The sequence below is a fragment of the Pannonibacter sp. XCT-53 genome (genome assembly GCF_009915765.1).
GTDB classification, from domain to species: domain Bacteria; phylum Pseudomonadota; class Alphaproteobacteria; order Rhizobiales; family Stappiaceae; genus Pannonibacter; species Pannonibacter tanglangensis.
The window spans coordinates 1,414,475-1,529,817 of sequence record NZ_JAABLQ010000001.1 but is presented as its reverse complement, the minus strand read 5'-3'; the positions used below and the strand labels follow the sequence as shown (position 1 = coordinate 1,529,817).

At 67.1% G+C, this 115,343-nt stretch carries 89 protein-coding genes and 1 riboswitch (2 of these 90 running past the window's edge); of the genes, 60 read left to right on the top strand and 29 right to left on the bottom strand.

Going from position 1 to position 115,343, the window contains the following annotated elements; genetic code table 11:
- The 32 genes from nuoF to lpxB all read left to right on the top strand — a co-directional run.
- Positions 1-1,120: the 3' portion of an NADH-quinone oxidoreductase subunit NuoF gene (nuoF, locus tag GWI72_RS06900; protein ID WP_161673199.1), read on the top strand. Its footprint begins 182 nt before the window's first position; 1,120 of the gene's 1,302 nt are visible here — the last part of the coding sequence; its start codon lies off the left edge, out of view; it ends in the stop codon at positions 1,118-1,120.
- A 28-nt stretch (positions 1,121-1,148) separates the two neighbouring features.
- Positions 1,149-3,218 carry an NADH-quinone oxidoreductase subunit NuoG gene (nuoG, locus tag GWI72_RS06895; protein ID WP_161708201.1) on the top strand — a complete coding sequence of 690 codons (2,070 nt, stop codon included), beginning with the start codon at positions 1,149-1,151 and terminating at the stop codon, positions 3,216-3,218.
- Between the two features lie 16 nt (positions 3,219-3,234).
- Positions 3,235-4,284: an NADH-quinone oxidoreductase subunit NuoH gene (gene nuoH, locus GWI72_RS06890; RefSeq protein ID WP_161673196.1), complete on the top strand. Its 1,050-nt coding sequence runs from the start codon at positions 3,235-3,237 to the stop codon at positions 4,282-4,284.
- Positions 4,285-4,288: 4 nt separating this feature from the next.
- Positions 4,289-4,519 carry a hypothetical protein gene (locus tag GWI72_RS06885; RefSeq protein WP_161673194.1) on the top strand — a complete coding sequence of 77 codons (231 nt, stop codon included), beginning with the start codon at positions 4,289-4,291 and terminating at the stop codon, positions 4,517-4,519.
- A gap of 23 nt (positions 4,520-4,542) precedes the next feature.
- Positions 4,543-5,031, top strand: coding sequence for an NADH-quinone oxidoreductase subunit NuoI (gene nuoI, locus GWI72_RS06880; RefSeq protein WP_106753282.1), 489 nt, complete (start codon positions 4,543-4,545; stop codon positions 5,029-5,031).
- Positions 5,032-5,153: 122 nt separating this feature from the next.
- The gene (locus GWI72_RS06875; RefSeq protein WP_161673192.1) at positions 5,154-5,768 is read left to right on the top strand and encodes an NADH-quinone oxidoreductase subunit J; all 615 of its coding nucleotides are present in this window, start codon (positions 5,154-5,156) and stop codon (positions 5,766-5,768) included.
- An 89-nt stretch (positions 5,769-5,857) separates the two neighbouring features.
- Positions 5,858-6,166, top strand: a complete 309-nt coding sequence (gene nuoK / locus GWI72_RS06870; RefSeq protein WP_161673190.1) for an NADH-quinone oxidoreductase subunit NuoK — start codon at positions 5,858-5,860, stop codon at positions 6,164-6,166.
- A 10-nt stretch (positions 6,167-6,176) separates the two neighbouring features.
- On the top strand, positions 6,177-8,201 hold the full coding sequence (gene nuoL, locus GWI72_RS06865; RefSeq protein WP_161709117.1) for an NADH-quinone oxidoreductase subunit L: 2,025 nt from the start codon (positions 6,177-6,179) through the stop codon (positions 8,199-8,201).
- Positions 8,201-9,727: an NADH-quinone oxidoreductase subunit M gene (locus GWI72_RS06860; RefSeq protein ID WP_161673188.1), complete on the top strand. Its 1,527-nt coding sequence runs from the start codon at positions 8,201-8,203 to the stop codon at positions 9,725-9,727. Before nuoL ends, GWI72_RS06860 begins: the two co-directional genes overlap by 1 nt.
- Before the next feature lie 27 nt (positions 9,728-9,754).
- Positions 9,755-11,197, top strand: a complete 1,443-nt coding sequence (gene nuoN, locus GWI72_RS06855) for an NADH-quinone oxidoreductase subunit NuoN (protein WP_161673186.1) — start codon at positions 9,755-9,757, stop codon at positions 11,195-11,197.
- 7 nt (positions 11,198-11,204) lie between these two features.
- Positions 11,205-11,984 carry a biotin--[acetyl-CoA-carboxylase] ligase gene (locus GWI72_RS06850; protein WP_161708200.1) on the top strand — a complete coding sequence of 260 codons (780 nt, stop codon included), beginning with the start codon at positions 11,205-11,207 and terminating at the stop codon, positions 11,982-11,984.
- A gap of 35 nt (positions 11,985-12,019) precedes the next feature.
- Positions 12,020-13,687, top strand: a complete 1,668-nt coding sequence (locus GWI72_RS06845) for a ribonuclease J (RefSeq protein WP_161708199.1) — start codon at positions 12,020-12,022, stop codon at positions 13,685-13,687.
- Positions 13,688-13,750: 63 nt separating this feature from the next.
- Positions 13,751-14,155 (top strand): methylmalonyl-CoA epimerase, encoded by a 405-nt coding sequence (mce, locus tag GWI72_RS06840; RefSeq protein WP_161708198.1) that lies wholly within the window; start codon positions 13,751-13,753, stop codon positions 14,153-14,155.
- 35 nt (positions 14,156-14,190) lie between these two features.
- Positions 14,191-14,451 (top strand): DUF1467 family protein, encoded by a 261-nt coding sequence (locus GWI72_RS06835; RefSeq protein WP_161708197.1) that lies wholly within the window; start codon positions 14,191-14,193, stop codon positions 14,449-14,451.
- A 641-nt stretch (positions 14,452-15,092) separates the two neighbouring features.
- A complete protein-coding gene (proS, locus tag GWI72_RS06830; protein ID WP_161673176.1) occupies positions 15,093-16,421 on the top strand; it encodes a proline--tRNA ligase in 1,329 nt (442 codons plus the stop codon).
- 245 nt (positions 16,422-16,666) lie between these two features.
- Complete coding sequence (locus GWI72_RS06825) at positions 16,667-17,890, top strand: lipoprotein-releasing ABC transporter permease subunit (protein ID WP_161709116.1); 1,224 nt, start codon at positions 16,667-16,669, stop codon at positions 17,888-17,890.
- A gap of 39 nt (positions 17,891-17,929) precedes the next feature.
- Positions 17,930-18,610 carry an ABC transporter ATP-binding protein gene (locus tag GWI72_RS06820; protein WP_161708196.1) on the top strand — a complete coding sequence of 227 codons (681 nt, stop codon included), beginning with the start codon at positions 17,930-17,932 and terminating at the stop codon, positions 18,608-18,610.
- 1,176 nt (positions 18,611-19,786) lie between these two features.
- On the top strand, positions 19,787-23,230 hold the full coding sequence (gene dnaE, locus GWI72_RS06815; protein ID WP_161708195.1) for a DNA polymerase III subunit alpha: 3,444 nt from the start codon (positions 19,787-19,789) through the stop codon (positions 23,228-23,230).
- 367 nt (positions 23,231-23,597) lie between these two features.
- Positions 23,598-24,365, top strand: coding sequence for a 30S ribosomal protein S2 (rpsB, locus tag GWI72_RS06810; protein WP_161673170.1), 768 nt, complete (start codon positions 23,598-23,600; stop codon positions 24,363-24,365).
- A 183-nt stretch (positions 24,366-24,548) separates the two neighbouring features.
- Positions 24,549-25,472 carry a translation elongation factor Ts gene (tsf, locus tag GWI72_RS06805; RefSeq protein ID WP_161673168.1) on the top strand — a complete coding sequence of 308 codons (924 nt, stop codon included), beginning with the start codon at positions 24,549-24,551 and terminating at the stop codon, positions 25,470-25,472.
- Positions 25,473-25,556: 84 nt separating this feature from the next.
- Entirely contained in the window at positions 25,557-26,279 is a 723-nt protein-coding gene (gene pyrH, locus GWI72_RS06800) for a UMP kinase (RefSeq protein WP_161673166.1), read from the top strand.
- A 440-nt stretch (positions 26,280-26,719) separates the two neighbouring features.
- Positions 26,720-27,283: a ribosome recycling factor gene (gene frr / locus GWI72_RS06795; protein ID WP_179956032.1), complete on the top strand. Its 564-nt coding sequence runs from the start codon at positions 26,720-26,722 to the stop codon at positions 27,281-27,283.
- Positions 27,284-27,314: 31 nt separating this feature from the next.
- Positions 27,315-28,082, top strand: a complete 768-nt coding sequence (locus tag GWI72_RS06790) for an isoprenyl transferase (RefSeq protein WP_161673164.1) — start codon at positions 27,315-27,317, stop codon at positions 28,080-28,082.
- Entirely contained in the window at positions 28,082-28,945 is an 864-nt protein-coding gene (locus tag GWI72_RS06785) for a phosphatidate cytidylyltransferase (RefSeq protein WP_161708194.1), read from the top strand. The genes GWI72_RS06790 and GWI72_RS06785 overlap by 1 nt, the downstream gene beginning before the upstream one ends.
- Positions 28,946-29,050: 105 nt before the next feature.
- The gene (locus GWI72_RS06780; RefSeq protein WP_390806599.1) at positions 29,051-30,205 is read left to right on the top strand and encodes a 1-deoxy-D-xylulose-5-phosphate reductoisomerase; all 1,155 of its coding nucleotides are present in this window, start codon (positions 29,051-29,053) and stop codon (positions 30,203-30,205) included.
- Between the two features lie 168 nt (positions 30,206-30,373).
- The gene (gene rseP / locus GWI72_RS06775; protein WP_161673158.1) at positions 30,374-31,510 is read left to right on the top strand and encodes an RIP metalloprotease RseP; all 1,137 of its coding nucleotides are present in this window, start codon (positions 30,374-30,376) and stop codon (positions 31,508-31,510) included.
- Positions 31,511-31,799: 289 nt separating this feature from the next.
- Positions 31,800-34,040, top strand: a complete 2,241-nt coding sequence (gene bamA, locus GWI72_RS06770; protein WP_208995664.1) for an outer membrane protein assembly factor BamA — start codon at positions 31,800-31,802, stop codon at positions 34,038-34,040.
- Between the two features lie 93 nt (positions 34,041-34,133).
- Entirely contained in the window at positions 34,134-35,177 is a 1,044-nt protein-coding gene (gene lpxD, locus GWI72_RS06765; RefSeq protein ID WP_161673154.1) for a UDP-3-O-(3-hydroxymyristoyl)glucosamine N-acyltransferase, read from the top strand.
- Between the two features lie 62 nt (positions 35,178-35,239).
- Positions 35,240-35,704, top strand: coding sequence for a 3-hydroxyacyl-ACP dehydratase FabZ (fabZ, locus tag GWI72_RS06760; protein ID WP_161673152.1), 465 nt, complete (start codon positions 35,240-35,242; stop codon positions 35,702-35,704).
- Positions 35,705-35,734: 30 nt separating this feature from the next.
- Positions 35,735-36,538, top strand: a complete 804-nt coding sequence (gene lpxA / locus GWI72_RS06755) for an acyl-ACP--UDP-N-acetylglucosamine O-acyltransferase (protein WP_161673150.1) — start codon at positions 35,735-35,737, stop codon at positions 36,536-36,538.
- Between the two features lie 3 nt (positions 36,539-36,541).
- Complete coding sequence (locus tag GWI72_RS06750) at positions 36,542-37,426, top strand: LpxI family protein (protein WP_161708193.1); 885 nt, start codon at positions 36,542-36,544, stop codon at positions 37,424-37,426.
- A complete protein-coding gene (gene lpxB / locus GWI72_RS06745) occupies positions 37,423-38,616 on the top strand; it encodes a lipid-A-disaccharide synthase (protein WP_161708192.1) in 1,194 nt (397 codons plus the stop codon). Before GWI72_RS06750 ends, lpxB begins: the two co-directional genes overlap by 4 nt.
- Positions 38,617-38,958: 342 nt before the next feature.
- Here lpxB and gltA read toward each other — a convergent pair whose 3' ends face one another.
- Together gltA and gltX are read right to left on the bottom strand one after the other, a co-directional pair.
- Positions 38,959-40,251 (bottom strand): citrate synthase, encoded by a 1,293-nt coding sequence (gene gltA / locus GWI72_RS06740; protein ID WP_161673144.1) that lies wholly within the window; start codon positions 40,249-40,251, stop codon positions 38,959-38,961.
- A 223-nt stretch (positions 40,252-40,474) separates the two neighbouring features.
- The gene (gene gltX / locus GWI72_RS06735) at positions 40,475-41,899 is read right to left on the bottom strand and encodes a glutamate--tRNA ligase (RefSeq protein ID WP_161673142.1); all 1,425 of its coding nucleotides are present in this window, start codon (positions 41,897-41,899) and stop codon (positions 40,475-40,477) included.
- 207 nt (positions 41,900-42,106) lie between these two features.
- Here gltX and GWI72_RS06730 point away from each other — a divergent pair, with 207 nt between their 5' ends.
- The gene (locus tag GWI72_RS06730) at positions 42,107-45,463 is read left to right on the top strand and encodes a ComEC/Rec2 family competence protein (protein WP_161708191.1); all 3,357 of its coding nucleotides are present in this window, start codon (positions 42,107-42,109) and stop codon (positions 45,461-45,463) included.
- A gap of 222 nt (positions 45,464-45,685) precedes the next feature.
- Here the strand turns inward: GWI72_RS06730 and lexA are convergent, their stop codons facing one another.
- Positions 45,686-46,405: a transcriptional repressor LexA gene (gene lexA, locus GWI72_RS06725; protein WP_161673139.1), complete on the bottom strand. Its 720-nt coding sequence runs from the start codon at positions 46,403-46,405 to the stop codon at positions 45,686-45,688.
- A gap of 198 nt (positions 46,406-46,603) precedes the next feature.
- Here lexA and GWI72_RS06720 point away from each other — a divergent pair, with 198 nt between their 5' ends.
- From GWI72_RS06720 to paaZ, 9 genes are all read left to right on the top strand, one after another.
- Positions 46,604-47,539: a PaaX family transcriptional regulator C-terminal domain-containing protein gene (locus GWI72_RS06720; protein WP_161708190.1), complete on the top strand. Its 936-nt coding sequence runs from the start codon at positions 46,604-46,606 to the stop codon at positions 47,537-47,539.
- 758 nt (positions 47,540-48,297) lie between these two features.
- Positions 48,298-49,503: a 3-oxoadipyl-CoA thiolase gene (gene pcaF, locus GWI72_RS06715; protein ID WP_161708189.1), complete on the top strand. Its 1,206-nt coding sequence runs from the start codon at positions 48,298-48,300 to the stop codon at positions 49,501-49,503.
- Between the two features lie 53 nt (positions 49,504-49,556).
- The gene (gene paaA, locus GWI72_RS06710; RefSeq protein WP_161708188.1) at positions 49,557-50,573 is read left to right on the top strand and encodes a 1,2-phenylacetyl-CoA epoxidase subunit PaaA; all 1,017 of its coding nucleotides are present in this window, start codon (positions 49,557-49,559) and stop codon (positions 50,571-50,573) included.
- A gap of 54 nt (positions 50,574-50,627) precedes the next feature.
- Positions 50,628-50,909, top strand: coding sequence for a 1,2-phenylacetyl-CoA epoxidase subunit PaaB (paaB, locus tag GWI72_RS06705; RefSeq protein WP_161673129.1), 282 nt, complete (start codon positions 50,628-50,630; stop codon positions 50,907-50,909).
- The gene (gene paaC / locus GWI72_RS06700) at positions 50,909-51,664 is read left to right on the top strand and encodes a 1,2-phenylacetyl-CoA epoxidase subunit PaaC (RefSeq protein ID WP_161673127.1); all 756 of its coding nucleotides are present in this window, start codon (positions 50,909-50,911) and stop codon (positions 51,662-51,664) included. Before paaB ends, paaC begins: the two co-directional genes overlap by 1 nt.
- A gap of 7 nt (positions 51,665-51,671) precedes the next feature.
- Positions 51,672-52,172: a 1,2-phenylacetyl-CoA epoxidase subunit PaaD gene (gene paaD, locus GWI72_RS06695; protein ID WP_161708187.1), complete on the top strand. Its 501-nt coding sequence runs from the start codon at positions 51,672-51,674 to the stop codon at positions 52,170-52,172.
- 54 nt (positions 52,173-52,226) lie between these two features.
- A complete protein-coding gene (paaE, locus tag GWI72_RS06690) occupies positions 52,227-53,306 on the top strand; it encodes a 1,2-phenylacetyl-CoA epoxidase subunit PaaE (protein WP_161708186.1) in 1,080 nt (359 codons plus the stop codon).
- 45 nt (positions 53,307-53,351) lie between these two features.
- A complete protein-coding gene (locus GWI72_RS06685; RefSeq protein ID WP_161673120.1) occupies positions 53,352-54,107 on the top strand; it encodes a Phenylacetic acid catabolic protein in 756 nt (251 codons plus the stop codon).
- 34 nt (positions 54,108-54,141) lie between these two features.
- The gene (gene paaZ, locus GWI72_RS06680) at positions 54,142-56,208 is read left to right on the top strand and encodes a phenylacetic acid degradation bifunctional protein PaaZ (RefSeq protein WP_161708185.1); all 2,067 of its coding nucleotides are present in this window, start codon (positions 54,142-54,144) and stop codon (positions 56,206-56,208) included.
- 237 nt (positions 56,209-56,445) lie between these two features.
- Here the strand turns inward: paaZ and GWI72_RS06675 are convergent, their stop codons facing one another.
- The 4 genes from GWI72_RS06675 to paaG form a co-directional block, all read right to left on the bottom strand.
- Entirely contained in the window at positions 56,446-57,042 is a 597-nt protein-coding gene (locus GWI72_RS06675; RefSeq protein WP_161673116.1) for a TetR/AcrR family transcriptional regulator, read from the bottom strand.
- A gap of 91 nt (positions 57,043-57,133) precedes the next feature.
- Complete coding sequence (gene paaK / locus GWI72_RS06670; RefSeq protein WP_161673114.1) at positions 57,134-58,444, bottom strand: phenylacetate--CoA ligase PaaK; 1,311 nt, start codon at positions 58,442-58,444, stop codon at positions 57,134-57,136.
- Between the two features lie 55 nt (positions 58,445-58,499).
- Positions 58,500-58,967, bottom strand: coding sequence for a hydroxyphenylacetyl-CoA thioesterase PaaI (gene paaI / locus GWI72_RS06665; protein ID WP_161708184.1), 468 nt, complete (start codon positions 58,965-58,967; stop codon positions 58,500-58,502).
- Position 58,968: 1 nt separating this feature from the next.
- Complete coding sequence (gene paaG, locus GWI72_RS06660; RefSeq protein ID WP_161708183.1) at positions 58,969-59,778, bottom strand: 2-(1,2-epoxy-1,2-dihydrophenyl)acetyl-CoA isomerase PaaG; 810 nt, start codon at positions 59,776-59,778, stop codon at positions 58,969-58,971.
- A 392-nt stretch (positions 59,779-60,170) separates the two neighbouring features.
- On the opposite strand from paaG, the gene GWI72_RS06655 reads away from it, so the two are divergent.
- From GWI72_RS06655 to chrA, 6 genes are all read left to right on the top strand, one after another.
- Complete coding sequence (locus GWI72_RS06655) at positions 60,171-61,319, top strand: ABC transporter substrate-binding protein (protein WP_161708182.1); 1,149 nt, start codon at positions 60,171-60,173, stop codon at positions 61,317-61,319.
- Positions 61,320-61,433: 114 nt separating this feature from the next.
- Complete coding sequence (locus GWI72_RS06650; RefSeq protein WP_161673106.1) at positions 61,434-62,306, top strand: branched-chain amino acid ABC transporter permease; 873 nt, start codon at positions 61,434-61,436, stop codon at positions 62,304-62,306.
- 3 nt (positions 62,307-62,309) lie between these two features.
- Complete coding sequence (locus tag GWI72_RS06645) at positions 62,310-63,269, top strand: branched-chain amino acid ABC transporter permease (RefSeq protein ID WP_161673105.1); 960 nt, start codon at positions 62,310-62,312, stop codon at positions 63,267-63,269.
- On the top strand, positions 63,266-64,054 hold the full coding sequence (locus GWI72_RS06640) for an ABC transporter ATP-binding protein (protein WP_161673103.1): 789 nt from the start codon (positions 63,266-63,268) through the stop codon (positions 64,052-64,054). The genes GWI72_RS06645 and GWI72_RS06640 overlap by 4 nt, the downstream gene beginning before the upstream one ends.
- On the top strand, positions 64,041-64,742 hold the full coding sequence (locus GWI72_RS06635; protein ID WP_161673101.1) for an ABC transporter ATP-binding protein: 702 nt from the start codon (positions 64,041-64,043) through the stop codon (positions 64,740-64,742). Before GWI72_RS06640 ends, GWI72_RS06635 begins: the two co-directional genes overlap by 14 nt.
- Before the next feature lie 202 nt (positions 64,743-64,944).
- A complete protein-coding gene (gene chrA / locus GWI72_RS06630) occupies positions 64,945-66,267 on the top strand; it encodes a chromate efflux transporter (protein ID WP_161708181.1) in 1,323 nt (440 codons plus the stop codon).
- A gap of 92 nt (positions 66,268-66,359) precedes the next feature.
- Here the strand turns inward: chrA and GWI72_RS20145 are convergent, their stop codons facing one another.
- The 8 genes from GWI72_RS20145 to GWI72_RS06590 form a co-directional block, all read right to left on the bottom strand.
- On the bottom strand, positions 66,360-67,607 hold the full coding sequence (locus GWI72_RS20145; protein WP_244314214.1) for a hybrid-cluster NAD(P)-dependent oxidoreductase: 1,248 nt from the start codon (positions 67,605-67,607) through the stop codon (positions 66,360-66,362).
- Between the two features lie 12 nt (positions 67,608-67,619).
- Complete coding sequence (locus GWI72_RS06620; RefSeq protein WP_161708180.1) at positions 67,620-68,864, bottom strand: aromatic ring-hydroxylating oxygenase subunit alpha; 1,245 nt, start codon at positions 68,862-68,864, stop codon at positions 67,620-67,622.
- Positions 68,865-68,971: 107 nt separating this feature from the next.
- Positions 68,972-69,175: riboswitch (cobalamin riboswitch) on the bottom strand.
- Between the two features lie 86 nt (positions 69,176-69,261).
- Complete coding sequence (locus GWI72_RS06615) at positions 69,262-71,022, bottom strand: ABC transporter ATP-binding protein (RefSeq protein ID WP_161708179.1); 1,761 nt, start codon at positions 71,020-71,022, stop codon at positions 69,262-69,264.
- Positions 71,019-71,888 carry a metallophosphoesterase gene (locus GWI72_RS06610; RefSeq protein WP_161708178.1) on the bottom strand — a complete coding sequence of 290 codons (870 nt, stop codon included), beginning with the start codon at positions 71,886-71,888 and terminating at the stop codon, positions 71,019-71,021. The genes GWI72_RS06615 and GWI72_RS06610 overlap by 4 nt, the downstream gene beginning before the upstream one ends.
- Before the next feature lie 71 nt (positions 71,889-71,959).
- The gene (locus tag GWI72_RS06605; RefSeq protein WP_161708177.1) at positions 71,960-73,510 is read right to left on the bottom strand and encodes an ABC transporter substrate-binding protein; all 1,551 of its coding nucleotides are present in this window, start codon (positions 73,508-73,510) and stop codon (positions 71,960-71,962) included.
- 65 nt (positions 73,511-73,575) lie between these two features.
- The gene (locus GWI72_RS06600; protein WP_161673087.1) at positions 73,576-74,499 is read right to left on the bottom strand and encodes an ABC transporter permease; all 924 of its coding nucleotides are present in this window, start codon (positions 74,497-74,499) and stop codon (positions 73,576-73,578) included.
- A 4-nt stretch (positions 74,500-74,503) separates the two neighbouring features.
- Positions 74,504-75,430, bottom strand: coding sequence for an ABC transporter permease (locus tag GWI72_RS06595; RefSeq protein ID WP_161673085.1), 927 nt, complete (start codon positions 75,428-75,430; stop codon positions 74,504-74,506).
- A gap of 3 nt (positions 75,431-75,433) precedes the next feature.
- Positions 75,434-76,174 carry an HAD-IIA family hydrolase gene (locus tag GWI72_RS06590; protein ID WP_348272647.1) on the bottom strand — a complete coding sequence of 247 codons (741 nt, stop codon included), beginning with the start codon at positions 76,172-76,174 and terminating at the stop codon, positions 75,434-75,436.
- 304 nt (positions 76,175-76,478) lie between these two features.
- On the opposite strand from GWI72_RS06590, the gene GWI72_RS06585 reads away from it, so the two are divergent.
- Positions 76,479-77,399, top strand: coding sequence for a LysR family transcriptional regulator (locus GWI72_RS06585; RefSeq protein WP_161673081.1), 921 nt, complete (start codon positions 76,479-76,481; stop codon positions 77,397-77,399).
- 7 nt (positions 77,400-77,406) lie between these two features.
- Here the strand turns inward: GWI72_RS06585 and purN are convergent, their stop codons facing one another.
- Both purN and purM read right to left on the bottom strand, forming a co-directional pair.
- Positions 77,407-78,081, bottom strand: a complete 675-nt coding sequence (gene purN, locus GWI72_RS06580) for a phosphoribosylglycinamide formyltransferase (protein ID WP_161708176.1) — start codon at positions 78,079-78,081, stop codon at positions 77,407-77,409.
- Positions 78,078-79,169, bottom strand: a complete 1,092-nt coding sequence (purM, locus tag GWI72_RS06575) for a phosphoribosylformylglycinamidine cyclo-ligase (RefSeq protein ID WP_161708175.1) — start codon at positions 79,167-79,169, stop codon at positions 78,078-78,080. The genes purN and purM overlap by 4 nt, the downstream gene beginning before the upstream one ends.
- A 210-nt stretch (positions 79,170-79,379) precedes the next feature.
- On the opposite strand from purM, the gene GWI72_RS06570 reads away from it, so the two are divergent.
- The 4 genes from GWI72_RS06570 to ppx all read left to right on the top strand — a co-directional run bounded on the left by GWI72_RS06570 (position 79,380) and on the right by ppx (position 85,000).
- Positions 79,380-80,483: an AI-2E family transporter gene (locus tag GWI72_RS06570; protein ID WP_348272646.1), complete on the top strand. Its 1,104-nt coding sequence runs from the start codon at positions 79,380-79,382 to the stop codon at positions 80,481-80,483.
- Between the two features lie 13 nt (positions 80,484-80,496).
- Positions 80,497-81,180 (top strand): P-loop NTPase family protein, encoded by a 684-nt coding sequence (locus GWI72_RS06565; protein WP_161673073.1) that lies wholly within the window; start codon positions 80,497-80,499, stop codon positions 81,178-81,180.
- A gap of 156 nt (positions 81,181-81,336) precedes the next feature.
- On the top strand, positions 81,337-83,478 hold the full coding sequence (locus GWI72_RS06560) for an RNA degradosome polyphosphate kinase (RefSeq protein ID WP_161674610.1): 2,142 nt from the start codon (positions 81,337-81,339) through the stop codon (positions 83,476-83,478).
- On the top strand, positions 83,471-85,000 hold the full coding sequence (ppx, locus tag GWI72_RS06555; RefSeq protein WP_348272645.1) for an exopolyphosphatase: 1,530 nt from the start codon (positions 83,471-83,473) through the stop codon (positions 84,998-85,000). Before GWI72_RS06560 ends, ppx begins: the two co-directional genes overlap by 8 nt.
- Positions 85,001-85,289: 289 nt before the next feature.
- Here ppx and rnd read toward each other — a convergent pair whose 3' ends face one another.
- Positions 85,290-86,465, bottom strand: coding sequence for a ribonuclease D (rnd, locus tag GWI72_RS06550; RefSeq protein WP_161673070.1), 1,176 nt, complete (start codon positions 86,463-86,465; stop codon positions 85,290-85,292).
- 254 nt (positions 86,466-86,719) lie between these two features.
- On the opposite strand from rnd, the gene aspS reads away from it, so the two are divergent.
- On the top strand, positions 86,720-88,504 hold the full coding sequence (aspS, locus tag GWI72_RS06545; protein ID WP_161709115.1) for an aspartate--tRNA ligase: 1,785 nt from the start codon (positions 86,720-86,722) through the stop codon (positions 88,502-88,504).
- Positions 88,505-88,619: 115 nt separating this feature from the next.
- Positions 88,620-90,392 (top strand): ABC transporter ATP-binding protein, encoded by a 1,773-nt coding sequence (locus tag GWI72_RS06540; protein ID WP_161673066.1) that lies wholly within the window; start codon positions 88,620-88,622, stop codon positions 90,390-90,392.
- A 106-nt stretch (positions 90,393-90,498) separates the two neighbouring features.
- Here the strand turns inward: GWI72_RS06540 and GWI72_RS06535 are convergent, their stop codons facing one another.
- From GWI72_RS06535 to GWI72_RS06525, 3 genes are all read right to left on the bottom strand, one after another.
- Positions 90,499-92,733 carry a hypothetical protein gene (locus GWI72_RS06535; RefSeq protein ID WP_161708173.1) on the bottom strand — a complete coding sequence of 745 codons (2,235 nt, stop codon included), beginning with the start codon at positions 92,731-92,733 and terminating at the stop codon, positions 90,499-90,501.
- 132 nt (positions 92,734-92,865) lie between these two features.
- Positions 92,866-94,032, bottom strand: a complete 1,167-nt coding sequence (locus tag GWI72_RS06530; protein WP_161708172.1) for a hypothetical protein — start codon at positions 94,030-94,032, stop codon at positions 92,866-92,868.
- Positions 94,033-94,300: 268 nt separating this feature from the next.
- Positions 94,301-95,197 carry a sugar kinase gene (locus GWI72_RS06525; protein ID WP_161673060.1) on the bottom strand — a complete coding sequence of 299 codons (897 nt, stop codon included), beginning with the start codon at positions 95,195-95,197 and terminating at the stop codon, positions 94,301-94,303.
- Positions 95,198-95,321: 124 nt separating this feature from the next.
- Here GWI72_RS06525 and GWI72_RS06520 point away from each other — a divergent pair, with 124 nt between their 5' ends.
- Positions 95,322-96,923: an EAL domain-containing protein gene (locus GWI72_RS06520; RefSeq protein WP_209000063.1), complete on the top strand. Its 1,602-nt coding sequence runs from the start codon at positions 95,322-95,324 to the stop codon at positions 96,921-96,923.
- A gap of 513 nt (positions 96,924-97,436) precedes the next feature.
- Here the strand turns inward: GWI72_RS06520 and GWI72_RS06515 are convergent.
- The 7 genes from GWI72_RS06515 to GWI72_RS06485 form a co-directional block, all read right to left on the bottom strand.
- Positions 97,437-100,343: an adenosylcobalamin-dependent ribonucleoside-diphosphate reductase gene (locus GWI72_RS06515; RefSeq protein ID WP_161708171.1), complete on the bottom strand. Its 2,907-nt coding sequence runs from the start codon at positions 100,341-100,343 to the stop codon at positions 97,437-97,439.
- 226 nt (positions 100,344-100,569) lie between these two features.
- Positions 100,570-101,934, bottom strand: coding sequence for a hypothetical protein (locus tag GWI72_RS06510; RefSeq protein ID WP_161708170.1), 1,365 nt, complete (start codon positions 101,932-101,934; stop codon positions 100,570-100,572).
- A 165-nt stretch (positions 101,935-102,099) separates the two neighbouring features.
- Positions 102,100-102,483: an NHLP leader peptide family natural product precursor gene (locus GWI72_RS06505; RefSeq protein WP_161708169.1), complete on the bottom strand. Its 384-nt coding sequence runs from the start codon at positions 102,481-102,483 to the stop codon at positions 102,100-102,102.
- A 22-nt stretch (positions 102,484-102,505) separates the two neighbouring features.
- Positions 102,506-102,931 (bottom strand): hypothetical protein, encoded by a 426-nt coding sequence (locus GWI72_RS06500; RefSeq protein WP_161708168.1) that lies wholly within the window; start codon positions 102,929-102,931, stop codon positions 102,506-102,508.
- Between the two features lie 791 nt (positions 102,932-103,722).
- Entirely contained in the window at positions 103,723-104,190 is a 468-nt protein-coding gene (locus GWI72_RS06495; RefSeq protein WP_244314213.1) for a hypothetical protein, read from the bottom strand.
- Positions 104,191-104,350: 160 nt separating this feature from the next.
- The gene (locus GWI72_RS06490) at positions 104,351-105,394 is read right to left on the bottom strand and encodes an ImmA/IrrE family metallo-endopeptidase (RefSeq protein WP_161708166.1); all 1,044 of its coding nucleotides are present in this window, start codon (positions 105,392-105,394) and stop codon (positions 104,351-104,353) included.
- Positions 105,395-105,618: 224 nt separating this feature from the next.
- Positions 105,619-109,323, bottom strand: a complete 3,705-nt coding sequence (locus tag GWI72_RS06485) for a vitamin B12-dependent ribonucleotide reductase (protein ID WP_161708165.1) — start codon at positions 109,321-109,323, stop codon at positions 105,619-105,621.
- Positions 109,324-109,981: 658 nt separating this feature from the next.
- On the opposite strand from GWI72_RS06485, the gene GWI72_RS06480 reads away from it, so the two are divergent.
- Together GWI72_RS06480 and GWI72_RS06475 are read left to right on the top strand one after the other, a co-directional pair.
- The gene (locus tag GWI72_RS06480) at positions 109,982-110,866 is read left to right on the top strand and encodes a response regulator (RefSeq protein WP_161708164.1); all 885 of its coding nucleotides are present in this window, start codon (positions 109,982-109,984) and stop codon (positions 110,864-110,866) included.
- Positions 110,867-111,121: 255 nt separating this feature from the next.
- On the top strand, positions 111,122-111,508 hold the full coding sequence (locus tag GWI72_RS06475) for an NADH:ubiquinone oxidoreductase subunit NDUFA12 (protein ID WP_161673044.1): 387 nt from the start codon (positions 111,122-111,124) through the stop codon (positions 111,506-111,508).
- Positions 111,509-111,960: 452 nt separating this feature from the next.
- Here the strand turns inward: GWI72_RS06475 and GWI72_RS06470 are convergent, their stop codons facing one another.
- Positions 111,961-112,647 (bottom strand): alpha/beta hydrolase, encoded by a 687-nt coding sequence (locus GWI72_RS06470; protein WP_161673042.1) that lies wholly within the window; start codon positions 112,645-112,647, stop codon positions 111,961-111,963.
- 297 nt (positions 112,648-112,944) lie between these two features.
- Here GWI72_RS06470 and GWI72_RS06465 point away from each other — a divergent pair, with 297 nt between their 5' ends.
- Entirely contained in the window at positions 112,945-114,114 is a 1,170-nt protein-coding gene (locus tag GWI72_RS06465) for a cysteine desulfurase family protein (RefSeq protein ID WP_161673040.1), read from the top strand.
- A 170-nt stretch (positions 114,115-114,284) separates the two neighbouring features.
- Positions 114,285-115,343 carry the 5' portion of a Fe-S cluster assembly protein SufB gene (gene sufB, locus GWI72_RS06460; protein WP_161673038.1) on the top strand. It continues 414 nt past the right edge of the window, so the window shows 1,059 of its 1,473 coding nt (coding positions 1-1,059); its start codon is at positions 114,285-114,287; its stop codon lies off the right edge, out of view.

Sequence of the window (115,343 nt, the reverse complement as noted above, 5' to 3'; positions counted from 1 at the left end):
GACCGGTCTCAAGTGGTCCTTCATGCCGAAGGCCAGTGACGGGCGTCCGTCCTACCTCGTCGTCAATGCGGACGAGTCGGAGCCGGGCACCTGCAAGGACCGCGAGATCCTGCGCCACGACCCGCATACGCTCGTCGAGGGCTGCCTGGTCGCCGGCTTCGCCATGGGTGCGGTCGCGGCCTACATCTACGTGCGCGGCGAGTTCATCCGCGAGCGCGAGCGCCTGCAGGCGGCGATCGACCAGGCCTATGACGCCGGTCTGCTCGGCAAGAACAACAAGAACGGCTACGACTTCGACATCTACGTTCACCACGGCGCAGGGGCCTACATCTGCGGCGAGGAGACGGCGCTGCTCGAAAGCCTCGAGGGCAAGAAGGGCCAGCCGCGCCTGAAGCCGCCGTTCCCGGCGAATGTCGGCCTCTACGGCTGCCCGACCACCGTGAACAACGTCGAGTCCATCGCTGTCGCGCCGACCATCCTGCGGCGGGGCGGGGCGTGGTTCGCCGGTCTCGGCAAGCCGAACAACACCGGCACCAAGCTGTTCTGCATCTCCGGTCACGTGAACCGGCCCTGCACGGTCGAGGAAGAGCTGGGCATCCCGTTCCGCGAGCTGATCGAGCGTCACTGCGGTGGCATTCGCGGCGGCTGGGACAATCTGCTGGCGGTCATTCCGGGCGGGTCGTCCGTTCCCTGCCTGACCGGCGAGCAGATCAAGGACGTGGCGATGGATTTCGACACCCTGCGCGGCCTGGGCTCCGGTCTCGGCACCGCAGCGGTGATCGTCATGGACAAGTCCACCGACATCATCAAGGCGATCGCCCGCCTCAGCTACTTCTACAAGCACGAGAGCTGCGGCCAGTGCACGCCGTGCCGCGAGGGCACCGGCTGGATGTGGCGCGTCATGGAACGCATGGTCAAGGGTCAGTCCTCGCGCGAGGAGATCGACATGCTGTTCAACGTGACCAAGCAGGTCGAGGGCCACACGATCTGCGCCCTTGGCGATGCGGCCGCCTGGCCGATCCAGGGGCTGATCAGGAATTTCCGGCCCGTGATCGAGGCCCGCATCGACGATTACGTCGCCAAGACCAGGGCACCCAAGCCGCTGGTCGCGGCCGAGTGAACCGGGAACGAGGATTCGGAGACACGCGATGACAAAGCTGATCATCGACGGCAATGAAGTAGACGTTCCGGCGGACTACACCCTGCTTCAGGCCTGCGAGGCGGCCGGCGCCGAAGTGCCGCGCTTCTGCTACCACGACCGCCTGTCCATCGCCGGCAACTGCCGCATGTGCCTGGTGGAAGTGAAGGGCGGCCCCCCGAAGCCGACGGCCTCCTGCGCCATGGGCGTCAAGGACCTGCGTCCGGGCCCGAACGGCGAGCCGCCCGTCGTGCTCACCAAGAGCCCGATGGTCAAGAAGGCCCGCGAGGGCGTGATGGAGTTCCTGCTCATCAACCACCCGCTGGATTGCCCGATCTGCGACCAGGGTGGCGAGTGCGACCTTCAGGACCAGGCGATGGCCTATGGCGTCGATGGCTCGCGCTTCCTCGAGAACAAGCGCGCCGTCGAGAACAAGCACATCGGCCCGCTGATCAAGACGATCATGACGCGCTGCATTCACTGCACGCGCTGCGTCCGCTTCACCACCGAGGTCTGCGGCGTCGCCGACATGGGCCTGATCGGCCGTGGCGAGGATGCCGAGATCACGACCTATCTCGAGGCGGCCCTGTCGTCCGAGATGCAGGGCAACGCGGCCGACCTCTGCCCCGTCGGCGCGCTGACGCACAAGCCCTACGAGTTCAAGGCCCGCCCCTGGGAGCTGGTCAAGACCGAGAGCATCGACGTCATGGACGCGCTCGGCTCGGCCATCCGGGTCGACACCCGCGGCCGGGAAGTCATGCGTGTCATGCCGCGCCTCAACGAGGCGGTGAACGAGGAATGGATCTCGGACAAGTCCCGCTACATCTGGGACGGTCTCAAGACCCAGCGTCTTGATCGCCCCTATGCCCGCAAGGACGGCAAGCTTGTTCCTGTTACGTGGGCCGAGGCGTTCCAGATCATCGCCGAGCGCATCAAGGCGACGACCCCGGACAGGATCGGCGCCCTTGCCGGCCAGCTCTCCGGCGTCGAGGAGATGTTTGCGCTGAAGCTGCTCATGGACAGCCTCGGCGTGAAGAACATCGACAGCCGCTACCCCGGCTCGCCGCTGCATCCGAACAACGGGCGCGCAAGCTACCTGTTCAACGCCACGGTTGCCGGGATCGACGAGGCCGATGCGATCGTCCTGATCGGCACCAACCCGCGGCTGGAGGCCCCGGTGCTCAATGCCCGGCTGCGCAAGCGCTGGGTCAAGGGCCAGGTCGAGATCAGCATCATCGGCCAGAACGCCGACCTGACCTATCCGGCGACCTACCGCGGCGCCGGCCCGGACACGCTGGCGGCGCTGATCGACGATGCGTCGTTCCTGAGCGGCGCGAGGAAGCCGCTGATCATCGTCGGCCAGGGCGCGATCAACCGTCCGGATGGCGCCGCCGTCCTGGCGCTGGCCGCAAAGCTTGCCGAGAGCCGCGGTGCGGTCCGTGCCGACTGGAACGGCTTCAGCGTCCTGCACACGGAAGCTGCCCAGGTCGGGGCGCTCGACATTGGCTTCGTGCCGGGTGAGGGCGGCCTGACCACCGGTCAGATCCTGGCCGAGAACAGCCTCGACGTGCTGTTCCTGCTCGGCGTGGACGAGATCCAGATCCCGGCGGGCGCCTTTGTCGTCTACGAGGGCACCCACGGCGACAAGGGCGCGCACCGCGCCGATGTCATCCTGCCGGGGGCCGCCTACACGGAAAAGTCGGCGATCTACGTCAACACCGAAGGCCGTGTGCAGCTCGGCGAGCGCGCCGGTTTCCCGCTGGGCGAAGCCCGCGAGGACTGGGCCATCCTGCGCGCCCTGTCGGCCGTGCTCGGCAAGACGCTGCCGTTCGACAGCCTGACCCAGCTGCGCGCGAAGCTCTTCCAGGCGCATCCGCACATGGCGGCCATCGACGCGATCGCGGCCGGCGACCCGGCCGACGTGTCGCGTCTTGCCGCCCAGCAGGGCAAGGCCAGCTCGGCCGCGTTCCACAACGTGATCAGCGATTTCTATCTGACCAACCCGATCGCCCGCGCGTCGAAGGTGATGGCGGAATGCTCCGCCCTCGCAAAGGCGCGGATGGCGGCGGCAGCGGAATAAGGGGCAGGGGACAGACATGTCGGAGTTTATGACGACCTACGGCTGGCCTTTCCTCTGGATGGCGCTGCAGAGCGTGGTTCTGCTCGTCGTGCTGCTGGTGGTGATCGCCTACATCCTCTACGCCGACCGCAAGATCTGGGCGGCGGTGCAGATCCGCCGTGGCCCCAACGTGGTGGGGCCCTGGGGTCTGTTCCAGTCCTTTGCCGACCTTCTGAAGTTCGTGCTGAAGGAGCCGGTCATTCCGGCCGGGTCCAACAAGGGCCTGTTCCTGCTGGCGCCCCTGATCACCGTGCTGCTGGCGCTCAGCGCCTGGGCCGTGGTTCCGGTGGCCGAGGGCTGGGTGATCGCCGACATCAACGTCGGCATCCTCTACATCTTCGCGATCTCGTCCCTCGGCGTCTACGGCATCATCATGGGTGGCTGGGCGTCGAACTCGAAGTATCCGTTCCTGTCGGCGCTGCGCTCGGCCGCGCAGATGGTGTCCTACGAGGTCTCCATCGGCTTCGTCATCGTCACCGTGCTGCTGTGTGCCGGGTCGCTGAACCTGACCGAGATCGTCAATGCCCAGAAGACGGGCCTTGCGACGTATCTCGGCGTGCCGTGGCTCTCGATCCTGAACTGGTACTGGCTGCCGCTGCTGCCGATGTTCGTCGTGTTCTTCATCTCGGCGCTTGCCGAGACGAACCGGCCGCCGTTCGATCTGGCGGAGGCGGAGTCCGAGCTTGTGGCCGGCTTCATGGTCGAGTACGGCTCGACCCCGTACATGATGTTCATGCTGGGCGAGTATGTTGCCATCGCGCTGATGTGCGCGATGATGACGATCCTCTTCATGGGGGGCTGGCTGCCGCCGCTCGACATTCCGCCCTTCACCTGGGTCCCGGGCATCGTCTGGTTCACGCTCAAGGCGCTCCTCGTCTTCTTCATGTTCGCCATGGTGAAGGCAATGGTCCCGCGCTACCGCTACGACCAGCTGATGCGTCTGGGCTGGAAGGTGTTCCTGCCGCTGTCGCTGTTCATGGTGGTCCTGGTGGCCGGCGTGCTGCAGCTGACGGGCTGGGCACCGTAAGCCGGTGGACATTCCGGTCGCCGGGCTGATCGGGGCCGCCATCGGCCTCTACATCGGCTGGCTGGACTACGGCATCGCCAACGGACTTCTGTCGGCGTTGGTGGAGAAGCAAAGGCGCAAGGGCGGTGGTTTCGCCACGCGGTTCGAGCCCGCCCTGCGCAAACTGGTGTTCATTCTCCCGGTCTTCGGTTTTCCGGTGATCGGGTATCTGGCCGCGCAGCAGCTGGTTGGCTGAGCGCGTGAGGGAAGGCAACGGCGATGGGACTTGATCAGGCCGCTAAATCGCTCTTCTTGAAGGAATTCGTGTCGGCGTTCTTTCTCGCCATGCGCTATTTCTTCAAGCCGAAACCGACGGTGAACTATCCCTTCGAGAAGGGCCCGGTGAGCCCGCGCTTCCGCGGCGAGCATGCCCTGCGGCGCTATCCCAACGGGGAAGAGCGCTGCATCGCCTGCAAGCTCTGCGAGGCGATCTGCCCGGCGCAGGCCATCACCATCGAGGCGGGTCCGCGCCGCAATGACGGCACCCGCCGCACCACCCGTTATGACATTGACATGGTCAAGTGCATCTACTGCGGCTTCTGCCAGGAAGCCTGCCCGGTGGATGCCATCGTCGAGGGGCCGAACTTCGAGTTCGCCACCGAGACGCGCGAGGAGCTCTACTATTCCAAGGAAAAGCTCCTGGCCAACGGCGACCGCTGGGAACGCGAGATCGCCCGCAACATCGCAATGGACGCGCCCTACCGCTGAGCGCGTCCTGATCCAGGGCCCTGGCCGGCGGGCGAGCCGGGCAGGGGCCTCACACCGATGCCAGCCAACGACAGGGGCGCCGAGCCCCCAAAGGCGCAAGACCGAGACAGGCAGGTCCTGACATGATCCTGAAAGCCCTTTTCTTCTATCTGTTTGCCGGCGTGACCGTGGCATCGGCCTTCATGGTCATCGCCTCGCGCAATCCGGTTCACTCGGTCCTGTTCCTGATCCTGGCCTTCGTCAACTCCGCCGGGCTGTTCATCCTGCTCGGGGCCGAGTACCTGGCGATGCTGCTGATCGTGGTCTACGTCGGTGCGGTCGCGGTGCTCTTCCTCTTCGTGGTGATGATGCTGGACGTGGACTTCGTCGAGCTGCGTCAGGGCTTCCTGCAGTACATGCCGGTCGGGGCTCTCGTGGGCTTCATCATGCTGGTCGAGCTGCTGATGGGTCTCGGCGCCTGGGTGATCGCGCCCGAGCTGCTTGGACACCGGTCCGAGCCGACGCCGTCGCTGGACCAGGTGAGCAACATCGAGGCCATCGGCCAGGTGCTCTACACCAAGTACATCTTCTTCTTCCAGACCGCCGGCCTCGTGCTGCTGGTCGCCATGATCGGGGCCATCGTGCTGACCCTGCGCCACAAGGACGGCGTCAAGCGTCAGGACATCGCGAAGCAGGTCGCGCGCAACAAGGACAGCGCGATCGAGATCCGCAAGGTGGAACCGGGCAAGGGTATCTGACGCGCGGCAACGCGCATTAACCCGGCCGGCGGTCCTTGAAGCCGCCTTTTGCCGGATGGGTTTAAACGAGGGAGCACGGCGAGGCGCCCATGGAAATCGGTCTGTCGCACTACCTGTCGGTCGCGGCCATCCTGTTCACGATCGGGATCTTCGGGATCTTCCTGAACCGGAAAAACGTGATTGTCATCCTGATGTCGGTCGAGCTCATCCTGCTCGCCGTCAACATCAACTTCGTCGCCTTTTCGTCGTTCCTCGGCGACCTCATGGGCCAGATCTTCACGATGCTCGTCTTGACCGTCGCGGCCGCCGAGGCGGCCATCGGTCTCGCCATCCTGGTCGTGTTCCACCGCAACCGCGGCTCGATCGCCGTGGAAGACGTCAACATGATGAAGGGGTGAGGGCACCATGTTGTATCAGGCAATCGTCTTCCTGCCCCTGATCGGCTTCCTGATCGCGGGCCTCTTCGGCCGCGCGATCGGCCATACGGCCAGCGAGCTCGTCACCACGACGCTCGTGGTCATCTCGGCCGTGCTGTCCTGGGTGGCGTTCTTCCAGATCGGCTACGGCGAGACCGCGCTGGTCCAGGTCGAGATTCTGCGCTGGATCACCTCCGGCGCGCTCGACGTGGCCTGGTCGCTGCGCATCGACACGCTGACCGTGGTCATGCTGGTGGTGGTCAACAGCGTCTCGGCGCTGGTGCACATCTACTCCATCGGCTACATGCACGATGACCCGCACCGGTCGCGCTTCTTCGCCTACCTGTCGCTCTTCACCTTCGCGATGCTGTCGCTCGTGACGGCCGACAACCTGCTGCAGATGTTCTTCGGCTGGGAAGGCGTGGGTCTGGCCTCCTACCTGCTGATCGGCTTCTGGTACCAGAAGTCCTCGGCCAATGCCGCCGCCATGAAGGCCTTCGTGGTCAACCGCGTCGGCGACTTCGGCTTTGCGCTCGGCATCTTCGGCGTCTTCGTGATGTTCGACACGATCAACCTGTCGGCCATCTTCGCCAATGCGCCCGCCGTCGTCGGCGCCGTGGCGCATGGCACGGAGGCTGCTGCCGGCGCCCATGGTCCGGCCGTGCTGGACTTCCTCGGCTACAGCCTTGATGCCGGCACCGCGATGACCGTCGTCTGCCTGCTGCTGTTCATGGGGGCAATGGGCAAGTCGGCCCAGTTCCTGCTGCACACCTGGCTGCCGGACGCGATGGAGGGCCCGACGCCGGTCTCCGCGCTCATCCATGCGGCCACGATGGTGACCGCCGGCGTGTTCATGGTCGCGCGCCTGTCGCCGCTGTTCGAGCTGTCGCACACCGCCCTGACGGTCGTCACCTTCTTCGGTGCCACGACGGCCCTGTTCGCCGCGACCGTCGGTCTCGTCCAGAACGACATCAAGCGCGTGATCGCCTACTCGACCTGCTCGCAGCTCGGCTACATGTTCGTCGCCCTTGGCGTCGGCGCCTACTCGGTCGGCGTGTTCCACCTGTTCACCCATGCCTTCTTCAAGGCGCTCCTGTTCCTGTGCGCCGGGTCGGTCATCCACGCGGTGTCGGGCGAGCAGGACATGCGTCGGATGGGCGGCCTGCGCAAGCACATCCCCGTCACCTACTGGACGATGATGATCGGCACCCTGGCCCTGACCGGTGTGGGCATTCCGCTCACCTATATCGGGTTCGCCGGGTTCATTTCCAAGGATGCGGTGATCGAGGCAGCCTTTGCCGGTCACAACGCGGCGTCGCAGTATGCCTTCTGGCTCACCGTTGCTGCCGCCGGCCTGACGTCCTTCTATTCCTGGCGTCTGACCTTCCTGACCTTCCACGGCAAGCCGCGCGCGCCTGTCGACGTGATGAAGCACGTGCACGAGTCGCCGATGGTGATGCTTGTCCCGCTGTTCATCCTGTCGGTGGGGGCGATTGCCGCGGGCATGGCCTTCAAGGCACCCTTCTTCGGCGACGGTTATGATGCCTTCTGGAAGGGGGCCCTGTTCACCGGTCCGGACAACCACATCCTGCATGCCCTGCATGACGTGCCGAAGTGGGTCAAGGTCTCGCCCTTCGTGATGATGGCCACCGGCTTCATCGTGGCATGGTACTTCTACATCCGCTCGCCGGAGACGCCCAAGCGCCTCGCCGCCGAGCACGAGGGGCTCTACAAGTTCCTCCTCAACAAGTGGTACATCGACGAGCTCTACGACTGGATCTTCGTCCGCCCGGCGATGTGGCTCGGCCGCACGCTGTGGAAGAAGGGGGATGGCGTCGTCATTGACGGCTGCGGTCCGGACGGCGTGGCCGCCCGCGTCCAGAACGTCACCACCTGGGTCGTGCGGCTGCAGACCGGGTACCTCTACCACTATGCCTTTGCGATGCTGATCGGTGTGGCGGCGCTCGTCACCTGGTCGATGTTCTCCGGTGTTTCGACCGGCGGGGGAGCGCACTGATGATCGATTGGCCGATCCTGACGACCACCACCTTCCTGCCGCTGGCAGGTGTGCTGGCCATCCTCCTGGTGCCGGGAGATGACGACGGCGCCAAGCGCAACATCCGCATGGTTGCGCTGGTCACGACCGTCTTCACCTTCGTGCTGTCGCTCTTCATCTGGGGTGCCTTCGACTATTCCAACCCGGGCTACCAGCTCGTGGAAACCCAGGAATGGCTTGGCGGCAACATCTCCTACAAGATGGGCGTCGACGGCATCTCGATGCTGTTCGTGATCCTCACGACCTTCCTGATGCCGTTCTGCATCCTCGCCTCCTGGGAGAGCGTGCAGAAGCGCGTCAAGGAATACATGATCGCCTTCCTCGTGCTGGAAACGCTGATGATCGGCGTGTTCTGCGCGCTGGACCTGGTGCTCTTCTACGTGTTCTTCGAGGCGAGCCTGCTGCCGATGTTCCTCATCATCGGCATCTGGGGCGGCAAGCGGCGCGTCTATGCCAGCTACAAGTTCTTCCTGTACACGCTGCTCGGCTCCGTGCTGATGCTGATCGCCATCATGGCCATGTATTGGAATGCCGGCACCACCGACATCGTCGCGCTGCAGAAGCACAGCTTTGCGGCCGACATGCAGACCTGGCTCTGGCTTGCCTTCTTTGCCAGCTTCGCGGTGAAGATGCCGATGTGGCCGGTGCACACCTGGCTGCCGGATGCGCACGTGGAAGCCCCCACCGCAGGCTCCGTCCTGCTGGCGGCGATCTTGCTGAAAATGGGCGGCTACGGCTTCCTGCGCTTCTCGCTGCCGATGTTCCCCATCGCCAGCGACCTGTTCGCGCCGATGGTCTTCACCCTGTCGATCATTGCCATCATCTACACCTCGCTGGTGGCGCTGGTTCAGGAAGACATCAAGAAGCTCATTGCCTATTCCTCCGTCGCCCACATGGGCTACGTGACCATGGGCATCTTCACGATGACGGAGCAGGGCATCCAGGGCGCGCTGTTCCAGATGCTGTCGCACGGCATTGTCTCGGGCGCGCTGTTCCTCTGCGTCGGCGTGATCTATGACCGCATGCACACCCGCGAGATCTCGGCCTATGGCGGTCTGGTCAACCGGATGCCGTTCTATGCCGTCGCCTTCCTCATCTTCACGATGGCGAATGTCGGCCTGCCGGGTACCAGCGGCTTCGTCGGCGAGTTCCTGACGCTCCTCGGCGCGTTCGAGGTCAACACCTGGGTGGCGCTCTTTGCCACCACCGGCGTGGTCCTGTCGGCGGCCTATGCGCTCTACCTCTACCGCCGCGTCGTCTTCGGGGCTCTCGACAAGGAAAGCCTGAAGTCGATCACCGACCTGTCGCTGCGCGAGCAGGTGATCCTGGTGCCGCTGATCATCCTCACCATCCTGTTCGGCTTCTACCCGATGCCGATCCTGGACGTGACGCAGGCCTCGGTCGACGCGCTCATCACCAACTATCAGGCCGCGATAGAGGCAGCCGGCCAGGCCGTCCATGCCGCGGCCCCGGCTGTGGCCCATTGATCCCCGACAGGACGAAAGACGCGAGCAATGACTGAATACACCCAGTTGCCCGACCTTCTGCCCGTGCTGCCGGAGATCTTTCTGGCGGTGGGCGCCCTTGCCCTCCTGATGATCGGCGTGTTCGGCGGTCAGCGCATCAGCTTCCTGGTCAACGGCATGGCGATGGGCCTCATCGCCGCCACGGCCCTGTTCGTGATGCCGTACGGCGCCCAGCTCGGGGTTACCTTCCACGGGGCCTTCGTGCTCGACAGCTTCGCCTATTACCTGAAGCTGCTCGTGCTGGTCGGGTCCTTCTTCGCCATCGCCATGTCCTGGGCTTATGCCCGCAGCCAGAACTTCGACAAGTTCGAGTATCCGGTTCTGATCCTGCTGGCGACGGTCGGCATGATGCTGATGCTGTCGGCCAACGACCTGATCGCGCTCTATCTCGGTCTCGAGCTGCAGAGCTTGGCGCTCTACGTCGTCGCCGCGATCAACCGCGACAACGTGCGGTCGACCGAGGCCGGCCTGAAGTACTTCGTCCTCGGCGCGCTGTCCTCGGGCATGCTGCTGTACGGCATGTCGCTGGTCTATGGCTTCACCGGCAACGTCGGCTTCCCGCAGATCGCCGAGGTCCTGACCCGCGACGGCGCCTCGCTCGGCCTGATCTTCGGTCTGGTGTTCATGCTGGCCGGCCTTGCCTTCAAGATTTCCGCCGTTCCGTTCCACATGTGGACGCCGGACGTCTATGAAGGCGCGCCGACCCCGGTCACGGCCTTCTTCGCGGCGGCGCCGAAGATCGCGGCCATGGGCCTGCTCGTGCGCGTCGTCATCGACGTGTTCCAGCCGGTCACGCACGAGTGGCAGCAGATCATCGTCTTCGTCGCCATCGCCTCCATGGCGCTGGGTGCCTTTGCCGCCATTGGCCAGACCAACATCAAGCGCCTGATGGCCTATTCCTCGATCGGTCACATGGGCTACGCCCTGGTTGGCCTGGCCGCCGGCACGGAGAACGGCGTCGATGGCGTCCTGTTCTACATGACCGCCTATCTGGCCATGACGCTCGGTGCCTTCGCCTGCATCCTGTCGATGCGGCGCAAGGACGGCATGGTCGAGGAGATTGCCGACCTCTCCGGCCTGTGGCGCACCAACCTGCCGATGGCGATCCTGCTCGCCTTCATCCTGTGGTCGCTCGCCGGCATCCCGCCCTTCGTCGGGTTCTGGGGCAAGTGGTATGTGTTCTCGGCCGCTGTCGAGGCCGGGCTCTATCCGCTCGCCATCATCGGCGTGGTGGCCTCGGTGATCGGTGCCTACTATTACCTGCGGGTGATCAAGGTGATGTTCTTCGACGAGCCGGCCGAGAAGTTCGAGGCCATGCCGGTCGAGCTGAAGGTTGTCCTTGGTCTGTCCAGCCTGTTCGTGATCTTCTACATCGTGCTGCCGCAGCCGATCACGGAAGCCACGGCGGTCGCGGCCAAGAGCCTGTTCTGAGACGCGGATGTCGGCTTTGCTGGCTTTCGGCCCGGTGCCCCAGGCACCGGGCTTCCGCTTTGAAAGGCATGCGGCGTTGCCCTCCACCAACAGCGCTGCCATGGAGGCGGCGCGGGCAGGGCAGGGCGATCGCCTCTGGGTCCTGGCCGACCAGCAGACGGCCGGGCGCGGCCGTCGCGGCCGCAGCTGGAGCTCGCCGGTCGGCAACCTGTTTGCGAGCGTCCTGCTGATCGACCCGGGCCCGCGGGCGCGTATAGGAGAGTTGCCGCTGGTCGCGGCCGTCGCGCTCGCCGATGCGGTCGACCGGGCGGTGGGGGCCTTCGGCCTCGCCCGGCTCAAGTGGCCGAACGACCTTCTGGTCGGCGAGGCCAAGCTGTCGGGCATCCTGCTGGAGGCCGAACCGCTGGCGGATGGACGTCTGGCCGTGGTCTGCGGCTTCGGCGTCAACTGCGTCACGCATCCGGATCCGGAGCATTATGCCGCAACCGACCTGGCGGCCCTGGGCTACCGGGTCGAGGCCGAGGGCATGTTCGCCTGCCTTGCAGCGAGCCTTGCGCACTGGCTCGACACGTGGAGCAGGTCCGGCTTCGCGCCGGTTCGCAGCGCGTGGCTGCAGCGGGCACTGCGGCTCGGCGAGGAGATCACGGTCCGCCTGCCGGCCGAAGAGCTTGTCGGCCGGTTCAAGGACATCGACCCGCGCGGCCAGCTCGTGCTGGCGCTTGCCGGCGGGCAGACCCGTACAATTTCTGCCGGAGACGTGTTCTTCGGCCCCCGCCCGGAGCGCTGAGCGTCCGGTGCGGCGAGACACAGGAGTAACAGCGCATGGCTGAGGCCAACGAAATCGTCTTCCTGCCCCTGGGCGGGGTGGGCGAAATCGGCATGAACCTGGGCCTTTACGGCTATGGCCCGGAGGACGACCGCAGCTGGCTGATCGTGGATTGCGGCGTCACCTTCGCCGGTCCCGATCTGCCCGGCATCGATCTGGTGCTGCCCGACATCCGCTTCCTCGAGGCCGAGAAGAAGCGCATCGTCGGCATGGTCATCACCCATGCCCACGAAGATCATTACGGCGGTCTCGTCCACCTGTGGCCGCAGCTGCGCTGCAAGCTCTACGCGACGCCCTTCACGGCCGGGCTCATCGAGGCCAAGGTCGAGGGGGAGCCGGGCGCGGAAGAGATCCCGGTGACAATCGTCCAGCAGGGGCAGCGGCTGAAGATCGGGCCCTTCGACGTCGAGTTCGTCGCCATGTCGCATTCCATCCCGGAGCCTTGCGCGCTGGCGCTGCGGTTCCCCGAGGGCATGGTCCTGCACACGGGCGACTGGAAGATCGACCTGAAGCCCGGCGTCGGCCTTCCGATCGACCTGGAGCGGCTGGCGGAAATCGGCCGCGAGGGGGTGACCGCGCTCGTCTGCGACAGCACCAACGCCTACCGCGAGGGCTTCAGCCCGAGCGAGTCGGATGTGGCCGTCGAGCTGACTCGAATTCTCAAGGACGCTCCGTATCGCGTTGCTGTCACGACCTTTTCGTCCAACGTGGCCCGCATCCGCGCCATTGCCGAGGCGGCGGCTGCCTCGGATCGCAATCTCGTTGTCGTGGGGCGCTCGATGCGGCGGGTCATCCAGGTGGCCGAAGAGCTTGGCTATCTCGACGGTCTGCCGCCGTTCCTCGACGAGGACAGCTACGGCTTTTTGCCGCGAGAGAAGGCCGTGCTGCTCTGCACCGGGTCCCAGGGCGAGCCGCGCGCGGCGCTGGCCCGCATCGCAGCCGGGGAACACCGCAACATCGCCCTGTCCAAGGGCGACATGGTGATCTTCTCGGCCCGCACCATCCCTGGCAACGAGAAGGAAGTGGGGGCCGTGGTCAACGGGCTGGCAAGCCAGGGCATCCGCATCGTCACCGACCGGGATGCGCTGGTGCATGTCTCGGGCCATCCGCGCCGCGGCGAGCTGGCCGAGCTGTACCGCCTCCTTCAGCCAAAGGTGGTGGTTCCCGTGCACGGGGAACCGTTCCATCTTGCCGCCCATGGCGAGTTTGCGCAGAGCCAGGGCGTCCAGTCGGTCGTCATCGCCGGCAACGGCGATGTCATCCGGCTGTTCCCGGGCCGTGCCGAGGTCGTGGACGAGGCGCCGTTCGGCATCACGGTCGTGGATGGCAATGTCATCGGTGACCCGGAGGTCACGGGTGTGAAGGAGCGGCGGAAGCTGTCCTTTGCCGGTGCCCTCGTGGTCTCCGTCGTGATCAACCGGACGGGCGACCTGATGGACGATCCCGGCGTGGCCCTGTTCGGCGTGCCCGAGACCGATGCCGAGGGCGATCCGATGGACGAGATCGTCCGTAAGGCGGTCGTCGGGGCGCTGTCGGGCATTCCGAAGGCGCGGCGCAAGGACACGGACCTGGTCAGCGAGGCGGTGCGTCGCGCGGCCCGGTCTGCTGTCACCGAGGTGTGGGGCAAAAAGACGCTCTGCAAGGTGCTCGTCACCCGTGTATGACCAACCGGCAGGCGTCCGGTCCGTCCGGACCGGCCTCCGGCAACCCCTGGGGGAGGAGTTTGCATGATCGGACGACTGAACCACGTGGCCATCGCCGTCTCTGATATCGATGCGGCAACGGCGGTCTATCGCGACACGCTCGGCGCCGAGGTGTCGGGCAAGGTGGCCCAGACCGAGCACGGCGTCACCACCGTGTTCATCACCCTGCCGAACACCAAGATCGAGTTGCTCGAGCCGCTCGGCGAGAACTCGCCGATCGCCCGGTTCCTGGATAAGAACCCGGCCGGCGGCATCCATCACGTCTGCTACGAGGTGGAGGACATCCTCGCGGCGCGCGACCAGCTCGTCGCCCGCGGTGCGCGCGTGCTTGGCGATGGCGAGCCGAAGATCGGCGCCCACGGCAAGCCGGTGCTGTTCCTGCACCCGAAGGACTTTCTTGGCACATTGACCGAGCTGGAGCAGGCCTGATCCGCTCCGGCGCCCTTCTCTGAGGATCCAGACCCATGTCCATTCCCTATGCGCTCGCCGTCTACTTCATGATGTGGTGGATCGTGCTGTTCGCGATCCTGCCGTTCGGCGTGCGCACGCAGGAGGAGGAGGGGCAGGTGGTGCCCGGAACGGTCGAAAGCGCGCCGGCCCGCTTCCGCATGCTGCGGACCGTGGGCTGGACGACCGCAGTGACCACGCTGCTGTTCCTCGGGTTCCTCTGGTTGCGCCAGTCGGGCATCACGCTGGACGACATCCCGCTGCCTGGCCCGCGCTGAGGGTCTGCAGCTGTCCTGTGAAAGGCCCTGTCCGGTCCGGCCGGCAGGGCCTTTCCGTTTTCACTGTCGGTCTTTCAGCCGCGCAGGCAGTGGAGAGCCGTGGCGGGGACCTGGCGGGGAGGTGGTCGTCCCGCGCGGCATCACGCGGATGCGAAGCAGTTGCAACTGCGGCGGACGAACAAAAAAAAGCAGGGCCGGAGCCCTGCCTTTTCAGTTCCGCGTCTAAAACTCCCTCGATACATCAGTGCGTTCCTTGAGAAACTTCACTGTGTCGGCTGCGAACCTTTTGGGTGCGCCAGAGGGATCTTCCTCCCAAGACTCAGACCGCGATGCCTGTTTTCCAAGGCCTTGGCCGTTGCCGACCTCCGCCTTTGTTCTTATGGGACCGCAACCTAACGCATTGACACAAACTTGTCACTATTTTGAGCGCATAAGCCCAAACTTTTTGCATGCTGCTTTCTCCGGCTGGAAATCCTGCCTGTGTCGTCAAGGGGATACCCTTGCGGCAGGGGCTGTCCGGGGGCTGGAATCCCAAGCTTTTCCGGCTCCTTTTCCGCAAGGGACTTGTGTTTTGAAGGTGCATGCGGTTTGACTGCGGCGCATCCCCGCGATGGGGAACCGGCAAGATCCAGGAACCCGACATGCGACTGTCCCGCTTTTTTCTGCCCATCCTGAAGGAAACGCCCAAGGAAGCCGAAATCGTCTCGCATCGCCTGATGCTGCGGGCCGGCATGATCCGGCAGCAGTCGGCCGGGATCTACTCCTGGCTGCCGCTGGGCTTCCGGGTGCTGCGCAAGATCGAGAAGATCGTCGAGGAAGAGCAGAACCGGGCCGGCGCGATCCAGCTGCTGATGCCGACGATCCAGTCGGCGGACCTGTGGCGCGAAAGCGGACGCTATGACGCTTATGGCAAGGAGATGCTGCGCATCACCGACCGCCACGAGCGCGAGATGCTGTTCGGTCCGACCAACGAGGAGATGATCACCGAGATCTTCCGCTCCTACGTGCGCTCCTACAAGGATCTGCCGCTGAACCTCTACCACATCCAGTGGAAGTTCCGTGACGAGGTGCGTCCCCGCTTCGGCATCATGCGCGGCCGCGAGTTCCTCATGAAGGATGCCTATTCCTTCGACGTCGACAAGGAAGCCGCCCGCCACGCCTACAACCGGATGTTCGTCGCCTATCTGCGCACCTTTGCCCGCATGGGCCTGAAGGCGATCCCGATGCGCGCCGACACCGGCCCGATCGGCGGCGACATGAGCCACGAGTTCATCATCCTCGCCTCGACCGGCGAGAGTGCCGTCTTCTGCGACAAGCAGCTGCTCGACATGCCGACGCCGGGCCTCGACACGGATTTCGCCTCCGACCTGACCCCGATCGTCGAAAGCTGGACCACGCCCTACGCGGCGACCGAGGAGATGCACGACGAGGCGGCCTTCAATGCCCTGCCGGAGGCGTCCCGCGTGGCGGCGCGCGGCATCGAGGTCGGCCACATCTTCTATTTCGGCACCAAGTACTCCGAGCCGATGGGCGCCAAGGTCATGACCTCGGATGGCGTCGAGACGCTCGTCCACATGGGCTCCTACGGCGTTGGCGTGTCGCGGCTGATGGGGGCGCTGATCGAGGCGAGCCATGACGAGGAAGGCATCATCTGGCCGGCGTCGGTGGCCCCGTTCCATGTCGGCCTGATCAACCTGAAGCCCGGCGACGCGGAAACCGACCAGACCTGCGAGGCGCTCTACCAGCGGTTCGAGAGCGCCGGGATCGACGTGCTCTACGACGATGCCGACACCCGCGCCGGCGCCAAGTTTGCGACCATGGACCTGATCGGCCTGCCGTTCCAGCTGATCGCAGGCCCGCGCGGCCTGAAGGACGGCGTGGTCGAGGTCAAGGAACGCGCGACCGGCGCCCGCGAGACACTTTCGGTTGAAGCCGCGTTCAACAGGATCCTTGGCGCATTGACCAGCTGATCCGCGTCGCGGATCCTGAAACAGGGGATTCGCCGTCCGCATCCGCAGTCGCTGCGGGTGCGGCCACCCTCGCCGTGAGCCGCGCCAAGCGCGGTCGGGCCGCTCCACCCCCAAGGCAGATCATGAGCGAAAGCACCACGTCGTCGAAGTCCAGCGGGTCCAGCACCGGTTCTGCGGAAAAGTCCGGCAACACGGGCGCCCCCGCCGCTGCCGCGAAGGTCCGTCCCTTTGCCGCCTACGAGTGGATGATCGCGGGGCGCTACCTGCGCTCCCGCCGCAGGGACAGCTTCATTTCGGTCATCGCCGGCTTCTCCTTCGTCGGCATCATGCTGGGCGTGGCCACCCTGGTCATCGTCATGGCGGTGATGAACGGCTTCCGCAGCGAGCTTCTCGGCAAGATCCTCGGCATCAACGGCCACATGCTGGTCCAGCCCATCGACCAGCCGCTCACCGACTATGACGCGGTCGCCTCCCGCCTGCAGGGCGTGTCCGGGGTTGTCGCAGCCATTCCCTTCGTCGAGGGCCAGGCGCTCGTGTCCGGACCGGCGGGCAACCTCGGGGCGCTCGTGCGCGGCCTCTACGAAGCCGATCTGAAGCGCCTGCCGCTGGTCGCCGGCAACATCCGGCAGGGCACGCTCGACGGTTTCGACACGGCCGGCGGTCTGGCGATCGGCACGCGCATGGCCCAGCAGCTCGGCCTCCAGGTCGGCGACAACATCACCGTCATTTCCCCGCGCGGGGCCGTGACGCCGATGGGCGTCACCCCGCGCACCAAGTCCTATCCCGTCACCGCGATCTTCGAGATCGGCATGTCGGAGTATGACGGCACGATTGCCTTCATGACCCTGCCCGAGGCGCAGGGCTTCTTCCGGATGGACGGCAAGGCGACCGGGGTCGAGGTCTACACCGACGATCCCGACAAGGTCGGCGACTACAAGGCTGCCGTCGAGGAGGGCGCGGGCCGTCCGGCCTTCGTCAGCGACTGGCGCCAGCGCAACATGACCTTCTTCTCGGCGCTCGAGGTCGAGCGCAACGTCATGTTCCTCATCCTCACCCTCATCGTGCTGGTGGCGGCGCTCAACATCATCTCGGGTCTGACCATGCTGGTGAAGGACAAGGGGCGGGACATCGCCATCCTGCGCACCATGGGGGCCACGCGCGGATCGGTGATGCGCGTCTTCGTCATCACCGGTGCCAGCATCGGCGTGATCGGCACCCTGGCCGGCTTCCTGCTCGGCCTCGTCGTCTGCCTCAACATCGAGAGCATCCGCCAGTTCATCTCGTGGCTGACCAGCACGCAGCTGTTTGATCCGACGCTCTATTTCCTGTCGCGGATGCCGGCCGAGATGGACCAGGGCGAGACGATCATGGTGCTGGTGATGGCGCTGGTCCTGTCGCTGCTGGCGACGCTCTATCCGGCCTGGCGCGCCGCGCGCCTCGATCCGGTCGAAGCGCTGCGGTACGAGTAACCCATGACAGGCGCCGGATCCCCAGGAGAGACCCCGTCCATGACTGTGCCCGTTCTGCGTCTCAGTGCCGTCACCCGCGTCTTCAGCGAGGGCGCCGGCAAGCTCGAGATCCTGAAAGGCGCTGATCTCACCATCGAGGCCGGCCAGATGGTCGCGCTCGTGGCCCCGTCCGGCACCGGCAAGTCGACGCTTCTCCACATTGCCGGCCTGCTCGAGAAGCCGGATTCGGGGGAAGTCTATGTCGGCGGGCGACCTTGCGGTGCGCTCGGCGATGATGCCCGCACCGCCATCCGCCGCAACGACATCGGCTTTGTCTACCAGTTCCATCACCTCCTGCCGGAGTTCACCGCGCTCGAGAACGTGATGATGCCGCAGATGATCCAGGGCCTGCCAAAGGCGACCGCGGCGGAGCGGGCCGGGCAGCTTCTGGCCTACATGCGGCTCGGGGCGCGCGGCAGCCACCTGCCGTCCGAGATGTCGGGCGGCGAGCAGCAGCGCGTGGCCATCGCCCGGGCCGTGGCCAATGCGCCGCAGCTTCTGCTGCTCGACGAGCCGACCGGCAATCTCGATCCCCAGACCGCGCATTATGTCTTCGATGCCCTGCATGCCCTTGTCCACGCCACCGGTGTGGCGGCGCTCTTTGCCACCCACAACATGGAGCTGGCCGAACGCATGGACCGGGTCATCACGCTGCGCGACGGCCTGATCCTGGACGTCTGATCCTCGACGTCGGGTTCTGCCGTCTGTTTCCCCCGTCTGTCTCTGTCTGGTCCTCGACGTCCGGGCCGCGGCGTCGTGGCCGGGTGGCGGAGGGCAGGGGCGCGCCGGCTCCGGCTTGCGCCCTTGCCGGCCCGGGAGCAGCGCTGACTGCTCCCGCCGTGCCGAGGGCCGTCTGCGCCCCGGCTCTCGGTCTCCGGACGGCGTTTCCCCCGGCAACGTTTCCCCCGGCAACGTTTTCCCTGCTGCATTGTCCCTGCCGCGTTTCGCGGGTCCCGGTCCATGGCGAGCACGCGAGGCAAGCCCTTGGCGCAGGCGGGGGCAGCGTCGGGCGACAGCGGGTCCGGGTCCCCCCTTCGTAAACGTCGCAAGATCTAAGTTCACTCTTTGTTCACCCTCCCGTGTGAAGAACAGGGTCTGCGTGAGCCTTGGTGCGTTTCGGGCTTGCGGAAAGAACAAAAAGGGAACAATCTCTTTTTCAAGGGGCCGGACGGCCCCGAGCCCCAGAACCTTCGGGCAGCGCGTCTGCCGGTTCCAAAGAGAGGAGCATGCCATGACCTTCCTGGCCCGTGATATCGCCGCTTTCGGTTCGCTCGTCGTGTTTGCCGCCACCATCGCCGTCTGGGGCGAGGTCCTGTTCTCGCTGCAATAGGCCTCCGACCCGGGCTGATCCCGGTTCGCTCCCCGCATGACCTCAGGATCGGTGCCAGACACCGATCCGGGCGCGCTCCGGCGGCGCGGCATCATTACCTGAGGATCACGGCGTCGCACCTGTCCGGATCCCTCGACTTTTGGTCGGCGTTCCGGTCTTTTCTGCTGCAGAGGATGCCTTCGGACGGGCAGGGGTGTCTTGCGCCTGCAGTCCGTCGCCGTTCACCTCCGGCTCCGCGGCCGCCTCGCTCCCGGCCAGGCTGTCCTGGCAAGTTTTCAGGGCTTGGCGGCTTGCAGGGTAAGTCTTGCACGGTGAGCCTTTCCAGGCCGCCTCGCTCCCGGCCAGTCGCTCCTCGCCAGACGCACCCGGTGATCGGGGCAGGCAAGGCACGGGGCGGGCAGGCTGGACGGGCGGGCAGGACGGACGGCGAAGGCAGAACGGCGGGGATCCGCTGGCGGGGCAGGGCCGGCTCACCGGGCCGCACCGTCGCGCCTGCCGGCGCTCCGCCGCAATCTGGGAAGCTGGTCATGTCGTCTGTCGGGTTTGTCCATCTGCGTGTCCATTCGGCCCTGTCGCTGCTCGAGGGCGCGCTGCCGATCAAGAAGCTTCTGGATCTGGCCAAGGCCGATGACCAGCCGGCGCTGGCCATCACCGACACCGGCAACCTGTTCGGTGCCCAGGAGTTTGCCGGCAAGGCCTGGGGGGTCGGCATCCAGCCGATCATCGGCTGTCAGCTTGCCGTTGCCTTCGGTGACGAGCCGGCCGACGACCGGCGCGGGGAACCGGCCCTGAGCGATGTCATCGTGCTGGCGGCCACGGCCGACGGCTACATGAACCTCATGGACCTCACCAGCCGCGCCTTCCTCGACACGCCGACCGGCCAGCGGGCGCATGTGCCGCTGTCGCTGCTGGAGGCCCGCACCGACGGTCTGATCCTGCTCACCGGCGGCGTCCACGGGCCGGTCGGAAAGGCGCTGCTGGCCGGCAACCGCAAGCTGGCGGCTGCCCGGCTCGACCGGCTGGCCCTGTCCTTCCGGGATCGCTGCTATGTGGAGCTGCAGCGCCACGGCATGGCGGCGGAACGCAAGACCGAGGCCGGTTTTCTCGATCTTGCCTATGACAAGGGCCTGCCGCTCGTCGCCACCAACGAGGCCTTCTTCCCCAAGCGTGAGGATTATGAGGCGCATGACGCGCTCATCGCCATCTCCGAGGGGCGCGTGCTGATCGACGATGACCGCCGCAAGCTGACGGCCGAGCATTACTTCAAGTCACGCGCGGAAATGCAGGCGCTGTTCGCCGACCTGCCCGAGGCGACCGCCGCGACCGTCGAGATCGCGCAGCGCTGTCATTATCGCCCGCTGAAGCGCAACCCGATCCTGCCACGCTTTGCCGGTGCCGACGCCGATCCGGAGGAGGCGGAGAAGGCCGAGGCGGACGAGCTCAAGCGTCAGGCCCGCGAGGGTCTGGCCAAGCGGCTCGAGCTGCATGGTCTGGCACCCGGACTGACGGAGCAGGACTACTGGGACCGGCTCGAATTCGAGCTGTCGGTCATCGAGCGCATGAAGTTCCCCGGCTACTTCCTGATCGTGGCCGACTTCATCAAGTGGGCCAAGGCGCATGACATTCCCGTGGGCCCCGGGCGCGGATCGGGCGCCGGCTCCGTGGTGGCCTGGGCCCTGACCATCACCGACCTCGACCCGATGCGCTTCTCGCTGCTGTTCGAGCGCTTCCTCAATCCCGAGCGCGTGTCGATGCCGGACTTCGACATCGACTTCTGCCAGAACCGGCGCGAAGAGGTCATCCGCTACGTCCAGGAAAAATACGGCCGCAGCCAGGTGGCCCAGATCATCACCTTCGGGTCGCTGCAGGCCCGCGCGGTGCTGCGCGATGTCGGGCGCGTACTGCAGATGCCCTATGGCCAGGTCGACCGCCTGTGCAAGCTGGTGCCGGCGAACCCGGCCAACCCGGTGACGCTGGCCCAGGCGATTGCCGAGGAGCCGCGCCTGCGCGAGGCCGCACGCGAGGAGGAGATCGTCGACCGGCTGCTCACCATGGCGCAGAAGCTCGAGGGGCTCTACCGTCATGCCTCCACCCACGCCGCCGGCGTGGTCATCGGCGACCGGCCGCTCGAACAGCTCGTGCCCCTCTACCGCGATCCGCGCTCCGACATGCCGGTGGCGCAGTTCAACATGAAGATGGTGGAGGAGGCGGGCCTGGTGAAGTTCGACTTCCTCGGCCTGAAGACGCTCACGGTCATCGACACCGCGGTGAAGCTGATCGCGCGCAAGGGGGTGCATGTCGACATGGCCTCGGTGCCACTCGATGACCCGAAGACCTACCGGCTGCTGGCTGCCGGCGAAACCGTCGGCGTGTTCCAGCTGGAAAGCCAGGGCATGCGGCGCGCCATTGCCGGCATGAAGCCCGACCGCTTCGAGGACATCGTCGCGCTGGTGGCGCTCTACCGGCCCGGTCCGATGGAGAACATTCCCGTCTACAACGCCGTCAAGCATGGCGAGCAGGAGCCCGACTACCTGCATCCGCTGCTCGAGCCGATCCTGAAGGAAACCAACGGCATCATCGTCTACCAGGAACAGGTGATGCAGATCGCGCAGGTCCTGTCGGGCTATTCGCTCGGCGAGGCCGACCTTCTGCGCCGGGCCATGGGCAAGAAGATCGCGTCGGAGATGGAGGTGCAGCGCGCCCGCTTCGTCGACGGCGCGGTGGAGCGGGGTGTCGACCGGGAGCAGGCCGGCACGATCTTCGACCTGGTGGCCAAGTTCGCCAACTACGGCTTCAACAAGTCGCACGCGGCCGCCTACGCGCTCGTCTCCTATCACACCGCCTGGCTGAAGGCGAACCACCCGGTGGAGTTCCTCGCCGCCTCGATGACGCTCGATCTCGGCAACACCGACAAGCTGGGCGATTTCCGCCAGGAGGCCCGCCGCATGGGTGTCGAGGTGCTGCCGCCCTCGATCAACCGCTCCATGGTCCCCTTCGATGTCGATGACGGCCGCATCGTCTATGCCATGGGCGCGATCAAGGGCGCTGGCGAGCAGGCGATCCAGCACATCGTCGACGTGCGCGCCGATCGCCCCTTCCGCAGTCTTGGCGACTTCGCCTCGCGCATCTCGCCGAAGTTCCTCAACAAGCGTGTGCTGGAAAGCCTCGTCAACGCCGGTGCGTTCGACTGTATCGAGCAGAACCGCGCCCGGGTGTTCGAGGGGCTCGACCGGATCATGGGCATGGCACAGCGCACCGAGGCCAACGCCAGCATGGGCCAGAACGACATGTTCGGCGGCGGCGGCGGGGCAGGCGAGGAGCTGCAGCTGGCCGAGGTGCAGCCCTGGCTGCCGGCCGAGCGGCTGCAGCGTGAACACCAGGCGATCGGCTTCTACCTGTCGTCCCATCCGCTGGACGAGTACCAGCCCCTGCTGGAGCGCATGCGCGTGCAGCTCTGGTCCCAGTTCGCCGAGGCGGTGAAGCGGGGGGCCTCCGCCGGCCGCCTTGCCGGAACGGTGATTTCCAAGCAGGAGCGCAAGACCAAGTCGGGCAACCGCATGGGGATCGTCCGCTTCTCCGATTCGTCCGGCCAGTTCGAGGCGCTGCTCTTTTCCGAGAAGCTTGCCCAGTTCCGGGACCTGATCGAGGTGGGCAAGTCGATGGTGGTGCTGGTCAGCGCCGACATGCGCGACGACGAGCCGTCGCTGCGCATCGAGCAGATCGACCCGATCGAGACGATGGCCGCCCGGGTGCAGAAAAGCCTGCGGGTGTTCCTGCGCGATGCCCGGCCGATGAAGAGCCTCGCGCGCCATCTCTCCGTGAAGGGGGAGGGCGAGGTCAATGTGGTCGTCCTGCTCGACGAGGGCCGGCGCGAGGTGGAAGTGCGTCTGCCGGGCAAGTACCGTCTCTCGCCCGAGATCGCCGGCGCGCTGAAGTCCGTCCCCGGCGTCACGGACGTGCAGCTCGCCTGAATGGCCGGACCTGAGTCGACGCGCCTCGGTCGACGAGCCCTCTCCAACAAGCGCCATCCAACAAGTCTGGGATGACGGGGCCGGGGGTACGGATCTGGATCTGAAGGCCGGGGTCGGGGGACCCGGGCCGTCCATTTCGCGCTTGCGGCCTCGTGCTGCGACCAGCGGGCCGCTGGCGCGGGCTTGACTTTTTCACACGTCGCATTGGGGCTTGTCTTTCCGGGGGCTCACGCCTATAAGGCGCCCATTCCACACACGGGGGAAGGATCCGGCTTGTCCGGACCCGTTCCGGTGTCCGCTGCAGCCCCTGCGCTGCCGGTGCACTCCCCGTGGAGGTTACAACCGGAAAAATCAGGAGTTCAGGGCCATGGCATTGCCCGATTTCACCATGCGTCAGCTGCTGGAAGCAGGCGTTCACTTCGGTCACCAGAAGCACCGCTGGAACCCGCGCATGGCACCGTACATCTTCGGCGTTCGCAACGACATCCACATCATCGACCTCGCCCAGACCGTTCCGCTGCTGCATCAGGCGCTGAAGGCTGTCAGCGACACCGTCGCCAACGGCGGCCGCGTGCTGCTCGTCGGCACCAAGCGTCAGGCCCAGGAAGCTGTTGCCGAGTCCGCGCGCAACTCCGCGCAGTACTTCGTCAACGCCCGCTGGCTCGGCGGCATGCTGACCAACTGGAAGACCATTTCCGGCTCGATCCAGCGTCTGCGCAAGCTGGAAGAGGTCCTGTCGACCGACACCTCCGGCCTGACCAAGAAGGAAAAGCTGTTCATGGACCGCGAGCGCGAGAAGCTCGAGCGGAACCTGGGCGGCATCAAGGACATGGGCGGCCTGCCGGACCTGATCTTCGTGATCGACACCAACCGCGAGGCGATCGCCATCCAGGAAGCCCGTCGTCTGGGCATTCCGGTTGCCGCGATCCTCGATTCGAACTGCTCGCCGGAAGGCATCACCTATCCGGTTCCGGGCAACGATGACGCCGGCCGCGCCATCCAGCTCTACTGCGACCTGATCGCCCGCGCCGCCATCGACGGCATCTCGCGCGCCCAGGGCAACATGGGCATGGACGTCGGTGCCTCCGAGCAGGCTCCGGTCGAGCCGGCTCTCGACGAGCAGGCCGACGCCTGAGGACAGGAGAGGCGCCGCGCGACCTGCCGCGGCGCCTCCCGCCCTCCCGGACAGCCCCCCGGACAGGTCCCTGTCCGCGATTGATGATCCGAGATGTGCGCAAGCGCGTGCATCGTCATAAAGCCGCGGTGGCCGATGCGCTAAACCGGGCAAATCTTTCAACCCCCATCCACGAGGCAAGCGATGAGCATTTCCGCAGCGATGGTAAAGGAGCTCCGCGAGAAGACCGGCGCGGGCATGATGGACTGCAAGACCGCCCTCAACGAGACGGGCGGCGACATGGAAGCTGCGATCGACTGGCTGCGTACCAAGGGTCTCGCCAAGGCTGCCAAGAAGGCTGGCCGCGTGGCCGCTGAGGGCCTCGTCGGCGTTGCCTCCTCCGGCAACAAGGCCGCGGTCATCGAGCTGAACTCCGAGACCGATTTCGTCGCCCGCAACGACGGTTTCCAGACCCTCGTCCGCGACGTGGTCAAGGTTGCCATCGCCACCGGCTCCGACGTCGAGGCCATTTCGGCCGCGACCTACCCGGGCAGCGACAAGTCCGTCGACGCCGCCATCAAGGACGCCATCGCCACCATCGGCGAGAACATGACCCTGCGTCGTGCGGCCGTCCTGTCGGTCACCGACGGCGTGGTTGCCTCCTACGTTCACAGCGCGGCCTCCGAAGGCCTCGGCAAGATCGGCGTGCTCGTCGCGCTCGAGTCGGCCGGTGACAAGGACAAGCTCAACGCGCTCGGCCGCCAGATCGCGATGCACATCGCCGCGACCAGCCCGCTGTCGCTGAACGTTGACCAGCTGGACCCGGCCGTGGTCGAGCGCGAGCGCAACGTGTTCATCGAGCAGGCGCGCGAGTCGGGCAAGCCGGACAACATCATCGAGAAGATGGTGGAAGGCCGCATCCGCAAGTTCTACGAGGAAGTGACCCTCGTGAAGCAGGCCTTCGTGATCGACCCGGACAAGACCGTCGAGCAGGCCGTCGAGGCGCTCGCCAAGGATCTCGGCACTCCGGTCAAGCTCACCGGCTTCGTCCGCTTCGCTCTCGGTGAAGGCATCGAGAAGGAAGAGACGGACTTCGCGGCCGAGGTGGCTGCGGCCGCCGGCCACTGAATGCCAAAGGCGCCGGCGACCCCGGCGCCTTTTTTCTGACAGCTGTTTGATTACCCCATTTCCTGATTGAAAGAAGGCGTGCCGATGACCACCAATTTGCGCTGGCGCAGGGTCCTGCTGAAACTCTCCGGCGAGGCCCTCATGGGCAGCCAGCCCTTCGGCATTGATCCGGCCGTGGTCGAGCGCATTGCGGTGGAAGTGGCCAATGCGGTGAAGCTCGGCGCCCAGGTCGGCCTCGTCGTCGGCGGTGGCAATATCTTCCGCGGCGTCGCCGTGGCAGCCAAGGGCGGCAACCGCGTCACGGGCGACCACATGGGCATGCTGGCGACGGTGATGAACAGCCTGACGCTGGCGGACGCCCTGCGTCGCCAGGAGGTTCAGGCGCGCGTGCTGTCGGCCGTGCCGGTGCCCTCGATCTGCGAGACCTTCACCCAGCGTGGCGCCGAGCGCTACATGGAAGACGGTGACGTGATCGTCTTTGCCGGCGGCACGGGCAACCCGTTCTTCACCACTGATTCGGGGGCGGCGCTGCGCGCAGCCGAGATGCGCTGCGACGCCTTCCTGAAAGGGACGCAGGTCGACGGCATCTATTCGGAAGATCCGAAGATCAATCCGAATGCCGAGCGCTACACCGAGCTGACCTACGAGGACGTGATCACCCGCAATCTCAAGGTCATGGACACGACCGCGATTGCGCTTGCCCGTGACAACCGCATCCCGGTGATCGTGTTCTCCATCCACACCCCCGGCTCGCTGGTGGATGTGCTTCTCGAGCGTGGACGGTATACTGTCGTCAGCGCTGCCTGATCGGGACTGGCGCGGCCTCGCCCCGGGCGATGGCGGTCGGTCTCGTCCGGCGGTGCCGGTGTAACCGGTGTCGTCCTCCTTGAAGGCGCCGGGACCCCGTCCGCTGACCTTGATGGCCTGACCGCAGAGCCGGGGACGCCGGGCATCGCGCGGCAGGGATCACGTCGGACGGCGGTGACGGCTCGCCCGGGCTCCGTCCTTCGGGAGCCGTCAGGTCCGGGCAGGAGGGGAGGGCCGGGCCTGCCGCGTGGCGGCGCCGGGCCAGACCGGTCGAGAACCGGGCCGGAAGTTCGTGCAGCAAGAACAACAGGCTGCAAGAGTTGTGAATTTCGCTGAACCGGCACGGATCATCTTGTCTTTGGGCAAGACTGTGCCATGGTTGCGCCCCAGCCGCATGGGCAGTCCCATGGGCAAACACGAACAACAATGCGAGGATCAAAATGCCGGTTGAAGGTGTCGATCTTGGAGATCTTGAGCGTCGGATGCAGGGCGCGCTTGGCGTTCTGAAAACCGAACTGTCGGGTCTGCGCACCGGTCGCGCGTCTTCCAGCATGCTTGATGCCATCGTCGTGACGGCCTACGGCCAGACCATGCCGATCAACCAGGTCGGCACCGTCTCGGTCCCGGAGCCGCGCATGGTGGCCATCCAGGTCTGGGACAAGGGCATGGTCAGCGCGGTCGAGAAGGCGATCCGCGAATCGAACCTCGGCCTCAATCCCGTCATCGACGGCCAGCTGCTGCGCCTGCCGATCCCCGAGCTGAACGCCGAGCGCCGCCAGGAGCTGATCAAGGTCGCGCACAAGTATGCCGAGGCCGCGAAGGTTGCCATCCGTCACGTGCGTCGTGATGGCATGGACATGATCAAGAAGCTCGAGAAGGACGGCAAGATCAGCCAGGACGACGCCCGCGTTGCCTCCGACGACGTGCAGAAGCTGACCGACAACCGCATTGCGGAAGTCGACAGCATGCTCGAGAAGAAGCAGCAGGAAATCTCCCAGGTCTGACGCCTGGTCCCGCGCGGCGCCGAGGGTTTTGATGACACGTAGCCCTGACACCGGTTTTCATGACCCCGGTCTGGCCCTTGGCGGAGGCGGCGTGCCGCGTCACGTCGCCATCATCATGGATGGCAACGGCCGCTGGGCCAAGGCACGCGGCCTGCCGCGCACCGACGGGCACCGCCACGGGCTGGATGCCCTGCGCGGTGTGATCCGGCACGCCGGCGAACGGGGCATCGACTACCTGACGGTCTTCAGCTTTTCCTCGGAAAACTGGAGCCGTCCGCCGGCCGAGGTCAGCTTCCTGATGGGGCTCCTGCGCCGCTTCGTGCAGCGTGACCTGTCCGAGCTGCACCAGGCCAATGTCCGGGTGCGCATCATCGGTGAACGGGAGGGGCTTGAGCCGGGCATTCGCGGCCTGCTCGAGGAGAGCGAGACGCTCACCCGCAACAACAGCGGCCTCACCCTCATTGTCGCCTTCAACTACGGCGCCCGCGACGAGCTGGTGCGGGCCATGCGCCGCATCGCGGGCGAGGTGGCGGCCGGCACGCTGGCACCCGAGGCCGTGACGGATCAGCTCGTGTCGAGCCGGCTCGACACCGCCGGCATCCCGGATCCGGATCTCATCATCCGCACCAGCGGCGAGCTGCGGCTGTCGAACTTCCTGCTGTGGCAGGCCGCCTATGCGGAGTTCTTCTTCTCGCCGGTGCTGTGGCCGGACTTCGACGCGGCCGCCTTCGATGCGGCGCTGTCGGCCTATGCCGCGCGGGAACGCCGCTTCGGCGGCCTGACGGCAGCGGGGCGCTGATGGACAAGGGGGAGGCTGCAGCCGCCGAGACAGCCTCGACTGGCCGGGTCAACTCGGACCTGCGCGCCCGCGTGCTCTCCGCGCTCGTTCTCGGTCCGCTCGTGCTCGCCATCGTGTGGTGGGGCGAGGAGCCCTACACCGCGCTCATTGCCGTCGGCGGCCTCGTCATCCTGCGCGAATGGTTCCTGATCGTCAGTGCGCCGCGCCGCGGGCCGGTGCCCGTCATCGGCTATGTCTCGGTCCTGCTGCTGACGACCCTTGTCCACCTCTCCTATGAACTGGTGGCCCTTGCCTTCCTCGTGGTTGCGACCGGCGCGCTCTATCTGGCTGCCGGAGGCGGGCGCACCGGGCGCTGGACGGCGGAGGGGCTGCTCTATGCGGCCCTGTCCGTCGCAGCCCTGCTGGTGGTGCGCCGCGGCGCCCTCGGCGAGGCCTTCACGTTCTTCCTGATCGCCACCGTCTGGGTCACCGACATCGCGGCCTATTTCGTCGGCCGGCGCCTGGGCGGGCCGAAGCTGTGGCGGCGCATCTCGCCGAAGAAGACCTGGTCCGGCGCGATTGGCGGCCTGGTGTTCGGCGCGCTGGCCGGCGTTGCGGCTGCGGCCGTCTACGGACATCTCAATCTGGTCGACTGGCTCATTCTCGGTCTCGCGCTGTCGATCGTCTCGCAGATCGGCGACCTCGCGGAATCGGCCGTCAAGCGCCGGTTCGGCGTCAAGGATTCCGGCCATCTCATTCCCGGTCACGGTGGTCTGATGGACCGGGTCGACGGCCTGGTTGCCGCCGCCGTGGCTGCGGCGGTCCTGGGGCTGCTTCTCGGCGGTCCCCTGCATGAACCGGTCACCGGCCTCGGCCTGATGTGATCTCAGGAAGGGATGGACGTGACCCCGACCAACAGCTTCGTTTCGGCCGCGCCCGGCCAGCCCGTCCTCCCGCTCAGCAGGGACGGCCGGCGCACGCGTCTCGTCATCCTTGGCGCTACCGGCTCGATCGGCAAGAGCACGCTGGACATCGTCCGTCATCATCCTGACCGGTTCGAGGTGGTCGCGCTTGCCGCCGGGCGCCGGGCCGGCGAACTGGCCGCCCTCGCGCGCGAGTTCAATGTCCGCTTTGCCGCGCTGGCGGAAGCTGCGGCGGGGGAGGAGCTCGATGCGGCCCTTGCCGGCAGCGGGATCGCCAATGGCGCAGGACCAGCGGCGCTGCACGACGCCGCCCTCCATCCCGCCGACATCGTTGTCGCCGGCATCGTCGGCGCGGCCGGCCTTGCCCCCACCTTCGCGGCCCTGCAGGCGGGCCGGACCATCGCGCTGGCCAACAAGGAATGCCTGGTCTGCGCCGGTGACCTGTTCATGGCCGAGGCGCGGCGGCAGGGCCTTTCCGTCCTGCCGATGGACAGCGAGCACAACGCCATCTTCCAGGTTCTCGAGAGCCGCAACCTGGCCGAGGTGGAGCGGGTCGTGCTGACGGCCTCGGGCGGCCCGTTCCGGCAGTTGTCCCTTGACGAGATGCGCCACGTCAGTCCGGCACAGGCGCTGAAACACCCCAACTGGGACATGGGCAGCCGGATCACCATCGACAGCGCGACCCTGATGAACAAGGGTCTCGAGGTCATCGAGGCTTCGCATCTGTTTCCGCTGGCCCATGACCAGCTCGACGTCCTGGTTCACCCCCAGTCGGTGATCCACGGCATGGTGCAGTATCGAGACGGGTCCCTGTTGGCGCAGCTGGGCAGCCCCGACATGCGCACACCCATCGCCCACTGCCTTGCGTGGCCGCACCGGCTCGACCTGCCGGTGGCACGGCTTGACCTGGCACGGCTCGCGACGCTCACCTTCGAGGCGCCGGACCTGACGCGGTTCCCGGCCCTCGGCCTTGCCCTTGACGCGATGCGTGCGGGGGGCGGGGCACCGGCCGCCCTCAATGCGGCCGACGAGGAGGCCGTGGCGGCCTTCCTCGCAGGCCGGATCGGCTTCCTCGACATCGCGGCCGTCGTGGCCGATGTGCTGGATGCGCTGGCAGCCTCCGGCGACCTTGCCGCGCCGGAGTCGGTTGCAGCCGTGCTCAGCCTCGACAGCACCGCCCGCCGGGCCGCCCAGGCTGCGATCATCCGCCGCGCCCGCTAGGTGCAACGTCCGGGCGGGTTATCCCGCCCCTGGGGACAAGTGCCGCCGGGCAGGGCTGGTTTCCGCCCGGAGCAGGCTCTATGTTAAGCTACAATTACGATTTGGACCTTAGGGTTCCGGTAACGAGGGGGCACCCGTGGTCCGCCTCCTCCGGCGTGGGATGAGTGCATGGACCTTATTGCGGGCTATCTGACCCAGTCGGCGACGATGATCGCCGCCTTCTTGTTCGTCCTGACGATTGTCGTTTTCTTTCATGAGCTTGGCCATTTCCTGGTCGCGCGCTGGTGCGGCGTGCGCGTCGATGCCTTTTCCGTTGGCTTCGGCAAGGAGCTTGCCGGCTTCTATGACCGTCACGGCACCCGCTGGAAGGTCTGCCTGATCCCGCTCGGGGGCTACGTGAAGTTCGCCGGTGACGACAACGCCGCCAGCATGCCCGACCGCGAGCGCATCGCCGCCATGTCTGACGGCGAGCGGGCAGGGATCTTCGCGGCCAAGCCCGTGTGGCAGCGGGCCTCTGTCGTGGCGGCCGGTCCCATTGCCAATTTCCTCCTGTCCATCGTGATCTTCGCGCTCGTCTTCGGCCTCTATGGCCGGGTCGTGACGTCGCCGACCATCGACACGGTCCAGCCGGGCAGTGCGGCGGAGCAGGCCGGCCTTCTGCCGGGGGACCTGGTCCTTGCTGTCGACGGCAAGCCGGTGGCGACCTTCTCCGACCTGCAGCGCATCGTCACCGCCAGCGCCGACATTCCGCTGGCGCTGGACGTGGAGCGCGGCAGCGAGGTCGTGCGCGTGGTGGTCACGCCGCAGCACAAGGAGATCAGCGACGGCTTCGGCGGGACGCAGCGCGTCGGCCTTCTGGGGGTGACGCGCTCGCCGCAGCAGGAGGATCTCGTGCGCCTGCACTATGGTCCGGTCGAGGCGGTCGGCGAGGGCATGCGCGAGACCTGGTTCATCATGGAGCGCACCGTCGACTATCTCGTCAAGGTTGTGACCGGGCGGGAATCGGCGGACCAGCTCGGCGGTCCGATCCGGGTCGCGCAGGTGTCCGGCCAGGTCGCGGAGCTCGGGATCGTGCCGCTGCTGCAGCTGGCCGCCGTCCTGTCGGTGTCGATCGGCCTGCTCAACCTGATGCCGATCCCGATGCTCGACGGCGGTCATCTCGTGTACTACGCGGCGGAAGCCGTGCGTGGTAAGCCCTTGAGCGAACGGGTGCAGGATGTCGGTTTCCGGATCGGCATCGCGGTGGTCTTGATGCTCATGGTCTTTGCCACATGGAATGACGTGTCACGCATAGCCGGCGGTTGACCGGTTGCGTGACATGACCGCAACGCCTTCAAATGAAATCCGTTTCGGGACAGGCAAGCGGTTGCGTATTCGGCAAAAGGATGTAAAACCATGCCGGATGCTGAGAATCTGACGAAGGCCCTAATCCGGTCTCAATTGAAAAAGGCATAGCTCGGATATGCAGCGACTGCGGAAAATCTCTCGCGCCGTGATGTTGTCGGCGCCGCTCTTTGTAGCCGGTGGAATCCTCCCGGATCCCTTCGGTTTTTATGTCACGAGCGCAGAAGCCGCGGTCGCCGGCAACATCGTCGTGCGTGGCAACACGCGCATCGAGAGCGAGACCGTCATCAGCTACCTCACGATCCAGCGTGGCCGCTCCTACAGCGCCTCGGACGTCGATGAGTCGCTGAAGGCGCTCTTTGCGACCGGCCTCTTCGAGGACGTGCGGATCAGCTCGGAAGGCGGCAGCCTTGTCGTCACCGTGAAGGAAAACCCGATCATCGGCCGTGTGTCCTTCGAGGGCAATCGCCGGGTCTCGGATGACCAGCTCAAGGTTGCGGTGCGCACGACCGAACGGTCGATGCTGACCCGTGCCAAGGTGCAGTCCGACGTCCAGAACATCCTGGAAGCCTATCGTCGCACCGGCCGCTATCGCGCATCGGTCGAGCCGAAGATCATTGACCGCGGCAACAACCGCGTCGACCTGGTCTTCGAGATCACCGAAGGCGAGAAGACCGGCGTCGAGCGCATCACCTTCATCGGCAACAGCAACTTCAGCGACCGTCGCCTGCGTGACGTGATCCGCACCCGCGAGAGCGGCCTGCTGAGCTGGCTGCGCAGCACCGATACCTATGATCCGGATCGTCTGTCTGCCGACCAGGAGCTGCTGCGCCAGTTCTATTACCAGAACGGCTATGCCGACTTCCGCATCGTGTCCGTCAGCGCCGATCTGGACCGCGAGCAGAACGTGTTCTTCGTGACCTTCACGGTCGAGGAAGGCGACAAGTACGAGATCGGCAACGTCGAGGTGCAGAGCTCGCTCTCCTCCGTCGATCCGGAAGCGCTCAAGTCGGAAGTTCGCACCAAGACCGGCGACACCTACAACGCCCGTCGCGTCGAGCAGACCCTGGAAGACATCACCCTGAAGGTGTCGGAAGAGGGCTATGCCTTCGCCGAGGTCCGTCCGCGTGCGCTGCGCAACTACGAAACCAAGACCATCGACCTCGTCTACAACGTCGAGGAAGGCCCGCGTGCCTATGTCGAGCGGATCAACATCCGCGGCAACGACCGCACCCGCGAGTACGTCATCCGTCGCGAGTTCGACCTGGCTGAAGGTGATGCCTTCAACCGTGTCCTGCTCGACAAGGCCGAGCGTCGCCTGCGCAACCTTGGCTTCTTCAAGGAAGTCCGCATCACGTCCGAACGCGGCAGCTCGCCCGATCGCGTGATCATCAACGTGGATGTCGAGGAGCAGGCAACCGGCGAACTGTCGTTCGGCATCGGTTACTCGACCTCGGAAGGCATCATCGGCGACGTGTCGCTGAGCGAGAAGAACTTCCTCGGCCGTGGCCAGTTCGTCCGCATCGGCGTCGGCGGTGGCAAGTCCTCGCAGAACTACGAGTTCCAGTTCCGCGAGCCGTTCTTCATGGGCCGCCGCATTGCCCTCGACCTCGAGGCCTATCGCCGCGTGTCCGACAAGAACGATTTCCGCAGCTACAAGGAAGACGTGACCGGTGGCGGTTTCGGCTTCACCCTGCCGCTGCGCGAGGACGAGCTGTCGCTCAAGCTGTTCTACAACATCTACGAGACGAAGATCTCCGACCCGAAGAAGCTGGCGACGGGCCTGTCGACCTGCTCGCGGAACCGGGACCTGTCTCCGGCCATCTGCGACTCGCTCGGCAGCTACCTGACGTCGCTCGCCGGCTACGCGCTGGTCTACAACACGCTCGACAACAACCGGAACCCGAAGGACGGCCTCTACGCCAAGTTCCAGCAGGAGTTCGCAGGCATCGGTGGCGACACGCAGTTCATGCGCACCACCGCCGAAGGTCGCGTGTATCAGGAGCTCTACCCGGATGCCGGCATCGTCGGCAACATCACCCTCAAGGGTGGTCACATCCAGGCTCTCGGCAGCAAGCGCCTGCGCATCTCCGACCAGTTCATGATGGGCGGCGACATGGTGCGCGGCTTCGAGAACGGCGGCATCGGTCCGCGTGACCGCAAGACGGGCGATGCCATCGGTGGCCGGTTCTACATTGCCGGTACCCTCGAGGCGACGTTCCCGTTCCCGGTCGTGCCGGAAGAGTTCGGCCTGAGCGGTGCCGTGTTCGCCGACGCCGGCTCCCTGTGGGACGCCGACTCGAAGCTGATCAAGGCCGTGGGTGCCAATGGCGTCACCTCCAACAGCTTCGACCTGCGCGCATCGGTCGGTGCCGGTATCCGTTGGGAATCGCCCTTCGGTCCGCTCCGCGCCGACTTCGCCTGGCCGGTCATGAAGCAGCGCGGCGACCAGACGCAGATCTTCCGCCTCTCGGGCGGCACCCGCTTCTGAGGTCGCAAACCAGACACCGCGACGGCCGCCGCTCCAACCGGCGGCCGTTTGCTATTCCGGGGCAGGCCCGGTCCGCCCGCGAGGAGCCAGACGATGGCAGATCCGATCTTCTACGCGCCGATGCCGGCGCTTACCCTGGCTGAGCTGGCCGACGTGGCCGGGGCCGAACTGGCGCGGGGCGAACCCGGGCTCGCGATCTCGCGGGTCAGCCCGCTCGAGGACGCCGAAGCTGGCGCGCTCGTCTTCTTCGACAACACCCGCTATCTCGACGCGCTGGCGACGACCCGCGCCACCGCCTGCATCGTCGCGCCCAAGCATGTGGCGAAGGTGCCGGAGACGGTCGCCCTTCTGGTCAGCAAGGATCCCTACCGGTCCTGGGCGCGGGTGCTGGCAAGGCTCTATCCCGAGGCCATGGCGCCGCTTGCCGCCTATGAGGCGGCCGCAGGCATCTCGCCCCGCGCGACCGTCCATCCGACGGCGCGGCTGGAAGAGAACGTGACGGTCGAGCCCGGCGCGGTGATCGGCGCCGGCGTTGAGATCGGCAGCGGCACGCTCGTCGGGCCCAATGCGGTCATCAGCCAGAACGTTCGCGTCGGCCGCGACTGCCGGATCGGCGCCAATGTGGTGCTGCAGCACGCATTGCTCGGCAACCGGGTCATCCTGCATCCGGGCGTGGCCATCGGGCAGGATGGCTTCGGCTATGCTATGGGGCTCGGCGGCCACCTCAAGGTTCCGCAGGTCGGGCGCGTCATCATCCAGGATGACGTGGAGATCGGCGCCAACACCACCATCGACCGTGGCGCGAACCGCGACACGGTGGTGGGCGAGGGGACCAAGATCGACAACCAGGTGCAGGTCGGCCACAACGTCAACATCGGCCGCCATTGCGTGATCGTCTCCCAGGTTGGCCTGTCCGGCTCGTCGACCCTCGCCGACTATGTGGCGATTGGCGGCCAGACGGGGGTGGCGGGCCATGTCGAGATCGGCATGGGCGCGCAGATCGCCGCCGTCAGCGTGGTCAATGATGCGGTTCCGGCGGGCGGGCGCTACGGCGGCACGCCGGCAAAGCCGGTGAAACAGTGGTTCCGCGAGCTGACGGCGCTGAAAAAACTCGCCGAGCGCGGCTCGGACACCTGACAGGACGCGACTGCTCGGCTAAAGAGCAGCACAGAGACATTCCCTGCTTTGGGGCGAAGGACATGGACGCACAAGACAACACGACCCTCGGCTCGGCCGACATCATGAAGGTGATGGAGCTGCTGCCGCATCGTTATCCCTTCCTGCTGATCGACAAGATCATCGAGATGAAGGGGGATGAGTCCTGCATCGGCATCAAGAACGTCACCATCAACGAGCCGCATTTCCAGGGACATTTCCCGACGCGGCCGGTGATGCCGGGCGTTCTGCTGATCGAGGCCATGGCCCAGACGGCCGGCGCGCTCTGCGTGCATTCGCTGGGCTCCAGCCACACGCCGCAGCTCGTCTATTTCATGACCATCGACAAGGCCAAGTTCCGCAAGCCGGTGGGGCCGGGCGACCAGGTCCACTTCCACGTCAAGAAGATCCGCAACCGGTCGAACATCTGGCGCTTCGAGGCGCTGGCCATGGTGGACGGCGTCAAGGTGGCCGAGGCCGAGATCAGCGCCATGCTGGTCGATGCCTGATCCGCAACTGCGTGAGCTTCAGGGGTTTTCATGAGCGTGATCCATCCCAGTGCAGTCATCGAGGACGGCGCGACCCTCGGCGAGGGCGTGCGCATCGGTCCCTTCTGCCACATCGGCAAGGACGCGAAGATCGGCGACGGCGTCGAGATGAAGTCGCATGTGGTGGTGGCCGGTGACACCACCATCGGCGCGCGCACGGTGATCTTTCCCTTTGCCTCGCTCGGGCATCAGCCGCAGGATCTGAAATATCGCGGCGAGGAGGCGATCCTGCGCATCGGTGCCGATTGCATCATCCGCGAAGGCGTGACGATGAACCCGGGCACGGCTGGCGGCGGCCACACCACCACCATCGGCGACCGCTGCGCCTTCCTGGCCAATTCCCATGTCGGCCACGACAGCCACATCGGCAACGGCGTGGTGCTGTCCAACAACGTCATGATCGCCGGTCACGTGACCGTGGGCGACCATGTGATCTTCGGCGGCGGCTCGGCGGTGATCCAGTTCACCCGCGTCGGCGACCACGCCTTCGTCGGTGGCCTGGCCGGGCTCGAGAACGACCTCATTCCCTTCGGCATGGTCACGGGCAACCGGGCCCGCCTCGGCGGCCTCAACCTGGTTGGGCTCAAGCGCCGCAATTTCCCGCGCGAGCAGATCCATGCGCTGCGCTCGGCCTACCGCGACCTGTTCGAGACCGAGGACGGCACGCTGCGCGACCGGGCCCAGAAGCTGGCCGAGACGCTCGGTGACGAGCCGCTGGTGCGTCAGGTGCTGGACTTCATTCTCGTCGAGGGCGAGCGCCGGTTCTGCACCCCGCGCGGCCCGCAGGGCGAGTAGACGATGACCGCGCCGGCCGCTGGCGGGAGCCGGGCGCCGCTCGGCCTCATTGCCGGCGGTGGCGGGCTGCCGCTCGAGATCCTTGCCGACCTGAAGCGGCGCGGCGAGCCGGTCGTCCCGATTGCCATCAAGGACGAGACCCTGCCGCAGTTCCGCGCCGAGGCCCTGCACGAGCTGGGCTGGGGCCAGATCGGCCAGCTGTTCAAGGTGCTGCACGCGGCCGGGTGCGACCGGGTCATCCTCATCGGCAGCGTCACCCGCCGTCCCGACTTCACCTCCATCCTGGGCGATCTGGGCACGATGCGTCGGCTGCCGGCCATCCTGAAGGCGATGGTGGGCGGTGATGACAGCCTGCTGACCCGGGTGATCCGCATCTTCGAGGCCGAGAACCTCACCGTTGTCGGCGTTGCCGATGTGGCTCCGGGCCTGCTGGCCCCGACCGGGCCGATGGGCGAGGCGATGCCGGCCGGCGACCAGATCACGGACATGCAGCTGGCCTCGCGCGCGGTGCGCCGTCTCGGCGAACTCGACATCGGCCAGGCCGCGGTGGCCGTCGGGGGGCGGGTGATCGCGCTGGAAGGGGCCGAGGGCACGGATGCGATGTTGCAGCGCTGTGCCGAGCTTAAGGCCAACGGCCGCGTCCGCGTCAAGGGCATGGCCGGCGTGCTGGTCAAGGCGGCAAAGCCGGGGCAGGACCTCAGGGTCGATCTGCCGACCATCGGCCCGCGCACCATCGAGCTGGCCCGGGCGGCCGGTCTGGCGGGAATTGCCGTCGAGGCCGGCCGGGCGCTCGTCGCCGAGCGCGAGACCACCCTGGCCGCCGCCCGTCAGGCGGGGCTGTTCCTGCATGGCCTCGCGCCGCTTGCCGAGCTGGAGACCGACACGTGACGCCTGATCTGGCTGCCCGACCCTTGCGTGTGTTCCTGGTGGCCGGCGAGGAGTCCGGCGATGCGCTCGGCGCCAATTTGATGCGCGCGCTGAAACAGCGTCATGCCGGTCCCATCGCGTTTGCCGGCGTGGGCGGCGACCGCATGGAAGGGGAGGGGCTGCAAAGCCTGTTTCCGCTCTCCGACATCGCCGTGATGGGACTGACGGCCGTGCTTGCGCGGCTGCCGACCATCGTGCGCCGGGTCTATCAGTCCGTTGATGCCGCCATCGCCGCGGATCCGGATGTGCTGGTGATCATCGACAGTCCCGATTTCACCCACAACGTCGCCCGCCGGGTGCGCAAGCGCGCGCCGCACATTCCCATCGTCGACTATGTGTCGCCCTCGGTCTGGGCCTGGCGTCCGGGCCGGGCCCGCAAGATGAGCGTCTATGTCGACCGGCTGCTGGCGCTGCTGCCTTTTGAACCCGAAGCCCATCGCCGCCTTGGCGGTCCAGAGACCTTCTACGTCGGCCATCCGCTGATCGAGCGGGCGGCGCAGCTGCGCCCGGCCGCCGGCGAACGCGCCCCGCTCGGAGCAGGGCAGGATGTCCTGCTGCTCCTGCCCGGAAGCCGGCGCAGCGAGGTGGACATGCTGCTGGCCGACTTCGGTCGCGCGGCCGCGCTTCTGGCGGCCCGCCGCCCCGGGCTCGAGATCCTGCTGCCGGCGGTGCCGCATCTGGCTGGCCGCATCCGCGACACCGTCGCCGGCTGGCCGGTTGCCGTGACGGTTGTCGAGGGCGAGACGGCAAAATTCGCGGCCTTCCGCCGGGCCCATGCGGCCCTGGCGGCCTCCGGCACCGTATCGCTGGAGCTTGCTGCCGCCGGCGTGCCGATGGCCATCTGCTACCGTCTGGACTGGTTCTACCGCCGGCTGAAACAGATCCACCGGGTGTTTCCCATCGCCTCGGTCACCTCCATGGTGCTGCCGAACATCATTCTCGGCCGCAATGTCGTGCCGGAGTTCCTGGATGAGGAAGCCGAGCCGGAGCGGCTGGCGCAGGTGGTGGAGCGGCTGCTGACCGACACGCCGGACCGGGAGGCCCAGGTGTCGGCCTTTGCCGATCTCGACCAGAGCATGCGTCTGCCCGATGGCCACAGCCAGAGCGGCACGGCGGCACGGCTCGTGCTGGAGCTGATCGGCCGCGCGTGACGCCGCCCGCCAAGGGCCTCGCGCCCTTGCGGGCTGGCCCGCGCCGGTGGCAGCGGTGTGCCCGTATCCCTTGCTGACAAGCGAACCTGAGGGCGGCACGTGGCAGCGCGTCACGCAGGCGCGCTCCTGCGCATGCGGGCTGCAGGGCCAAGCCGCACAGAAGACAAAAAACAAGGGCGCCCGGAGGGCGCCCTTCAGACTGCTGACAAACCCTCTCTCGTCATCCCGGCTCGGCGCTTCGCTTGGCCGGGATGACTTCGGTGAGGTCGAGGTTTGCCGAAAAGCGCAAGGGCGCCCGGAGGGCGCCCTTGCCATATGGGAGTCTGGCGAAGCGGCAGCCGCTCAGCGGCGCTGCTCGATCGGCACGTAGTCGCGCTTCGGGGCGCCGGTGTAGAGCTGGCGCGGGCGGCCGATGCGCTGGCCCGGATCTTCCACCATTTCCTTCCACTGCGCGATCCAGCCCACGGTGCGGGCGAGGGCGAACAGCACGGTGAACATGTTGGTCGGGAAGCCGAGCGCCCGCAGCGTGATGCCCGAGTAGAAGTCGATGTTCGGATAGAGCTTCTTCTCGATGAAATACTCGTCGTGAAGGGCAATGCGCTCCAGTTCCATGGCGACTTCGAGCAGCGGATCGTCCTTGATGCCGAGCTCGCCGAGCACTTCATGCGTGGTCTTCTGCATGATGCGCGCACGCGGGTCATAGTTCTTGTAGACGCGATGACCGAAGCCCATCAGGCGGAACGGATCGTTCTTGTCCTTGGCGCGGGCGATGAACTCGGGGATCCGGTCGACGGTGCCGATTTCGGTCAGCATGTTGAGCGCGGCTTCGTTCGCGCCGCCGTGGGCCGGGCCCCAGAGGCAGGCGATGCCGGCGGCGATGCAGGCGAACGGGTTGGCACCCGAGGAGCCGGCCAGACGCACGGTCGAGGTCGATGCGTTCTGCTCGTGGTCGGCGTGCAGGATGAAGATGCGGTCCATGGCGCGGGCCAGGACCGGGTTCACCTTGTACTCCTCGCAAGGCACGGCGAAGCACATGTGCAGGAAGTTGGCCGAGTAGTCGAGATCGTTCTTCGGGTAAACGAACGGCTGGCCGATGTGGTACTTGTAGGCCATCGCGGCGATCGTCGGCATCTTGGCGATCATGCGCAGCGAGGCGATCATGCGCTGCTGCGGATCGGAGATGTCGGTGCTGTCGTGGTAGAAGGCCGACAGGGCGCCGACGACGCCGACCATGACGGCCATCGGATGCGCGTCACGGCGGAAGCCGGAGAAGAAGCGGCTCATCTGCTCGTGGATCATCGTGTGACGGGTCACACGGTTCACGAAGTCATCCTTCTGCGCGCGGGTCGGCAGCTCGCCGTACAGCAGCAGGTAGCAGGACTCCAGGAAGTCGCCATGGTCGGCCAGCTGCTCGATCGGGTAACCGCGGTAGAGCAGGGTGCCTTCATCGCCATCGATGTAGGTGATCTTCGATTCGCACGACGCCGTGGAGGTGAAGCCCGGGTCGTAGGTGAACATGCCCGTGTCCTTGTACAGGGACGAGATGTCGACGACCGACGGACCGATGCTGCCGTCCATGATCTTGTAGTCGCGGGTGTTGCCACCGATGGTCAGATTGGCTTTCGTGTCGCCCATTCAGGAAACCCCCTTGTCTGGAACTGCCGCCGCATCTGGGCGTCGGGAACGCCCGGGCAGTGACGATTGAACTGCACCCATGCTTGTGCGGCCAGGAAATTAGCCTCGGATTGCGTATCCCATTTGGGGGTGCCCCGCAAGCGCATGCTGCACCGCTTTTAGACAGGCTGCAGCGCAAAAACACCACAGCCTGAAGCCAATGTATACGAAAGTATGCAGCGCGTCAGGCGGCCTGATCCGCGATGCGGCCCAATGCCTCATCCTTGCCCAGGACCACCAGCACGTCATAGATTCCAGGCGAGGTGCTGCGCCCGGTGAGGGCGGCGCGCAGCGGCTGGGCGACCTTGCCGAGCTTCAGGCCCTGGGCCTCCGCATAGGCCTTGACGATGGTCTCCGTGCTGGTCAGCGACCACTCCGCATCGGCCGACAGCAGCGGCAGCAGACCGGCGAGAATCGCCTTGCCATCGGCGTCGAGAAGGGCGGCGGCCTTTTCCTCCACATCGAGCGGGCGCTGGCGCCACAGGTAGGAGGCGCTGTCGGTCAGCTCGACCAGCGTCTTTGCCCGTTCCTTCAGCCCCGGCAGGGCGGCAAGCACCTTGTCGGCGTTGCCGGGCCCGGCCATCCAGTCCAGCACGCTCGCCCCGCCCTCGACATGGGCGAGGCACGCCTTCCAGTGCGCCAGCAGCTCCGCGTCGGGCGTCGCGCGCATGTAATGCCCGTTCAGGTTCTCGAGCTTCTTGAAGTCGAAACGCGACGGCGACTTGCCGATCGCCTCGAGGCCGAACCACTCGATCATCTGCTCGGTCGACATGATCTCGTCATCGCCATGGCTCCAGCCGAGGCGGGCGAGATAGTTGCGCATCGCCGCCGGCAGATAGCCCATGGCGCGGTAGGCCTCGGCCCCGAGCGCGCCGTGGCGCTTCGACAGCTTGGCCCCGTCCGGACCATGGATCAGCGGGATATGCGCCATCACCGGCACGTCCCAGTCCATCGCCTGATAGATCAGCTTCTGGCGCGCCGCGTTGGTCAGGTGATCGTCGCCGCGGATGATGTGGGTGACGCCCATGTCATGGTCGTCGACCACCACCGCCAGCATGTAGGTCGGCACGCCGTCGGAGCGCAGCAGGACGAGGTCATCCAGGTCCTTGTTCGGGAACACGACCCGGCCCTGCACCTGGTCCTCGATCACGGTCTCGCCGTCGAGCGGCGCGCGCAGGCGGATGGCCGGGGCAACGCCGGCCGGCGCCTCGGAGGCGTCCCGGTCCCGCCAGCGCCCGTCATAGCGCGGCGGACGACCCTCGGCGCGGGCCTTCTCGCGCATCTCGTCCAGTTCCTGCGGCGTGCAGTAGCACTTGTAGGCCGTGCCGCGGGCCAGCATCTCGGCCACCACCTCCTGATGCCGCTTGACCCGGCCGAACTGCGACACCGGCTCGCCATCCCAGGCAAGGCCGAGCCAGTTGAGGCCGTCGATCAGTGCGGCCACGGCCGCCTCGGTCGAGCGCGCCCGGTCCGTGTCCTCGATGCGCAGCAGCATCTTGCCGCCCGTGTGCTTGGCATAGAGCCAGTTGAACAGCGCGGTGCGGGCGCCGCCGATGTGGAGGTAGCCGGTGGGCGAGGGGGCAAAGCGGGTGACGATCTGGTCGGCCATGGTCTTGGGAGTCGTTCTCTGTCAAGGTGGGGCAAGGGCCGCTGGCCCGTCGCGCAACTGTCGCGGTGTTTAGCACAGGCGCGCGGACGGGCAAACGGCCGCATGCGCCGGCCGGACCGGGGCAGGGGACAGGGCCCGACGCGGACCTGCACCCGGGTCCCGCCCGCAACGGCACCAGCGGAAAGGGAGCCCGGTCCGCGGGCATCCATGCGTCAGGGCGAGGAGACAGCCCCGGAAGACGGTCGCGCGGATGACGCCCCGCAGCCCTCGCACGCCCCCGCCGGGTCATTGCGGTCACGGGCCCGCGCCGCCGCCGGGGCCTGGCCGCCGGCACGGGCGCTGCGCATCTGGTGGAACCCGCGCCGCCCGTCGCCGGATGCCCGCGCCGCTCCGCCGGCCGCGCGACGCTCGGCGGAAGACCATCGGCTGCTGCACGTTGCCTTTGCCTTTGCCGCCGGCGTCGGCCTCTATTTCAGCCTGCCGCAGGAACCGGCGCCTGGCGTCCTTCTCGGGCTCGCCGGAGCGCTCGCGGCCTGGATCGCCCATCGGCATCTCGGCGGCCGGACGAGTGTGCCGCTGCTGCTGCTTGCCGCGCTGGCCTGCGGCCTTGCGGCCGGGGCACTGCGCACGGCAACGGTGGCCGCACCGGTCCTGCAGACGGCCCGCAGCACGACCCTGACCGGGACGGTGCTCTCGCTTACGCCCACCGCGAGCGGCAGCCAGCTCGTTCTCGCGGTGGAGACGGCGGACGGGCTCGGCCGGCAGACGCCGCCCGCCCGGGTCCGTCTGAGCCAGCGCGGCAGCCAGGGCGAGGGGCTCCTGCCGGGCGACCGGCTGCGGCTCTCGGCCCGCCTGCTGCCGCCCTCCGGTCCGGTCCGTCCCGGCAGCTACGACTTTGCCTTTGCGGCCTTCTACCAGGGCATCGGGGCGACCGGCTTTGCCTTCGGCACGCCCGAACGGCTGCAGCCGCGCGCCGACAGCCGGGTGCTCGACGCGCTTGCCGCGGTCGACCGCCTGCGCCACGCCGTTGCCCGCGAGGCGGAGGCCGTGCTGGGACCGGGCGACGCCAGCGCCATCGTCGCCGCCCTCCTCGTCGGGCTGCGCGGACACATCTCGGAGGCCGCCGATGCCGACCTGCGGGAGGCCGGCCTGTCGCATGTGCTCTCGATCTCCGGCCTGCACATGGTGCTGTTTGCCGGCGGCATGTACTGGGTGGTGCTGGCCGGACTGGCGCTGGTCCCGGGCTTCGCGCTGCGCCTGCCGCTGCACCGGATCGCGGCTGGCGCAGCCCTCCTGGCGGCGACCTGCTACCTGTTCCTCTCCGGGGCGAGCGTTCCGACCCAGCGGTCCTACCTGATGATCGCGCTTGTCTTCATCGGCCTGATGACCGGCCGGCGGGGGCTCAGCCTGCGCAGTGTCGCCCTGGCGGCCCTTGTTCTGCTGGCCTGGCGGCCGGAGGATCTGTTCTCGCCCGGCTTCCAGATGTCCTTTGCTGCCGTCATCTGCCTGATCGCCGCCTATGACGACCACGGCCGGCATCGCCGGGCGAGCCGGGACCGGCGCAAGGCACGCCGGCCGGCCGGTCCTCTTGCCGCAGTGCTCGGCGGGCTCTGGCTGTGGCTTGCCGGCCTTACGGCCACCTCGCTCATTGCCGGCCTCGCGACCGGGGTCATCGGGGCCTATCATTTCGACCGGTTGTCGCCCTATGGCCTTGTCGGCAACCTGCTCGCCATGCCGGCCGTGTCGCTTCTGGTGATGCCGGCCGGGGTCGCGGCCTTCCTGCTGCAGCCTCTCGGCCTTGCCGCACCGGCGCTGCATGTCATGGGCGAGGGCATCGGGATCATGCTCTCGGCCGCCCGCTTCACCGCAGGTCTGAGCGACACGGACGGCGTCATCGGAGCGCTTCCCGCCGGAGCGGCGCTGGCGCTCACGGGGGCCGTGTTCTGGGGCTTCCTGGCCGAGGGCCGCTGGCGGCTCCTCGCCGCAGTGCCGACCGTGGCCGGACTGGTGCTGTGGGCCGCGCATCGCCCGCCCGATCTCTACATCGGCGAACGGGGCACCCAGGTGGCGGCGCGCGATGCCGACGGGGTGTTGCGGGTCAATGGCGGCCGCATCGGGTTTGCCGCCGAAGTCTGGCTGACCGGAGAGGGCATTGCGGACCGGCATTTCTCAGCCCACAGGCCTGTCCCGGCGCAAACGCGCTGCGACCCGCTCGGCTGCGTCATCGACGCCCACTCACCCGGGCAGAGCCGACCCGCTCCGACCGGCAGTGCGCGCCCCGACGCCCCGACACGCGCCCCGGCCAGCATCTCGACCAGTATCCCGGCGAGCGCCCCCGTCATCGCTGCGGCCAGCGCCCCCCTCGGCGAACCGGCCCGGCTTTCGGTCAAGGCCCCAATCGGCGCCCCAATCAGCGTCCCAGTCAGCGCAAAAGCCGAACTCCCCGTCGGCGCGCCGGCCCGCGCGCCGGCCACCCGAGCCGCACCGGTCAGCGCGGCTGACCCGGAGGCTGGCTCAAGGCTGGACGCGGACCCTATGAATCCCCTCGGCCCGGGCGCTGACCGAGGCTCCGGACCTCGTCCCTCTCCGGGCGTCCAGACTGGCAGCCACGCTGCCCACCCCACTGACCTCCAGACTGACCTCCTGGCTGGCCTGCTGGCTGACCGCCAGACGGCCCTCCAGGCTGACCTCGTGGCTGGCCCCCGTTCTGGAAACCATCCGGGCCTTCGCTCTGGCCCCGCCGGTGCTGGCCCTTCCGGTGCTGGCCCGGACCAAGAGGCAGGCCAGGATCAAGGAGCAGGTCAGGATGAAAGAGCAGGCCAGGATGAAGGAGCAGGCCGGGGCCCGGACAGCGATCAGCCCGACGCCCCGCCGCTTCGCATTGCGCTGAGCCGCAAGCTTGAGGCGCTGGAAAGCGACTGTGCCCGCGCCGACATTCTCGTCACGGCACTGACCGCACCGCCCGGATGCGCTGCGCCGCTGATCTTCGATGCGTCGCGCCGCGACCTCGGTGTCGTGGCGATCTGGCTCGCGGACGACGCGGCTCTGCCCGACGCCAATCAGACGGGAGGGGAGCAGGCCAGCAGTGCCCCGGCCCAAACAGACCTTACCCAAACTGCCCTGGCCCAAACCGACCCGGCTCAAACCGACCCGGCGCAAACGCACCCGGCCCAAACTGCGCCAATGCAAACGGACCCGCGACAGACGGATCCGGCCCAGCCTGGCCCCGGCCGGACCGATCCGGGCCGCAGCCAGCCTCTCGGCCATGACCCTGCCAGACCTGAACTTGCCAGACCTCAACTTATGAGACCTGAACTTGTGAGACCTGACCCTTCGAGACCTGACGTCACCAGGTTGGCGACACTCAGGATCGAACGCATCGCCTACAGCCGCCCGCCGGGACACCGCCCCTGGCAGTTGCCCGTGGGACGGGGAGGCCCGCTCCCGTCGGCTCCCACTTTGCCTGATCCCGCTCTGCCTGATACCAGTCCACCTGATACCAGTCCACCTGATCCCGCTCCGCCGGACCCAGACGGCGATCCCGGCGCCGCCCCGGCCCCCTGAGACAACCGGCAGGCACCGGCAGCCTCCGCCGCAGTCACACCTGTCGCCGGCACACCTGCCGCTGCCACACCTGTTGCCGCCAAACCTGCCACGGCCAGACCAGCGGCCGCCGGGGCCGTCATCTGGTCCCGACTGCAACAGGCCCGATCCCGGACCGTAAAGGCATGCGCGCCCTGCGCCAGATGGCAAAGGCCAGTCGGCAAACGGGGTATGTGCGGCGCGTCAGTACTGCCGGAACAGCGCGACCAGCTTGCCCTGCACGCGCACGCGGCCGGGACCGAAGATCCGGGTCTCGTAGGCCGGATTGGCCGCCTCCAGCGCGATGGAGGCTCCCTTCTTGCGCAGGCGCTTCAGGGTCGCTTCCTCGTCATCGACCAGGGCCACGACGATGTCGCCGCTCTCGGCCGAATCCGTGCGCCGGATCAGCACCGTGTCGCCATCGAGGATGCCGGCCTCGATCATGGAATCGCCGCGCACCTCGAGTGCGAAGTGCTCGCCGCGTCCGATCAGGTCCTGCGGCACGGAAATGGTGTGGCTGTGGGTCTGGATCGCCTCGATCGGCACGCCCGCGGCAATCCGGCCCATCACCGGGATGGTGCTGATACCGGCCGGCATCTCGGGCTCGGCCGCGCGCGGCGGTGGCGGCGTCTGCGCCTTGCCGAGCGAGCCCTCGATCACGGAGGGCGCGAAGCCCTTGCCGCGCGGCGCGGCAAGGCCGGGCGTCATGGAGTCCGGCAGGCGCACCACCTCCATGGCCCGCGCCCGGTTGGGCAGGCGCCGGATGAAGCCGCGCTCCTCGAGGGCGGTGATGAGGCGATGGATGCCCGACTTCGACCGGAGGTCGAGCGCGTCCTTCATCTCGTCGAAGGAGGGCGGCACGCCGGTCTCTTTCAGCCTCTCGTGGATGAACATGAGCAGTTCATGTTGCTTGCGGGTCAGCATGGCGAATCCTCTCGGGTCGCGTCGGTACAAATCATGAACGCAGGTTACCTGTTCACACTGTGTTCCACAAGTCTTAAGGTGAGGTTAGCGGGATGTTCCGGCGGGCGAGGTCATGGACGCACGGCCTCCGGCCCGGTAGGAAGGGGCAGTTGTCGCCCGGGCGTCCCGACGGGACGCCGCCAGATGGATGAGCCGCGCATGCCAGACCAGTCCGCCACCGACGAAGCGGGGGAGCGCGCCGCGCCCCGGACGGGCGGCGCCGCCGATGCGGTTGCCGCGCTTGTCGATGCGTTTGCCGCCCGCCGCCCGTTGCGGGCCGGGGCCTTCATCGTCACGCTCTATGGCGATGTGGTCGTCCCCCGGGGCGGCTCCCTGTGGGTCGGGCATGTGATCGAGGCCTGTGCCCGCGTCGGCATCAGCGAGACGCTGGTGCGCACCGCCGCGTCGCGGCTGGTGGCTGCCGGCAGGCTGGAAGGCACGCGGGTTGGGCGGCTTGGCTATTACGGCCTGACTGCGGCGGCACATGAGGAGTTTGCCGCGGCGGCCGACCGGCTCTATGCCCTGCCGCGCGATGGTTCGGGACCTGCCACCTTCACCCTGGCCCTGCAGGCCGGGTCGGCAGCCGGGGAGCCACCGGACCGGGCAAGCGGCTTCGTGCCGCTGGCGCCGGGGGTGGCCCTGGCGGCGGGGCATCGACCGGTTCCCGCCGGCTGGGCCGGGCTCACGGCCGCCTCCGACGACCTGCAGGGGCATGACAGCCTGCGTGCGGCGGTGCGGCAGGTCTGGGCCCTGGACGATCTCGAGGCGGGCTATGCCGCCTTCATCGACCGGTTCAGCCGCCTTTCGGACCTGCTGGCGGCCGGTGACCGGCTCGCGGATGGGCTGACGGCCCTGTCGGCCCGGCTGCTCCTCGTCCACGGCTTTCGCGCGCTGGCCCTGAGGGACCCGGACCTGCCGCCCGCGGCCTTGCCGCAGGACTGGGCGGGCGACCGGGCGCGGCGGCTCTTCGCCCGCCTCTATCTCGCGCTGAGCCCGGCTGCGGATGCGCAGGTGTCGAGCTTCACCGGGCTCGAGGGGGCGCTCGAGGCGGTGACCCCCGGGGTGCGGGCGCGGCACGCCCGTCTGGGCGGCTGACGCCCCAGCTTTTGAATGGCAGGCCTCTCAATGGCCGGCCTCTCGATGCCTGGTCGCCCAAGTCCCAGCCTTGCACGACCCGGCCTTGCACGACCCTGACGGCCCGGTTCCGTTCGGGTGTGGCCGGGGTCGGTTCTGGCGGAATCGAGACGGCGCGCCGGTTGCCGGGAAGACCTTGACGCACAGCGAGGCGAGGCAAGGCCAGACCCGGGCACACCGGAACGGCGGCCCTGCAGGCAATTCTCGCCCGCGCGGCCCGCACCGGAAGCCGGCAGAATGGCAGCCGGGCAAGCGGCAGCCGCGACAAGACGAGCCGGAACAATGGCAGCCGTGACATTTGTAGCCGTGACATTTGTAGCCGCGACGTTTGCAGCCGCGACAAAGGCGGGTGCGGATGGCAGATCGGGGATTGTGCGGGGGAGGGCACAGGCAGCCCCGCCGGGCGCAAGGGGTCGCTCGAGCGGGACTGCCTGTTCGGGAGGTTTCTGACCAGGGAAACCTGTCCTAGAAATGGGGTCGGCGCGCCCCCGTTCAAGACCGACAGCCTCATTCCTTCGGTGGATCCGCTGCGTCATCCGGCGTCGGCTCACCGCAACGTGTCACAGAAAATCAAAAAAAACCTATTGCAGTGTGATGAAACTCTGCATATGGTGACCGTGCGGTCGATGAATTGAGGGTGAGGCTCAGCTCTCGAACGCCAGCTGGTCTGAACAGGCCCGCGTGACAGTTTCTGGGGACGCTTCTGAGGGAGGAAGTGGATGTCCGACGCCTTTGTCTGCGACGCAGTCCGCACGCCGATCGGCCGCTATGGCGGGGCGCTGTCGTCCGTCCGCGCCGACGATCTGGCCGCCGCGCCGCTGGCCGCGCTCGTGTCCCGCCACCCGGGTCTCGACTGGAGTGCGGTCGAGGACATCATCTTTGGCTGTGCCAACCAGGCCGGCGAGGACAATCGCAATGTCGCCCGCATGGCGGGGCTGCTGGCCGGGCTGCCCGTTTCGGTTCCCGGCACCACGGTCAACCGCCTCTGCGGCTCGGGCATGGATGCGGTCGGCATGGCCGCGCGGGGCATCCGGGCTGGCGACTATGACTTCGTGCTGGCGGGCGGCGTCGAGAGCATGTCGCGGGCGCCCTTCGTCATGCCGAAGGCCGACACGGCCTTTTCCCGCAGTTCTGCAGTTTACGACACCACCATCGGCTGGCGCTTCGTCAACCCGAAGATGAAGGCTGCCTTCGGCATCGACTCCATGCCGGAAACGGCGGACAATGTTGCGGCGGATTTTGGCGTATCCCGCGCGGATCAGGACGCCTTTGCAGCCCGCAGCCAGGCCCGCTGGGCCACTGCGCAGGAGCAGGGGCTCTTTGCGCAGGAGATTGCGCCGGTCGAGGTGAAGCGGGGCAAGGGCGAGACCGTCCTGGTTGCCGTTGACGAGCATCCGCGCCCGGGCACGACGGCCGAGCAGCTTGCCAAGCTCAAGGGCGTCAATGGTCCGGAGCTGACCGTGACGGCGGGCAATGCCTCCGGCGTCAATGACGGCGCTGCCGCGCTGATGCTGGCGAGCGAGGCAGCGGTGGCCCGTCACGGCCTGACGCCGATGGCGCGCGTTGTCGCGATGGCTGCGGCCGGGGTCGAGCCGCGCGTCATGGGCATCGGCCCGGTGCCGGCGGTGCGCCGGGTTCTGGCCAAGGCGGGGCTGACGCTCGACCAGATGGACGTGATCGAGCTGAACGAGGCTTTCGCGGCGCAGGCGCTGGCGGTGCTGCGCCAGCTTGGACTGGCCGACGATGCGCCCCATGTCAATCCGAACGGCGGGGCCATCGCTCTGGGGCATCCGCTCGGCATGAGCGGCGCGCGGCTGGTCACGACGGCCGCCTATCAGTTGCAGCGGGTGCAGGGGCGTTATGCGCTCTGCACCATGTGTATCGGTGTCGGGCAGGGCATTGCCCTGATCCTGGAACGGGTGTGAGCACCGGGACCCGAGGGTCCCGACAGGTCAGTTCGAGCTTCTGGAGGACGCGCATGTACGCACAGATGGTGAAGACCGACGCCAGCCGGGTGAAGACCCTGGAAGAGATGAACGCCGACGAGCGCACCTTCCAGCAACGGCTCGACGACGGCATCAAGATCGAGCCGAAGGACTGGATGCCGGAAGGCTACCGCAAGACCCTGATCCGGCAGATCTCGCAGCATGCCCATTCGGAGATCGTCGGCCAGCTGCCGGAAGCCAACTGGATCACCCGCGCCCCGACGCTGGAGCGCAAGGCGATCCTGCTGGCCAAGGTGCAGGACGAGGCCGGCCATGGCCTCTATCTCTACTGCGCCGCCGAGACGCTGGGCGTCTCGCGCGACGAGCTGCTGGAGCAGCTGCACTCGGGCAAGGCCAAGTATTCCTCGATCTTCAACTATCCGACGCTGAACTGGGCCGATGTCGGCATGATCGGCTGGCTGGTGGATGGCGCGGCGATCATGAACCAGGTGCCGCTGCAGCGCTGCTCCTACGGTCCCTACAGCCGCGCGATGATCCGCATCTGCAAGGAAGAGAGCTTCCACCAGCGTCAGGGCTATGACGCCCTGGTCAAGATGTGCCGCGAAGGCACGCCGGAGCAGAAGGAAATGGCGCAGGATTCCATCAATCGCTGGTGGTGGCCGGCGCTGATGATGTTCGGCCCCTCCGACGCGGACTCGGTGCATTCCGCCCAGTCCATGGCCTGGAAGATCAAGATCAATTCCAACGACGAACTGCGCCAGAAATTCGTCGACCAGACCGTGCCCCAGGCCGAATACCTGGGCCTGACCATCCCCGATCCGGACCTGAAGTGGAACGAGGAGAAGGGCGGCTACGACTTCGGTGCGATCGACTGGGCCGAGTTCTACGAGGTCATCAAGGGCAACGGTCCCTGCAACAGGGAGCGCCTCGCGGCCCGCGTGAAGGCCTGGGACGACGGTGCCTGGTACCGGGAGGGCCTGCTGGCCCATGCCCGCAAGAAGCAGGCCGCCCGCGCGGCGGCCGAGGCTGCTGCCCGGACTGCGGCCTGACTGCAGCCTGACCGCAGCCTGACCCGAGGCACCGGATTTGAGGGAGAAACGTCCATGAACGAATGGCCGCTCTGGGAAGTCTTCATCCGCGGACAGCATGGCCTGTCCCACCGCCATGTCGGCAGCCTGCACGCCCCGGACGCCGAGAAGGCGATCATGGCCGCGCGGGATGTCTACACCCGGCGCAACGAGGGCGTCAGCATCTGGGTTGTCGAAACCCGCCACATCGCCGCCAGCGCTCCGGGAGACAAGGGTCCGCTGTTCGATCCCTCGAACAGCAAGGCCTACCGCCACCCGACCTATTTCGACATCCCCGAAGAAGTCGGAGCCATGTGATGGGTGACCTGCCGCTGACCGATCTCTGCCTCAGGATGGGCGACACCTGCCTGATCCTGGCGCAGCGCACCTCCGAATGGGTCGGCCACGCGCCGATCCTTGAGGAAGACATCGGCCTTGCCAACATTGCCCTCGACCTGGTCGGGCAGACCCAGCTCTGGCTGGGTCTGGCAGCCGAGCTGGAGGGCAAGGGCCGTTCCGCCGACGATCTCGCCTATCGCCGTGATCAGGGCGCCTTCCGCAACCTGCTCATCGCAGAACTGCCCAACGGCGACTTCGGTCGCACGCTGATGCGCCAGTATCTGGTCGATGCCTGGCATTATCCGATGCTGAAGGCGCTGGCGACCTCGCCGGAGCCGCGCATCGCCGAGATCGCCGAGAAGGCTCTGAAGGAGGTGTCCTACCACCTCGCCCGCAGCGCGGATCTCGTCATCTCGCTCGGGGACGGCACGCCCGAGAGCCACGCGCGCATGCAGGCCGCCCTGGACGATCTCTGGGCCTATACCGGCGAAATGCTGACGGCCGACGACATCGACACGGCTCTGGCCGAGGCGGGCGTTGGCCCCGACCTCGCCGCCATCGCCACCGCCTGGCATGCCCATGTGGACGAGACGCTGGCCCGTGCCACCCTGGACAAGCCGGCCTCCGGCTACATGCACAAGGGCGGCAAGCATGGGCGCCACAGCGAGCACCTTGGCTACATCCTGGCCGAGATGCAGTTCCTGCAGCGCGCCTATCCCGGCGCCACCTGGTGAGGCAGCGATGACGACAGCGCCGCATCATCCTGCCGTCGAGGAGATCTGGAGCTGGCTGTCCGCCGTGCCGGACCCGGAAATTCCGGTGATCTCGCTCGTCGATCTCGGGATCATCCGCGATGTCAGCTGGCAGGACGGGACCCTGGTGGTGAAGGTGACGCCGACCTACTCGGGCTGCCCGGCCACCAGCGTCATCAACTTCGAGATCGAGAAGGCCCTGCGCGGGCACGGGGTGGCGGACCTGCGTCTGGAACGCCAGCTCTCGCCGGCCTGGACCACCGACTGGATCAGCGCCGAGGGGCGGGCGAAGCTGCGTCGCTACGGCATTGCCCCTCCGGTCGCCGGCACGGCCTGCGGCGGCGGCGTGCTCTCCAACCCGGTCGTGGCCTGCCCGCGCTGCGGCTCGTCCAACACGGAGATGGTCAGCCGCTTCGGCTCCACGCCCTGCAAGGCGGGATACCGCTGCCGCGACTGCCTCGAACCCTTCGACTATTTCAAGTGCATCTGACCGGCCGGGCCGGGCCGAATCCGGCCGGCCGGCCAGCATGAGGAGGAGCGCGACATGGCGCAGTTCTATCCCCTGAGCGTGACCGAGGTGCGGCGCGAGACCCGCGACGCCGTGGTGCTGACGCTTGTCCCGCGCGACGAGGACCGCGCGGCCTTCGCGTTTCTGGCCGGGCAGTATCTCACCTTCCGCCGCGACTTCGACGGCGAGGAGCTGCGCCGGTCCTATTCCATCTGCGCCGCGCGGGGCGAGGGCGCCCTGCGTGTCGGCATCAAGCGCGTGGACGGCGGTGCCTTCTCGTCCTGGGTCAACGACGAGCTGACGCCGGGCACCGTGCTGGAGGCCATGCCGCCGATGGGCAGCTTCCACGCGCCGATCGAGCCGGACCGTCCCAAGTCCTATCTGGGCTTTGCCGGCGGCTCCGGCATCACGCCGGTGCTCGGCATCCTCAAGACCGTGCTGGCCGAGGAGCCGAAGTCCAACTTCACGCTGGTCTACGGCAACCGGTCGATCAACGCGATCATGTTCCGCGAGGAGCTGGAGGACCTGAAGAACACCTATCTCGGCCGGCTCAACGTGCTGCACATCCTGGAGAGCGAGTCGCAGGACATCGACCTCTTCTCCGGGCGGCTCGATGCGGACAAGTGCCGGACGCTGTTCGGCACCTGGATCAATGTCGCCCGCGCCGACATGGCCTTCATCTGCGGTCCCGAGCCGATGATGCTCGCCGTCTCGGCCGCGCTGAAGGAAAACGGCCTGCCGGAGGACCGGATCAAGTTCGAGCTGTTTGCCTCCGGTCAGCCAGGCCGGGCAAAGCAGCGGGCCGAGGCGGCAGCCGCAGCGCGCGCAGCCGGCGACGTCTGCCGGGCCAGGATCACCGTCGACGGCACCACCCGCGAGATCGAGATGCCGCGCAAGGGCCAGAGCCTGCTGGACGCGGCCCTCGGGGCAAGCCTCGATGCGCCCTACGCCTGCAAGGCGGGGGTCTGCTCCACCTGCCGTGCCCTGGTCACCGAGGGCGAGGTGGAGATGGAGGCGAACTACGCGCTGGAGGACTACGAGGTGCGGCGCGGCTACGTCCTGACCTGCCAGTGCTACCCCGTCAGCGACCATGTGGTCGTCGACTACGACCAGTAAGACACCGCTGGCTGCGGCGCGGCCTGAACCCGGGAGGAGGGCAGCATGAGCGAAGACATGGAACTGGCCGATTATCTGGCCAAGGGCGGCAAGCTGACCTCGCCGGCCAACGTGCCGGCGCGCTACCGGGCCGAACTGATGCGGCTGATGGCGAGCTTCGTCGACAGCGAGCTGGCGGGGGCTGCCGGTTTTGCCGACCGCATCAACGAGGCGCCGGGGCTTGCCCAGCGGGCGGCCGCGGCCCGCATCGTCGCCGAGAAATTCGAGAATGCAGCCAGGGTTCTGGCGGTCATGGGCGATTTCGGCGCCGACACCCAGCGCTATGCCGCGCAGCATCCCTGGGCCGCCCGGCTGCCCCGCGACGCGGACATCGGCCAGAGCCGCCAGGGCGGCGACATGCGCCTGTCCGTGTTCCATTATCCGATCGCCGACTGGACCGACAGCGTCGTCATGAACGTGCTGATGGGCAAGGCGAGCCTGCTGCAGATCGAGGAACTCGCCCGCTGCTCCTACCAGCCGCTGGCCGAGGCCATGCGTGAGATCCTCGCCGTCGAGACCCGGCACGTGGCCTCCGGCATCGCCGCGCTGCGGGCGCTCGCCGGTCTGCCGGAGCAGCATGCCGCCATCCAGACCGCCTTTGCCTACTGGCACCCGCGCGTCGCGGCCACCTTCGGTGCAGCCCGGTCCAGCCGGTTCGACAGTCTCAACCGCTTCGGCCTGCGCCACGTCCCCAACGACACGCTGGCTGCCCTCTGGCAGCAGCAGGTCGCCGACCTTTTCACCGAGCTCGGCACGGCCTGAGCCGTCCGGACCCGACTTCTGAGAGAGACACGACATGACCCTCACGAGCGATGCGCCCCGCCGCCTCGAAAGCTATGCCTGTGGCGCCTGGGTGGCCGGAACGGGCAAGGGCCAGGTTCTGACCGATGCGTCAACCGGCGATGCGGTGGCCGTGATCGACGCCGCTGGCCTCGACACCGCAGCCATGCTGGAGCACGCCCGGTCGCGCGGCGGCCGTGCCCTCCGCGCCATGACCTATCACCAGCGTGCCGGGCTCCTGAAGGAGCTCGCCAAGGTGCTGATGGACGCCAAGGAGGAGTTCTACGCCCTGTCGAGCGCCACCGGCGCGACCCGCACCGACGGCTGGATCGACATCGAGGGGGGCATCGGCACCCTGTTTGCCTATTCCTCCATGGGGCGCCGGCAGCTTCCGAACACCCGCCTGCTGATCGACGGCGAACCGGAGGTCCTGTCCAAGGACGGCAGCTTTGCCGGTCAGCACATCCTGAGCCCGCTCAAGGGCGTGGCGATCCACATCAATGCCTACAACTTCCCCTGCTGGGGCATGCTGGAGAAGCTCGCGCCGACCTGGCTTGCGGGCATGCCGGCCATCGTCAAGCCGGCGAGCCAGACCGCCTATCTGACCGAGCTGATGGTCCGGCGCATCATCGACAGCGGCTTGCTGCCGGACGGCGCGCTGCAGCTGGTCTCCGGCTCCATCGGGTCGATGCTGGACCATGTCACGGCCCAGGACGTCGTGACCTTCACCGGCTCCGCCTCGACCGGCCGCATGCTGCGCTCGCACCCCGAGATCATCGCCAACTCCGTCCGCTTCACCATGGAGGCCGACAGCCTGAACGCGTCGGTGCTTGGCCCGGATGCGGTGCCCGGCACGGAGGAGTTCGACCTTTTCGTGCGCGAGGTCGTGCGGGAAATGACCGTGAAGTCCGGCCAGAAATGCACGGCCATCCGCCGCGTCATCGTGCCGGAGGCCGTGTCGGAAGCCGTGATCAAGGCGATTGGCGAGAAGCTCGCCAAGACCACGATTGGCGATCCGCGGGCCGAGGGCGTGCGCATGGGGCCGCTGGCCAGCCTCGCCCAGCGGGACGAGGTCCGGGCGCGCATCCGCGAGCTGCGTGCCGAGGCCGAGCTTGCCTTCGGAACGCCGGAGGCGGTCGATCCGCTGGCCGGTGATCCGGACAAGGGGGCCTTCCAGGCTCCGGTCCTGCTCCATTGCGCCGATCCGCTCAATGCCTCGATCGTGCATGGCGTCGAGGCCTTCGGGCCGGTGGCGACGGTCATGCCCTATCGCAGCACCGACGAGGCCATTGAGCTGGCCGCCCGGGGCGAGGGCAGTCTCGTCGCCTCGGTCTTCACCAACGACGGCGCCTTTGCCCGCGAGGCGGTCCTCGGGCTCGCGCCCTGGCACGGGCGCGTGCTGATCGGCAACCGGACCACGGCCAAGTCGTCGACGGGTCATGGCTCGCCGTTGCCGCAGATGATCCACGGCGGACCGGGACGGGCCGGCGGCGGCGAGGAAATGGGCGGCCTGCGCGGCGTGCATCACTTCCTGCAGCGCACCGCCGTGCAGGGCTCTGCGGACATGCTGACCGCCGTGGCGGGCAAGTGGGTGCGCGGATCTGCCACCCGCGGCGGCAACACCCACCCGTTCCGCAAGTCGCTGGCCGAGCTGGAGATCGGTGACACGCTCGTCACCGGCACCCGCACCGTGACGCTGGAGGATATCGAGCATTTCGCCGAGTTCACCGGCGACACGTTCTACGCCCACATGGACGAGGCGGCGGCCAGGGCCAATCCCTTCTTCGAGGGCCGCGTCGCCCACGGCTACTACATCGTCTCGATTGCGGCCGGCCTGTTCGTGCAGCCGGATCCGGGACCGGTCCTGGCCAACTACGGCGTCGATGCGCTGCGCTTCCTGACCCCTGTCTATCCGGGCGACACGCTCCAGGTCTCGCTCACCTGCAAGGAAATCAACCCGCGCGAGGGCGCCGACTATGGCGAGGTGCGGTGGGACACCACCGTCACCAACCAGCGCAGCGAGGTGGTCGCGCAGTATGACGTGCTGACCATGGTCGCCAGATCCTGGCCCATGGCCGCCTGAGGCGGCAACGCCTGCAGCCGCTTGCGGTCAGCCGGCCGCAAGCGCGCGTCGCCCTGTCCCGGTTCAAAAGGCCGGGACAGGACGGGGACAGGACGGGGACAGGCCGGGGGCAGGCCAGGGGCAGGCCTGGACAGGCGCGGTGAGCAGGAACAGGAAGGAATGGCCGCGACCGGCGGCACACGCACCGCGGCTTGGGGCCGCGACCGGACGTGATGCGCCGGGCTGGCGGGAAACGGCCTACTTGACCGCCTTGACGCCTTCGAGGATCAGTGTGGTGGCGAGGTCGGCATAGTCTTCGCGCGAGATCGGGCCACCGGGCCGGAACCACATGTAGACCCAGTTCAGCATGCCGAGCAGCGACATGGTCACCGGCTTCAGGAGCGGGCGGCCGGCGTTCAGCTCCGGGTTGATCGCCAGCAGCGCGTCCGAATAGCGCCGCACGATCCGCCGTTCCAGTTCCTTGATCCGCTCCGCCTTGTCCGGGGGCAGCAGCGGCAGTCCGGCCAGCTGCACCTTGTGCGTGTCATTGGCGTCCCGGTAGGCTTCCAGCGTCCTGTGCACCAGCGACCGCAGGCGGGCTTCCGGGGCAAGCGTCGGGTCATCCGCCTCTGCCAGGGTCTCGTCGAGATCCTCCAGATGCGAATGGATCACGTCGAACAGGATGTCTTCCTTGCTCGAGTAATAGTGGTAAAGCAGCGCCTTCGAGACACCGCAGGCGCTGGCGATGGCCGACATCGACGCCCGGTCGATGCCCATCTCCGCAAACAGGGCGGCGGACCGGTCCAGAATTGCCTTGCGCTTGTCGTCGTAGTCTGCGGCGCGGGTGCGTGCCATGTCGGCGGATCCTTGGCGGTGCTACGCTGCCCCGCATAGCCGCATTGCCGGGGAAGGTCAAATGCGGCCGGGCGGGGCAGGGTGTGCGGGGTCAGCCTTTCGGCCGGTTGTCGATGACGCGGCGGGCCTTGCCGGCCGACCGTTCGACGCTGCCGGGCGTGCCCACGTCGATCCGGGTGCTGACGCCGATCACGCTCTTGATGTGATGCGCCAGCTCCTTTGCGGCATGCGCACGGGCCTCGTCGGTCTCGTGGCCGGAGGCCGCTTCCACCTTCACCGTCATCGCGTCCATGCGGCCGGAGCGCGTCAGCTCGATCTGGAAATGCGGGGCGAGGCCCTTGCACTTCAGGATCTGTTCCTCGACCTGGGTCGGGAACACGTTGACGCCCCGCAGGATGATCATGTCGTCGGAGCGGCCGGTGATCTTTTCCATCCGCCGCATGGAGCGCGCGGTGCCCGGCAGCAGGCGGGTCAGGTCGCGGGTGCGGTAGCGGATGATCGGCAGGGCTTCCTTGGTGAGCGAGGTGAACACCAGCTCGCCCTCGCTGCCGTCGGGCAGGACCTCGCCCGTCACCGGGTCGATGATCTCGGGATAGAAGTGATCCTCCCAGATGTGCAGCCCGTCCTTGGTCTCGACGCATTCATTGGCAACGCCCGGACCCATCACCTCGGACAGGCCGTAGATGTCGACCGCGTGCATGTCGAAGGCCTGCTCGATTTCCTGACGCATGGCGTTGGTCCAGGGCTCGGCGCCGAAGATGCCGACGGCAAGCGAGGTCTCGCGCGGGTCGATGCCGGCGCGGCGGAACTCGTCGAGGATCGACAGCATGTAGGACGGCGTCACCATGATGATGCGCGGCTTGAAATCCTCGATCAAGGTGATCTGCCGCTCGGTCATGCCGCCGGAAATCGGCACGACGGTGCAGCCGAGCTTCTCCGCGCCGTAATGGGCGCCGAGGCCGCCGGTGAAGAGGCCGTAGCCATAGGCCACATGCACGATGTCGCCGGGGCGGCCGCCGGAGGCGCGGATCGAGCGGGCGACAACGCCGGCCCAGGTGTCGATGTCCTTCCTGGTGTAGCCCACGACGGTGGGCTTGCCGGTGGTGCCGGAGGAGGCGTGGATGCGCACGATGTCCTTCTGCGGCACGGCGAACATGCCGAAGGGATAGGTGTCGCGCAGGTCCGTCTTCACCGTGAAGGGGAACTTCGACAGGTCGGCGAGGGTCTTCAGGTCATCCGGATGCACGCCATGGGCATCGAACTTCGCCCGGTAGAACGGCGAATTGGCATAGGCATGGGCAAGCGTCGTCTTCAGACGCGCCAGCTGCAGCGCGGAGATTTCATCGCGGGACGCGGTTTCGATCGGCTCGAGATCCCCGGGGCGCGGGCTCAGGTCTTCCATGGTGTTTCCTCCCGAAAACAGGTGGTCTTGTGGGGCTGGCGGTCTGGGCTGGGTCTCAGCCGGCCGGGCCCGTGTCGGTCTCCCCGGCGAGCGGCACGTGGGTGCCTTTCACCGTCCGCGAATGGCCGCGGAATTCGGCCAGGATCGCGCCGGTCTGGTTCGTGACCCGCACGTCGTAGATGCCGGAGCGGCCGGCGCGCGAGATCTCCCGGGCGGTGGCCGTCAGAACGTCGCCGGCAAAGGCCGGGGCGATGTAGGTGATCGAGCAGTGCTGGGCGACAGCGCGCTGGTTGTGGCTGTTGCAGGCAAAGGCAAAGGCCGAATCGGCCAGCGCGAAGATGAAGCCGCCGTGGCCGGTCTTGTGGCCGTTGGTCATGGCGTCGGTCAGCGTCATGCTGAGCGTGGCCTCGCCCGGGGCGATGTGGGTGAGCTGCATGCCGAGGCCGGCGCTGGCGTTGTCGCCGGCCCACATGGCGGCGGCACTGGCTTCGGCCAGCTGCTGGGGCGTCAGGGAGGCCGTCATCTCAGCGCCTCCCGCTGTAGACGGGGGGACGTTTGGCGAGGAAGGCGGCAACGCCTTCGGCATAGTCCGGCGTGCGGCCGGCCTGCCGTTGCAGGTCGCGCTCTAGATCGAGCTGCGCATCGAGGTTGTTGGTGGCGGCGGCCTGGATGGCCTGTTTGGTCAGGCCAAGGCCAACCGTCGGGCCGCTAGCCAAGCTGTCGGCGAGCGCGAAAGCCTCGCCCATCAGCTGGTCATCGTCGCAGACCTGCCAGATCAGGCCCCAGGCCAGCGCCGTCTCGGCCGGCAGCGGCTGGCCGGTGAGGGCAAGGCCCTTGGCCCGGGCTTCGCCGAGGAGATGGGGCAGGGACCAGGTGCCGCCCGAATCGGGCACGAGGCCGATCTTGGCGAAGGCCTGGATGAACTTGGCCGAGCGGGCCGCCAGCACGATGTCGCAGGCCAGCGCGATGTTGGCTCCAGCGCCGGCGGCCACGCCGTTGACGGCGCAGATGACGGGCTTTTCTAGGCTCCGGATCAGCCGGATCAGCGGGTTGTAGAAGCGTTCGATCGTCTCGCCCAGATCCGGCGCACCGGTCATCTTCGCCGGATCGCGGTCGCCCAGATCCTGGCCGGCGCAGAAGCCGCGGCCGGCGCCGGTGAGCAGCACCGCCCGCACATCCGCCTCGTCGCGCGCGCTCTCGAAGCCGGCGCGCAGGGCGAGGTGCTGCGCCTCGTTGAAGGAATTGAGCCGGTCAGGCCGGTTCAGCGTCAGCACCAGAACGCCGCCGCGGCGCTCCACCAGCACGGGCGCATCGCCCGCTGCATTCCCTGTCATCATCATCCTCCCTCGGACTGCCGTCACGCAGGTGCGTCGCCGGCAGGCTCGCCCGTCCGTCGCCGCCCGGCAAGCGGGAACCGGCAGGCCATGGCCCCGGTTGCCGCAACTTTCGGAATGCGACCTTGGTCGTTGAAGAAAGATGTTGCATAAACCAACCGGTCGGTCAATATAACCGAAGCGCCGTGAGGGCGCAGATCGGGGAGAGAGACGACAGCCTGCGGACCGGAGTGAGGACCGGACCGCGCCGCTTGCCGCATGTGGAGGGCCCAGGGGCGACCGCTGCGACACGGACAGGCTGGCCCAGCGCTGGACTGGCCTTCGGGCTGGTCGCCGGGCAGGGAAGCAGCCCTTCGGACCTGCCCGCAGGACAAGGCATAGGGAGGAGTTTCATGACGTTTCTGACGCGCCTGAAGTCGACGGCGGCTGCCGTTGCGATCATTGGCCTTGCGGCCCAGCCGGCGCTGGCCGACATCAAGATCGGGGCCTCGCTGTCGCAGACCGGTCCGGCCTCGTTCCTGGGCGATCCGGAAGCCAAGACCCTGAAGATGCTGGTCGACGAGATCAACGCCAAGGGCGGCATCAAGGGCGAGAAGGTCGAGCTCGTCATGTATGACGATGCCGGCGACGCCAACAATGCCCGCACCTTCGCCACCCGTCTGGTCGAGGACGACGAGGTCGTCGCGATCATCGGCGGCACCACCACCGGCACCACCATGGCGATGGTTCCCGTTGCCGAGGAAGCCGAGGTTCCCTTCATCTCGCTGGCCGGCGCCGTCGTGATCATCGACCCGGTCAAGAAGTGGGTGTTCAAGACCCCGCACACCGACAAGATGGCCTGCGCCAAGATATTCGAGGATCTCAAGGCCCGTGGCCTGACCAGGATCGGTCTCATCTCCGGCACCGGCGGCTTCGAGATGTCGATGCGCGAGCAGTGCCTGAAGCTGGCGCCCGAGTACGGCATGGAGATCGTGGCCGACGAGAGCTACGGCCCGAAGGATGCCGACATGACGCCGCAGCTGACCAAGATTGCCGGCGTTGCCGGCCTGCAGGCCGTCGTCAACCCGGGCTTCGGCCAGGGGCCGGCCATCGTCACCCGCAACTTCCGCCAGCTCAACATCCAGGTGCCGCTGTACCAGTCGCATGGCGTGGCCTCCAAGAGCTTCATCGAGCTCGCCGGCGAAGCGGCCGAGGGTGTGCGTCTGCCGGCGGCCGCCCTGCTTGTGGCCGACAAGCTGCCTGACAGTGACCCGCAGAAGGCCGTGGTCGTCGGCTACCGTGATGCCTACGAGAAGGCCACCGGCTCGCCGGTCTCCACCTTCGGCGGCCATGCCTACGATGCCTTCATGATCCTCGTCCAGGCGATCGAGCGTGCCGGATCGGCCGAACCGGTCGCCATCCGCGACGAGATCGAGAAGACGAAGGGCTATGTCGGCACGGGCGGCATCGTCAACATGTCGCCGGAAGACCACATGGGCCTCGACCTGTCCGCCTTCCGGATGCTGGAAATCCGCAACGGCGACTGGACCATCGTCGAGTAAACGCCGCCGCCTGCCCGGATCCCGGCGATCTGCCGGGCTCCGGATCGGGCCTCGCCTGACCTGTTGACCGAGCCATGCGGCGGGCCATGCGGCCGCGCCCGACGGGACCGATCCATGTCCGATCTCTTGCAGTTCGTCTTTTCCGGCCTGACGGTCGGCGCCGTCTATGCGCTGGTCGCTCTCGGCTTCACCATCATCTACAACGCCTCTGACGTGGTGAACTTCTCGCAAGGCGAGTTCGTCATGCTGGGCGGCATGTCCACCGTCTTCCTCTCGGCCGCCGGCGTGCCCCTGCCGGCCGCCGCGATCCTTGCCGTGGTGATCACGGCAGCGGTCGGCGTCGCGCTCAACAAGTTCGCCATCGAACCGGCGCGCAATGCCTCCGTGGTGACGATCATCATCATCACCATCGGCGCCTCGATCTTCCTGCGCGGGGTGGCCCAGATCGTGTTCGACAAGCAGCTGCACCGCTTCGAGAGCTTCTCCGGCGACGCGCCGATCGAGATCCTCGGTGCCACGATCCTGCCCCAGAGCATCTGGGTGATCTTCGGCGCCTCGGTGATCTTTGCCGCACTCTACGTGTTCTTTACCCGCACGCTGACCGGCAAGGCCGTGCTGGCCACCGCCAACAACCGCCTGGCGGCACGGCTCGTCGGCATCAACACCAATTTCATCATGACGCTGAGCTTCGCCCTGTCGGCGGCCATCGGCGCGGTGGCGGGCGTCCTCGTCACGCCGATCACGCTGACGAGCTACGACATCGGCATCGCGCTGGCCCTCAAGGGCTTCGCGGCCGCCATGCTCGGCGGCATGGGCAATCCCTTCGGAGCGCTGGTCGGCGGTCTTCTCCTCGGCCTGATCGAGGCCCTGACGGCCGGCTACATCTCTTCCACCTACAAGGATGCGGCGGCCTTCATCGTCATCCTCGCCGTGCTCTTCATCATGCCGAGCGGGCTCTTCGGCCGCGCCGCCGTCAACCGGGTCTGAGCCATGCGACATCTCACCCCCAAGGCGATCACGCTGCTGGCGCTGGTAGCGCTCATCCTGGTCGCGCCCCTGTTCTTTCCGTCCTCCTTCTATTACCGGGTCGGCACGCTGATGTTCATCAACGGGCTCGCCGTCACCGGGCTCGTCATCCTGATCGGCTATGCCGGCCAGATCAGCCTCGGCCATGCCGGTTTCTGCGGCATCGGGGCCTATGCCTGTGCGCTCGCGCCGGTGCATCTCGGTCTGCCGCCGGTCCTTGCCATGCTGCTCGGAGCGGTGATTTCGGGGGCGCTCGCCTATCTGGTCGGCCGGCCGATCCTGCGGCTGAAAGGGCACTATCTGGCGGTTGCCACCCTCGGCTTCGGCATCCTCATCTTCATGGTGCTGTCGAACGAGTCCTGGCTGACCGGTGGCCCGGACGGCATGCAGGTGGAGGATCTCGGCCTCCGGGCCTTGCTGAAGTCGGTCGGCATCAGTGTTCCTGCGGCGGAGCTGTGGTACTGGCTGTCAGCCCTGGTGTTGCTCCTCGGCGCGGCCCTTGCCCTCAACCTGCACACCAGTTCCACCGGCCGCGCGCTGCGCTCGCTGCATGACAGCGAGATCGCCGCCCGCACCGTCGGCGTCGATGTGGCCCATTTCAAGCTGATGGCCTTCGTCATCTCGGCCGTCTACGCCTCGGTCTCCGGCTCGCTGCTGGCCATGATGAACAAGTTCGTCTCGCCCGACATTGCCGGCTTCCTGCATTCCGTCCAGCTCGTCACCATGACGGTCCTGGGCGGCGCCGGGTCCGTCTTCGGCGCGATCACGGGCGCGTCCATCCTCACGGCCCTGCCGCAGGGCCTGACGATCTTCCACGACTACGAGCACATCGTGCTCGGCCTCATCATGATGCTGGTGATGATCTTCCTGCGGGAAGGCCTCGTTCCCAGCCTGATCAAGCGCTTCAGCCGGAGGCAGGGATGAAACTTCTCGAGATCGAGGGCCTCGGCATCGACTTTGGCGGCGTCAAGGCCGTGGATGCGGTGAGCTTTGCGGTGACGCCGGGCGAGATCGTCTCCGTCATCGGCCCCAACGGCGCGGGCAAGACCACGCTGTTCAACATGATTTCCGGTGTCTACCAGCCCGCTCGCGGCAGTGTCCGTCTCGACGGGGAAACGGTGACCGGCCTGCCGCCGCAGGCGCTTGCGGCCCGGGGCCTGTCGCGCACCTTCCAGAACCTCCAGGTGTTCCAGCAGATGAGCGTGCTGGAAAACGTCATGGCCGGCTTCCATCTTGCCGAGGGCCGTCATCTCCTGGCGGATCTCTTCGCGCTGCCGTCGTCGCTCCGGCGCAACCGCGAGACCGAAGCCGCTGCCCGCCAGCTGCTGGCCCGCGTCGGACTGGATCGCGGGGCCGAGCTGACCGCGTCCCAGCTCTCCTATGGCGCGCTGAAGCGGCTGGAGATCGCCCGCGCGCTCGCCTGCAGGCCGCGTCTGTTGCTGCTCGACGAACCGGCGGCCGGCTGCAACGCGGTGGAGACCGAGGAGATCGACCATCTCATCGCCGCCGTGGCGAAGGAGGGGGTCGCCATCCTGCTCGTCGAGCATGACATGAAGCTGGTGATGAAGATCTCCGACCACATCGTCGTGCTCGACCACGGCGTCAAGATCACGGAAGGCAAGCCCGAGGCGGTGGCCCGCGATCCCCGGGTGATCGAAGCCTATCTCGGGACCCATGGCGGCAAGGAGGCGGCCAATGCTCTCGGTTGAAGGACTGCGCAGCAAGTATGGCCGCATCGAGGTCCTGCACGGCATCGACCTCGACGTGAAATCCGGCGAGATCGTCTCGGTGATCGGGGCCAACGGCGCCGGCAAGACAACGCTCCTGCGCTGCCTGTCGGGGGTGCAGCCGGCCTCCGGCGGTCAGCTCGTCTTCCGCGGCGATGACATCTCGCGCCTGCCGGCCCATCGCCGGGTCGGCCTGGGTCTGGCCCAGTCGCCGGAAGGCCGCCAAATCTTCACCAACCTGTCGGTGGAGGAGAACCTCCGGCTCGGGGCCTATCTCTTTGCCGATGACCGGGTCGAGAAGGACATGGCGGACGCCTTTGCCATGTTCCCGGTGCTGCGCGAGAAGCGCAACCTGTCTGCCGGCGGCCTGTCGGGGGGGCAGCAGCAGATGCTGGCGATCGCCCGGGCGCTGATGGCCCGGCCGACCTGCCTGCTGCTGGACGAGCCGAGCATGGGGCTTGCCCCGATCCTCGTCGACCAGATCCTCGAGGTGGTGAAGTCGCTGAGGAGCCTAGACGTCACCGTCCTCCTGGTGGAGCAGAACGCCTTTGCCGCACTCTCCATCGCCGACCGGGGCTATGTGATGGAAACCGGCCGCATCACCATGTCGGGACCGGCGGCCGAGCTGATCGCCGATCCGCGCATCCGCGAGGCCTATCTCGGCATCTGACGGTGCGGCGCGCAGGTCGTGGCGCTGGCGGTGCGGGACACCGGGCGCCACGGCCGCACGAGGGTCATGGATCTGTCATGCGGTCTGGCTTAAGGTCCGGCGCAACCAGATCCCGCCCGTCGGGCGCCGGACCGATGCGGAGCCCGTGCCCCGCGCGGACCGGTCCGCCCGGGCAGGTGCCATGCGGAACCCGACGCGACACATGAGCCAGACAGCAGCCCCGAACTTCCGCGACCTCGTTTCGACCTTCGCCCGCATCGGGATCCTGTCCTTCGGCGGGGCGGCGGGACAGATCGCGATGATGCACCGCATCGTCGTGGACGAGAAGAAATGGCTCGACGAGCCGCGCTACCTGCACGCGCTCAACTACTGCATGCTGTTGCCTGGGCCCGAGGCCCAGCAGCTTGCCACCTACATTGGCTGGCTCACCCATGGCGTGCGCGGCGGACTGGCCGCCGGCATCCTCTTCGTGCTGCCGGGCAGCCTGATCATGCTGGCCCTGTCCTTCCTCTACGTGCTGGGCACCGGCACGACCCTGGTCGACGGCATCTTCCTCGGCATCAAGGCCGCCGTGCTGGCCATCGTCATCCAGGCGCTGATCAAGATCGCGAAACGCGGCCTCAAGGGGCCCTTGCCCTATGTCCTTGCCGCAACCGCCTTCCTGCTGATCTTCGTCCTCGACTTGCCCTTCCCGCTGATCATCCTCGGGGCCGGGGTGGCAGGGGCCGTGGCCGCCAGGCTCGCCCCGCAGCTGATGGGGCAGGCCGCAGGGGCCGGCGGCACAGAGCCGGCCGCGCCGCTGCCAGACCATGCCACGCGCAAGGCCGTCCTCGCCGCGCTCGCCTGCCTGTCGCTGTGGTGGGCGCCGGTTCTGTTCGCCGGTCTGGTGCTGGGGTTCCAGCATGTGCTGGTCGACATCGGCCTGTTCTTTTCCAAGCTCGCGGTCATTACCTTCGGCGGCGCCTATGCGGTCCTCGCCTATCTCGCCCAGGCGGGTGTCGACATGGGCTGGGTGACGCCGCCCCAGATGATCGACGGTCTCGGTCTCGCCGAGACGACCCCCGGCCCGACCATTCTGGTCAACCAGTTTGTCGGCTTCCTCGCCGCCCTGCGGGAGCCCGGCAGCCTCTCGCCGCTTGTGGTGGCAAGCCTCGGCGCGGGGATGGCCACCTGGGTCACCTTCGCCCCGTCGTTCCTCTGGATCTTTGCCGGCGCGCCCTTCGTCGAGCGCTTGCGGCGCAACGCGATGCTGGCCGCCGCCCTGACCGGCATCACCGCCGCCGTCGTCGGCGTGATTGCCTATGTCGCCGTCTGGTTCGGGCTCAACGTCCTCTTCGCCTCGGCGAGCCGCACGTCCTATGGCTGGCTGCACGGCCTGCACATCGACCCCGCCAGTCTCGATGGTCCGGCGGCAGCCCTTGCCGGGCTCGCGCTGGTGCTGGTGTTCGCCGCCCGGCGCGGCATCCTTGAGACCGTTGCCCTGATGGCGCTGCTGGGGACCGGCATCCGGATGGTCATGGCCTGAGACGGGGACCCCGGTCGCGGCCTGTCCCGGATCGGGCGGCACGACGGGCCGTGGGTCTCGCGCCCCCTGCGACCAGCCGCACGCCGCCAGCCTCACACCTCGAGCGTGACGGGGCCAAGCGGCCGCGCGCAACAGGCCAGCACATAGCCGTCGCCGATTTCCTCGTCCGTGATGCCGCCATTGTGCTCCATCGCCACGTCGCCGGCCGTCTTCTTCACCTTGCAGGTGCCGCACATGCCGGCCTCGCAGGCGGCCGGGATGCGGACGGCGGCCGCGCGGGCGGCCTCCAGCAGGGTCGTGCCGGGGGCACAGGTCGTCGTGACGTCGCTGCGGCTGAACTGCAGTTGCATGCCGTCGCCGGCATACCCGGCGGGGGCGGTGCCATCCTGCGCCGGGGGGGCGGCCGTCGGCGCTGCGCCTTGCACCTGCGACGGGACGCGGCCAGCCGTGGCATCATCCGTCACCGTCTTTGCTTCGCTCGTGGCCTCGGCGCTGGTGGCCTGTGCCTGAGACTGAGTCTGGACTTTGGTCTGGGGCTGCGTCTGTGCCTTCGACGGCGCGCCGAAGCTTTCCTCGTGATAGTGGCGCATGTCGAAGCCGGCGTCTTCCAGCATCAGGCGCACGCCGGCCATGAAGGGTTCCGGACCGCAGCAGAAGATCTCCCGCTGCCGGTAGTCGCGCACCAGGAACTTCAGCCGCGCCATGTCGATGCGCCCGGTCAGGCCGTGCCAGCGGTCGGCCGCGCTCTTGCGCTCCACCATCAGCCCCAGCGTCAGGTTCGGCATCTGCCGCGCCAGCATCTCCAGCTCGTCGCGGAACAGAAGGTCGCCGGGCGTGCGGCCGCAGGTCAGGAACGCCACGTCGCTGGCCGGGGCCGTGTCGGCCATCGCGCGCAGCATCGACATCATCGGCGTGATGCCTGATCCGGCCGACAGGAACAGATAGCGCTCGGCCAGATGGTTCCAGTGGCTGAAATGCCCGGCCGGGCCGCTGGCCGTCAGCGTCATGCCCGGCACCAGCGTGTCGAACATCCAGCGCGTGCCGATGCTGCCTGCCTGTGCCTTCACCGTCACCGAGGCGGAGAAGGGCCGCGTCGGCGTGGAGGAGAGCGTATAGGTCCGCCACACCGGCCCGCCGGGCACCGGCAGCTCCAGGGTCACGAACTGGCCGGGCTTGTAGGAAAACCAGCCGCCGCCTTCGGGCCGAAACACGAAGGTCTTCACGTCGGCCGTCTCGTCGATGACGGCGATCACTTCCAGCCGCGCCGAAGAGCCCTTCCACGGTGCGGTGCTGGCGAAGGGCAGGGCGAGGCCTGCGGCAAGATCCGGCTTGACGGTCATGATCCGTGTCCCTCAGGCAACGCTGCGCAACGACTTGCCGCCTTCGGTCAGGCGCGTCTCCACCGAGCGGCAGTACCAGTCGACGAACTGCATCACGCCGCCCTCGTGCAGCTCGGAATAGGGACCCGGCTCATAGGCGGGCGACTTGATGCCGAAGGCATTCTCCTCGACGATCCGCCGGTCCTGGTCGTTGGTCTGCATCCAGACATGCGTCAGCGTGTCGAGGTCATAGTCGACGCCCTCGACCGCGTCCTTGTTGACCAGCCACTTGGTGGTCACGGCCGTCTCGGTGGCGCTGATCGGCAGCACGCGGAAGGTCACCGCATGGTCGCCGAGCACATGGTTCCAGGTGGTCGGATAATGGAACAGCAGCAGCGCGCCGATCCGCTCCTGGCTCACCTCCGCCGACAGACGCTCCTGCACCGCCGGGCGGCCGGAAATCGTGTAGCTCACCGCATCGCCGATCAGCGGCGTGCGGCAGGCGCGGAACTGGCCGCTCTCGTGCATCCGGAACCGGCTCGGCAGGCCGCCCGCTTCCAGCCGCGTCCAGTGCTCGGTCAGGTCCGGGTCCTCGTCGCCGCCGGCAACCCCGGTCACCGTCGGGGCTTCCGGGTAGGTCTTGCAGAGTTCGGGGTGGTTGCCGGCGCAGTGGTAGCACTCGCGGTTGTTCTCCCACACGAGCTTCCAGTTGCCCTTCTCGATGATCGTGCTCTCGAAGGCGACCTTGGCCTCGGTGAGGCGGTGCGGCGCGAAATAGGGCTGCATCAGCTGCGCGAAAGGCGCGAACTCGGCCGGCTTCTCCGCCAGGCAGATGAAGATGTAGCCGGCCACGCTCTCGCAGGCGACGGGTTTCAGCGAGAACTGCGACTTGTCGAAGTCCTCCGCCATCTGCCGCGCATAGAGCAGGCTGCCGTCGAGGTCATAGGTCCACTGGTGATAGGGGCAGACGAGCCTTGCGCTGGAGCCGCGATGCTCGGTGCAAACCCGGCTGCCGCGATGGCGACAGGAATTGTGGAAGGCGCGGATCTGACCGTCGCTGTCACGCAGGATCACCACCGGATAGTCGCCCACCTGCACGGTGAAGAAGCTGCCGGCCCTGGCCACCTCGCAGTCATGGCCGACGAACAGCCAGTCGCGGTACCAGATCAGATCCAGGTCGAGCCTGAAGTACTCCGGGTCGGTGTAGAAGGCCTGATCGAGAGAATAGCCTTCGCGCCGGTTCTTCACCCGCTTCAGCATGTCATTGCGAACGTCCATGGCCTCACATTCCGCTTGCCGGCGGGGGCTGGGGCAGGGACAGGAGGGCCGCGGCGGTCTCCCTCCGCCACAGCTCTGGCTGCCCCGGTCCGCCCACCGCGATCCGTTGGGTCGTGCTGGCCAGGGCTGGTTTCCGGGCTTCGAGGCGGCCTTGCGGCCCGGATGCGGCACCTTCCCGGGTTGCCCCAGTGGCTCCTCCACCGCGCTCCTGTCCTCGCCACCGTTGCGGGGGCAGCGCCGGCGTTTCACCGGCTTCCCAATTCTCCCTGCCGCGTCGCCGAAGCAGGGCACCCTGGTCCTGCCCCAATCCACCACGGGCGGGCCGTTGCGGATGATCCGAAAACGACACGCCATGCCGGTTCTGCGACGTTGCCGGCTGCGGGCAGAGGGCGGCGGCTCAGGCGGCCTCCGCCCGCACGAAATGGCCGGGCAGCACCTCGACCAGCGGCAGCTGGGCCAGCCGTTCGCCCGGACGCGTGAAGGCGAGCTTCGGGGCAACCGCCTCGCGCAGCCGGCCATCCTTGCGGTTCTCGCCCGGCTTGCCCGAGGGCACGGCGGCCAGCAGGCGGCGGGTATAGCTGTGCTGCGGCCGCGCGAGGATGTCGGCGGTCGCGCCCATCTCGACGATCTCGCCGCCATACATCACCGCGATGCGGTGGCTGACCCGCTCGACCACGGCAATGTCATGCGAAATGAAAAGAAAAGCCATGCCTTCGCGCTGCTGCAGGTCCAGCATCAGGTCCGTCACCTGCCGGGCAATCGAGACGTCGAGCGCCGACACCGCTTCATCTGCAACGATCAGTTTGGGCTGCGCCGACAGCGCCCGCGCGATGCAGAGCCGCTGGCGCTGCCCGCCGGAGAACTGGTGCGGATAGCGGGTGATGCAGTCCGCCTCCAGGCCCACCCGCGTCACCAGCTCGGCAGCCAGCTGCTTTTGGTCCGTCTCGCCGATCAGGCCGTGAATGCGTGCGGGCTCGGTCACCAGCTCATGCACCGGCAGGCGCGGGTTGAGGCTGGCAAAGGGGTCCTGGAACACCATCTGCGCCAGCCGCCGCTCCGGCCTGAGGTCGGCAAGCCGCTTGCCGGTCAGCTCCCGTTCGGCCAGTTCCACCCGGCCCTCGGCCGGCTCCACCAGCCGCAGGATGCTGCGCGCCAGCGTGGACTTGCCGCAACCGGATTCGCCCACCAGGCCCAGCGTCTCGCCCTCGTTCAGCGTCAGGCTGACAGAGCGCACGGCATGAAGCTCCCCCTGCAGGCGGCGCAGGAACCCCTTTCGGACCGGGAAGCGGGTCGAAAGGTCGCGCACGGTCAGCACGGGCGTCGTGCTTGCCGGCCGGGTCAGGCTGCCACTGCCGAGGCGCGGCGTTGCCTCCATCAGGGCGCGGGAATAGGCCGCCTGCGGCGCGCGGAACAGCTCGGCCGTGGCTGCCTCCTCGATGGCCTGGCCATGCCGCAGCACCAGAACGCGGTCGGCGATCTCCGAGACAACACCCATGTCATGCGTAATGAAAAGAAGGCCCATGCCGATTTCATTTTGCAATGAACGGATCAGGTCGAGGATCTCGGCCTGTGTCGTCACATCCAGCGCAGTGGTCGGTTCATCTGCAATGAGAAGATCCGGGCGGCAGGCCAGCGCCATGGCGATCATCACCCGCTGGCGCAGGCCGCCCGACAGCTCGTGCGGGTACTGTCCCAGCCGGCGCTGCGCGTCCGGAATGCGCACGGCGTCGAGCCCGGCCCGGGCTTCCTCAAGCGCCGCGCGGGCACTCAGGCCCCGGTGCCGGATGAACACCTCGGCCAGCTGCGCCCCGACGGTCATCACCGGGTTCAGCGAGGTCATCGGCTCCTGGAACACCATCGACACCCGGTCGCCGCGAATGTCGGTGAGCGCGTCATCGGACAGGGCGGTGAGGTCAATCTGGTCGGCACCTGTACCGAGCAGGATGCGCCCGCCCGCGATCCGTCCGCCTTCGCGCTCGATCAGCCGCAGGATGGCGAGCGCCGTCGCCGACTTGCCGGAGCCGGATTCCCCCACCAGCGCCAGCGTCTCGCCGGCGCGGATGGAGAAGCTCAGGCCCTTCACGGCCTCATGCGCGCCGAAGGCCACTTTCAGGCCCTCGACGGCCAGGACCGGCTGTGCCTCCGGCGCGGCGGTCATGCTGCGGTCCGCCGGCGGGCGGCAAATTCGGGCAGGCTGTCCAACACCGGCATCACCGGCGTCCAGCGGTCCGCCGTCGGCGTGAAGGCAAAGCGCATCGGGTCCTTGCCCTCGACCTGCCAGGAGACGGTGTCGCCAAGCTCCAGGAGGCCGAAGGCCCCGGCCGGTTCTCCCGAGGTGGTGAAGCTCTCGGTCAGCGACTGCTGCGTCATGTGGACGATGCCGTCGACCTTCGTGACCGTGTTCCAGTGCACGTGGCCGGCCATGCAGACCACCGGAACGCGCGCCTGCGCAAGGGCTGCACGTGCGCGCTCGGCATGGGGATAGGTCGAGGCGGACGGGTTGTTCTGGAAATAGTAGTTGCCGGTCTGGGCATGGCCGGAGATGGGCACGTGGCTCAAGACGAGCAGCGGCCGGTCGGCCGTCTGCGCCACGCGCGACAGCCACAGGAGATCGGCTTCCTTCAGCACGAAACCGGAGTGCTCCGGCGTGCGGATGATGCGGCTGTCGGCCCGCCACAGCGCGATGCGCCAGCCGCCGATGTCGAGGGTCTCGTTTGCAAGGCTCTGGCCGAGGATCGCCTCGTTGTCGGCGACCTCCAGATGGTCGCGGTCATGGTTGCCGCAGATGTGGCGCACCGGCGCGGTGATCGGGGCGAAGGCTTCGGCCACCTCGCGCTCCAGCCGCAGGTCGGTGTCGCGGTCGATGTCGGAAATCCGGTCGCCGAGATCGATGACCAGATCCGGGCGTGCGGCGTTGGTGAAGCGGGCGAACTCCTCCATCAGGCCAAGGGCGGTGTCGCCGCGCTTGGTGGCGGAGGGCGCGCCATGATGGATATCGGCAACGAGGGCAAGACGGACGGTCACGGCAAGGATCCTTTTGGCATTGGGGGAAACCGGAGCGCTGCGAGGGGCAGCGCTCCGGCTGGAGGTCAGGCTCAGTTGAAGGAGATGGAGCCGGCGCGGAAGTCGAGCACGTAGGGGATGTGGCCCGGCTTGGGCTGCCAGTTGACCGCGTTCTTCATCGCCCAGGCTTCATAGGGACGATAGAGCGGCAGCAGGGCCGGATCGGCCTTCACGCGGTCCATCAGCTCGGCATAGGCCGCGCGGCGCAGCTCGACGTCGCCGGAGAAGCGGAACTTCTCCCAGGCGGCGGCATAGGCGTCATCCGTGTTGAAGCGGCCTTCCGACTGCGACGGGCCGCCCGGCGCCCACATCACGCCGAAGGAACCGAACGGATCGGCGAAATACATCGGGTTGGACCAGTTGCGGACCATCAGCTCCGGCGAGTTGCCGGTCCACTTGTCGCCGACGTTGATCTTGCCCTTCACGCCGACTTCGGCCCACATTTCCATGATCGCCTGGGTCGCCAGCAGACCGTTGGTGTAATAGCCGGCCGCCGTGTCGAAGGTGATCTCGGAGCCGTCGTAACCGGCTTCCTTGAGCAGCTGCTTTGCCTTCTCCGGGTTGTACTCGAAGGTCTTCAGCTCCGGCATGTAGAGCTCGCCGAACTCTTCCATCGTGTGCGAGGCCGGAACCACGGCCTTGCCGAGCCACAGCGCCTCGTTCAGCGCGTCACGGTCGATGGCCAGCGACAGCGCCTGGCGGATGCGGGCATCCTTCAGCTTCGGATGGTTCTGGTTCATGATCATGACGTGGAACAGGGCGGTCGGCGCACCGAAGGCCTTCATGTCCGGGTCCTTGTCGATCATGTCGAGCTGGTCCGGGGCGATGTTCGTCACGATGTCGGCTTCACCGGTCTTCAGGGCGGTGATGCGCGAGGCGGTTTCCGGCATGTGCTTGACGGTCACCTTGTCGAGCGGGGCCTTGTCGCCCCAGAAGTCGGCGAAGCGCTCCCAGACGATGGTCTGGCCCGGAACGAACTCGGACACCTTGTAGGGGCCGGTGCCGACCGGCTTCAGCGAGAAGGCCTCGAAGTCGTCGTGTTCCAGCTTGGCCGGGTCGCCGGCAAGGCTCATGGTGTAGGCGGCCGGGATGATCATGACCTGCTGCAGGTTCAAAAGCGTCTCCCACAGCGGCTCGGCGCGCTTGGCCTTCACGCGGATGGTCAGGTCATCGACCTTCTCGGCCCCGGCGAAGTTGGAGAAGCGGTCGCGGGCGCGCACCTGGTAGGGCGGGAAGTCGGCCTGGAACATGCGGTTCAGCGAGAACACCACGTCATCGGCGGTCATGGCCGCACCGTTGTGGAACTTTACGCCGTCGCGCAGCTTCAGCTCCATCGTGGTGTCGTCGATCAGCTTCCACGAGGTCGCCAGCGCGGGAACCCACTCGGTCTTGGTCGTGTCGTGGTTCTTGCCGATCAGCGTGTCGAAGCTGTTGTAGTAGAACTGCGAGCCCACGTTGGAATGGTCGCGGCCCGGATCCAGATAGGACGACACGTTGGCCGCGCCGACGGTGATCTCGGCGGACAGGGCAGAGCCGGCGAGGGCGGCGCTGATCAGGGCAGTGCTTGCAAGAAGTCTCAGCATGAATGCCTCCACAAGAGGGGTGAGGAGAGGGAGTAGGGACGTCGGCCGTTCCGGCTTCTGTTGTTTCAGCGGCTGCGCAGGCGCACGTCGGCGCGGTCCCGGAGCCAGTCGCCCAGGATCTGCACGGCAAAGGTCAGGAGGAGGATCACCGCCGCCGGGGCGAGCACGATCCAGGGAGCGGTCGGCAGGTAGTCGCGGCCGATGCCGACCATCGAGCCCAGCGTCGCGGTGGGCGGCTGCACGCCGAGCCCGAGGAAGGACAGGGTCGATTCCAAGAGCACGATGTTGGAGAAGCTCAAGGTGAACTGCACCACCAGCGGCGAGACGATGTTGGGCAGGATATGCCGGCGGGCGATGCGCCAGGGGGTGGCGCCTGCGGCCCGCGCCGCCTCGATGAAGGGCATCTCCTTCAGCTTGCGCACCTCGCCCCGGACGATGCGGGTGTATTGCTCCCAGCCATGCAGGCCGAGCACCAGGATCATCACGTCGAGCCCGGAGCCGAACACGGCCAGGATCAGCAGCGCCACCAGCGTGAAGGGAATGGCGATCTGCGCATCCACCAGCCCCATGATCAGGTCATCGGTCATGCCGCCGGCAAGGCCGGAGAACATTCCAAGAACAAAACCGATGGCGAGCCCGATCACCGCGCCGCAGAGCGCCAGCAGGAAGGTCAGCCGCAGCCCGTGGAGGCAGCGCGACAGGATATCCCGACCGAGTTCATCCGTGCCCAGCAGATAGGCAAGCTTCGCCCGCTCGAAACCGACCGGCGGGCGCAGCCGGGACAGGAGGCTCTGGGCGTTGGGATCGAACGGGGCAATGAGCGGCGCGGCGAGGGCGAGAACCAGCAGGATGAGGGCCAGCACCATGGCGGTCCGCTGCACCGCATTCGCCTCGCGCCACAGATTAAGGAGAGCGGAAAGACCGGGAATGCTGCGGCGGGAGCGTTCGGGCCGGATCACACCGGCCGGAGAGAGCGCGTGATCGGTCATGGGCTTATCCTTTCGCAAGGCGGATGCGCGGATCGGCATAGGCATAGGCAATGTCGATCACGGCGTTGATGACGATGACGGCGATGGCAACGGTGAGGACGCCGAACTGCAGCACCGGGTAATCGCGCAGGATCGCCGAGCGCACGAGCAGCTGGCCGATGCCGGGCCAGGCAAAGATGCTCTCGATCACCACGCTGCCGGCCGCGGCGAGCCCCGCCACCTGCAGGCCAATGACCGACAGCAGCGTGATCGAGGCATTGCCGAGGCCGTGCTTCAGGATCACCCGCCGTTCCTTCAGCCCCTTGGCCCGGGCCGTGCGCATGTAGTCCTGGCTGAGCACATCCAGCATGGCGTTGCGGGTGAAGCGGGTGAGGGCGGCGATCAGCAGGCCGGAGAGGGCGATGGTCGGCAGGATGAAATGCGCCGGCGTGCCATTGCCCACGATCGGCAGCCAGTTGAGCAGATAGGCAAAGACCAGCACCAGCAGCGTCGCCAGCACGAAGTTGGGCACTGCCAGCCCGAGGAAGGCCACCGTCATCACGGCACTGCCCACCCAGGACTTGCGCTTCAGCGCGGCCAGGATGCCAAGGGGGATGGACACCAGCAGCGTGAAGGCTGTCGCGCTCAGGATCAGCTGGGCCGTCGGCCACAGCCGTTCGGCCACCACATCGGCCACCGGCCGCCGCTCCAGGAAGGAGAGCCCGAACTGGCCGTCGACGAAGGCCGCCAGATAGCGCAGGTACTGCGTCCACACGCTGCCATCGAGCCCGTAATAGGCAATCAGCAGCGCCCGGTCCTCCTTGGTGATCCCTTCGCCCAGAACGAAGTCGATCGGATTGCCGGAGAGACGGGTGGCGAAGAACACGAGGGTGACGATCGCAAACAGCGTGATCACCATCTTGGCCAGCGTGCGCAGGGTATAGGCCAGCATCGGTCAGTCTCCCTTGGTCGGTCCGGGCGCGGCGAGCACCGGGGGCAGCACATGCAGGAAGGCAATCCCGGCGCGCTGGGCGGCGATGCCGTCGGTGAGCGGGTTGTCGCCGACAAAGAGGGCTTCTGCCGCCTCGACGCCTGCCCGCCGCATGGCTTCGCTGAGCAGGGCCGTCTGCGGCTTGCCGACGGTCTGGTAGGTGAGGTCGGGCCAGCAGGCAGCCAGCGAGGCGAGCAGCGCGCCGGTCTCCGGTTCCGGCAGGCCATCGGCGCCCGGATGCACCAGATCCGGATTGGCCACCACCAGCTCCGCGCCCCCCGCCAGCACCCGGACCAGCTGCGACAGGCGCACCAGCCCGAAGTCCGGATCCCGCGCCAGCAGCGCCACGTCGGCCATCAGCGTCACCGGGCTCAGCCCCAGCGATCTGGCCAGCGCCTCCAGCCGGCCGGACGCCGCCAGATAGATCCGCGCGCCCGGACGCCGGTCCGCGATGTCGCGCAAGGCCTGTTCGCCGGCCAGCAGGATCCGCTCCGGCGGAATGTCGAAGCCGAGGGTCGCCAGCCGGTCCGACAGGCTTGCTGCCGTGTCGGAGGAATTGTTGGAGACGATCCACAGGCGCGGCCCGCAGGACCGGGCGAAATCGACCGCGCCGGGCAGCGCCGTGGCGCCCGACACCAGGCAGCCGTCGAGGTCGCAGAGCACGGCCGCATAGGCATCGGCGAGCCCGCCTTCGAGCCGCGTCACGGTAAGGGGTCCTGCTGCCTGCATTGCTCGCTCAGCCCTGTCTGCGCCGGACAAGCCTCTGCCGTTGGCGCAAGGACGGGGATCCCGCGCCGGACGGATGCCCGGTTGATGTGGAATGCGGCCAAACCTTTGGATGCCCTTTGGATGTCCTTGGAAGGCTGGCCCGCGTTGAGGCGACACTGCACCGTCACTGTGACGTGGCCGTTACAGACAAAGCCTAGGGTATGGGCAGATCAAACACTTGGTTTGGTCATGCGGATCTTTTGCCGAACTCTTGCCGAACCCTTGCCAGCCGAGCCGTCCGATGTCCCTGACCCTGTCCCGCATCCGCGCCGTCAATGCCGTGGCCGCCGGCGGTTCCTATGCCGCCGCCGCCCGCGCGCTGGGCCTGTCCCAGCCGGCCATCTCCCGCCATGTGCGCGATCTGGAAGCCGAGTTCGGCGTCCGCCTGTTTGACCGCAAGAACGGCCTGCTGCAGGCCACCCCCGTCTGTCTCGAGCTCTGCGACGTGGCCGAGCGCATGGCCGAGGCCGAGCGCCACGCCATGCGCATCCTGATGCGCCACAACACGCTGCTGAATGGCCGGCTGACCATCGGCCTCGGCAATTCCATGCCCGGCATGGCGCTCATCGCTGCCTTCCACAAGCGCCACCCCAGCATCGAGATTGCCGTCGAGACCGGCTCGCACGAGGCGATCACCCGCGCCGTGCTGACCCGGGCCGTCGACATCGGCATCCTGCCGGACGTGCCGCGCGATGGCCGCTTCCGGCATGACCTGCTGATGCGCCAGAATGTGGTCGCCATCGTCCATCCCGCCAGCCCGCTGGCCGGCCTTCCCAGCGTGAGCTGCCAGCGCCTCCTGCAGGAGCCGCTGATCTTCCGCACGCGCGGCTCCTCCACCCAGCGCGTCGTCGACCGCGCCTTCCGCGCAGCCGGCGTCGAGCCGGTGCCGCTGCTGACGCTGGACACCCGCGATGCGGTCTATGAGGCGGTGGTGAACGGTCTCGGCGTCGGCTTCATGTGGCGCAACGGCACGGGCCGCACCGACATTGTCCGCCGGCTGACGGTCACCGAGATGAGCCGGGAATATGACGAGATGGTCTTTGCCCTGTCCGAGGAAAAAAGCGTCCTGCACGACGCCTTCTTCGCCACCGTCTCCGCCTTCCGCGCCGAACAGGACGGCGGGGCAGGGCGGGACGGTGTGGCGGCGCTTGCCGCGCCGTGAAGGACGGTCAGTCCTGCCCGTTCAGGAGCGTCGGGGCGATCAGCTGGCCGGTGGCCTCGCGGGCGGCGTTCGTGAGGACGACGCGGTTGCCCTCGAGCCGCGCCGTGCCGGAGGCAATCAGCGCCAGGGCTTCCGGGTAGATGCGGTGCTCGACCTCGAGCACGCGGGCGCCGAGCGTGTCGGGCGTGTCGCCATCCAGGACCGGCACCGCCCCTTGCATGATGATCGGCCCGGCATCCATTTCGCTGGAAACGAAGTGAACGGTCGCGCCATGCAGCTTCACGCCGGTTTCCAGCGCCCGCTCATGCGTGTCGAGGCCCTTGAAGGACGGCAGCAGGGCGGGGTGGATGTTGAGCATGCGCCCGGCCCAGCGCTCCACCAGCCAGGGCGACAGGAGCCGCATGAAACCGGCCAGCGCCACCAGCTCGATGCCGGCTGCCTGCAGTTCGGCGTCGACAGCCTTCTCGAAGGCCTCGCGGTCGCGGCCGAAGGGCTTGTGATCGACCACCGCCGTGGCAATGCCGAAGGCGGCGGCCCGCTCCAGTCCGCCGGCGTCCGGCCGGTTCGACAGGACCAGCGCGATCTCGGCCGGGTAGTCAGGCGCCTGCGCCGCCCGGATCAGCGACAGCATGTTGCTGCCGCGACCCGAGATCAGCACGCCGACCTTCTGGCGCTTGCTCATGCGCCAAGGTCCAGATGGTTGGCGTAGGCGACATGCGCCTCGCCGTCGCCCGAGCCGGCCTCGATGCGGCCGAGGGTGGAGACGGTCTCGCCGGCCGCTTCCAGTGCGGCCCGTACGGCCGCTTCCGCGCCGGCCTCGACCACGACGACCATGCCGACGCCGCAGTTGAAGGTGCGCAGCATTTCGCTTTCGGCCACGTTGCCGGCCTTCGCCAGCCACTTGAACACGCCCGGCACCGCGATCTTCGCCAGGTCGATGCGGGCAACGCTGCCCTTCGGCAGCACGCGCGGCAGGTTCTCGGTCAGGCCGCCGCCGGTGATATGCGCCAGCGCCTTGATGCCGGAGGTCGCCTTGAGGGCGGCAAGCAGCGGCTTCACATAGATGCGCGTCGGCGTCATCAGCGCCTCGCCGAGCCTGGTGCCGCCCTGGAACGGGGCGTCGGCCTCATAGGTGAGCCCGGAGACCTCGACGATCTTGCGCACCAGCGAATAGCCGTTGGAATGGACGCCGGAGGAGGAGAGGGCGAGGAGCACGTCGCCCTCCGTCACGTCGGGGCGCGGCAGCAGGTTCTCGCGCTCGACCGCGCCGACGGCAAAGCCGGCAAGGTCATAGTCGCCCTTGGAATACATGCCCGGCATTTCCGCCGTCTCGCCGCCGATCAGCGCGCAGCCGGCGATCTTGCAGCCCTCCGCGATGCCGCCGACGACGGCAGTCGCCGTGTCCACGTCCAGCGCGCCGGTGGCGTAATAGTCGAGGAAGAACAGCGGCTCGGCGCCCTGCACCACCAGATCGTTGACGCACATGGCGACGAGGTCGATGCCGACCGTGTCATGGCAGCCGGTGTCGATGGCGACCTTCAGCTTGGTGCCGACGCCGTCATTGGCGGCCACCAGCAGCGGATCGGAAAAGCCGGCCGCCTTGAGATCGAAGATGCCGCCGAAGCCGCCGATGGCGCTGTCCGCGCCGGAGCGGGCCGTCGCCTTGACCAGCGGCGCGATGCGCTTGACGAGCGCGTTGCCCGCGTCGATGTCCACACCCGATTGGGAATAGGTGAGGCCGTTCTGCCCCCCGCGGTCCTGCGCGCTCATGGGTCACGTCTCCGTAAGCCGGTTATGTCCGATGCCGCAGGGCAATGCCTCATTTTGTCAGGCCATGCAATCGGGAACGGCCCTTCGCCCTGCTTTTCCGGCGGATGTTCGCCGGCCTGCGCGGGCCGGCGGCGTTGTCTGCTTGACCATGACGCCCGTGCGCTCCTATCTGGCAGGGAAGGGCCCAAGGGCCGCCCGTGGAGACCTCGCATGACCCTGCGCCGCCAAGTCCAGTTCTGGCTCCTGTCGCTGATCGCCTTCGTCCTGTTCATGATGGTCTTCAGCGCGGTGCTCCTGCCCTTCGTGGCCGGCATGGCGCTGGCCTACCTGCTGGACCCGGTCGCCGACCGGCTCGAGCGGATGGGCATGAACCGGCTGGCGGCGACCCTGACGATCCTGCTGGCCTTCGTCATCATCCTGGCCGTGGTGCTGATCCTGCTGGTGCCGGTGCTCGGCAACCAGATGCTGGGCTTCATCGACCGCCTTCCGGCGCTCGTGCGCTCGCTGCAGAGCCTCATCACCGAAAACCTTGGCGACCGGCTGACCACGATCTCCGGCCTGTCGGTCACGGACCTGCAGTCGTCGCTGGGCGCGATCATGTCTCGCGGTGCCTCCTGGCTTGGCGGGCTGCTCACGTCGGTCTGGAGCGGCGGCCAGGCGCTGCTGTCGATCCTGTCGCTCTTCGTCATCACGCCGGTCGTGGCCTTCTACCTGCTGCTCGACTGGGACCACATGATCGAGCGCATCGACAGCTGGCTGCCGCGCGAGCATGTCGAGACCGTGCGCCAGCTGGCCCGCGAGATGGACGGGGCCGTCGCCGGCTTCGTCCGCGGCCAGGTGTCTGTGTGTTTCCTGCTGGGCATGTTCTACGCCGTTTCGCTGGTCATGCTCGGGCTCAATTTCGGCCTGCTGATCGGCATCGGCGCCGGTCTCGTCAGCTTCATTCCCTTTGTCGGGGCCGCGCTGGGGCTGATTGCCTCGATGTCGGTCGCCATCGTGCAGTTCTGGCCGGACTGGCCCTGGATCCTGGCCGTCGCGCTGGTGTTCGGCGTCGGCCAGTTCATCGAGGGCAACATCCTCCAGCCGAAGCTCGTCGGCGCCAGCGTCGGCCTGCATCCGGTGTGGCTGATGTTCTCGCTGTTTGCCTTCGGCTACCTGTTCGGCTTCGTCGGCCTGCTGGTTGCGGTGCCGGCGGCGGCCATGGTGGGCGTGCTTGCGCGTTTTGCCCTGACGCAGTACCTAGCAAGCCCCTTGTACCGGGGCGCGGGTGGTGGCCACAATGGGCCGTCCGTCGCCGCGCAGCCGGAGGAGTAACCTGCGTCCGATCATGCCAGAGACACCGCGTCAGCTTCCCCTGATCCTGCCGCACGAGCAGGCGCTCGGCCGTGATGACTATCTCGTGGGGCAGGCCAACCGCGCGGCGCTGGAAATGATCGAGAGCTGGCCGTCCTGGCCGGCCCCCGTCACGATCCTCGCCGGACCGGTGGGCAGCGGCAAGACCCATCTGGTCGAGATCTGGCGGCGCCTGTCCGGGGCCACCGTGCTGGAGGCGCGCGCGCTCACCGAGGCTGCGGTTGCCGATCTGGTCGCCGCGGGCCCCGTCGCCCTGGAAAATGCCCATCGCGGCGTTGACGAGACCGCGCTGTTCCATCTCATCAATGCCGCGCGCCAGGCCGGCGTCAGCCTGCTCGTCACCAGCCGAACCTGGCCGGCCGCCTGGAACCTCACGCTGCCGGATCTGGTCTCGCGCCTGCGGGCCGCCACGCCGGTGGAAATCGCCGAGCCGGATGACGACCTCCTGCGCCGGGTGCTGGTGAAGCTGTTTGCCGACCGGCAGGTCATGATCGATCCATCGGTTGTTGATTATCTTGTGGTACGCATGGAACGCTCGCTGGGCGTTGCGGGCCGCGTCGTCGAGGCGCTCGATGCGGAAGCGCTTGCCGGCGGCTGCCGAATCACGCGTTCCCTTGCGGGGCGTGTGCTCGAGCGGCTGGAAAGCGGCACGGACTGATCCGCAGCCGACAGCGGGGCTGCATCCGGCAGGGCCGGGACGAAAACGGGAAAGGGAACGATCGTGCAGGACAGGTTGGAAGTGTCGCAGCTTGGCGCGGCAGCCGCCATCCCGGCCGGAATTGCCGGCCAGGTCACTTTGAGCGAGGTTCCGGCCATGTCCGTCGAAGACCTGATGCAGTCGCCTGCGCGCTTCATGAACCGGGAGCTGTCCTGGCTGCAGTTCAACCACCGGGTGCTCGAGGAATCCGTCAACACGAACCATCCGCTTCTGGAGCGGCTGCGCTTCCTGTCGATCTCGGCCAACAATCTCGACGAGTTCTTCATGGTGCGCGTCGCGGGCCTGCGCGGCCAGCAGCGGGCCGACGTGACCTTCCGCTCCGACGATGGCCTGACGCCGAGCGAGCAGCTGGAACGCATCACCGCCGCCTGCCAGCGCCTGCAGAGCGAACAGCAGCGCCTGTGGCGCCAGATCCGCTCCGAGCTGGTCCAGTCCGGCATCCGCATCCTGCTGGCCCAGGACCTCACCGCCGAGGAGCGGGTCTGGCTCGAGGGCCATTTCCTTGGCCACATCTTCCCCGTCCTGACGCCGCTCGCCATCGATCCGGCGCATCCGTTCCCCTTCATCCCCAATCTCGGCTTCTCGGTCGTGTTCGAGCTGGCGCCGATCCGCGGCGGGCGCGGCATGACCGCGCTGCTGCGCGTTCCCGGGCATATGGACCGCTTCGTCCGCCTGCCCGACACGGGGCTCGGCGAGGCTCGCTTCATTACCATTGAAAAGGTCATCGGACTCTTCGTCGGGCGTCTTTTCCCTGGATATGAAATCAGGGGCAAGGGCGCCTTCCGCGTCATCCGCGACAGCGACATCGAGATCGAGGAGGAGGCCGAGGATCTCGTCCGCCTGTTCGAGAGCGCGCTGAAGCGCCGCCGTCGCGGCTCGGTCATCCGGCTGGAGATTGACGGCACCGCGCCGGCGTCGCTGCGAGCCTTCGTCACCAACGCGCTCGGCGTCACCGATGCCGAGACCTTCCTCGTCGATGGCCTGCTGGCGCTCGACAACCTGTCCCAGCTCGTCGCCCTCGACCGCGAGGACCTCAAGTTCGAGCCCTACACGGCCCGCTTCCCCGAGCGCATCCGCCAGCATGGCGGCGACTGCTTCTCGGCCATCCAGCAGAAGGACATCATCGTCCACCACCCCTACGAATCCTTCGACGTGGTGGTGCAGTACCTGCGCCAGGCCGCCCAGGATCCGGATGTGGTGGCCATCAAGCAGACGCTCTACCGCACCTCCAAGGACAGTCCCATCGTCAAGGCGCTGGCCGAGGCGGCCGAGGCGGGCAAGTCCGTGACGGCGCTGGTCGAGCTGAAGGCGCGGTTCGACGAGGAGGCCAACATCCGCTGGGCGCGCGATCTGGAGCGCGCCGGCGTGCAGGTGGTCTTCGGCTTCATCGAGCTGAAGACCCACGCCAAGCTGTCGATGGTCGTGCGCCGCGAGAGCGGCGAGCTGAAGACCTATGTCCACATCGGCACGGGCAACTACCATCCGATCACCGCGCGGGTGTACACGGACCTGTCCTATTTCACCGATGATCCCGACATTGCCGCCGATGTGGCCCGGGTCTTCAACTTCATCACCGGTTACGCCGAGCCGGCCGAGCTGAAACGCCTCGCCGTCTCGCCGATCACCCTGCGCAACCGCATCATCGAGCTGACCGAGGCCGAGATCGGCCACGCCCGCGCCGGGCGGCCGGCCCAGATCTGGATGAAGATGAACTCGCTGGTCGATCCCGGTGTCATCGATGCGCTCTACCGGGCAAGCCAGGCCGGCGTGCAGGTGGATCTCGTCGTGCGCGGCATCTGCTGCCTGCGGCCGGGCATCCCGGGCCTGTCGGAGAACATCCGCGCCAAGTCCATCGTCGGCCGCTTCCTCGAGCACAGCCGCGTCTTCTGCTTCGGCAACGGCCACGGCCTGCCGTCGCCCGACGCCCATGTCTACATCGGCTCGGCCGACATGATGCCGCGCAACATCGACCGCCGCGTCGAGATCCTGGCGCCGATGCTGACGCCCACGGTGCACGAGCAGGTGCTGAACCAGATCATGGTGGCCAATCTCAAGGACAACCAGCAGAGCTGGCGCATCCTGCCCGACGGCTCGCACGAGCGCATCTCGCCCGCGCCCGGAGAAGAGCCCTTCAACGCCCATCGCTATTTCATGACCAACCCGTCCCTGTCCGGCCGGGGCAAGACCGTTGCCGCCGATGCCCCCCGCCACATCATGGAGCGACCGAAGCGTGGCTGACCGCAACGCCAAGCATCCCCCCGCCAGGGGCCGTCTCAACGGATCGGGGCCGATCGCCGTCATCGACATCGGCTCCAACTCGGTCCGCCTTGTGGTCTACGAACGCGAGGCCCGTGCGCCCACGATCCTGTTCAACGAGAAGCTTCTCGCCGGTCTGGGACGCGGGCTTGCCACCACCGGCGAGCTGATGCAGGAGCCGGTGCAGGCCGCGCTTGCGGCCCTCCACCGCTTCCGCTGCCTGTGCGAGCACATCGGCGTCCAGTCCATCCACGTGCTGGCCACTGCGGCCGCGCGCGATGCCAGCAACGGCCCGGCCTTCGTGGCCGAGGTGGAGCGGGTCACCGGCGTGCCGGTGCGCATTCTCAACGGCTCCGAGGAGGCCTATTACTCCGCGCTCGGCATTGTCTCCGGCTTCTGGAAGCCGCAAGGCGTTGTCGGTGATCTCGGCGGCGGCAGTCTCGAGCTTGTCTCCATCGGACCGCGCGGCGTGGGGCAGGGGGAAACCTTCCCGCTCGGCGGCCTGCGCCTGCAGGAAGCCTCGGGTGGCCGCATCGCCCGGGCGCAGAAGATCGTCGAGGATGCGCTCGCCACAGCCAAATGGCCGACCCGCGCGGCGCGCCACACCTTCTACGCCGTCGGTGGCACCTGGCGCTCGCTCGGCCGCCTGCATCTCTTCGAGGCCGGCTACCCGCTGCATGTCATGCACAATTACGAGATGCCGGCGGAAGAGGCGATCGAGTTCTGCCGCATGGTATCCCAGCGCGACGTCGAGAGCCTCGACTACATCGAATCCGTCTCGCGTCAGCGGCGGGTGCTGCTGCCCTTCGGGGCCGTGGTGATGGAAAAGGTGCTGCGGGCGATGAAGGCAGACCGGGTGGTCTTCTCCGCCACCGGTGTCCGCGAGGGGCTGCTCTACGAGATGCTGCCGCCGGCGCTGCGCAAGGAGGATCCGCTCCTGTCGGCAGCACGCGAGCTGGCCATGCTGCGCGCGCGCTCGCCCGAGCATGCCGAGGAGCTGATCACCTGGACGGACCGGCTCTATCCGGTGATCGGCATCGAGGAGACCGACGACGAGCGCCGCCTGCGCCACGCCGCCTGTCTCCTGTCCGACATCGGCTGGCGCGCCCATCCGGACTACCGGGGTGAACAGAGCCTCAACATCATTTCCAACGCGGCCTTCGTCGGCATCGACCATCCGGGCCGGGCCTTCCTGTCGATGGCCGTGTTCTACCGGCATGCCGGCCTGAACGACGATGCCCTGTCGCCGCGGCTGCGCGAGCTGACGCCGACCCGTCTCAAGGAGCGCGCGCGCATTCTCGGTGCGGCGCTCCGGGTGGCGTCGCTCGTCTCCGCCTCCATGCCGGGCGTGCTGCTCGAGACCGGGTTCCTGCTGACCGAGGACGAGCTGATGCTCAGGCTGCCGGCCCGTCTGGCGCATATGGATGGCGAGCGGCTGCGCAAGCGCGTCAGCCAGTTCGGCAAGCTCATCGGGGCCCGGGGCACCGTCCTGCCGCTGCCGTAAGCTGCAAAAGGCAAGCCCCTGCGGCCAAACGCGGGGGCTTCGCACGGATGACAATCCTTCATCTTCATCCCGGGCGCCGCGCGGCGCAGACCCGGGACCGCAGGGTCACCGTCTGTCCAGCTTTTTCTCATTGAAATGGTTAGGCTTCGGCGCTCCGGTCCCGGCCCGGCACTTCGCTTGGCCGGGATGACGCCGGAGAGGTCGAGGCGGGTCACCAGACCGACGCCCCTCCGGCCAGCCACCGGGGCCGAGATCCCGGAAAACCGCGGACTGCCGCACCGCCGAAAGGCTATTCGGCCGCCACCACGCCGCGCTTGTCCTGGTCGAGCGCCACCACCTGACGGCCGTCAAAGGCAAGGGCGATCTCGCCCCGCTTCAGCTTCAGTGCCATCTCGCCGAACATCTCGCGCCGCCAGCCGGTCAGGGCCGGCACATCCGCCTCGTCATCGGCGGCGATCCGTTCCAGATCCTCCACCGTGGCGATGACCTTTGCCGCGACGCCCTGCTGCTCGCTCACCAGCTTCAGGAGCACCTTCAGCAGGTCGACTGCGGCGGCCGAGCCGTCCGGCGCCTGCTTTCCCTTCGGGATCTTCGGCAGCTTGTCCTTCGGCAGCCCCAGTGCAGCGTTGACGGCCTTGAGGATTTCCTCCGCCGGCTTGGAGCGCTCGAAGCCGCGCGGAATGGTGCGCAGGCGACCGAGGGCTTCCGCGTTCGACGGCTGCTGCGCGGCGATCTCGTAGATCGCGTCATCCTTGAGCACACGCGAGCGCGGCACGTCGCGGCTCTGTGCCTCGCGCTCGCGCCAGGCGGCAACCTCCATCAGCACGGCGAGTTCCACCGGCTTGCGCACCCGCATCTTCAGCCGCTGCCAGGCTTCCGCCGGCTCGGTGCGATAGGTGGCCTCGGAGGTCAGGACCTCCATCTCGTCCTGCACCCAGTGCGAGCGGTCCTGTTCGGCGAGGTTCGCCTTCAGGAACTGGTACACGTCGCGCAGGAAGGTCACGTCCGCGAGGGCATACTCCAGCTGCTTCTGCGTCAGCGGGCGCCGCGCCCAGTCGGTGAAGCGCGACGACTTGTCGATCCGCGCTCCCGTGATCCGCTGCACCAGCTGGTCATAGGAGACGGAATCGCCGAAGCCGCAGACCATCGCGGCGACCTGCGTGTCGAACAGGGGATGCGGGATAAGACCGCCGAGATGGAAGATGATCTCGATGTCCTGGCGGGCGGCGTGGAAGACCTTGGTCACCTTCCCGTCGCGCATCAGCTCGAAGAACGGGGCAAGGTCGAGCCCGTCGGCGAGCGCGTCGACGATATAGGCATCGTCCGGCCCGGCCAGCTGGATGACGCAGAGCTTCGGCCAGAACGTGGTTTCCCGCAGGAACTCGGTGTCGACGGTCACGTAGTCGTGCGCAGACAGACGGCTGCAGGCGGCGGCGAGGGCTTGAGTCGTAGTGATTACATTCATGGTAAGTCCGGTCTATATCGCAGTCTTGCCACGATGTCGCCATGAAACACGGGGCTTTCGGCGGCGCGCTGCGTGCTTTTGCGCCGCTGTTGCGCGATTGCCCGTCGTCCCGGGCCAGTCCTCAGGGGGGCGGGCACGGCCGCACCGGCGCGCTCACTTGACTTTGCCTCTGTGTCGTGGCTTGTCCACCCCAAATCTCCGTCCGCAGCCGTGGCCGGAGCCCCTTGTCATTTGCCGAGATCATCGAGGATTTCATGCACCGTTACCGGAGCCACACGTGCGGCGAGTTGCGCGCGAGCCATGTCGGGGAAACCGTCCGCCTCTCGGGCTGGGTGCACCGCGTGCGCGATCACGGCGGTCTGCTCTTCATCGACCTGCGTGACCATTACGGCATCACCCAGTGCGTCGTCGATCCGGACAGCCCGGCCTTCAAGCTGGCCGAGACCGTCCGCTCGGAGTGGTGCATCCGCATCGACGGCAGCGTCAAGGCGCGTACCGCCGAGACGGTCAATGCCAACCTGCCGACCGGCGAGATCGAGCTGTTCATCCGCGACATGGAAGTGCTGGGGGCGGCCAAGGAGCTGCCGCTGCCGGTGTTCGGCGAGCCGGACTATCCGGAAGACGTGCGTCTGACCTACCGCTTCCTCGACCTGCGCCGCGAGACGCTGCATCGCAACATCGTCAAGCGCACCCAGGTGATCGCCGCCATGCGCCGCGAGATGACCCGCGTCGGCTTCACCGAATACTCGACCCCGATCCTGACGGCCTCCTCGCCGGAAGGCGCGCGCGACTTCCTCGTGCCGAGCCGCATCCATCCGGGCACCTTCTACGCCCTGCCGCAGGCGCCGCAGCAGTACAAGCAGCTCCTGATGATGGCGGGCTTCGACCGCTACTTCCAGATCGCCCCGTGCTTCCGCGACGAGGACCCGCGCGCCGACCGCCTGCCGGGCGAGTTCTACCAGCTTGACCTGGAAATGAGCTTCGTCACCCAGGAAGACGTCTGGAACACCATGGAACCGGTGATCCGCGGCATCTTCGAGGAATTTGCCGAAGGCAAGCCCGTCACCCAGACCTTCCGCCGCATCGCCTATGACGACGCCATCCGCATGTATGGCTCCGACAAGCCGGACCTGCGCAACCCGATCGTCATGGAAGCCGTCACCGGGCATTTCGCCGGCTCCGGCTTCAAGGTCTTCGCCAACATGATCGCGGGCAACCCCAAGGCCGAGGTCTGGGCAATCCCGGCCAGGACCGGTGGCAGCCGCGCCTTCTGCGACCGCATGAACGCCTGGGCCCAGTCCCAGGGCCAGCCGGGTCTCGGATACATCTTCTGGCGCACCGAGGGCGACAAGCTCGAGGGTGCCGGCCCGATCGCCAAGAACATCGGCGAGGAGCGCACCGAAGCCATCCGCCAGCAGCTCGGCCTTGGCGACGGCGATGCCGTCTTCTTTGCCGCCGGAGATCCGTCGAAGTTCTACAAGTTCGCCGGTGAGGCCCGCAACCGCGCCGCCGACGAGCTGAACCTCATCGACCGCGACCGCTTCGAACTCTGCTGGATCGTCGACTTCCCCTTCTACGAGTGGAACGAGGACGAGAAGAAGATCGACTTCGCCCACAACCCCTTCTCGATGCCGCAGGGTGGCATGGACGCGCTGGAAAACCAGGATCCGCTGACGATCAAGGCCTTCCAGTACGACATGGTCTGCAACGGCTTCGAGATCGCCTCGGGCTCGATCCGCAACCAGTCGCCGGACCTGATGGTCAAGGCCTTCGAGAAGGTCGGCCTGTCGGCCCAGGACGTGGAAGAGCGCTTCGGCGGCCTCTACCGCGCCTTCCAGTACGGCGCGCCGCCGCATGGCGGCATGGCGGCCGGTGTCGACCGCATCATCATGCTGCTGGTCGGCGCGAAGAACCTGCGGGAAATATCGCTGTTCCCGATGAACCAGCAGGCGCAGGATCTCCTGATGGGCGCACCGACGCCGCCGAGCACGCAGCAGCTGCGCGAGCTGCACCTGCGCCTCAACCTGCCGGCCAAGTGATCCGGCCGGCCGCTTGATCTGACCGCGCGGCGGCCCGGCCCGGGCCGGACTGCCGCCGGTTCTTGTCCGTCCTGCCGCTCATGGCCGCGCCAGGTCCCACAGAAAGGCGACAGACTTGAGCCTGAAGCGCTGGTTCTCCGATCCGGACGGCTCTTTCGTCCTCATCCGCCGGCTGATTGCGGAAAACGCCCGCGAGCATGTGCCGGGCTATGCGCTCACGTTCCTGTTCATGGCGCTGATCGCCGGCTCCACGGCCGCCAGCGCCTGGATCATGCGCGACGTCATCAACGAGGTCTTCATCAACCGTGACCAGTCCATGGTCACGGTGATCGCCATCGCGGTCATGGCCATCTTCACGATCAAGGGTCTTGCGACCTATGGCCAGCAGGTGCTGATGAGCCGCATCGGCAATGCCATTGTCGCGCGCATCCAGAACCGGCTGTTCGAGGTCATGACCCGCCAGGACATGGCCTTCTTCGACCGCACGCCGCTCGGCGATCTGGCGACCCGCCTGGCGCACAACGCCCAGGCCGCCCGGGGCGTCATCGACATGGTCATCCTGTCGCTTGGCCGCGACATCCTGAGCGTGATCGGCCTCGTCGCCGTCATGGTGCTGCAGGATCCCGGGCTCAGCGCCATCGCACTGCTGATCATGCCGCCTGCGGTCTTCGGCGTGTCGCTGCTCGTGCGCCGGGTGCGCAAGCACGCCAAGTCCCAGTTCGTCTCCACCACCAAGATCGTCTCGGCCGTGCAGGAGACCGCCATCGGCATCCGCGTCGTCAAGTCGTTCCGGGTCGAGGAGCGGATGCGCCAGGAGATGGGCAAGGCCATCCGCGATGTGGAGCACCGGTCCAACCGGATCGCCTCGCTGACGGCGCGCACCTCGCCGCTGATGGAGACACTGGGCGGCTTTGCCGTGGCGCTGGTCATTCTCTACGGCGGCTTCAGCGTCATCGAGCGCGGTCAGGACCCCGGCACTTTCTTCGCCTTCATCACCGCGCTGCTGCTGGCCTACGAGCCGGTCAAGCGCCTGGCCCGGCTGCATGTCAACCTGAACTCAAGCCTCGTCGGCGTCCGGCTGATGTACGAGATGCTCGACCGGCCGCCGTCCTTCGCCGATCTGCAGGGGTCGGCCGCGCTGGTCGTCGGGCCGGGCGAGGTCCGTTTCGACGCGGTCACCTTCGCCTATGGCGAGGCGCGGGCGCTGAACGGCCTGAGTTTCGTGGCCGAGGCTGGCCGCGTCACCGCGCTCGTTGGCGGGTCCGGGGCAGGCAAGTCCACCACCTTCAGCCTGATCGAGCGCTTCTATGACGTGACCGGCGGGCGCATCCTGATCGATGGCCAGGACATCCGCGACGTGACGCTTGCCTCGCTGCGCGACCACATCGCCTTCGTCACGCAGGACACGTTCCTGTTCGACCTGTCCGTGCGCGACAACATCGCCCTCGGCCGGCCGGGGGCCTCCGATGCCGACATCATCCGTGCGGCGATGGATGCCAATGCGCATGAATTCATCGAGGCGCTGGACCAGGGCTATGACACGCCGGTGGGCGAGGGGGGCGGACGCCTGTCCGGCGGCCAGCGCCAGCGCATCGCCATTGCCCGGGCCATGCTGCGCAACGCCCCCATCCTGCTGCTCGACGAGGCAACCTCTGCCCTTGATGCGGAATCCGAGGCCAAGGTCCAGAGCGCGCTCAAGCGCCTGATGCAGGGGCGGACAACGCTGGTGATCGCCCACCGGCTCGCCACCGTCCGCGACGCGGACCGAATCCTGGTCCTCGACCAGGGACGCCTTGCGGAGGCCGGGACCCATGACGAGCTGGTCGCCCGCGACGGTCTCTACCGACGCCTGGCGGATCTCCAGTTCCGCGAGACATCCGGCCGCTGAGGCGGGCGCGGCCGCGTCTCTGCTTTGCGCCTGTCCCGTCTCTTAGTTGCTCCTGCCCGGAGACAACTGAGGCCCCGGATCGCTCCGGGGCCTCGTGTTTTTCAGCTTACTTGCTGCGCACCCGCGCGTTCAGCACATCGGGGATGCTGTTCGGCGAGGTGGCGACCATGCCGATCAGCTGCGTCACCGGGACCGGGTTTTCCGGGGCGATCTCGATGACGATTTCCTTCGGGTCGATCAGGAAGGCGCGCAGGGCCTGGATCAGCTCCTCGCCGAAGCGGGTGGCTGCCAGCGGGCCCATGTCGTTGGCGGCGGTGTCGGCAAGGCCCATGGCCAGCGTGTCGGCCGACAGGTTGGCATCCTTGGCCTGCTTTTCCAGGAAGGCGCGCACGATCTTGGCATCGCTCGAGCGCACCATCGCCGACTTCACCGTCGCGCTGGCCAGCGCCACCTGCGCCATCTCCGGCGTCTCGAACAGCGTGCGCGGCACGCTGCCCAGGACGAAGCTCATCTTGAACGAGCCGCCATCCTTCATGGTGAAGCTCAAGTCCTCCAGCGCCAGGTCGCCCGTGGTCTCGTTCCAGGTTGCCTTCAGGTTCTGGTCGATGACCACTTCCTTGAGGTTCAGGGACGACAGGATGGCGTAGGCGTCGGGGTCCTCCACGAGGGACAGCGGGAAGCGGACGCCACGCATCGACAGGCCGATGTCGGTCGGGATGCGGTTGATGTGGCCCCGCTCCGCCTGCCGGTATTCATCCACGGTGACAAGACCGCCCAGCGTCGGGGCGTCGAGCGTCAGGCCGATGATCTCGAACAGGCCAATGATCGGCCGTGCGGCGAGGGTCTGCAGCACATCCGGTTCCTCGCCCGACAGCCCGATCTGCATCAGCGTCGAGAGGCTCGGAAATTCCAGATCGCTCACGGCGACGCGGTCGAACGTCAGCTTGCCTTCGTTCTTCACCTCGCCCGTCAGGCCGTTGATCGAGAACTCGCCGAGACCCGCCGTCGAGGCCTGCCGCACGACGACGCGCTGGACCGAGCCGCCGGCGTCGGTGGCCGTCAGCGTGATGCCGTTGATCTCGCCGGTGCCGATCTCGAACAGGCCGATGGCCTCCAGCATCGCCCGGCCCAGATCCTCATCGCTCACCGCCGTCTCGTCGAGGGTGACCTGGTCGAGCATCGGCAGGACGCGGAGCGCGGCCGTGTTGCTGACGCCGATGTCCGCGCCGCGGATGCTGGCCACAGCCACCTCGAAGCTCTTGCCCTTGATCCGGATGTCGGCCGCATCCTGCTCGGCGATCAGGGTCTTGCGGTTGGGGTCGGTGCCCTGGCCGAGCAGCGACAGCAGCGGCATCACGTCCGCGCCACGCGTCACCTGCCGGCCGACCGTCACCTCGATCGTCTCGAGACCGTCGCCCGTCAGGGACGGCATCACTTCGGTCTGGACGGTCTTCTCGATCGAGGTTTCCTCGATGCGCCCGTTGGCCTGGTTGCGCAGGATATAGGTCTGATAGACGGTCGAGGATTCGGAGCCGTCGACATTGGTCTGCGTCGCCGACAGGGTGTCGACGGAAAGCCGGTCCGTCTCGAAGTCGAGCAGCAGCTTGGCAAGCGGCAGGTACTGGGTCACCGGCTTCTGCGGATCGTTCGGCAGCGGCGGAAACGCCGGCCAGGCCAGGTTCTCCGCAACCGTGTTGCGCTGCACGACGACGAGGGTCATGTCCTGCAGGGCGTCGGCGTCCAGAGCGTCGGCGGCCCCGGCGTCGGCACGCGTGTCCGGGGATGGCGTGCCGGAGGGGACCCCGCTCGGGGCCCTGGTCTCGCTTTCGGTCTCGCTTTCGGTCTGGCTTCCGCTCCCGGTGTCTGTCTCCGCGCCTTCGCCGTCACCGTCCGTGGTGGCGTCCTCGTTGGCGGCGTCGGCACTGTCCGGCGCCGGCGTGGTGTCGAACATGTCGGCGGGCAGGGTGACCTCAAAGGTCAGGTCGCCGGGGATGCGGATGGATTCGGCCGAATAGCCCTTCGCGGTCCGCTCCACGCCGGTCAGGGTCGCCGTGTCATAGGTCACGCGCACCTCGACCTCATGGCCACTGTCCGTGGGCAGCGGCAGCGAGAAGGTGATCTCGCCGTCATGCAGCGTCACGTCGCGCTCGCTCAGCCCCGGCTCGACACGGCCATAGCGGGCAACCGTTGCGCCCCAGGCGAGATACTGCTCGTTCCACTCGCGCGCCAGGTCGGCGGCGGTTTCGGCATGGGCGGGCAGCGGCAGGCTCATCACGCCGGCAACGAGGGCCAGGCGCAGCGAGCGACGGCGGAGCGGCAAGGGGAGGGGTCGGGCGAGCATGGGGCGCCTCCAGAAAAGATTGCGCCAGCGGCGCGGGGCAAAGGGGCCGGCGGGCCGGCTGTTTGAAACAGGCGACGCGGCCGAAGGGCTCCGGCCGCGTCCTTGCGACGATGTGTCGGGCAGCGCCAGCCGTTACGGGGCGGTGTTGGCCGTCACGGCCACGCCCAGAACCTGCGGCAGCGTCTGCGGCGCCAGCATGGCGGTGCCCATGATCTGGGCAACCGGAACCGGCTGGGCCGGCTTTGCCTCGACGGTCAGCGAGCCCGGCTTGTCCAGGAACGACGACAGCGCGGTGCTGACGCTGGTCTGGAAGTCCGGGTTCTGCAGCAGCGCCAGCATCATCGGCATGCCCGCCTTCAGCTGTGTGACAAAGGCTGCGCGATCCGTGCCGGCGGCCTTGGCCTGCTGGTCGAGCACGCGGTCCACGAGCGAGGCATTCTCGAAGCGCAGGCGCAGCGAGGAGACGCTGAGGCCCTGCAGGAGCGCCATGCTTTCCTCGCTGTTGTCCTTGGCGGCTTCCAGCTTCTTGACCACATCGGCCGTCAGGCCGCCGATCTTGAAGGCCAGCGCCAGGCTGCCCATGTCGGCGCCGGTCAGGTCGAACTGCGGAAAGTCGAGGTCGCCGGTCTGCGGCGACCAGGTGAAGTTGCTGGCGATGTCGAAGGAGAGCTTGTCGTAGCCGAGCTCGGTGAGCTGCTTCTTGGCTTCCTCTTCCATCTGCGCCGCGGTCAGGGCAATGCCGGTCACCTGCAGCTCGCCCGAGGTCGGCCAGTTGCCTTCCATCGAGTTGGCGGCCAGGTAGATGCTCTCCACGCCGACTTCGGTCTTGTCCTTGTCGAGGATGGTCACGCCCTCGATCTCGACCGTGCTGTAGCCCGGCGTTGCGGTGCTGTCGGCCTTGGCGAGGTCGGCGACGCTCGGCAGCGTCACTTCGGTGGCCACCAGCTGCGCCAGGGTCATCACCGTGCCGTCGGAGGTCAGCGTCAGCTCCTCGAGGGCGAGACCGTCCATGGCGAGCTTGCCGTCGGCCTGCTCTTCGGCCGCCGTCAGCGTGGCGACGCCGATTTCCATCTTGTCGCCTTCCGGCTTGCTGTCTGCCAGCACGATCGATTCGATCGACACCTGGTCGCCGTCCTCGGACACGTCGCCGACCGAGACGATCTTGGTCTCACCGGCTTCGAGGCGCTTGAGGAAGGCGTCGGCGGCCGCGTTGCCCGTCGGATCGAAGGCAAGGGCCCCGCTCGTCAGGAACAGGCCGAGAGCGGCCGCGCTGGCACCGCGCAGGAAAAGGGAACGCATCAGGAAAACTCCAAGACATGACGATAGGGAACCTGCCCGGCAGGCACGATGCGACAAGCCAGAAGCCGAGGCAAGCGAATTGACGGGGCAGACCCGGCCCTCGCCACCTTGCCCGGACCGGCCGGGCGCGCGACCGGACGTCCCGCCGGCCCAGGGACGGAAATGGACGACCGGCCTCGGCAATTCATGCGAGGCTGGCGGCGAAATTAAGGCCGCCCCGGCCGGCGGCCAGCCTTGTCCCGGCCTCGCACCTGTCGGGCAGGCCGGGTCAGGCCGTCCGTTCCGGGTAGGTGGCGATGGTGGTGGCGATGTCGTCGCGGCCTGGCAGGCTCGCCTCGTTGCCCAGATGCTGGACCGCATGGGCCGAGGCGGCGCGGGCGAAGCGGAAATGGTCGCTCCAGCTGCCCTGGCGGTTGGAGAGATAGGCCGCCACATAGGCCCCGTGGAACGTGTCGCCGGCGCCGTTCGTGTCGACGACCTTCTCTTTCGGCACCGCCAGCGAGGGCATGTGCTGCACGTCCCCCTTGCCTTCGTACCAGTACATCCCGCGTTCGCCCACGGTGACGCCGCCGACCGGGCAGCCCTTGGCACGCAGGTAGTCGAGCGTGGCCGGGACCGACAGGTTCAGCTGCTCGCAGAAGCGCTCCGAGACGATGGCCACGTCGATGAAGGTCAGCAGCTCGCCCGTGTTCTCGCGCACCGCGCCGCCGTCGAGCGAGGTCAGGATGCCGGCCTCCCGGCACGCCTTCGCATAGTGCAGCGCCGCATCCGGCATGTGTCCGTCCAGATGCAGCGCCTCGCATCCGGTCAGGGTCAGGGGCGGGAAGGGGTGCAGGAAGTCGTTGTCGCGGCACCGGACGATCGCGCGCTTGCCGTCCCGCGGCATGATGAAGGACAGCGATGATTCGCGCACCTTGCGGCCATGGACCGAGATGCCGTAGCGGGCGGCCATGTCGAGGAACATCCGCGCCAGCCAGTCATCTGCGAGCGAGCACAGGAGATCGGGCGCGATGCCGAGCTTGGCGCAGGCAAAGGCGGCCGTGACCGCATTTCCGCCGAAACTCACGGAATAGTCGCGGGCAATCGCCTTTTCGTCGCCTGTCGGAAGGCTGTCGGTGAGGAAGGTGATATCGATGTAGGACTGACCGATGAACAGGGCACGCATGCCAATCTCCCAGCGAAAACTTTCAAATCATGTATAGTTCCGCAGACTCGATCCGCGCCGTTCAATCGATGTTTACGACTGTGGCGCAAGGTCGCAAGGACCAACGAGAGGTTTAAGCCGCGCCGTGTCCCGACGCTACATGATCTTCCTTCGGGCAGTAGGCGTGTCGCTCCTTCTGGCGCTGGCGCCGCTCATCGCGGCGAACATCATCCTCGACAACTACGCCTATACCAACGCCCGCAACGAGATGACGGCGATGGCCGAGCGGTATGTGGCGCGGGGCGAGAATGCCATTTCCAGCGCCGTTGCCGTGCTGCAGAAGCTGCATCGCAACACGGCCATGACCTGCTCCCGCGAGGACCGGCAGATCTTCCTTGCCGCCATCGCCGAGCTTGGCTACCTGCAGCGCATCGGTCTCGTCGACCGCAACGGCGTGCGCATGTGCGTCGTGCCTGACGGCCCCATCGGCGGCGAGGCGATCCTGCCGGCGCTCAGGCCGGACGCGCCGCTCGTCGGCATCGGCATGCTCGAGCAGCAGTTCCTCGGCACCCATGTGGCCGTGGTCAGCTGGAACCTCGGCAATTCCAACCGGCTCTTCGCCGAGGTGACGCCGGCCACCATTTCGATCGATCCGGGCCCGGAGTACCTGCGGGCCTACCGCCGTGCGGAGCTGCTTTTGGGCAATGACGTGCCCTGGATGGCCGTGGGCGGCTACAGCACCGAGATGTCCGATCCCGACCAGGTGATCACCGTCGAGCTGAGCTCGGCCCGCTATCCGCTGAAGGCGGTGGTGACGGCGCCGAAGTCGGCCGCGGTCAGTCTGGTCAAGGACCTGAAGATGATCGTCGCCACGGCCAGCGCCGGCTTCGCGCTCCTCTTCATCGCCATCGGCATCTGGATCTCCTGGCGTCCCGACAGCGAGGCGGATGATGAGTTCGTCGCCGCGATCAAGCGCAAGGAATTCATTCCCTACTATCAGCCGGTCATGGACATCGAGACCGGGCGCCTGCGCGGCTGCGAGGTGCTGATGCGCTGGCGCCGTCTCGACGGCACCATGGTCTCGCCGGGCCAGTTCATGCCCTATGCCGAGACGACCGGCCACATCTTCGAGATGACGCGGCTGCTGATGCGCCAGACCGTGACCGAGGTGGGCGAGCTCTATTCCGAGAACCCGGATTTCAAACTCTCGATCAACCTGTTTGCCGGTCACTTCAACGACCGCCGAATTATCGAGGATATCAAGGAGATATACGGAAAATCTCCGATCGCGTACCAGCAGATCGTCGTGGAGGTGACCGAGCGTCTGCCGTTGCAGGATCTGGAGCTGGCCCGCAAGCTGATTGCCGAGATGCAGGCCCTCGGCGTGCGCGTCGCGCTGGACGACGTGGGCACCGGCCATGGCGGCATGGCCTACCTGCAGAAGCTCGGCATCGACATCATCAAGATCGACAAGATGTTCATCGACGCGCTCGGCACCGATGACAGTTCCACGACCATCGTGGATTCCATGGTCGAACTCGCCGACAACCTCGGCATGGGCATCATCGCCGAGGGTGTGGAGCGCATGGAGCAGGTGGAACGCCTGCGCGAACTGGGGGTGACGGCCGCCCAGGGGTATCTGTTCGCCCCGCCGCTCCCCGGCAAGCTCTACATCGATCTGGCCCGGGCCCTCTCCGCCGGCGGCGGCAGCAAGGCGGACGACGCGGCCGACGAAGCCGCGGCATGATCCGTTAGCAGTGGCAGCAGGGCTGACGAGGCGGCAGACGCCGGGCACCGCGACGCGCCTTCCGGCCGGAACGCATCATTACAGGGGCCGGAACAGACGGTCTGCTCCGGTCGTCGACCCTTCCGCGCCGATGCCCGTGCGCCGGTCATGAGCCGGCTTATCAATTCCTTTCCCGTCTCCTGGCGACGTTCCGAAACCCGGCCGTTTCGGACGGACCTGCCCATGTGCACCCGGGTCGGATCTTCCGCACCCTTCTGCGGCAGGACGCAGCGGAAACTTCAGGTGAAACGAATAAGTAATTGAAAGAACGGGAGAAAATTTGAAATCGCCTGCCGGCCTGCGACCAGGCCGGGCGGCAAGCCCGGGTGTAAGGAACCGTTAATAATTCCATAATCCGCCGTCCGCGCTGGTTCCGGGCCAGTTCCGGGCCAGTTCCAGGGCAGTTCCGGGGCAGGGGAGACGCTCGGGGCCGGTGCGGCCGGGGGGATCCCCCGGCCGTCAGTCCGCGCCGGCTCAGCCACTGGCCATCCGGTCACCCGCCACCCTGTCGCCTGCAATCCGGTCACCTGTCCCCCTGTCCCCTGTGGCCCGCTCGCCCGGCCGGTCCGGCGCCAGCAACTCCGCCAGCGGATCCTGCTGGCTGGCGCTGACCGACAGGGGCTGCGACAGTTTCGAGCCGTCCCTGTAGAGCGCGATGGCCTTCAGGCCGAGATCATGGGCGAGGCGGTAGGCCCTTTCGCAGTCGGCCACGGTCGCCTGGCGTGGCAGGTTCACTGTCTTGGAAATCGCTCCGGACAGGAACGGCTGCGCCGCCGCCATCATCAGAATGTGGCTGTCCACCGACAGAGCGCGGCTGCCGCTGCGACCGCAAGGCGTGGCGCAGTCGAAGACGGCCAGATGCTCCGGCCTGAGGTGCGGTGCGCCCTCGATCGACTGCATCCCGCAGGCATGGGCGCTGGCAAGGTCCAGTTCCCGCCGGCTGAAGCCCAGTGCCTGCACCAGGTCGAAGCCCGGTTGCGCCACCGTCTCCGGTGACAGGCCCAGGGCCGCCGCGACGGCCTCGAGGCCGAGCACCGCCGGGGTCAGCACGTCGCGCAGGTGCGAGGCATTCGGCAGCGCCGCGTCCAGTCGCTCGAGGCTCGCCTGCGACAGGCCCTTGGCTGCAAGCGCCGCCAGGTTGATGGCCGGGGCCTGGGCCAGCGTCCCGCGCCCGACCACATGGGCAACGATGTCCCTGACCTCATGTTCCTGATAGCCGAGCCGGCGCAGCGCCGCCGGCACCATGGCGTTGATGATCTTGAAGAAGCCGCCGCCGGCCAGTGTCTTGCACTTGACCAGCGCGAAATCCGGTTCGATGCCGGTTGTGGCGCAATCCATCACCAGCCCGATGGTGCCCGTGGGGGCGATCAGGCTGACCTGGGCGTTGCGCCAGCCGTGGCTTGCTCCCAGCGTCAGGGCTGCGTCGAACGCGGTCACCGCCGCCTCGGCCAGGGCGCAATCGGGCACCGCGTCGCGCTGCAGGGGCTGCGGCAGGCGGGTCAGGCCGTCATAGGCCGCAAGATCGGTCTCGCCCCGGGCGGCGCGCTGGTGGTTTGCGAGCACACGCGTCATGGCTGCGGCGTTCTGCGCAAGGGCGGGGAAGGGCCCGAGCCGGGCGGCGAGGTCCGCCGACGTGGCATAGGCGGTTCCGGTCAGCACGGCGGTGAGTGCAGCCGCCAGGGCGCGGCCGGCCTCGCTGTCATAGCCGAGCCCGAGCGACATGAGCAGGCCGCCGAGATTGGCGTAGCCCAGACCGAGCGGCCGGTAGGCATGGGTGGTCTCGGCCACGGCACGCGAGGGGTGCTGCGCCATCGAGGTCGAGATGTCGAGGCTCACGGTCCACAGCCGCACCGCATGGCGCAGGCGCGGCACGTCGATGCGCCCGTCCGGTTGCCGGAAGGCCATCAGGTTGAGCGAGGCCAGCACGCAGGCGCTGTCGTCGAGGAACATGAACTCCGAGCAGGAGTTCGAGCCGTTGATCCGTCCCCCCGCCGGAGCCGTGTGCCAGGCGTTGATGGCATCATCGAACTGCAGGCCGGGATCGGCGGAGGCCCAGGCCGCGCGCGCGATGCGTTGCCACAGGGCCCGGGCCGGCACGCTGCGACCGTTGCCGCTGCCGGTCCGTCCCGTCAGGCTCCAGGGTCCGTCCGCCTCCACTGCCGCCATGAAGCGGTCCGGCACCCGGACCGAGTTATTGGCGTTCTGGCCGGAGACCGTGCGGTAGGCCTCCGAATCCCAGTTGATGTCATAGGCCCTCAGCTCAAGCCCCGAGCCTCCCTGACGGGCGTGTTGGATGATGCGCTGGATGTAGCTGTCGGGGATCTGGGCAGCCCGTGCCTCCGCGAGGGCCTGATCCAGCTCGCGCCGGAATGCCGCCTCCGTGACGGGGCGGGCGTGCAGCCGGTCGATCAGCCCGACGAGGCGCTGCAGCCGCTCGCGGGCGAGGCGCGACCCGGCCACCAGCGCCGCCACCTTTTCCTCCTCCTGCACCTTCCAGTCGATGAAGGCCTCGATGTCGGGATGGTCGATGTCGACCACCACCATCTTGGCGGCCGCGCGCGTGGTTGCCCCGCCGCGCAGGCTGCCCGCTGCCACATCGCCCACCTTCAGGAAGGAGAGAAGTCCGGCCGACCGGCCGCCATGGTCCAGCGGCTCGCCCGCGCCCCGGAGCCGCGAGAAGTTGGAGCCGACGCCGGAGCCATACTTGAACAGGCGCGCCTCGCGCACCCAGAGGTCCATGATCCCGTTCTCCTTCACGAGATCATCGGCCACCGACAGGATGATGCTGGCATGCACCTGCGGCCGTTCATAGGCGCTGGTCGAGGGCACGGGCTGACCGGTCGCAAGGTCGATGGTCCAGTGGCCCTGCGCCTCGCCGGTGATGCCATAGGCCCAGTGCAGGCCGGCGTTGAACCATTGCGGCGAGTTGGGCGCGCCGACCTGCAGCGCCATCATGGCGCGCATCTCGTCGTGGAAGATGCGCGCCTCCGTCTCGTCGGCAAAGGTGCCGGTCTTCCAGCCCCAGTAGGTCCACGCGCCGGCGAGCCGGTCGAAGGCCTGGCGGGCGGAGGTCTCGCCGCCGCTGCGCAGGCTCTCCGGCAAGGCGGCGAGCGCCGCGTGGTCCGCCTCCTGCCGCTGCAACCAGACAGGCACGCCCGGTTCCGCGATCCGCTTCAGCCGCATCGGCACGCCGCGCCGGCGCAGATACTTCTGGCAGAGCACGTCGGCGGCCACCTGCGAGAACTGCGCCGGCACCTCGATGTCCTCGAGCCGCGACAGCACGCGCCCGTCATGGGTGCGCATCTCGCTGGTGTGAGACCGGAAGCTGATCCCGCTGTAGGCGTCTGCGCCGTCGCGGGTGAAAAGACGTTCGATCCGCATTTGAAGCCCCTCACGCATCACATGCGCCAGATCGGGAAGCCTGGCGGCTGCGGAGGGAGTGTTAATCTTTTGTTAACCGCTGACAATCATTGCAAATGCAACGATTGCGCGCCAAACGCGAGATCTGGTTGTGAAAATCGCGTGTGCTCCGGTTGCAGTCCGGTAAGTGCTTGTGCGCGCTTGGGCGCGTTTGCGTTAACGATGTTTTGTGAAAATCCGCGGCGGTTCAGGCCAGGACGCCGGTGGCGGAGGCGGGCAGGGTGACGGCGGCGGCCAGTCCCGCCCCGCCATAGGCAAGGCTGCCGGCCTGGGCCGGGAGGAGGGGCGCCCCGCCCACCTGCGGACCCTGCTCGGTACCGGTGCCTGTGTCGGCCTCGAGCGCGGCGCTGGCGGCGATCGCGCCATTGAGGCCGTTGAGCACGCGCGGGTCGTTCAGATCGTCGATGCCCTGGCGCAGCATCTCGACGATGCTGGCGCGATCCCGGCGCACCCGGTCTGAGCCTTCGTCCTCACCCATCTTGTGCAGGCGTTCAATCTGTTCGGCCAGATACTTGATTTCATTGCCGATCTTGCCGAGCGTTTCGCGCTCCAGCTTCATGGCGCCAGCCCTTGCGCCCCGGACGGCGACCTCCTCCTTGAGCTGCTCGCCGACATAGGCCAGCACCGCCTGGCGCAGGTCCTGCTGCGTGCGCGCCGCAGGCGCGCTGTCGGTCCCGGTGGGCGCGTCGGTGCCGTCCCTGCGTGTCTCCGCCGTCCGGCCCTGGTCCGTGGCGGCCGTCGTGCCGCCGGGACGCCCAGAACCCGACCCGGAACCGGTTCCAGAATCAGACCCGGACTCAGGCCCGGAATTCTGCCCCGATTCTGCCCCCGATTCTGCTCCCGATTCTGGCCCGCTCTGCGCCATGGTCGCGGCAGGCAGGGCGGCAAGCGCCGGGTCCGGGCCGCCAAGGCCCGCCTCCAGCAGCGTCGCAGCCATTGCCGAGGCTGTTGCCGTCCCGCCCGTTGTCCCTCCTGTCGTCCCCGCCATCGCCCCCGTCTGGGCGGTCGCAGCCGTGGAGGGGGCCGGACGGCTTGAGGCTTGGGACGTGGCGGAGGTGGCCTGCATCGTGCCGGTCGCCGCCTGGGCGCCGGTTGACTGGCCGGTTGACTGGCCGGCGGACAGGCTGCCCGTCGAGAGGCCAGCGGCTTCGCTGCCCAGCTCCTTGGCAGCGCCCTTGAACTCCTTCGCCAGCTGCTTCAGCTCCTTCATCAGGGCCTTGGCCTGCTGCGGCGTGGCGTAGCGGATGCGTTCCTTGAGCTGTTCGATGCGCTCCTGCAGCCGGGCGATCTTGTCGCGGCGCGCGCCGTCCTTGGCCGTCTCCATCGAGCGCTGCAGGTTCTGGGTGGTTTCCACGCTGGACTTGATGTCCTCGACCAGCTCGTCTGAAAGGGTGAGGCCAGGCAGGGTGGGACTGGGCAGGGGATCGCGGCTGGCGCCGTTGGCACCGGGCATCAGCCCGCCGGCGTCCGGGCGGCCACCGGCCAGCATCTGCCGGCCGGCCGGTCCGCCGGCAAAACCCATGGCCATCTTCAGGCTGTTCAGGATCATCATCGGCAGGCTCCCGGGCCGAGACGCGCTGCAGCGACCGTGCCGGGAATTCCTTGCCAGAGGATTAAGCCCCGGGGGCTGCACGTCACGATTGCACCCTAGCCGATTCCTGAGGCCCTGTCGCCGCCGCAGGGGGCGGCGGCGCGTCGGGCCGGACCGGCGTGAGGCTCAGCCCCACCAGGAGAACGGCGGCATGCCAATCAGGCCACCACCGGGCATGATCCAGTAGCGCGGGTTCGGCAGAAATGCGAAGTGGCTGCCCTGTCCCGACCGGTTGTTGATGGTGATCGTATGGGTTGCCCCGCCCGAGGCCTGATCCAGTTCGGCCAGCGACAGCTCGTCCCTTGCCGGCGGCAGCACCAGCACCACCTCGCCCGGCTGTTCCTCGATGACGGAGAAGTTCAGCCCGGCCTTCGGCTCGGCGCGGAACAGCTCGGCAATGGCGCCGCGCGGGTCGGCGATCAGCTTGGCGCGGAAGGCGGCGTCCGTCTCCGCCTGCGTGCGGATGACATCCTCGACGTCGGCGCGGTCCCAGGAGGTCTGTTCGGTCATGGCAAGGTCCTCGGGTCAGGGGTCAGAACGGAAACAGGCGGAAGCCGGGGCGCAGGAACACCGCGCCCATGGCGTTGGGCCCGCCGGGCAGCTTCACGTTGGTCTGCGTGACGGAATCGACGATCTGGCCGTTGACGCCGGAAAAGCCGCCGGAGGCCTTCGCGAGCTCGGCCTCGGAGAGTTCATCGGCCTCCAGCGCCGCCGCCCGCGGCAGCACCAGCACCACCTCGCCCGGCTGCTCCTCGATCACCCGCAGCTTCAGCCCCGGCATCGGCGCCAGCCGGAACGCCCCGGCAATCGCCGCCAGCGGATCGGCCAGAAGTGCGGCCCGGAACGCCGGATCGGCCGCTGCCCTGTCCTGGATCACCCGCTCAAGGCTCTGGCCTTCGGCCGTCTCCCGTGCCGGCCGGGTCTCCGGCATCGGGTGAATGTCTGTCGCGTCACGCATCTGGGGTCTCCTGTCGTCAGCCGGACCGTCCGGGTCTTGCTGCTTCATGCCCCCACACTGCCCGACCTCGCCGCCCTTGCGGGGATTGGACCTTGAAACTTTCAGGGTTGGAAGCTGGATGCCCCCCGCGCGGCGCCGGATCGCAAGCAAGGGCTGGGGCCAGTTCCCTGTCCTCACGCCCGCCCCCTGAAATCCCGGCCCGCGAGCCGGGACCGAAAAAACGTCAAGAGACCGGGATCGAGGCTTTGTTTCTGAAGCCCCTCCACACGTCATCCCGGCCCCCGAGCCGGGACCGGAGAGCCAGGGTGCTGGCGGCGTGCGCAGCGAACCCGAAGCCCGTGCCCTCAGCCCTGATCGCCACCAACCCCAACACGGCTGGCAAGGCGCAAAGCCCATCCCCCATCGTCGCTCCTGCGCCCGCAGAAGCCCGGTACCCACCGGACTCTATTGCTGAAATTCAGATCCCCGCCACACACCACCCGCCTCGATGTCGAGGCTCCTGCCTGCACCGGAGTGATGAGATTGGCGGGTGCGGGTCCCTGACAGGGCTAGGCACAGGGCCGGGACGGCTCGGCGTTTTGATGGAGCTAGTGCCAACCGGACTTGCCCTAGTCTACTTATGTGATTGCTTTTGCTACAGGCGAGACGGGATTTGATCCGGAGAGCCGCTATCACCGCCGCCTTTGCTACCAATTATCTGCAACCATTTGCATTTCCACCGATTCGCTCACGGTGTTTATTTTCCAAAATCCTCCAAGTGTCGATGTGTATTTGATTCTTGCCGATATCAATTAACTTCTCTTTTTAATAATCCCGCAAGGATTGTAAGAGGTCATGGCTTTCCTGAAGTGCTCCACTTTCGGCTGGTCACCTATCGCAATTCTCAAGCTGCCGTCACAGTGTTTTACAGGCAGTACGCGCTGAAGAACGAATTCGAAGCCGTAGCGTTCTTCGATTGCCAGTATGCAGGTTTCAAATGAAATGATCGAACTACTCAATTCATCCCATCGATCTGGAAGATACTCGCGAAAGGCTTGAATAAATCTTTTGTCTCCAGAGAGAAGCATTCGGCCGGCAGGGCTATTAATAAAAATTGCAGCAAGAATATGTTCGCCGGTATCGATGCCATCAATGCCGGACAGTTCTTGGTAGGCGGCTGTACCGTAAATTTTATCGACATCATCAGGTATGATGGGTACTATATCTACGATTTCTTGTGTCCGCTGTATTACGTCCTCAGGTGCTGCCCCACCAAGCATCCGAGCTATCAGTTTATGATTGGACTTCGCACTACTGGTGGCTGCAAGTCGATATGGCTGTGTTAACTCCAAAGCATTGACTGCCTCGAACCACAGATTGCAGCAGCAAAGCTTAAGAAATATGTCGCGGTCAAAAAGCCCAATCACAATGATGTGCGCCCTACAGCAAGTCGAGCTTCTCAAGAAAATCGACGCTGTCGTCACGTAGTACGTACTGATCGATATTTTCCCTAAGTGCATCCTTACATAAATCGGCAGCGCACTTATCATTATCTGTTGGAATGAGTTTCAGTGCTGCTTGGCCGAGAGCGAAAGGTTTCTTACCATTGATCAGTGAATTGTGAACAGCGTTAAGGATTACGTATCCCGGAGCAATCCCATTTTCCTGTCCATACTTCTTAGCCTCGTCTGCAAACTTGGCTGCTACGGGTAGTCTCTTGCGGATAGTAACCTCTTTTCCACCTGGCGCCAGCAGATGCGTAGCAAACATGTTTGCTTCTTCTTCTTGCTGATCTCGCTCTTCACCAGATTTGATTTCTACCGTATCGTCGACGATAGCTTGTCCCTCGTCTTCAGGTAGATGGCCTTTCGCCAAATGACCGATTTCATGCGCCAATACGAATAGCAGCCAATCGGGATGAGGGACCTTCTTTGTTAGAATGATCGCAGGACGTTCCCTGACGAACGTGACCATGCCCTCCATCTTTCTGCCTTGGACTGGCAAAGAAGGTAGGTAAAGAACTGGAACTCCGTGCTCCCAGCACGCATTAAGAAGCATCGGGAGGTCGATCCAACGCTTGTTTGAGTTCCGCAATAGTTTTTCGCGGAACGTATCTGCCACATCAGGGAGGTGCTTGTAGGGCGTCTTAGTCGCCATCGCTATTAGACGCGCGCAGGCCGTTGCTATGTTGCGTGCAGCAGTTACCTGTTCGACAGAAGTGGCCGAATTCGTTTTGAAGCATGCCGCTGGAAGTTGTTTTGTTGTCAGAAGTCCTTCTGAGCTGAGTTGAAGGCCTGCATTTCGTGAAAGGAACGTCTTCAACTCAACAACACCGGAGCGGCTCTGGAAAGCGGAATCAACCCAGTCAGGGAGAACTCGCTTGAGCGACTTCCACTCAACACCAATTCCCGAGAGCTCCAAACGGAGGTCTCGTTCGCGTTGCTTAGCATTTTGTGCAGTTAGACTCAGTGCAGTTACCTCCATCAACGGCTCTATCGTTACAGGTAGTGCCGACGCTTGTGAAGGCGATATGTGTGGGACACAAAACATCGTTTTTGTGTCCGAAACGCACCGAGCGGACATAAGCCTATTCCCAAACAAAAAAACCCGCCCATCATCCCTGACAGGCGGATTTTTTCGTTTTCAGATCTCCCCAAAGCCGCCCGCTGACCGTTTCAGCCGGGGCGGCTCAGGATCACCTCAATCCCTCAGCTGCACCCGCTCGTCGAGCCGCAGGTGTCGCACTTCAGGCAGGTGCCGTTGCGGACCATGGTGAAGTTGCCGCATTCCGAGCAGCTTTCGCCTTCATAGCCCTTCATCCGGGCCTGGGCGATGCGCTCGGCGGCCGACGACAGGGCAGGGGCCGCGGCCGCTGCGGCGGTTTCCAGCTTCAGCGCCACTTCCGTGTTGCCCGAGCGGGCAAAGGCGGTGGCAACCGCCGAGGTCTGGGCCACCGGCTGGGTGGCTGCCTTCGCCGGGGCGACCGACAGCGATCCTGCGAGGGACCCGGCCGGCTCGCCGCCGGCCTGGACCAGGCGGAAGCGTTCGGTCTGGCCGCGCACCAGGCCGTGGGAGACCACGGCGGGCTCGTGCGGGCGGTCGTCGCTGAGGCCGGCGTTGCTGATGCCGGTGTTGCCGAAGGCCTCCGGCGGCACATGGGCGAGGTCATGACGGCCGAGGTAGGACACGGCCAGCTCGCGGAAGATGTAGTCGAGGATCGAGGTCGCGTTCTTGATCGCCTCGTTGCCCTGCACCATGCCCGCCGGCTCGAAGCGGGTGAAGGTGAAGGCGTCGACATATTCCTCCAGCGGCACGCCGTACTGCAGGCCGAGCGAGATGGCGATGGCGAAGTTGTTCATCAGCGAGCGGAAGGCGGCGCCTTCCTTGTGCATGTCGATGAAGATCTCGCCAAGCCGCCCGTCGGCATATTCGCCGGTGGTGAGATAGACCTTGTGCCCGCCGACGCGCGCCTTCTGGGTGTAGCCCTTGCGGCGGTCCGGCATCTTCTCGCGCGAGCGGATGGTGCGCTCGATGATCCGCTCGACGATGCGCTCGGCGATGACCTCGGCCTTGGCGGCCGCAGGCTTGGCGGCGATGGCCTCGGCGGCCTCGTCCGCGTCCTCGTCCTCGTCGGCAATCAGCTGCGCGTTCAGCGGCTGGCTCAGCTTGGAGCCGTCGCGGTAAAGCGCGTTGGCCTTCAGCGCCAGGCGCCAGGACAGCATGTAGGCTTCCTTGCAGTCCTCGACGCTGGCGTCGTTCGGCATGTTGATGGTCTTGGAGATCGCCCCCGAGATGAAGGGCTGGGCCGCCGCCATCATGCGGATGTGGCTTTCCACCGATAGGTAGCGCTTGCCGATCTTGCCGCAGGGGTTGGCGCAGTCGAAGACCGGATAGTGCTCCTTCTTCAGGTAGGGCGCGCCTTCCAGCGTCATGGCACCGCAGACATGGGTGTTGGCCGCCTCGATCTCCGCCTTGCTGAAGCCCAGGAAGGGCAGCAGCTCGAAGGCGGGGTCATTCATCTGCTCGGCCGTGACGCCGAGCGCGGCCAGCTGCGCATCGCCGAGCGTCCAGCGGTTGAAGACGAACTTGATGTCGAAGGCCGACTTCAGCGCGCCCTTGAGCTTGGCAAGGCTCTCGTCGGTGAAGCCCTTGGCCTTCAGCGCGGCCGGGTGGAGGCCGGGTGCCTGGTCGAGCGAGCCGTGACCGACCGCATAGGCCTCGATCTCGGCGATCTCGCTGGCGCGGTAGCCCAGCACCTCGAGCGCTTCCGGCACGGCGCGGTTGATGATCTTGAAGTAGCCGCCGCCGGCCAGCTTCTTGAACTTCACCAGGGCGAAGTCCGGTTCGATGCCGGTGGTGTCGCAGTCCATGACGAGGCCGATGGTGCCGGTGGGGGCAATCACGGTCGTCTGGGCGTTGCGGTAGCCGTGCTTCTCGCCGAGCTCCAGCGCCCGGTCCCAGGCGAGCTTGGCGCGCTCGATCAGGGTCTGGTCGGGGCAGGAGGCATGGTCGAGCGGCACCGGGTTGGTGGAGAGAAGCTCGTAGCCGGTCGCCTCGCCATAGGCGGCGCGGCGGTGGTTGCGCATGACGCGCAGCATGTGGGCGGCGTTGTCGGCATAGCCCGGGAAGGCGCCCAGCTCGCCCGCCATCTCGGCCGAGGTGGCATAGCACACGCCGGTCATGATCGCGGTCAGCGCGCCGCAAAGCGCACGGCCTTCGGCGCTGTCATAGGGAATGCCGGCGGTCATCAGGAGGCCGCCGATGTTGGCATAGCCAAGGCCGAGCGTGCGGTAGCGGTAGGAGAGTTCGGCAATTTCCTTGGACGGGAACTGCGCCATCAGCACCGAGACTTCCAGCACGATGGTCCACAGGCGGACGGCATGCTCGTAGTTGGCGACGTCGAAGGAGCGGTCCGGCCGGCGGAACTGCAGCAGGTTCAGCGACGCCAGGTTGCAGGCCGTGTCGTCGAGGAACATGTATTCCGAGCAGGGGTTGGACGCGCGGATCTCGCCCGAGGCCGGGCAGGTGTGCCAGTCGTTGATGGTGGTGTGGTACTGGATGCCGGGATCGGCCGAGGCCCAGGCGGCATAGCCGATCTGCTCCCACAGCTCGCGCGCCGACAGGGTCTTCAGCACCTTGCCGTCCTTGCGGGCGGTCAGGTCCCAGGTGCCGTCCTCGACCACGGCCTTCAGGAAGCCGTCGGTGACGCGCACGGAGTTGTTGGAGTTCTGGCCGGCCACGGTCAGGTAGGCCTCCGAGTCCCAGTCGGTGTTGTAGACCGGGAACTCGATGGAGGTGTAGCCCTGACGGGCGAACTGGATGACGCGGCGGATGTAGTTTTCCGGCACCATCATCTTCTTGGCGGCGCGGATCTCGCGCTTCAGCGCCGGGTTCTTGGCCGGGTCGAAGCAGTCGCCATTGTCGGCCTCGCAGTTGACGCAGGCCTTCATGATCGCGGTCAGGTGCTTCTGGCAGATCTTGGAGCCGGTGACGAGCGCGGCCACCTTCTGCTCTTCCTTCACCTTCCAGGAGATGTAGTCCTCGATGTCCGGGTGGTCGACATCGACCACGACCATCTTGGCCGCGCGGCGGGTGGTGCCGCCGGACTTGATGGCGCCGGCCGCCCGGTCACCAATCTTGAGGAAGCTCATCAGGCCGGAGGAGCGGCCGCCGCCGGACAGCTTCTCGCCTTCGCCGCGCAGGCGCGAGAAGTTGGAGCCGGTGCCGGAGCCATACTTGAACAGGCGCGCCTCGCGCACCCACAGGTCCATGATGCCGTTCTCGTTGACGAGATCGTCCTCGACCGACTGGATGAAGCAGGCATGCGGCTGCGGGTGTTCATAGGCCGAGGTCGAGCGGGTCAGCTCGCCGGTCTGGAAGTCGACGTAATAGTGGCCCTGGCCGGGGCCGTCGATGCCATAGGCCCAGTGCAGGCCGGTGTTGAACCACTGCGGGCTGTTCGGCGCCACCTTCTGGGTCGCCAGCATGAAGCGCAGTTCGTCGTAGAAGGCGCGGGCATCGGCTTCGCTGTCGAAATAGCCGCCCTTCCAGCCCCAGTAGGTCCAGGTGCCGGCAAGCCGGTCAAAGACCTGGCGCGCGTCGGTTTCCGAGCCATAGCGCTCGCCGTCCGGCAGCGCGTCGAGCGCGGCCACGTCGGCTTCCTGGCGCCAGAGCCAGGAGGGAACGGTGTTTTCCTCGACCGCCTTCAGGCGGGCGGGCACGCCGGCCTTGCGGAAGTACTTCTGAGCAAGGATGTCGGCCGCCACCTGGGAAAACTGGGCCGGCACCTGGATGTTCTCGAGGCGGAAGACGACCGAGCCATCCGGATTGCGGATCTCGCTCGTGGTCGTCGTGAACTCGATGTCAGCGTAGGGCGACTGTCCGTCCCTGGTGTAACGCCGCTCAATCCGCATTCCCATGCCCCCTTCGCCACGCCAATCGCGACGCCCGCAGGCGTCCGTTCAGGCAGACAGGATCCGTGCCCGACGACACATGCCGTCGGACGGTGAACTGCCGCCGCCCTGTTCACGAGGTTCCGTCGCCAGGCGCGGAACCCATCATGTTGTAGAATTCCAGATCTTTGCGACCAGATATGGTGCGCAGGCGGTGTGTGTCCAGCCAATCCGAGGCAATGACGGGGCCGGCACAAGCCGGCGCGGCCGATCCTTGGGCGATCGGCCGTCAACGCAGGGGATCGGTGTCACTGGAGGAAGCCTGGAAGGAAATCCGGCCCCGGTTACGCATACCGCTATGTTTGCGACATTAGTGTGAATCGTTTGTTAGCGTCAAGCGGCGGGCAGCTATCCGTTGTGTCTGCCTTGTGGGTGGTGATCTAAATATTGTGGTGGCTGTGGAAATCGGGGAGTGTGGTGGACAAGCCGGGAAAGGCGGAAACCGGCGGCGGTTTTTCAGCCGGATCAGGGGCTTTTGCGCCGCTTTTGCCGCTCGTCCTGAGCTTGAGGGCCTTTGCAGACAATTTGACGAAAACACCGGCCCGGCCATTGAACCGGGTTTAAGCCGGCCCGTGCGACACAGATCCTGTCGGACCATGTTGGGGGCCCGGGACCAGTCATGAAACATCACCACGCAGCCTATGGCCTGCCGCTGGAAGCGCTCGACGTCGTCATCGTCGAGGATTCGCGGCAGATGCAGACCATCCTCCGGTCGATCCTGCTCAGCTTCAAGGTGGAGCGTGTGCGCGTCTTCGACACCGTCGACGCCTCGCTGGAGGCCATGCTCACCGAGCCGCCCAATCTCATCCTCGCCGACTGGAAGATGGAACCCACCAGCGGTTACCAGCTCCTGCGCCTCATCCGGCACCGGAACATGGCCCCGCTCTGCTTCGTGCCGCTTCTCTTCATCACCGCCCATGGCACCCGCGCGCTGGTCGACAAGGCGCTGCGGGCGGGGGCGCATCATCTGCTGGTCAAGCCGGTGTCGCCGTCGATGCTCTATGCCCGTGTCCGCTGGCTCCTGAGCGATGACCGCCAGTTCGCACCCGACAAGAACGGCTTCTACACCATCGACGGTGTTGCCGGGCTGCTCGACGCCCAGGCTGGCAAGATGCAGACGCTCGACAACGCCCGCGCCTATCACGAGCGGGCGACCCGCCGCTATCAGGAGGCGCTGGAAACGGTCGAGCAGGTGTTCAGCACCGAGCCGGGCGCCGCGCCTGATTCGGCGCCGGTGCGGGCGGCCACGCGGCCAGGGGCGTCGCGCAAGGCCGCAGCTGCGGCTGCGCTGCCGTCCCAGGCGCCCGCGCCAGGCCCGGCAGCCGGTGCGGTCCCGGGCAAGACAACAGGTGCGCCCCCGCTGCCGGCTGCCCTTCCGGCCGCCGATCCTGCGACCCTCGAGCCGGCCCACCGGGGCTCCGCGTCGCCGGAGGCGCCCGCGACCCGGCGGCTCAAGGCGGCCAAGGCGCAAGCCTATGCGGCCCTGCGGCAGGCCAAGGGATAGGAGCAGCCCCCGGATACGGATCCGGACCCTCCATCCGTCCAGCGCCGCGCGATGCGGCATCCTTGCAGAACCGCGCCATGCGTCTGGACAGGGACAGAAACACCCGTCATATTCCGCGCAAATCGGGCCGGCGCCGCCGGCCCTCCCGATTGCCTGGCGGCGACGGGCCGGGGCCGGCATCCGGCAGATGACCCCGGCCAGGCCAGGCCGCAAGACAGCGCCGCACGGCTGTGCGGCCCAAGGAGCGCAGGAACGATGAAGCAGCTTCTGCTCGAGCTTTTCACCTGGTGGAACGGCCAGACCATGGGCACCCGCTTCTTCACCTGGCGCAAGGGTGAGTTCGTCGGCGAGGACGAGTTCGGCAACAAGTACTACCGCGAGCGCGGTGGCAAGAAGCGCTGGGTCATCTACAACGGTCTCGCCGAGGCCTCGACCATTCCTCCGGGCTGGCACGGCTGGATGCACCACCGCGTCGATGTGGCTCCGACCGAGGAGAACTATCACGCCAAGTCCTGGCAGAAGCCGCATCACGCCAATCTGACCGGAACGCCGGCGGCCTATCGCCCCAAGGGCTCGATCCTGGCCGACAACCAGCGTCCGGAAGTCACCGGCGACTACCAGCCCTGGACCCCGGGCCAGTAAGCGGTCGACGCCGGTCGGCAGCATTCAGGATCAGACGCTGGATGAAAAAAAACCCGCCGGCATGGCGGGTTCAGACTGCTGACAAACCTGCTCACAGTCATCCCGGCCCAGCTGAGCGTCAGCGAAGCGCCGAGCCGGGATCCAGATATCAGCCGCGCGAAGCGCGACACACCTGTCGGTCGCAAGTCGTATCGAGTTGACTTGGTTTTGGGCTCGCTTGCGCTAGCACAGACATGCTGGATTCCGGATCTGCGGTTCGCTGAACGCTCACCTTGTCCGGAATGACGGCAAACTGACGAAACTCCGAAGTTTGTCAGCAGTCTGAACCCGCCTATTAGGCGGGTTTTTTGTTGGACCGTCGGCTGCGAGCGATGCGGGGGACAGGTCTGACCCATCAAAAAGCAGAAGGCCCGCGTGAGCGGGCCTTTGGCGTTTCCAGGTCGACGGACCGATCAGTCTTCGCTGGCCGGAAGGGCCGGGATCAGCGGCGGCGGCGTGTCGAGGCCGAGGCGCTTGTCGAGATAGGACCCGCAGCGCAGCATCAGGTCGTCGATGCTGTTCTCGAAGAAGTGGTTCGCGCCGGGGATCGTCTCGTGATCGATGATGATGCCCTTCTGCGTCTTCAGCTTGTCGACCAGGTTCTGGACGTCCTTCTGCGGCACGACCTTGTCGTTGTCGCCATGGACGATCAGGCCCGAGGACGGGCAGGGGGCGAGGAACGAGAAGTCATGCAGGTTGGCCGGCGGAGCAACCGAGATGAAGCCCTCCACCTCCGGCCGGCGCATCAGCAGCTGCATGCCGATCCAGGCGCCGAAGGAGAAGCCGGCGATCCAGCACGCGCGCGCATCGGGGTGAACCGTCTGCACCCAGTCCAGCGCGGCAGCGGCGTCCGACAGCTCGCCCTGGCCGTGGTCGAAGGATCCCTGCGAGCGGCCGACGCCGCGGAAATTGAAGCGCAGGACCGCAAAGCCGCGCTGCGCGAACATGTAATAGAGCTGGTAGACGATCTGGTTGTTCATGGTGCCGCCGAACTGCGGATGCAGGTGCAGCACCAGAGCGATCGGCGCATTCCGCCGCTTGGCGGGATGGAAACGGCCTTCCAGTCGTCCGGCCGGGCCGTTGAAGATCACCTCGGGCATGAAGCGCGATGTCCTTTGTTGCATCCCGGAGCCAGACCCGGGACAGGGCGGTCAAGATACGTGAAATCCCTGAGGTCAAAACTTGACTTTGGGGTTCCGAGTTTCTAGAACCTTCTTTAGAATGGTTCAAACACGGGACCGTGGGCCTGCCGCCCAAGGGGTCGTGTTCGAGCGCTCGGCGCACTTATCATCATCACGACGGCGAATTTCAAGTTTTCCGTTGGTCCGGATGTCATTTGATCGCGCAACGGGTGCCCGAGCCTCGTCGTTTCATCGCAGGACCGCTGACTGACGGCCATGACACTCGCTGCTGAGCGCCTTTACCTGGATCACAATGCGACCGCCCCGCTGCGGCCGCAGGCGCGCGCCGCCATGATCGAGGCGCTGGACGTGGCGGGCAACCCGTCGTCGGTGCATGGGGACGGCCGCCGCGCCCGCGGCATCGTCGAGGGCGCCCGCGAAGCGCTCGCGGCCCTCTGCGGCGTCAAGGCCCGGTCCGTCATCTTCACCGGCGGGGCGACGGAGGCCAATGCGCTGGCATTGTCGCCGGCCTGGCACGACGCCAGCGGTCCGGTCTATCCCGACCGCCTGATCATGTCGGCCGTCGAGCATCCGAGCGTGCGCTCCGGCGGCCGATTCCCGCCGCGCCAGATCCGGACCCTTGAGGTCGACCGGGACGGGCGCGTCGACCTGGACCATCTCGACCGGCTGCTGGCCGAGGGCGGCACGCCGCTGGTCAGCGTCATGGCGGCCAACAACGAGACCGGGGTGATCCAGCCCCTGGCCGAGATCGGTGCGCGGGTGGCGGCCGTCGGGGGGCTGTTCCATGTGGACGCGGTGCAGGCAGCCGGACGTCTGGCGCTGACCCCGAAGGACTGGCACGCCAGCGCCATCAGCCTCTCGGCGCACAAGATGGGCGGGCCGCAGGGTGTGGGCGCGCTGGTTCTGTCCTCCTCGGCCGTGGCCCCTTCGGCGCTGCTCGTCGGCGGTGGCCAGGAACATCACCGCCGGGCGGGCACCGAGAACGTGGCCGGGATTGCCGGATTTGGCGCAGCTGCGCGCGCGCTGGCCGACAGCTCCGCGGAAATTTCAAGGCTCGCCGGCCTGCGTGCGCTTCTCGAACACGGCCTGCGTCATATATGTAGCGACAGCATCATCTTTGGCGCGGACGTTGAGCGGCTCGCCAACACGGTCTGTTTCGCCGTGCCGGGCGTTCCGGCCGAGCTGGCGCTGATTGCCTGCGATCTCAAGGGCGTGTCCCTGTCCTCCGGTTCGGCCTGCTCGTCGGGCAAGGTGGGCGTGTCGCACGTGCTGTCGGCCATGGGCGTCGAGGAGGATCTGGCGCGCTGCGCGCTCCGGCTCAGTCTCGGCTGGACCTCGACCGAGGCCGATGTGGCCCGGTTTCTGGATCTCTGGAGAGAGGTGGCCGGCCGGCTCAATCCGGCTTCGGTGCATCGCGCGGCCTAGGCCGCAGCTGCGGCGGCGCCCGAGGAGCCGTCGCCGGCTGGAACTGTGGTCCGCCAGGGGCGGACGGGAAGAAGCGCCGGTCTTGCGGGACCGGCATGAGTGCAGGGCCGCCCGGCGCGGCCGAAACCAGACGAACCGGTCCTTGAAACCGGTGCCATGGAGAGAAGACAATGCCCGCTGTGCAGGAAACGATCGACCGGGTGAAGGCGATCGACGTCGACCAGTATAAGTACGGCTTCGTCACCGACATCGAGTCCGACAAGGGCGGCAAGGGTCTGTCGGAAGAGACCGTCCGCTTCCTGTCGGCCAAGAAGAACGAGCCGGAGTGGATGACCGAGTGGCGCCTCGAGGCGCTGCGCCGCTTCCACACCATGACCGAGCCGACCTGGGCCCGCGTCGACTATCCGCCGGTCGACCTGCAGGACCTCTATTACTGGGCGGCGCCGAAGTCCGTCGAAGGTCCGAAGAGCCTCGACGAGGTCGATCCGGAACTGCTCAAGACCTACGAGAAGCTCGGCATCCCGCTGCGCGAGCAGGAGATCCTTGCCGGCGTCGAGCCGAAGAACCGCGTCGCCGTCGATGCGGTGTTCGACAGCGTCTCCGTCGTCACGACCTTCAAGGACGAGCTGAAGAAGGCTGGCGTCATCTTCTGTTCCATCTCCGAGGCCATCCGCGAGTACCCGGACCTGGTCCGCAAGTATCTCGGCTCGGTGGTTCCGGTCACGGACAACTACTACGCCACGCTGAACTCGGCCGTGTTCTCGGACGGCTCCTTCGTCTACATCCCGGAGGGTGTCCGCTGCCCGATGGAACTGTCGACCTATTTCCGCATCAACGAGAAGAACACCGGCCAGTTCGAGCGCACGCTGATCATCGCCGAGAAGGGCTCCTACGTGTCCTATCTCGAAGGCTGCACCGCGCCGCAGCGCGACGAGAACCAGCTGCATGCCGCCGTGGTCGAGCTGATCGCGCTGGATGACGCCGAGATCAAGTATTCCACCGTCCAGAACTGGTTCCCCGGCGACAAGGACGGCAAGGGCGGCATCTACAACTTCGTCACCAAGCGCGGCGACTGCCGTGGCCGCAATTCCAAGATCTCCTGGACCCAGGTGGAAACCGGCTCGGCCATCACCTGGAAGTACCCGTCCTGCATCCTGCGCGGCGACAACTCGCGCGGCGAGTTCTACTCGATCGCCGTCTCCAACGGTCACCAGCAGGTCGACAGCGGC

Bases quoted from the DNA above. Each gene is read 5' to 3' on its own strand.
- nuoG (WP_161708201.1), top strand. From the start codon at position 1,149: ATGACAAAGCTGATCATCGACGGCAATGAAGTAGACGTTCCGGCGGAC.
- nuoH (WP_161673196.1), top strand. From the start codon at position 3,235: ATGTCGGAGTTTATGACGACCTACGGCTGGCCTTTCCTCTGGATGGCG.
- nuoI (WP_106753282.1), top strand. From the start codon at position 4,543: ATGGGACTTGATCAGGCCGCTAAATCGCTCTTCTTGAAGGAATTCGTG.
- GWI72_RS06875 (WP_161673192.1), top strand. From the start codon at position 5,154: ATGATCCTGAAAGCCCTTTTCTTCTATCTGTTTGCCGGCGTGACCGTG.
- nuoK (WP_161673190.1), top strand. From the start codon at position 5,858: ATGGAAATCGGTCTGTCGCACTACCTGTCGGTCGCGGCCATCCTGTTC.
- GWI72_RS06860 (WP_161673188.1), top strand. From the start codon at position 8,201: ATGATCGATTGGCCGATCCTGACGACCACCACCTTCCTGCCGCTGGCA.
- nuoN (WP_161673186.1), top strand. From the start codon at position 9,755: ATGACTGAATACACCCAGTTGCCCGACCTTCTGCCCGTGCTGCCGGAG.
- GWI72_RS06850 (WP_161708200.1), top strand. From the start codon at position 11,205: ATGTCGGCTTTGCTGGCTTTCGGCCCGGTGCCCCAGGCACCGGGCTTC.
- GWI72_RS06845 (WP_161708199.1), top strand. From the start codon at position 12,020: ATGGCTGAGGCCAACGAAATCGTCTTCCTGCCCCTGGGCGGGGTGGGC.
- mce (WP_161708198.1), top strand. From the start codon at position 13,751: ATGATCGGACGACTGAACCACGTGGCCATCGCCGTCTCTGATATCGAT.
- GWI72_RS06835 (WP_161708197.1), top strand. From the start codon at position 14,191: ATGTCCATTCCCTATGCGCTCGCCGTCTACTTCATGATGTGGTGGATC.
- proS (WP_161673176.1), top strand. From the start codon at position 15,093: ATGCGACTGTCCCGCTTTTTTCTGCCCATCCTGAAGGAAACGCCCAAG.
- GWI72_RS06825 (WP_161709116.1), top strand. From the start codon at position 16,667: ATGATCGCGGGGCGCTACCTGCGCTCCCGCCGCAGGGACAGCTTCATT.
- GWI72_RS06820 (WP_161708196.1), top strand. From the start codon at position 17,930: ATGACTGTGCCCGTTCTGCGTCTCAGTGCCGTCACCCGCGTCTTCAGC.
- dnaE (WP_161708195.1), top strand. From the start codon at position 19,787: ATGTCGTCTGTCGGGTTTGTCCATCTGCGTGTCCATTCGGCCCTGTCG.
- rpsB (WP_161673170.1), top strand. From the start codon at position 23,598: ATGGCATTGCCCGATTTCACCATGCGTCAGCTGCTGGAAGCAGGCGTT.
- tsf (WP_161673168.1), top strand. From the start codon at position 24,549: ATGAGCATTTCCGCAGCGATGGTAAAGGAGCTCCGCGAGAAGACCGGC.
- pyrH (WP_161673166.1), top strand. From the start codon at position 25,557: ATGACCACCAATTTGCGCTGGCGCAGGGTCCTGCTGAAACTCTCCGGC.
- frr (WP_179956032.1), top strand. From the start codon at position 26,720: ATGCCGGTTGAAGGTGTCGATCTTGGAGATCTTGAGCGTCGGATGCAG.
- GWI72_RS06790 (WP_161673164.1), top strand. From the start codon at position 27,315: ATGACACGTAGCCCTGACACCGGTTTTCATGACCCCGGTCTGGCCCTT.
- GWI72_RS06785 (WP_161708194.1), top strand. From the start codon at position 28,082: ATGGACAAGGGGGAGGCTGCAGCCGCCGAGACAGCCTCGACTGGCCGG.
- rseP (WP_161673158.1), top strand. From the start codon at position 30,374: ATGGACCTTATTGCGGGCTATCTGACCCAGTCGGCGACGATGATCGCC.
- lpxD (WP_161673154.1), top strand. From the start codon at position 34,134: ATGGCAGATCCGATCTTCTACGCGCCGATGCCGGCGCTTACCCTGGCT.
- fabZ (WP_161673152.1), top strand. From the start codon at position 35,240: ATGGACGCACAAGACAACACGACCCTCGGCTCGGCCGACATCATGAAG.
- lpxA (WP_161673150.1), top strand. From the start codon at position 35,735: ATGAGCGTGATCCATCCCAGTGCAGTCATCGAGGACGGCGCGACCCTC.
- GWI72_RS06750 (WP_161708193.1), top strand. From the start codon at position 36,542: ATGACCGCGCCGGCCGCTGGCGGGAGCCGGGCGCCGCTCGGCCTCATT.
- gltA (WP_161673144.1), bottom strand. From the start codon at position 40,251: ATGGGCGACACGAAAGCCAATCTGACCATCGGTGGCAACACCCGCGAC.
- gltX (WP_161673142.1), bottom strand. From the start codon at position 41,899: ATGGCCGACCAGATCGTCACCCGCTTTGCCCCCTCGCCCACCGGCTAC.
- GWI72_RS06730 (WP_161708191.1), top strand. From the start codon at position 42,107: ATGCGTCAGGGCGAGGAGACAGCCCCGGAAGACGGTCGCGCGGATGAC.
- lexA (WP_161673139.1), bottom strand. From the start codon at position 46,405: ATGCTGACCCGCAAGCAACATGAACTGCTCATGTTCATCCACGAGAGG.
- GWI72_RS06720 (WP_161708190.1), top strand. From the start codon at position 46,604: ATGCCAGACCAGTCCGCCACCGACGAAGCGGGGGAGCGCGCCGCGCCC.
- pcaF (WP_161708189.1), top strand. From the start codon at position 48,298: ATGTCCGACGCCTTTGTCTGCGACGCAGTCCGCACGCCGATCGGCCGC.
- paaA (WP_161708188.1), top strand. From the start codon at position 49,557: ATGTACGCACAGATGGTGAAGACCGACGCCAGCCGGGTGAAGACCCTG.
- paaB (WP_161673129.1), top strand. From the start codon at position 50,628: ATGAACGAATGGCCGCTCTGGGAAGTCTTCATCCGCGGACAGCATGGC.
- paaC (WP_161673127.1), top strand. From the start codon at position 50,909: ATGGGTGACCTGCCGCTGACCGATCTCTGCCTCAGGATGGGCGACACC.
- paaD (WP_161708187.1), top strand. From the start codon at position 51,672: ATGACGACAGCGCCGCATCATCCTGCCGTCGAGGAGATCTGGAGCTGG.
- paaE (WP_161708186.1), top strand. From the start codon at position 52,227: ATGGCGCAGTTCTATCCCCTGAGCGTGACCGAGGTGCGGCGCGAGACC.
- GWI72_RS06685 (WP_161673120.1), top strand. From the start codon at position 53,352: ATGAGCGAAGACATGGAACTGGCCGATTATCTGGCCAAGGGCGGCAAG.
- paaZ (WP_161708185.1), top strand. From the start codon at position 54,142: ATGACCCTCACGAGCGATGCGCCCCGCCGCCTCGAAAGCTATGCCTGT.
- GWI72_RS06675 (WP_161673116.1), bottom strand. From the start codon at position 57,042: ATGGCACGCACCCGCGCCGCAGACTACGACGACAAGCGCAAGGCAATT.
- paaK (WP_161673114.1), bottom strand. From the start codon at position 58,444: ATGGAAGACCTGAGCCCGCGCCCCGGGGATCTCGAGCCGATCGAAACC.
- paaI (WP_161708184.1), bottom strand. From the start codon at position 58,967: ATGACGGCCTCCCTGACGCCCCAGCAGCTGGCCGAAGCCAGTGCCGCC.
- paaG (WP_161708183.1), bottom strand. From the start codon at position 59,778: ATGACAGGGAATGCAGCGGGCGATGCGCCCGTGCTGGTGGAGCGCCGC.
- GWI72_RS06655 (WP_161708182.1), top strand. From the start codon at position 60,171: ATGACGTTTCTGACGCGCCTGAAGTCGACGGCGGCTGCCGTTGCGATC.
- GWI72_RS06650 (WP_161673106.1), top strand. From the start codon at position 61,434: ATGTCCGATCTCTTGCAGTTCGTCTTTTCCGGCCTGACGGTCGGCGCC.
- GWI72_RS06645 (WP_161673105.1), top strand. From the start codon at position 62,310: ATGCGACATCTCACCCCCAAGGCGATCACGCTGCTGGCGCTGGTAGCG.
- GWI72_RS06640 (WP_161673103.1), top strand. From the start codon at position 63,266: ATGAAACTTCTCGAGATCGAGGGCCTCGGCATCGACTTTGGCGGCGTC.
- GWI72_RS06635 (WP_161673101.1), top strand. From the start codon at position 64,041: ATGCTCTCGGTTGAAGGACTGCGCAGCAAGTATGGCCGCATCGAGGTC.
- chrA (WP_161708181.1), top strand. From the start codon at position 64,945: ATGAGCCAGACAGCAGCCCCGAACTTCCGCGACCTCGTTTCGACCTTC.
- GWI72_RS20145 (WP_244314214.1), bottom strand. From the start codon at position 67,607: ATGACCGTCAAGCCGGATCTTGCCGCAGGCCTCGCCCTGCCCTTCGCC.
- GWI72_RS06620 (WP_161708180.1), bottom strand. From the start codon at position 68,864: ATGGACGTTCGCAATGACATGCTGAAGCGGGTGAAGAACCGGCGCGAA.
- GWI72_RS06615 (WP_161708179.1), bottom strand. From the start codon at position 71,022: ATGACCGCCGCGCCGGAGGCACAGCCGGTCCTGGCCGTCGAGGGCCTG.
- GWI72_RS06605 (WP_161708177.1), bottom strand. From the start codon at position 73,510: ATGCTGAGACTTCTTGCAAGCACTGCCCTGATCAGCGCCGCCCTCGCC.
- GWI72_RS06600 (WP_161673087.1), bottom strand. From the start codon at position 74,499: ATGACCGATCACGCGCTCTCTCCGGCCGGTGTGATCCGGCCCGAACGC.
- GWI72_RS06595 (WP_161673085.1), bottom strand. From the start codon at position 75,430: ATGCTGGCCTATACCCTGCGCACGCTGGCCAAGATGGTGATCACGCTG.
- GWI72_RS06585 (WP_161673081.1), top strand. From the start codon at position 76,479: ATGTCCCTGACCCTGTCCCGCATCCGCGCCGTCAATGCCGTGGCCGCC.
- purN (WP_161708176.1), bottom strand. From the start codon at position 78,081: ATGAGCAAGCGCCAGAAGGTCGGCGTGCTGATCTCGGGTCGCGGCAGC.
- purM (WP_161708175.1), bottom strand. From the start codon at position 79,169: ATGAGCGCGCAGGACCGCGGGGGGCAGAACGGCCTCACCTATTCCCAA.
- GWI72_RS06570 (WP_348272646.1), top strand. From the start codon at position 79,380: ATGACCCTGCGCCGCCAAGTCCAGTTCTGGCTCCTGTCGCTGATCGCC.
- GWI72_RS06565 (WP_161673073.1), top strand. From the start codon at position 80,497: ATGCCAGAGACACCGCGTCAGCTTCCCCTGATCCTGCCGCACGAGCAG.
- GWI72_RS06560 (WP_161674610.1), top strand. From the start codon at position 81,337: ATGTCCGTCGAAGACCTGATGCAGTCGCCTGCGCGCTTCATGAACCGG.
- rnd (WP_161673070.1), bottom strand. From the start codon at position 86,465: ATGAATGTAATCACTACGACTCAAGCCCTCGCCGCCGCCTGCAGCCGT.
- aspS (WP_161709115.1), top strand. From the start codon at position 86,720: ATGCACCGTTACCGGAGCCACACGTGCGGCGAGTTGCGCGCGAGCCAT.
- GWI72_RS06535 (WP_161708173.1), bottom strand. From the start codon at position 92,733: ATGCTCGCCCGACCCCTCCCCTTGCCGCTCCGCCGTCGCTCGCTGCGC.
- GWI72_RS06530 (WP_161708172.1), bottom strand. From the start codon at position 94,032: ATGCGTTCCCTTTTCCTGCGCGGTGCCAGCGCGGCCGCTCTCGGCCTG.
- GWI72_RS06525 (WP_161673060.1), bottom strand. From the start codon at position 95,197: ATGCGTGCCCTGTTCATCGGTCAGTCCTACATCGATATCACCTTCCTC.
- GWI72_RS06515 (WP_161708171.1), bottom strand. From the start codon at position 100,343: ATGCGGATCGAACGTCTTTTCACCCGCGACGGCGCAGACGCCTACAGC.
- GWI72_RS06510 (WP_161708170.1), bottom strand. From the start codon at position 101,934: ATGATGATCCTGAACAGCCTGAAGATGGCCATGGGTTTTGCCGGCGGA.
- GWI72_RS06505 (WP_161708169.1), bottom strand. From the start codon at position 102,483: ATGACCGAACAGACCTCCTGGGACCGCGCCGACGTCGAGGATGTCATC.
- GWI72_RS06500 (WP_161708168.1), bottom strand. From the start codon at position 102,931: ATGCGTGACGCGACAGACATTCACCCGATGCCGGAGACCCGGCCGGCA.
- GWI72_RS06495 (WP_244314213.1), bottom strand. From the start codon at position 104,190: ATGCTTGGTGGGGCAGCACCTGAGGACGTAATACAGCGGACACAAGAA.
- GWI72_RS06490 (WP_161708166.1), bottom strand. From the start codon at position 105,394: ATGGAGGTAACTGCACTGAGTCTAACTGCACAAAATGCTAAGCAACGC.
- GWI72_RS06485 (WP_161708165.1), bottom strand. From the start codon at position 109,323: ATGCGGATTGAGCGGCGTTACACCAGGGACGGACAGTCGCCCTACGCT.
- GWI72_RS06480 (WP_161708164.1), top strand. From the start codon at position 109,982: ATGAAACATCACCACGCAGCCTATGGCCTGCCGCTGGAAGCGCTCGAC.
- GWI72_RS06475 (WP_161673044.1), top strand. From the start codon at position 111,122: ATGAAGCAGCTTCTGCTCGAGCTTTTCACCTGGTGGAACGGCCAGACC.
- GWI72_RS06470 (WP_161673042.1), bottom strand. From the start codon at position 112,647: ATGCCCGAGGTGATCTTCAACGGCCCGGCCGGACGACTGGAAGGCCGT.
- GWI72_RS06465 (WP_161673040.1), top strand. From the start codon at position 112,945: ATGACACTCGCTGCTGAGCGCCTTTACCTGGATCACAATGCGACCGCC.